The organism is Pseudomonas sp. SJZ103 (assembly GCF_007828335.1).
In the GTDB taxonomy this organism is placed as follows: domain Bacteria; phylum Pseudomonadota; class Gammaproteobacteria; order Pseudomonadales; family Pseudomonadaceae; genus Aquipseudomonas.
In genome coordinates this window covers 228,033-325,648 of record NZ_VIUN01000006.1, presented here as the reverse complement: position 1 = coordinate 325,648, position 97,616 = coordinate 228,033, and the positions used below count along the sequence as shown (strand labels likewise).

Genomic DNA, 97,616 nt, shown 5'->3' with positions numbered 1-97,616 from the left:
GCTGTGGAAATGACCGCTGCGGCCCTGCGTTTTGACGCTATCGGCAAAACCTTTCCCGGGGTCAAGGCGCTGGACGGCATCAGCTTCACCGCCCACCCGGGGCAGGTGCACGCCCTGATGGGCGAGAACGGTGCGGGCAAGTCGACGCTGCTGAAGATATTGGGCGGTGCCTATATCCCCAGCAGCGGCAGCGTGCAGATCGGCGCGCAGACCATGGCGTTCAAATGCGCCGCCGACAGCATCGCCAGCGGCGTGGCGGTGATTCATCAGGAGCTGCATCTGGTGCCGGAAATGACCGTCGCCGAAAACCTGTTCCTCGGGCATTTGCCATCGCGCTTCGGCGTGGTCAACCGGGGCCTGCTGCGCAAGCAGGCCCTGGCTTGTCTCAAGGGCCTGGCGGATGAAATCGACCCCGAGGAAAAACTCGGCCGCCTGTCCCTGGGCCAGCGCCAGCTGGTGGAAATCGCCAAGGCGCTGTCCCGTGGCGCCCATGTGATCGCCTTCGACGAACCGACCAGCAGCCTGTCGGCGCGGGAGATCGACCGGTTGATGGCGATCATCACGCGCCTGCGGGACGAGGGCAAAGTGGTGCTCTACGTCTCGCACCGCATGGAAGAGGTGTTCCGCATCTGCAACGCGGTCACGGTGTTCAAGGACGGCCGCTACGTGCGTACCTTTGACGACATGAGTGCGTTGACCCACGACCAATTGGTGACCTGCATGGTCGGTCGCGACATCCAGGACATCTACGACTACCGCCCGCGTGAGCACGGCGAGGTGGCGCTCAAGGTGGACGGTTTGTTGGGCCCGGGTTTGCGTGAACCGATCAGTTTTGAGGTGCGCAAAGGCGAAATCCTTGGCCTGTTCGGTTTGGTGGGGGCAGGGCGCACGGAGTTGTTCCGTTTGCTCAGCGGTTTGGAGCGCGCCAGTGCCGGCAGCCTGGAGTTATGCGGGGAGGCCCTGCAACTGCGCTCACCCCGCGACGCCATCGCCGCCGGTGTGCTGCTGTGCCCGGAAGACCGCAAGAAGGAAGGCATTATTCCGCTGTCCAGCGTCGCCGAGAACATCAATATCAGCGCGCGTGGAGCCCACTCTTCGTTCGGCTGGCTGCTGCGCGATGGCTGGGAGAAGGGCAATGCCGACCAGCAGATCAAGGCAATGAAAGTCAAAACCCCGACCGCCGCGCAAAAGATCATGTACCTGTCCGGCGGCAACCAGCAGAAAGCCATTCTTGGCCGCTGGCTGTCGATGCCCATGAAGGTGCTGCTGCTGGATGAGCCGACGCGTGGCATCGACATCGGCGCCAAGTCGGAGATCTACCAGATCATTCATAACCTGGCCGCCAGCGGCATTGCGGTGATCGTGGTGTCCAGCGACCTGATGGAAGTGATGGGCATCTCCGATCGCATCCTGGTGATGAGCGAAGGCGCGCTGACCGGCGAACTGAGCCGCGATCAAGCGGATGAAGCACGCCTGCTGCAACTGGCACTCCCGCGTTCGCGGGCTTAAAGAATAAGAGGGTGTAGGCATGTCTCAGGTAAAAACTGCAAAGGGCTTCTGGCCGGGTTTCAACCAGCGCAGGTTTCTCGATGACTGGGTGATGCTGTTGGCGGCATTGGGCATCTTTGTGCTCAGCGCACTGTTTATCGACAACTTCCTCTCGCCGTTGAACATGCGCGGCCTGGGCCTGGCGATTTCCACCGTGGGCATCGCCGCCTGCACCATGCTGTTCTGCCTGGCGTCGGGGCACTTCGACTTGTCGGTGGGCTCGGTCATCGCCTGCGCCGGTGTGGTGGCGGGGATCGTGATTCGCGACACCGACAGTGTGGTGCTGGGTGTCTCGGCCGCATTAGCCATGGGCCTGGTCGTCGGGCTGATCAACGGCATTGTCATCGCCAAACTGCGTATCAATGCGTTGATCGCGACGTTGGCGACCATGCAGATCGTGCGCGGCCTGGCCTACATCTTCTCCAACGGCAAAGCGGTGGGGGTGATGAACGAGGATTTCTTCGTATTCGGCAACGGCCAACTGTTGGGCGTGCCGGTGCCGATCATCATCACTGTGCTGTGCTTTGTGTTTTTTGGCTGGCTGTTGAACTACACCACCTATGGGCGCAACACCATGGCGATCGGGGGGAACCAGGAAGCGGCGTTGCTCGCGGGGGTGAACGTTGATCGCACCAAGATCATCATCTTTGCCGTGCACGGCCTGATCGGCGCGCTGGCCGGGGTGATCCTCGCCTCACGCATGACCTCGGGCCAGCCGATGATCGGCCAGGGGTTCGAGCTGACGGTGATTTCCGCCTGCGTGCTGGGCGGGGTGTCGTTGAGCGGCGGCATCGGCATGATCCGCCATGTGATTGCCGGCGTGCTGATCCTGGCGATCATCGAGAACGCGATGAACCTGAAGAACATCGACACCTTCTACCAGTACGTGATCCGCGGTTCGATCCTGTTGCTGGCGGTCATCATCGACCGTATGAAGCAGCGCTAGACCGAACACCTCCCACTTTTGGATCGCCACTGTATTGAGGGGCGGTATTTGCCATAATGCCTCCGCTTTCATACCTATAGGCCCGATATGCAGGAAAACGCCCACACCCCCGTCAAAGACGCAGCCCCCACCGGCACCCAGACCCTGCTGCGTGGCCTGGGCGTCGTGCAGGCGGTGGCGGCCGGTGCGCGGGATCTGAAAGAGATCGCCAAGCGCATCGGCACCACCCGCAGCACCACGCACCGCTTGGCCAGTTGTCTGGTGGAGGAGCGTTACCTGCGCGTGGTACCGCAAGTCGGTTACCTGTTGGGGCCGAAGTTGATCGAGCTGGGGTTTCAGGCGCGCGAAGAGCTGCCGTTGGTGACCCTGGCGGTGCCGTACCTGGATGAGTTGTCGGCATTGACCGGCGACACCATTCACCTGGCCATTCGCGAATACGACGACGTGCTTTACCTGCACAAGAACCCTGGCCGCAACGGCCCGGAAATGCGTTCGCGGGTCGGCCATCGCATGCCGTTGGCACGCACGGGCGTGGGCAAGGCGATGCTGCTGGATGACTCGGTGCAAGAGTGGCAGCGCTTGTACGAGACCAGCCTGCCGGCGGGTGGGAAAAACCTGCAATGGCCGCAGCATCCAGAACAGTCCTGGGCGCAGTTCGAGCAGCGCATGCGTGAGTATGTGGTGGGGGGTTATGCGTTCGACCTGGAAGACAACGAACCATCGATCCGTTGCGTGGCGGCACCGGTGCGCGATGCCAGCCGACGAATCGTCGCCGGCATCAGCATCGCCAGTACCGTGCCCTACATGCCGCTGGAGAAAATGGCCGAGCTGATCCCAGTGATCAAACAGGTCGCAGCGCGGCTGTCAGCGGAGTTGGGCGCAAAAGTCTGATCAGACCTTCAAGGTTGCCATGTCGATGACAAAGCGGTACTTCACATCACCGGCGATCATGCGGGTATAGGCCTCGTTGATCTGGCGGATATCGAGCATTTCGATGTCGCAGGTGATGCCATGTTCGGCACAGAAATCCAGGACTTCCTGGGTTTCGGCAATACCGCCGATCAAGGAACCGGCGAGCACTTTACGCCCCAATACCAGCTTGGCGGCGTTGACCGGTGGGTCCACGGGCTCGATCAGGCCAACCAGGATGTGCACGCCATCAAAGCGCAGCACGTCGAGGTAGGGGTTCAGGTCGTGCTGCACCGGGATGGTGTCGAGCAGGAAGTCGAAGCTGCCGGCGGCGGCTTTCATCTGTTCGGCATCGGTGGACACGATCACATGGTCGGCACCCTGGCGGCGGCCTTCTTCAGCCTTGCTCGCCGAGCGGGTGAACAGTGTCACTTCCGCGCCCATGGCCTTGGCGAACTTGATGCCCATATGGCCCAGGCCACCCATGCCGAGAATCCCGACTTTGTCGCCAGCCTTGACGCCGTAGTGCTTGAGCGGCGAATAGGTGGTGATGCCCGCGCACAGGATCGGCGCAGCGCTGGCCAGGTCGAGCTTGGCCGGGATCTTCACCACAAAGTGCTCGCTGACCACGATACTGTCGGAGTAGCCGCCCATGGTGTTGCTGCCATCGACGCGGTCCGGTGTGGCGTAGGTCATGGTCGGGCCTTCGAGGCAATATTGCTCCAGATCCGATTTGCACGCTTCGCAATGGCGGCACGAATCGACCATGCAGCCGACGCCGACGAGGTCGCCGACTTTATGCGCGGTCACGCTGGCACCGACGGCAGTGACCTTGCCGACGATCTCGTGGCCCGGCATCAGCGGGTACACGGCGATGCCCCATTCGTTACGGGCCTGGTGGATGTCGGAGTGGCACACGCCGCAGTAGAGAATCTCGATGGCCACGTCATCGGCGCGCGGGCTGCGGCGTTCAAACGACATGGGGGCGAGGGGAGTGGTGGCCGACTGGGCGGCATAACCGATGGCGGTATACATGGAAAAAACCTCGCAAAAGCACTGACAGATGAGGCGGGCCATTCTCCCCACCACCCCCTGAAACGGCCATGGTGATTGCTCCGAGTCTCATGCCTATTCGTCCGGCAGTGTCCCTTGTTTGGATTCATTGGTCGCCAGACCTGCGATGATGATCTCATCCCTTTTTCGCGAAGTTTTTTGCCATGCTGTTGACCCGCCATCTTGATGCCAACGCCACGCTGGTTTCCCTGATCGAGGGGCTGACGTCCCGCGACGGTTTCTCCCCGACCCACCTGCCGGGCGTGCAAGTACTGCGTGCCAGTTGCGACGTAGCGCGCGGCCCGCAGATCTACGAGCCGAGCCTGATGTTCGTGGCCCAAGGCAGCAAGGTCGCCTACCTGGGCCCGCGTACGCTGGAGTATGGCGCCGGGCACTACCTGATCCAGGCGATGCCGGTGCCGTTCGAGTGCGAGACATTCGCCATGGCGCCCGGTGCGCCGCTGCTGGGGGTGACCGTGGGCATTGACCGCGTGGTGCTGGGTGAGTTGGTGATCGCCATGGGCATGCAGGCCGGGCCGCCGCCGACCGCGCAAACCCTGGAGTCAATGAGTTCGGTGGTCCTGGATGACACCATGCGCGGCTGCGTCGAGCGGCTGCTGCAGTGCCTGCACGATCCACTGGAAAGCCGGATCATGGGCCCGGCGCGGGTGCGCGAATTGTTGTTCACCGCCTTGCGCGGCCCCCAGGCCGATGTGCTGCGTGCGTTGGTGGAACAGCAAGGGCAGTTCTCGCGAATCGCCACGTCGTTGAACCACCTGCATGCCCATTACGCCGAGCCGCTGAATATCGAGACGTTGGCGGGGTATGCGCATATGAGTGCGTCGACGTTTCACGAGCATTTCAAACGCTGCACATTGTTGTCGCCGGTGCAGTACTTGAAGCGTTTGCGCTTGCTCAAGGCTCAGCAGTTGCTGCTGGTGGAAGGCATGGGCGTCGCGCAGGCGGCGCACAGCGTGGGGTACCAGAGTACGTCGCAGTTCAGTCGCGAGTACAAGCGCTACTTCGAGCGCAACCCTGGCGAAGAGCGGGCTGCATAGTCATTTCAGGTAAAAGCACAATCCAGCTGTGGGCCATAAAAAAGGCTCCCATTTGGGAGCCTCGTTTGCGTTACATATTCGGGTAAGTCGGCCCGCCCGCACCTTCCGGTGTGACCCACGTGATGTTCTGCGAAGGGTCCTTGATGTCACAGGTCTTGCAGTGCACGCAGTTCTGGGCGTTGATCTGGAAGCGCTTCTCGCCGTCTTCCTTGGTGATCACTTCATACACGCCGGCCGGGCAGTAGCGCTGCGCCGGTTCATCGTAGAGCGGCAGGTTGGTGCCGATCGGGATGCTTGGGTCTTTCAACTTCAAGTGGCACGGCTGCTCTTCTTCGTGGTTGGTACCGGAGATGAACACCGAGCTCAACTTGTCGAAGCTCAACTTGCCGTCGGGTTTCGGGTAGTCGATTTTCTGGCTGTCTTTGGCCAGCTTCAGGCAGGCGTAGTCCGGCTTGGTATCGTGCAGGGTGAACGGCATCTTGCCGCCGAGGATGTTCTGGTCGAACCAGTTGAAGCCGGCGCCGATGATCGGGCCGAACTTGTGCATGGCCGGGCCGAAGTTGCGGCTGGCGAACAGTTCTTCGTAGAGCCAGCTGGCTTTGAAGCTGTCGACGTAGTTGGTCAGCTCATCGCCGCCTTCGGAGTCGGCAAACAGGCGCTCGGCCACGGCATCGGCAGCGAGCATGCCGGACTTCATCGCGGTGTGGCTGCCCTTGATCTTGGCCACGTTCATGGTGCCCAGGTCGCAGCCGATGAGCGCGCCGCCCTTGAAGACCATCTTCGGCAACGAGTTGATGCCGCCCTTGGCCAGGGCGCGTGCGCCGTAGCTGATGCGCTTGCCGCCTTCCAGGTACTGGGCCAGCACCGGGTGGTGCTTGAGGCGCTGGAACTCATCGAACGGCGACAGGAAGGTGTTGCTGTAGGACAGGTCGACGATCAGGCCGACGACCACCTGATTGTTTTCCAGGTGATAGAGGAACGAGCCACCGGTGTTCTCGTTGCTCATGATGTCCAGCGGCCAACCGGCGGTGTGTACCACCAGGCCTGGCTGATGCTTGGCCGGGTCGATTTCCCAGATTTCCTTGAGGCCGATGCCGTAGTGCTGGGCGTCGGCGTCGCTGTCCAGGTTGAAACGCTGGATCAACTGCTTGCCGATATGCCCACGGCAGCCTTCGGCGAACAGCGTGTACTTGCCACGCAGTTCCATGCCCGGGGTGTAGACGCCTTCTTTGGGCTGGCCTTCACGGTCAACGCCGAGGTCGCCGGTGATGATCCCGCGCACCACGCCGTTTTCATCGAACAGCGCTTCCTGGGCGGCGAAGCCTGGGTAGACTTCCACGCCCAGGTTTTCGGCCTGCTGGGCCAGCCAGCGGCACAGGTTACCGAGGGAGATGATGTAGTTGCCTTCGTTGTGCATGGTCTTGGGCACAAAGAAGTCAGGCACCTTGGTGGAGGTCTCGCTGCTGCGCAGCACATAGATGTCATCGCGCACCACGGGGGTGTTGAGCGGGGCGCCGAGTTCCTTCCAGTCCGGGAACAGTTCGTTCAGGGCACGTGGTTCAAACACGGCACCGGAAAGGATGTGTGCGCCCACTTCGGAGCCTTTCTCGACCACGCAGACGCTGATTTCCTTACCGGCTTCGGCGGCCTTCTGCTTCAGTCGGCAGGCGGCAGACAGGCCCGCCGGGCCAGCGCCGACGATGACCACGTCGAATTCCATGTATTCGCGTTCCACAGGCTATCTCCTACTCAAGGCTCAACAGGCTTTTTTTTCTAATGGGTGGAGGTTCGGTGTCGTGTCCGTCATCGCCGTGCGCAACGGCAGGGGATGACCCACCTGTCTCTCTAGGTGGCGCATTATATATAGACCACTGTCAGCGTCCAATACAAACGTTTGTTTGAATTGCCCGCAGGCTAGGTAAATCAAAGCAACGCGGCTTATGACTGGCCATTTTGCCGTATTGACCAGAATAGGCGTTCCGGTCAATATACGGTCGGTTTTGCACAGACCGTAGGCAGACTGTAGGTTTCAAGAGCACGTCCAAAAGCACGGCAAAGGCAAAACAGGTGACGCGCGTTTAATTGATAGCGCGCAGTTTACACGCCGCGATAAAGAATGACCTCCCAGTCACCACTGACGAACGGTCATCATTTCCCGTGAGCAAGGTCATTCGCCGCCGTTTTTGGAGGTGCCCTTGTGTGCCGATGAGCATCAACCGCCAGGTTCGCCTAGGCGACTTTCTTTTCACCGGAGAGTAACGAGGAATCCATGAAGGTTCTTGTAGCTGTCAAACGCGTTGTCGATTACAACGTGAAAGTTCGCGTCAAGGCGGACAATTCCGGCGTCGACCTTGCTAACGTCAAGATGTCGATGAACCCTTTCTGTGAAATCGCCGTGGAAGAAGCCGTACGCCTGAAAGAGAAAGGCGTGGCGACTGAAATCGTTGTGGTTTCCATCGGCCCGACCACTGCTCAAGAGCAGCTGCGTACCGCCCTGGCACTGGGTGCCGACCGCGCTATCCTGGTCGAGTCCGCTGAAGAGCTGACCTCCCTGGCCGTGGCCAAGTTGCTCAAAGCCGTTGTCGACAAGGAACAGCCTCAACTGGTGATCCTCGGCAAACAGGCGATCGACAGCGACAACAACCAGACTGGCCAGATGCTGGCTGCACTGACCGGTTATGGCCAGGGCACCTTCGCTTCGAAAGTCGAAGTGAGCGGCGACAACGTTGCCGTGACCCGTGAAATCGACGGCGGCGCGCAGACGGTTTCCCTGAAACTGCCGGCCATCGTCACCACCGACCTGCGTTTGAACGAGCCGCGCTACGCGTCCCTGCCAAACATCATGAAAGCCAAGAAGAAGCCTCTCGAAGTGCTGACTCCGGATGCTTTGGGCGTTTCCACCGCCTCCACCAACAAGACCGTCAAAGTCGAAGCGCCGGCTGCACGCAGCGCAGGCATCAAGGTCAAGTCCGTGGCTGAACTGGTCGAGAAACTGAAAAACGAAGCGAAGGTAATCTAAAAATGACTATCTTGGTAATCGCTGAACACGACAACAAGGTGCTGGCCCCGGCCACCCTGAACACTGTTGCTGCTGCCGCTAAAATCGGTGGCGACATCCACGTACTGGTCGCCGGTCAAGGCGCTGGCGCCGTGGCTGAAGCCGCAGCCAAAGTCGCTGGCGTGAGCAAAGTACTGCTGGCCGACAACGCCGCTTACGCTCACCAACTGCCGGAAAACGTCGCCCCTCTGGTAGCAGAGCTCGGCGCTGGCTACAGCCACATCCTGGCTGCCGCCACCTCCAACGGCAAAAACATCCTGCCACGCGTTGCCGCACAGCTGGACGTTGACCAGATCTCCGAGATCATCTCGGTAGAAAGCGCGGACACCTTCAAGCGCCCGATCTACGCCGGTAACGCCATCGCTACCGTGCAATCGACCGCTGCCGTCAAAGTCATCACCGTGCGTGCCACCGGTTTCGATCCGGTTGCCGCTGAAGGTGGTTCGGCTGCCGTTGAAGCCGTTGCTGCTGCCCACGACGCTGGCACGTCCAGCTTTGTCGGCGAAGAGCTGGCCAAGTCGGACCGTCCTGAGCTGACTGCTGCCAAGATCGTCGTTTCCGGCGGCCGTGGCATGCAGAACGGTGACAACTTCAAGCACCTGTACGCCCTGGCCGACAAGCTCGGCGCTGCGGTCGGCGCCTCCCGCGCGGCCGTCGACGCAGGCTTCGTACCCAACGACATGCAGGTCGGCCAGACCGGCAAGATCGTTGCGCCACAGCTGTACATCGCCGTCGGTATCTCCGGCGCGATCCAGCACTTGGCCGGTATGAAAGACTCCAAAGTGATCGTCGCGATCAACAAGGACGAAGAAGCACCGATCTTCCAGGTGGCCGATTACGGCCTGGTGGCGGACTTGTTCGAAGCCGTACCTGAGTTGGAGAAGCTGGTCTAATCCAGCCGCTTCACTTATAAAGAGCCCGGTCTTGTGACCGGGCTTTTTTTTGCCTGGCTTTTTTGAACACCGGAGAAACCGCCATGGAACTGCGCCCCTGGGCCGTACTGCTGGGACTTACGCTGCTGCCGAGCCTGTCCCTGGCCGCCGGCAAATGTGATCGCCTGGTGATCACCGGCAGCCCGGACGCACCGCCGCTGCTGTGGCGCGATCCCCAAGACCCGACGCACCTGATCGGCGCCACCGCCGACGTATTGCAGCAGGTAGCCAAGGATCTTGGGTTGAAAATCGACCTGCTCTACGGTGGCAAGCGCTCCCAGGCCCTGGACGAAGTGCGCAGCGGGCGCATGGACATCCTCGCCGATGCACCGCTGAACCTTGGTGAGCTGGAAACCCTCGACTACATCCACCCGGAGCTGGTGCAGCTCGATTATCTGGTCTGGACCCGCAAGGATTCGGCCCTGGCCTACACCACGGCGGCCGACCTGCATGGTCACAAGGGCGCGGTGTCGGAACGTGCGCGCTTGAGCCGCGACTTTGAAACCTTCGCCGCCCAGCAACTGACCCTGCAACGCCTGCCCACGTTGACCCCGGCCTTTCAGAAACTGCTGCTGGGGGAAGTGGACTACGTGCTGGCCGGGCGTTACTCCGGCATGGCCATGGCCCAGACCCTGGGCATGAGCAATGACCTGGTAGCCCGCGATGTGCCCGTCGATCAGCCCGGCCTGTACCTGGCGATTTCCCATAACTCGGCCTGCAATGATCCCTGGCTGCGCGGACAGCTGGCCAAAAAGATGACAGAATTGCGCGGGTCTGGTGTGACGGAAGCCGCGTTGCAGCGCAATCTGGAGCGTTGGAAAGCGCAATTGCAACAACCCGTCGGCACCCCAACAAAGTAGGGATTTTCAGTGACTCTTCGACCTTTTTTCGCGGCCCTCGCCGTTGTCGCTCTGGCGGGATGTGCAGCCGATCCTGCGCCGAATGAACAAATTCGTCTTACCCAGCAAGCCCTGGTACAAGCCAACGCCGTGGGCGCCAGCGCCGATGAATCACCCGAACTTAAACTGGCCGAGGACAAATTCGCCCGGGCCAAGGCCGACATGGCCGAGCAATCCTACAAGGACGCGCGCATGCAGGCCGAACAGGCCGAGCTGGATGCGCGCCTGGCCGAAGCCCAAGTACTGACCCGCAAGAGCCAGGAACAACTGAACGTGCTCAACACCCGCATCACGCGCCTGCGCAAGCAATTGCAGCTGGGAGAAGCCCAATGAACCCGATGATCCGTGGTCTGGGGTGTGCTGTGCTGTTGGGCAGTGCGGCACTCGGCGGTTGTGCCAGCCACCCCAATGGCGAACAGGCCTTACAACAGGCGGGCAGCGACTTCCAAAAGGTCAAGGAAGACGCCAACGTGCTGCGTATCGCACCCAAGGACGTCATCCGCGCCGGTGAATCCCTGGCACGGGCCGACCGCTTGTCCAGCTACTGGGGCAGCGGTGCCGACGTGGTGCATTACGCCTACCTGAGCCAGCGCTACAGCGCCATTGCCCGCGAACACACCGAGCAGGCACTCAACGAAGAACGTGCTGCCAAGCTCGAACTGGAACGCCAGCGCCTGCAATTGGCCCTGCGTGAAAGCAAGCTGATCAGCGTGCAGCAGCAGGGTAAATGGCTCGAAGAACAGATCGCCAGCCTGACCACCACCCAGACTGATCGTGGCCTGGTGATGACCCTGGGCGACGTGCTGTTCGATACCGGTGAAGCGGAGTTGAAAAACTCGGCCAACCGCACCGTGTTGAAAATCGTGCAGTTCCTGCAACTGAACCCCAAGCGTGTGGTGCGCATCGAGGGGTACGCCGACAATACGGGCGGTCAGCAGGAAAACCTCAAACTGTCCCGTGATCGTGCGCAATCGGTGGCCGATGTGCTGGTGGATCTGGGGATCGACGAAAAACGCATCCAGGTTGAGGGCTACGGCGACCAGTACCCGGTGGAAGCCAACGCCTCCGAACGTGGCCGCGCGCAGAATCGTCGCGTGGAAATAGTGTTCTCCGACGAAAAAGGCCAACTGGGCGCCGCGCGCTAACGCCTAGCACAGATCAAAAGTGTGGGAGGGGGCTTGTCCCCGATAGCGGTGGTTCAGTCAATATTTTGGGTGACTGACACTCCGTCATCGGGGGCAAGCCCCCTCCCACATTTTTCTGCACACCCCTGAAAATTCTATCCGCCACCCTTACAGTTTTTGCTATCACTGCCAGCCGCGCTCGACTATTGTGGCAACTGTCCCCGTACACTTCTAAACTGTGCCGGTATGTTTCACACAAAAATAAAATACCCGTGAAATCGAGTGCTGCGTCATGACCAATCTGTTGCTTTACCAACGTATCGCCCAGCAACTGGCTGAGGATATCCGTCGCGGTGTCTATCAACCGGGTGAGCGCGTGCCTTCGGTGCGCAAGATGAGCTCCCAGCTCAATGTCAGCCACGCCACGGTATTGCAGGCTTATGCCAACCTGGAAGACCAGGGGCTGATCCGGGCGCGGCCGCAGTCCGGTTACTACGTGCACCAGACGCCAGCGCTGACGGCGCCGACGCCGGACATCGCGCGGGTCGAGCGCCCGGGGTTGGTCACCCGCAGCAGCATTATCCAGCAGGTATTGGGCGAGTCGCGCCGCGAAGGCGTATTCCCGTTGGGCGCCGCCGTGCCGAGCGTCGATTATTTGCCGGTACGGGCGCTGCACCAGCAATTGGCCAAGGTCACGCGCTTCCAGAGCCCACGCGCTTTCAGCTACATGTTCAGCCCCGGTTTCGAGCCGCTGCGCCGTCAGGTGGCGATTCGCATGCGTGACGCCGGCGTGGTGGTGGACCCTTCCGAAGTGGTGATCACCCATGGCTGTGTTGATGCATTGCAGATGTCCCTGCGGGTGCTGACACGCCCCGGCGACTTGATCGCGGCTGAATCACCGACCTATTACGGCTTGCTGCAACTGGCCGACCTGCTGGGCCTCAAGGTCATCGAGATCCCCAGCGACCCGTCTACCGGCATGAGCCTGGAAGCCTTGCAACTGGCGGCCAATCAATGGTCGATCAAGGCCCTGGTGCTGACCACCCGCCTGAGCAACCCCCTGGGCGGCACCATGCCCGAGGAACGGCAGAAACAGTTGCTGCGCCTGGCGTCGGATTTCGATATCCAGATTGTCGAAGACGATATTTACGGCGAACTGATGTTCGAACTCGGCCGCACCAAGGCCCTTAAGGCCTACGACCGCCTCGACCGGGTCATCTATTGCTCAAGTTTCTCCAAGACCTTGTCGCCGGGTGTGCGCATCGGCTGGATGATCGCCGGCAAGTACCAGCAGGAAATCCAGCGCCTGCAAATGTTCAGCACCCATTCGGCATGCAGCGTCACCCAGATGGGCGTGGCGGCGTACCTGGAGAACGGTGGCTACGATCGGCACCTGCGTTACATTCGCCAGGAATACCGCAAGAATCTCAGTGCCTTCCAACTGGCGGTGCAGCAGTATTTCCCGGAAGGCACCCAGATGACCCGTCCGACGGGCGGCTTTATCTTGTGGGTCAGTTTGCCTGGGCGGGTCAATACTCAGGAACTGCACGTGCGTGCCCTGCAACAGGGCATCAGCATTGCGCCGGGGTTGATCTTCAGCAACACCGAGCAGTTCAACCACTGTATTCGCCTTAACTGCGGCACACCGTGGAACCGCGAAGCAGAGCGCGCGCTGATGACCCTGGGGATGCTGGCCAGCCAGTTATGCCAGGAAACCGCAGCCGGCTTTTGAGGTGTCGAAAAGGGACAACGCCGATGGCTGGCTGATCACCGTGCTTGTCATGCCGCGCACAACAAGCGAGCATATGGCCCTCTGCCGTTAATGCTGTAGGCAATATGACCTCGATTGTTCGCGCTGCTTTGGTGGTTGGCCTGTTGAGCCTGTGTAACGTCAGCACAGTGCTGGCGGCGGCACCCGTGGCTGAAAACAAGCCTGCTGCCGATACCCAGCAGGATGCCCCGGTAAAAAAACCAACCTCCGCCAAGCAAGCCCCCGTCGCGAAGAAGCCAACCACCACGGCGAAAAAACGGGCGTCGACGGCGAAAAAATCCAAGTCAGCCCAGGAAGTGGCGCAAACCAAGCTGCCACCGGCACAGTTGGATTTGTCCCTGCCTTCGGACATGGTCAGGCATCTGCAGCCCTTAGGTACCATGCCCAAGCCCAAAAGCGTGCCGTTGTTGCCGCCGATGTTCGGTGAAAAGCCCACCGACAACAGTGCGTTCCAGATCAACGGCCGTTTGCTCAGCAATGAGATGAAGCTGCAATTGCGCAACGAAGAGCGCCGTGAAGTGGAAGGTGCTGCTTTGGAGTTCGAGTTCAAGCAGTAAACTTTTTCCTAAGAAGTGACGCAGGCCATCGACCATCTGTCGCAGACTGATCGGTCACTTTTGTTTTGTGCGAAAAACCCCTGTTAGACCATTTTAAAACGGCTGTTTAAGGGCGTACTCTAGCCCGGCCATCCCTATTGAGTCGTCGAGGACCTGCTGGTCATGAATTGCCGTGAAGGCTGTGGCGCCTGCTGCATCGCCCCCTCCATCAGTTCGCCCTTACCCGGAATGCCCAATGGCAAACCGGCGGGCGAACGCTGCCTGCACCTGTCGGTCGAACAGTTGTGCCAACTGTTCGGCCAACCGGAGCGCCCGGCGGTGTGCAGTGATTTCAAGGCGGATATCGATGTCTGCGGCACCGACCAGGCCGATGCGATCCGGTTGATCGGCTGGTGGGAGCAGATGACGGCGGCTTGATGGGCTTTACTATTGGAACTTCAACAATAAGGAATAAAACAATGGGTTCGCTGAAACGACTGGCTGTGCTGTGCGGTTTTACGCTGTTATTTACTGCCACTGCCCAGGCTGAGGATTGGCAAGTCGCCAAGGATGAAGACGGTATCAAGGTGTCCCTGAGCGAAGTCGCCGGCTCCAAATACAAGGCGTATCGCGGTGTGACCGTGATCAAGGCGCCTGTCGCCAAGATCCAGGCCCTGCAGGAAGATGTGGTCGGCGCCTGTTCGTGGATTCATGAGTGCAAATCCCAGAAGCTGGTCGACAAGAAAGGCGATGAGGCCTGGACCTACACCCAGTTCAAGGCGCCGTTCCCGGTGACCGATCGTGATTCGTACATCCATGTCACCACCACCAAGGACGCCGACGGCAGCGTGACCCGCAAGTTGCAGGGCGTGCCGACCTACAAGCCCGAAGAAAAAGGCTACGTGCGTGTCGCCCAGGTCGAGGGCTTCTGGAAACTGGTGCCTAAAGGCGCCAATGAGACCGAAGTCACCTACCAGGTACACACCGAGCCAGGCGGCAGCGTGCCGTCGTGGTTGGCCAACAAGTTCGTGGTGGAGGCGCCGTTCAACACCTTGAAAGCCTTGAAAGAACACGCTGAAAAATAAACGCAGTTGATCCGGTGCCTCCTGACCTGAGTGGAACGTTTGCCGAGCCCTCAAGGTCCAGATAGTTGTGAACCCACACACGGGTTTTATCGAGGAGGCACCGATGCAAAAGTGGCAGATTACCTTCGTTGATGATCACGGCGTACAGTCCGTGGAGCAGTTCACCTGCGAGCAGAAGCCCAGCCTCGAAGATGCGGCACACATGATTCGCAACAAGTTGGTGCCGGTGGCCGCCGAACTGGACCTCAATGATCTTGAGGGGCGCAAACCCGAGCCAACGGTCAAGATCCTCAAAGATCAGAACAGTATTCAAATCCTCGACATCTCTCCCGCCGCCTGAATATTCCCTGTATGCCATTCAAGCACCTCTGGTGGAGGTGATAGCTTCGCGCTACTCTGCAAGTGAGATCAGCGAATGAATCGCTAAGGTCTGGTCTTGTCAGCTACATGCTTGTTTTCCCGTGGTGATGTTGTTGCCGTGGTACCCGCGCCGTCAGCGCGCGGGCTTTGGGAAGCACGGAAAGTCTATCCATCGGTTTGAGGAGGACGTTTCATGAGCACAGCCTATCAAGAAGACATCAGCACCAACGTTCTGCGCCGCATGAAAGAAGGCGGCTTCGACTTTTCACGTTTCCACCCCATTGAGTTCTACGCCATTTTCCCGGATGAGGAACGGGCGCGCAGGGCTGCGGGTGAATTTCGTGGCGAGTCCTTGAATGCCCAAGTCAGTGCGCGCGACGATGGCGCCTGGTACTTGGAACTGAGCAAGATCATGTTTGCAACCTACGACGGCATAGGAGACTTCGAGCAAGACTTTGAAGCGGTGGTTGAGCCGCTGGGAGGGATCATCGAAGGATGGGGCGTCAAGCAGGAGGTGCGTGGGTTACCCATGTAGCGCGACTGTATGAGCAACGCAGCGTATCGGCTGACCTTAGGGTCGGCCGATTTTGTATGGGCTGCGTGAAGGTTTTCGGAACTTGCGCTGCCCTTTCTTGCACCAAAAAAAAAGCCACCCGAAAGGGGTGGCTGAAAGGGAAGACCGCAGGAGCCGGTCAGTACACGAGCCTCAAGGTACCGAGTGCGGGATGGGTAAGGCTGTAGGACGTGTCCTGTTCAACTGATGGGGCCGATTATCCGCAGGCTTGCGTGGGCAGTGAAATCAACTCTGACTATGCTGTTGATAGCCAAAGCTTGCATTGCCATGAAGCGTGCAGCAGTGCAGTGGGGATTCTGCGCACCAGGACGGTGCGATCAGGTCTTTGCTTATATTCAACCCACTGATTTTTAAGTGTTTATGCCGCTGGCACGGGCCTTGCGATGGTTCTTGCGTCCGGGTGACAAGGAGTACGGCATGATCCGCACTTATTACGACGAAATGTACGATGGGGCAGGGCAGGTTCGCCCTCACTACCGCGAGTTCGCCCGCTGGTTGTCCGAAACCCCCGCTGAACTGCTGGCCCAGCGCCGGCGCGAAGCCGACTTGCTGTTTCACCGCGCCGGGATCACCTTCACGCTTTACGGGGACGAGCAGGGCACCGAGCGCCTGATTCCTTTTGACACCATCCCTCGCAGCATTCCCGCCAGCGAATGGCGAATGGTCGAACGTGGCTGCATCCAACGGGTCAAGGCGCTGAACATGTTTCTCGCCGACCTCTATCACGACCAACGCATCATCAAGGCCGGGATCATTCCCGCCGAACAGGTGCTGGCTAACGAGCAATACCAGTTGGCGATGCAGGGGCTGAACCTGCACCGCGATCTGTATTCCCACATCTCCGGGGTCGACCTCGTACGCGATGGCGACGGCACCTACTACGTGCTGGAAGACAACCTGCGTACACCCAGCGGTGTGAGCTACATGCTCGAAGACCGCAAGATGATGATGCGCCTGTTCCCCGAGTTGTTCGCCGCTCAGCGTATCGCGCCGATCGACCATTACCCCAACCTGCTGCTCGATACCCTTAAAAGTGCCAGCCCCCTGGATAACCCAAGCGTGGTGGTACTGACTCCGGGGCGCTTCAACAGCGCGTTCTTTGAGCATGCGTTTTTAGCCCGGGAAATGGGTGTGGAGTTGGTGGAAGGCGCGGATCTGTTCGTGCGCGACGACCGCGTATTCATGCGCACCACCGACGGCCCCAAAGCCGTGGACGTGATCTACCGTCGCCTTGACGACGCATTCCTCGACCCGCTGGCGTTCAACCCGGACTCCATGCTCGGCGTGCCCGGCCTGCTGGCGGCGTATCGCTCGGGCAATGTGGTGCTGGCCAATGCCATCGGCACCGGGGTAGCGGATGACAAGTCTGTGTACCCCTTCGTCACCGAGATGATCCGTTTTTACCTGGATGAAGAACCGATCCTGCAGAACGTTCCCACCTTCCAATGCCGTAAGCCCGACGAATTGTCACACGTGCTGGCCAACCTGCCGGACCTGGTGGTGAAGGAAACCCAGGGCTCCGGCGGCTACGGCATGCTGGTGGGGCCGGCGTCCACGGCCGCTGAAATCGAAGCCTTCCGCGCCCGCATCAAGGCCAAGCCCCACGCCTATATCGCACAGCCAACCCTGTGCTTATCCACCTGCCCGACCTTTGTCGAAAACGGCATTGCGCCGCGCCATATCGACCTGCGCCCGTTCGTGTTGTCCGGCAAGGAAACCCGGGTGGTACCCGGCGGCTTGACCCGTGTCGCGCTGCGCGAAGGGTCGCTGGTGGTCAATTCATCCCAGGGCGGCGGCACCAAAGATACCTGGGTGGTCGAGGATTGATGCCATGTTGAGTAGAACTGCCTCGGATTTGTACTGGATGTCGCGCTACCTGGAACGCGCTGAAAACCTCGCGCGCATGCTCGATGTCAGTTATTCGCTGTCGCTGATGCCCCAGGATGGGCGCGGTGATGGTCTGCATGAACTGGCCATGCCGCTGTTGATCACCGGCACGCTGGATGATTATCGCGAGCGCCACGGTGAATTGCATGCCGAACGCCTGTTGCATTTTTTCGCACTGGATGCGGCCAACCCGGCCAGTATCTACAGTTGTCTCGGCGCCGCGCGGGCCAGTGCCCATGCCGTTCGTGGGCGAATTACCGCGGACATGTGGGAAAACATCAACGCCACGTGGCTGGATATTCGCGAAATCTCACAGCAGGGTCTCAGCCGCTACGGCATGAGCCGGTTTTGCGAGTGGGTCAAGGAGCGTTCCCATCTGTTTCGGGGGGCGACCTACGGCACCATCATGCGCAATGACGCCTTTCGTTTTATTCGGCTGGGTACGTTTATCGAGCGCGCCGACAACACCCTGCGCCTGCTGGATGCGCGTTATGAAATGGCCGGCGACCAGGCCGACGCCGTCACCGATGGCACTGCCCACGCCTACTATCAGTGGAGTGCCTTGCTGCGCGCGTTATCGTCGTTCGAGGCCTATACCGAGATCTACCGCGACGCCCCAGGGGCCCGACAAGTCGCGGAACTGTTGCTGTTGCGCGCCGATGTACCGCGCTCGCTGCGAGCCTGCAGCGAAGAGATCGACCAGATCCTCGCCAGCCTGCCCGGCATCAACGGCCGTCCGGCCCAGCGCCTGGCCGCCGAGATGGACGCGCGCCTGCGGTTTACCGCCATCGATGAAATCCTCGAGGAAGGCCTGCACGCCTGGCTGACCGACTTTATCCCCTTGGTTCGCCAGTTGGGCGACGCCATCTACAGTTCCTACCTGGAGGCTGCATGAGACTCTCCATCAGTCACGAAACCACTTACCACTACGACGACCAGGTACGCGCCAGCATCCAGTACCTGCGCCTAACGCCCCACGACAGCGAGCGCCAGCATGTGCTCAGTTGGCAACTGGACCTGCCACGCCCGGTGCGCGCGCAGATAGATCCATTCGGCAACATCCTGCACGTGCTAACCCTGGACGAACCCCACGACGCGATCATCATCGGCGCCCGTGGCCAGGTGGATATCGATGAGCTGCGTGAGGCTGAACACGAGAGCCAGTCAGCCTTTCCGTTCCTGCGCTGTACTCGCCTGACCGAGCCCGACGAAGCCCTGCGCGCCTTTGCGCAACAGCATTGCCATCAGCGGCGTGATCGCACCGCGTTGATCGACCTGATGCACGCCCTCAACCAGTCGATGGTTTACACGCCGGGTGCCACCGAAGTCGACACCTGCGCCGCCCAGGCCTTCGCTGGGCGGGCGGGGGTGTGCCAGGACCATACCCATGCGTTCCTGGCCTGCGCGCGCAGCCTGGGCATTCCTGCGCGGTATGTATCGGGGTATTTGTACACGGAAGACAGCACTCACCTGGCCAGCCACGCCTGGGCCGAAGCCTGGCTGGATGACGCCTGGTACAGCTTTGACGTGACCAACCAACTGGCCCGGCCGGAGCGGCATTTGAAACTCGCTGTGGGCCTGGACTACCTCGACGCCTGCCCGGTGCGCGGCATGCGCCGTGGCGGTGGGCATGAGCAGATGCATGCCAAGGTGTTCGTGGCGCCGACGCCGGTGGTCCTGGTCCAGCAGCAATAACCCGCTCGCCACAGAGATTAAGGTGGGGTCAGTGTTGTTGTTTACGCCCCGCCATATGCTTCAAGTACCCCACCAGCAACTCCAGCTCGCTGTCAGGCAACACACTGGCGGCGAACGCTGGCATCTTCGCCTGCGGCCAGTGCCTCAGGCTCTGCGGGTCGCGGATATAGCGCTTGAGGAAGTCGCCGCTGAAATATTCCGTAGGGTTGTAGGGAACATTCAGGTCGGGTCCCACCTGTGCATCGCCGGCGCCATTGAGGCGGTGGCAGGCCAGGCAGTTCTTCTGGAACAGCGCAAAGCCCTGGTTGACCGGATCATCGACCGCCAATGTCGGGTCGGGCAACAACGCGGGAAAACGTTCAGCTACGGTCTTCAACTGCTTGATCGCGGAAATCTGGAACGGCCACTGCTCCGGGCTGATATGCCCGGCCTGCGGATCGGTCCACACCAGGTAGAACGGCCCGGCACTCGGCTTGCCGTCTGCCAATGGGGGCCACGGGTGGGCCGGGTCTTCCACGGCCAGCCAGGCGCGGGCGCCGTTTTTTTGCAGCAACGGTGCGGCCGTCAGTTCCGCGGCGAATCCATCCAGGGCAACGGCTTGCAGATGGTTATCGGGCTGGATATCCGGTAGGAGCACTGCCAGCGGGACTGCGCGATAGGTCATGTTGCGCTTGTAGGAAACGTCATCAACGACCTGCACTGTCTGCGCGTCCGGATGCTTGAGCAGGTCAGCGGTTTGCCACGTCTTGCGCGTGTGATCCAGCTCGACGGTCAACTGCGCCGCCGAAGCGGGCAGGGCGAGCAACACGGCTAGGAATGCGAAGATCGGTTTCAAGGCGGCGGCCCCGTATTAAGTGGCGATAGGGCTCACGATACCGGAAAAACGCGGGTAAAAAGGCAGCCCCTGCAACAGGATCGCTATGCACGAAGTCCCGGCAGGTTCTGCCAAAAGCAGTAATCCTGATGCAATAAGTGCACAGAATGGAGGGGTCGGACCTTTACCCAATAACCTTGGTCAGGTTGGGCAAGATCAGAATCAGGGTGGTGGCGAACAGAATAAGTCCCGCCTGACGTACTTTCGAATGTTTGAACATGGCTGACTGCCTTTTGTTGTTATTCCTGAGCGTCAAATGCGTGCCGGTGTATTTCAGTATCGCAACGTGACGTGTCGCTTTTCTTACAGCTGCTCCAGCAAAACCCGGCAGCAACTTCTTACTGATTGAACCTTAGAGCCCTCGTTATGCGCCGCTTAGACCCATTTCATATCACTTAATAAGTATTTCTACTTAAAAAGGCATGAGGCATAACGCCATCTTGGCGCCAATGCCTTGGCTAGACAGCTAAAACGATTAATCAGGCAATTACCTTAGGTCCCTACCGTTCGTCTGAGCGTGGCGGTCAAAAGCAATGAGCGCATCCGTCATTGAAACCGTGTCAATCGGGCCTAAGGTAAGGGCACACATGCACAGCGGTTCGAGGACGTCATGACCCAAGCTTTGATCTTTGATGCGATACGCACGCCCCGCGGCAAGGGCAAGGCCGACGGCGCCTTGTACAGCGTCAAGCCGGTAAATCTGGTGGCGGGCTTGCTCACCGAGCTTGCGCAACGCAACGACCTCGACACCCAGCAAGTGGATGACATCGTGCTCGGCTGCGTCACCCCGGTGGGCGACCAGGGCGCCGACATCGCCAAGACCGCTGCCTTGGTGGCGGACTGGGCCGTCAGCGTTGCAGGGGTACAGGTCAACCGCTTCTGCGCCTCCGGCCTGGAAGCGGTCAACCTCGGCGCGATGAAAGTGCGTTCCGGCTTTGAGGACCTGGTGGTGGTCGGCGGCGTGGAGTCCATGTCCCGCGTGCCCATGGGCAGCGATGGCGGCGCCTGGGTGCTCGACCCGCAAACCAATATGCATAGCCATTTCACGCCCCAGGGCATTGGCGCCGACCTGATCGCCACCCTGGAAGGCTTCACCCGTGAGGACGTCGATAGCTTTGCCCTACAGTCTCAGCAGAAAGCCGCCAGGGCGCGTGCAGACGGGTCCTTCAACAAGTCGTTGATCGCGGTGCAGGACCAGAACGGCATTGTGCTGCTGGACCATGATGAATTCATTCGCGCCGACTCCACCCTCGAAGGCCTGGGCAAGCTCAAGCCCAGCTTCGAAATGATCGGGCAGATGGGCTTCGACGCCACCGCATTGCGGGTCTACAGCCACGTGGAACGCATCCATCATGTCCACACACCGGGCAACAGCTCCGGCATTGTCGACGGCGCCGCATTGATGTTGATCGGCTCCGAAGCGAAGGGCCGCGAACTGGGCTTGCAACCTCGGGCGCGCATCGTCGCCACGGCCGTCACCAGCACCGACCCGACCATCATGCTCACAGGCCCGGCGCCGGCAACCCGCAAAGCGCTGGCCAAGGCCGGTTTGCGCGTAGAAGACATCGACCTGTTCGAGGTCAACGAAGCCTTTGCCTCGGTGGTGCTCAAGTTCATCAAGGACATGGGTATCGATGCCGCGCGCGTCAACGTCAACGGCGGCTCCATCGCCATGGGCCACCCGCTGGGCGCCACGGGCTGCGCGATCCTCGGCACCCTGCTCGATGAACTGGAGGTGCGCCAGCAGCGCTACGGCCTGGCCACTCTGTGTGTCGGAGGCAGCATGGGCATCGCCACCATTATCGAACGTCTCTGAGCCCAAGGAATTTGTCATGACCGATGCCATTCGTTACGAAAAAGGCCAGGACCAGATCGTGGTGCTGACCCTCGACATGCCCGGCCAGAGCGCCAACACCATGAACGCCGTGTACCGTGAGGCGATGGCGGCCACCGTCGCACGCCTGCAAGCGGAAAAGGACGACATTGCCGGTGTGGTTATCACCTCGGCGAAGAAGACTTTTTTCGCTGGCGGCGACCTCAATGAACTGATCAAGGTCGACAAGGCCCACGCCAAGGATTTCTACGACAGCGTCCTGGTGTTGAAGGCGCAACTGCGCAGCCTGGAAACCCTCGGCAAGCCGGTGGTGGCCGCCATCAATGGCGCAGCCCTCGGCGGTGGTTGGGAGATTTGCCTCGCGTGTCACTACCGCGTCGCGCTGGATGACAAGTCGGTGCAGCTCGGTTTGCCGGAGGTCACCCTTGGCCTGCTGCCAGGCGGCGGGGGCGTGGTGCGTATGGTGCGCATGCTTGGGCTGGAAAAGGCTTTGCCGTATTTGCTCGAAGGCAAAAAAGTCCGGCCACAGCAGGCCCTGCAAGCGGGACTGATCGATGAGTTGGCAGCGGATCGCACTGAACTGCTGGCCAAATCCCGCGCCTGGATTCTCGCCAATCCGCAGGCCAAACAGCCGTGGGATAACAAGACCTATCAGATTCCCGGCGGTACGCCGTCCAGCCCGAAAGTTGCGCAAATGCTCGCCATCGCACCGTCGATTTTGCGCAGTAAAACCCATGGCTGCTTCCCGGCCCCGGAAAAAATCCTCTGCGCCGCCGTGGAAGGCGCGCAGGTGGACTTCGATACCGCGCACCTGATCGAAACCCGCTACTTCACCGAATTGGTCACCGGGCAGGTGGCGAAAAACATGATGGGCACCTTCTGGTTCCAGCTCAATGAAATCAACGCCGGCAGCTCGCGGCCTCAGGGCTTTGCGCCTTACGTGACACGTAAGGTCGGAGTGCTCGGCGCCGGGATGATGGGCGCCGGCATCGCCTATGTCAGCGCCTGTGCGGGCATCGATGTCGTGCTCAAGGACATTAACCTGGCAGCCGCCGAGAAGGGCAAGGCACATTCGGCGGCGCTGTTGGACAAAAAGGTCAGCCGTGGGCAATTGACCGCCGAGGAGCGCGAAACCACCCTCGCGCGGATTCATCCTACGGCTTCAGATACTGATCTGGTCGGCTGCGACCTGATCATCGAGGCCGTCTTCGAAGACCGTGAACTCAAGGCCAAGGTCTCGGCTGCCGCACACAGTGTGGTCGGCGCCGACGCGGTCATCGCCTCCAACACGTCCACCTTGCCCATCAGCAGCCTGGCCACGGCGGTGCCGGATCAAGGCAAGTTCATCGGACTGCATTTCTTCAGCCCGGTGGACAAGATGCCCCTGGTGGAAATTATCAAGAGCGCCCGCACTTCGGACGAAACCCTGGCCCGGGGTTTCGACTTCGTCCTGCAGATCAAGAAAACTCCGATCGTGGTCAACGACAGTCGTGGGTTCTTCACCTCGCGGGTGTTCGGCACCTTCACCCATGAAGGCATCGCCATGTTGGGCGAAGGCGTGGCTGCGCCGATGATCGAGACTGAAGCGCGCAAGGCAGGTATGCCGGTGGGGCCGTTGGCGGTGTCCGACGAAGTGTCCCTCAGCCTGATGAGCCATATCCGACAGCAGGCTGCCAAGGATCTGCAGGCGGAAGGTAAAGCAGTGCCGAATCATCCGGCGACGCTGGTAATTGATCTGTTGGTGAACGAGTACAAACGCGCGGGCAAGGCGGCGGGGGGCGGTTTTTACGAGTACCCGGCGGGCGGGCAGAAGCATTTATGGCCTGAGTTGAAAGCGCGCTTCGAGCGGGCCGACCAGCAGATTTCGGCGCAGGATGTGCGCGACCGTTTGCTGTTTATCCAGGCCATCGAGACCGTGCGCTGCGTGGAGGAGGGCGTGTTGATGTCCACCGCGGACGCAAACGTGGGGTCGATCTTCGGGATTGGCTTTGCCGCCTGGAGCGGTGGCGCGTTGCAGTTTATCAACCAGTACGGCCTCAACGACTTTATCGCCCGCGCCCGCTACCTGGCCGAACAGTATGGGGAGCGGTTCTCACCGCCGGCGTTGCTGTTGGAGAAAGCTGCGCAGAACACGACCTTCTGACGGTTTTGGGTATGTACAGGGCTTGCCTTGTCAGGGTATTTCAAGGCAGGCTCTAGGGTGTGCATTATTCCCATCACCGTGTCAGGTATTTTTTATGTCGCTACGCGTCTGTATCCTGGAAACCGATATCCTGCGTCCAGGCTTGATCGATCAGTACCAAGGGTATGGGCAGATGTTCAAGCGCCTGTTCTCCAAGCAGCCGATTGCCGCCGAATTCGTTGTGTACAACGTGGTGCAGGGCGAATACCCGTCGGACGACGAAGTGTTCGATGCGTACCTGGTGACCGGCAGCAAGGCCGATTCCTTCGGCACCGACCCCTGGATCCAGACTCTCAAGACCTACCTGCTCCAACGCTATGAACGCGGCGACAAGTTGCTGGGCATCTGCTTCGGCCACCAATTGCTGGCCCTGCTGCTGGGCGGCAAGGCCGAGCGCGCGGGGCAGGGCTGGGGCATGGGCATTCACGACTACAAACTCGATGCCAAGGCACCGTGGATGAGCCCGGAAGTGCCAGAGCTGACGCTATTGATCAGCCATCAGGACCAGGTCACCACCTTGCCGGACAATGCCACGGTCATCGCCTCCAGCGAATTCTGCCCGTTCGCCGCCTACCATATCGGCGACCAAGTGCTGTGCTTCCAGGGGCATCCGGAATTTATCCATGACTATTCCCGCGAGTTGCTGGAGATTCTTCAGACAACCCTGGGTGAAAAAATCTACACAAACGGCGTAGCCAGCCTGGCGCGCGACCACCACGGCGTGACCGTGGCGGAATGGATGATGCGCTTCGTGGCGCACAAGCCTGACGCCCGGGTTTAAAGCCAGCCCGAGCGCTTGAAACTGGCCCACAAGCTCGTGCAACCGAACGCAATAAACCCGAGCACCGCAAAATAGCCGTAGTGCCATTGCAGCTCGGGCATGTTCTGGAAGTTCATCCCATAAATCCCCGCCACTGCGGTGGGGAACGCCAGGATCGCCGCCCATGCGGCAAACTTGCGCTGCACCACGCTCTGGCGCGAGGCCTCCAGCAATACACCGATCTCGATGGTCTGGCTGGCGATGTCGCGTAGGGTGGTGAGGTCTTCCATCTGCCGCGTCACGTGGATCTGCACATCGCGGAAATACGGGCGCATGTTCTTGTCGATGAACGGGAAGCTCAGCTTCTGCAGCTCCTGGCTGATCTCCACCATCGGTGCCACGTAACGCTTGAGCCGCAGCACATCGCGGCGCAGGCCATGGATCTTCTGTATATCGCGCTCGCTCAATGAGCTGCACAACACGTTGCGCTCCAGTTCATCGATCTCGGCGTGGATCGCCTCGCTGACCGGCTGGTAGTTTTCGGTGACGAAATCCAACAGGGCATACAGTACGAAATCTTCCCCATGCTCCAGCAACAGCGGGCGCGCCTCACAACGCTGGCGGACAAAGCCGTAGGACGCCGAGTGACCATTGCGTGCGGTGATGATGTAGCCGTTGCCGGCGAAGATATGGGTCTCGATAAACTCCAGCTTGCCGTTCTCGCGCACCGGTGAATAGGTGACGATAAACAACGCATCACCGAAGGTTTCCAGCTTGGGGCGACTGTGTTTTTCCAGGGCGTCTTCGATGGCCAACTCATGCAGGTTGAACTGGCGTTGCAGATTGGCCAGCTCCTGGGCGTCGGGCTCTTCCAGGCCGATCCACACAAAGTGCCCGGGTTTGGCGGCCCAGGCCGCGCCTTCGTCGAGGGTGATATCAGTGACTTTCTTTCCGGCGCTGTACACGGCGGCCGCAACAACTCTACCCATGGTGCTGATCACTTCTTATTAGGAGGACAGGTGTTGGGCAGCTTAGCTTGAATGACGTTCCGTTGCGGCGTTTGCAGGTGCTCGCTTTTTGTGACGAGCAAGCTTGTTTGCGATGGGGGCCAAGCCCCCCATAAGGGGTTCAGGCGGATTGCACTTCGCGATCCATCGCTGCAATGCACTCATCCATCTGCGCCTGACAGGTCTGCATCAACTGCGGGATGTCATCCGAAGTCAGGCCCACAGTAGGAATCGGCGGCAACGAGCGTATGAGCACATCACCACTGTTCCAGCGATTGAGCCGCATATGGGTGACGTAATTGCTGACACACACCTGCACGATGGGCACGCCAGCGGCGATGGCCATATGAAACGCGCCTTTCTTGAACGGCAACAGGCCTTTGCCCAAGTTGCGCGTGCCTTCCGGAAACACCCAGATCGACGTGTCCTGATGCTGCAACGTATGAGTGGTGGTGAGCATCGCGCGACGTGCCTTGTGCGCATTGCCGCGGTCGATCAGCACATTGCCCGCCAGCCAGAACAACTGGCCGAACAGCGGTACCCATTTCAGGCTCTTTTTGGCGATACACACGGTGCGATGGGGCACCACGGTGCCCAGCACAAACAGGTCATAGTTGGACTGGTGGTTAGCGATGATCACGCACGTGCCGGGCTTGTTGCGCAGGGAGTCGACATCGGTCTTCACCTTCAGCCCCAGAATCCACATGGCCGGCAGCGCATAGAGGCGCGCGCATAAACGACTGTTGTCCGGGTTGAACGGTCGGCAGGCCCCGAGCAGAACGCCCAGTACACCGGCGACCATAAAGTGCAGGCCCATCAACAGCATACGTAACAGAAAAAGCATCGACACGGCCCATCGTGACAAAAGGTGGCGCAGTGTACGGATGTGCACTGTATTCGGCAATTGCCCCTAAAGAGGTAGGAGATGGGCGATGTTTAAGCACATGTTTCAACATGTACCGACATAGGCAGGCTAGAGCGGCTAAAGATGTTTCGGATTCATGTGTAAGAAAAAGCCCGACGCAAGGTCGGGCTCTGATGTTTCGGTTGTAGGGCTTAACTCAGGATATGGCCCTGATCCTGGATGATTGCTTCATCCAACGCCTCCAGCAGCGCCTTACGCACCTTCAGCTTGGTGTGCTTATGCGCATTCATATTCAGTTTCTTCAACTGACGTGCCGCTTCCAGCGCCGCCGCCTGCAGCTCTTCAGGTGCCACCACCTTGTCGAGGAAGCCGGCCTGCAACGCGCCTTGCGGGTCAAACATCTCGGCATTGATCACCGACCGATGAAACGCCGATTTACGCAGACGGTCCCGCGCCAATTCGATACCGGCGTGGTGCATGGTCATACCGATCGCCACCTCATTCAGGCCAATGCTGAACGGGCCTTCCACCCCAATCCGATAATCTGCCGACAACAACAGGAACGCACCCTTGGCCACCGCATGCCCAGGGCACGCCACAATCACCGGGAACGGGTGCGACAACAGGCGACGCGCCAACGTCGAACCCGACGTCACCAGGCCGATGGCTTCTTTAGGGCCGGCCGTCATCACCTTCAAGTCATACCCACCCGACAGAATCCCCGGCGTGCCGGTGATCACCACCACCGCCCGATCTTTCTCGGCCTGGTCCAGCGCTGTATTGAACGCACTGACCACATCCGGAGAAATGGCATTCACCTTGCCGTTGCTCAGGGTCAGGGTCGCGATACCGTCTTCGAGGTGGTAAGTAATCAACTCACTCATGACGCGGTTCCTTGTAGGATTTGTTATAGAGAGGCTGTTTATAGCGGCGCATGCGCAGACGTTACCCACCACGCCCGCCCCGGTAAAGCGCCGTGACTGACTGCCCAGTCAGACTTTCCCCGCAGAGTGAGCGCTGCAAGGCCTGAGGCAGGGCGCAACACCCGCCCCGGACGCAGGCCGCCCATGCCCAAGAATGGCAGAATCACCACCCCTTGCCGGGCGACTACCGGCATAGCCGTCTAACCGCATGAAAATTCTGAAAAAAACCTTTGCCATCAGAAAGGCTTTCGACTACATTAGCGCGCCTCGACAGACTGAACTGGTTTGACGAGATACGGTGAAGTGTCCGAGTGGCTTAAGGAGCACGCCTGGAAAGTGTGTATACAAGAAATTGTATCGAGAGTTCGAATCTCTCCTTCACCGCCACATTCTGAAAACGCAAACCCCTGATTTTCCTAGAGAAAGTCGGGGGTTTGTGGTTTTTGGCGTCTGAAAAATGGTCATATGGGACTGATATGGGACTGGTGCACTGAGTTGGTGCGGAGAAAGGAAGCGGCGTTGAGCCTGTATTAGGCTATTTGATCAGCCTTCCTCAAGCGGCTTTCGGGATGTGCCGAGTGAGCGCTCAGAAAATGTCGTGCTGCTGAATCCGATCTAGGTGATAGATGTCTTTACTACGATCAAGTGTTGATACCCCGCTTAAAGATCCGGACAGGGCAACGTGCCGAAGAGATTTTCCTCTATAAATCTGGGGAGGCTAATTCTTAGCAACAACAGGATGATACGGAGAGCTGGATTCTGTAGAAAGAAGTCGAGTACATTGGCATCATCTAAAATGCGAGTAGGGAAGAGTCGTATGGAGTATCAGCATTATTCAATTCGTAAAATTCTTGATGCGGTGGTGTCTGGAGAGATACGCATTCCCGCATTTCAGCGCGGCTTTGTTTGGGAAATGGACAGGGTCGCATATCTACTTGATAGCGTTTACAAAGGTTATCCCTTTGGCTCGTTGCTTTTTTGGCGTACTAAGCAACAGCTCACGACAGAGCGAAACCTAGGCACGTTTACGCTGCCTGAACCCCATGCAGACTATCCAATTGATTATGTTCTTGACGGCCAGCAACGACTAACTTCAATTTTTACAGTGTTTCAAACAGAGTTGGTTCCGGAAGATAATCCGGACTGGGCTGATATCTACTTCGATTTGCAAGCAACCGGTAACCCCCAGGATAGTGTTTTTATTGCCATTCAAGAAGATGATTGGGATAGGAATCGTTATTTTCCTATGAGCGTCCTATTTGATTCGGTGAAGTACCGCGCTAGTACTGCGCATTTGAATGAAGGGCAGATTGCTCAAGTTGATAAGCTGCAAGAAAAATTTAAAGAAATTTCCATACCAGTGCAAGTTTTAAAAAGCGAAGATCGGTCGATAGTAGCTATTGTATTCGAACGTATAAATCACCTTGGTGTTGCGTTAGATACTTTGCAATTATTGTCTGCCTGGACTTGGAGCGATGACTTTGACTTGTTGGAAAAATTTAAGGACTTGAGAGAGGAGTTGTCGGACTTTGGCTTTGCTGGTGTCGGAGATGACGCCGATCTGGTTCTCAGTTGTGTGGCTGGGATTTTGGCTGGTGAACCGGGTCCGGAAAAGTTGCTTGGACTAAATGGGAGCGAAGTAAGAGCGCAGTTCTCAACGGTCGAAAATGGAATTCGCGGTGCAATTGATTTCATGAGAACACAGCTTAAAATTTCTCACCTAAAGTTGTTGCCATATCCATCTATGCTCGTGCCTCTAGCTGTTTTCTTTGCAGAGCCTGATGGGAAAGAGGTTGTATATGGCGGGCAAACGTATCATGCATTGAAACGTTGGTTCTGGCGTACTTGCTTTTCTGGAAGATATACAAGCCAAACGAGAAAAACGACGATTCATGACATTGAGCAGATTGTGAAACTGAAGAATGGGCTTCCCAATACCTTTGATGGTATTGATAATAATGTCAGGGTGGAGTTTTTTCATAATACGTTTAGGGTGGGTGCAGCAGCAACTAAAACATTCGTGTTGTTACTTGCTAATAGGTCACCTAGGAGTCTTCTGTCAGGTAAGAATATTGATTTGGACAAGGTTCTTCAACGTTACAATAGGTCGGAATTTCATCATATTTATCCGCGTGCTTTTTTGCGAGATAGTGGCGTGCCGGAGCAACAGATTAATGTTTTGGGGAATTTCTGCTTTTTGAGCGCGGCAGAAAATAAAAGTATTGGTCGAAAACGTCCATCTGTTTATCTCGAGGATCTTGTTAATCACGACGTGCAAGAGCGTGCAGCAACTCTGGAATCGGCTTTTTGCTCTGCGAAGGAATTTGATGATAATTATGAGGTTTTTTTAAATGAAAGATGCGCTCGATTGGTCGCGTACGCAAAAGAGTTAACTGCTTAAAGAGTTTTCGCTTGAATACTGTTATGTAATCCCCCTCCGCACCTTGACCAGGTGCAGGGGGCTTTGTATTTATTTACTACAGTTTTAGTGCTAACTGCAGCATTCCGACTACGTCTGGCCCATCCTCATTGATCCACGTTCCGTAATGCTGACGGATCGTGTTCCCGTTGGTATGTCCCATCTGTTCTGCAATCCAGTCGATCGACGCTATCCCTGTGGTCAGCAACTGGCTGGCGTACGTGTGCCGGCACTGACCAGGTCCACGATATCGAACCCCGGCCGCGAGCAAATGAGCCTTGAAAAACCTGTCCCGCACCACGAAGTCGCTGACGTGCGGCAGGCAGCTTTTCGTATTCAGGAAAACAAAGTGCAGCTTATGTTGCCGCACGGTTTTGTTGTCCCGCTCAACAATATCAACGGTTTCTGCCTTCTTTTTTCTATTCAACGCATCGATCTTCCGCAACGCATCCCAAGCGGGGGCGAGCAGGCGAACCTTGCGCGTTGATCGACGAGTTTTCGTCACCCGATAAGCCCCGCGTACCTTGGACCTGCGGAAGGTCACCGTACCTTGCCCCAGGTCTACATCTTCCCAAGCCAGGGCGATGGTCTCGGATAATCGGGGGCCGGCCCATATCATGAACTGAACCATTAACAGCTCTTGTGTACGGCTGGTGTGGGTTTCCAGGATCTGTTTGATTTCCGCTCGGGTGAACGGGTCCGGCGCCTCGGGATCTGGTAGCCGCACCATCAAACCCTCGGTTGGGTCGTGCGCTACTTTCATCCTGGTGCGATAGAGCCTAAACACCTGGCGCACGTTGCTGATGATGTCGCGGATGGTCTTGTTTTTGAGCGTTTTCGAGAGGGTTCCTTGTATCCACTCCTGCAGGTCCAGGTGGTCGATGTTGTTGATTTGAACTTTCCCCCAGCGCGGCCGTACGTGGACTTCTGTCTTGTTGGCGTAGCCCCGATAGCTCGACGCGGCAACACTGTTGGCTTTGATTTTTAACCACAAGTCCAGGTAGTGGCCGAATGTGTTTTCCACCAACTTAACGGAGTTGGGGAAGTGCCGTGCGTAATCGAACGTGCCGGTCTGGATTTCGTATTCAATGATGTCGGCCGACCGGGCGGGATTTGAACCTGATGGTGGGGCAAAGGCATAACGCCACGGTGGGTGGTGATATGGAGGAAAGGATTCAGGGGATGCGCGAGAGCGTGGCAGCGGTCAGCCAACGACTGCAGGCGCCCATGACATGGTTTGGGTCGGAAGATGTAAACGTATTAAAAATACTATGCGATTTATTGATATTGGTAGAGAAAATGAACACTAAAATTGCGTTGCATAAACATGGTGCTACGAGTTTTCCAGATAATGCCATATCTTTTGAGGAGGGGGCTTGAGAAGCTGTCAGTATGAATTTGCTGCTTAATAAGGTTACTCTGCAAGTGTAGCATTGTTCAGATTTTTTTATGCAAGGGGCGCTTATATAGCGCCCCTTTGACATGATGCGGTAGTTATTATTTGGTATTTAAACAACAGTGTTTGTATTTCTTCATGCTAAGGCAAGGACAAGGTTCATTTCTGCCGATCTTTTTGCCTTCCTTCAGGGCTTTTGCGATGCGTTTTTCACGTAAATTGTTAGCGACTAGCCTCAAGGGCTCGATTTTTTCTTCGGGGATTTTATCTGCAGCTAACTCTTCCCAGTATATGTCTTCTAAGATTGCGTCTTTGCTGTACTGAGTAATGAGTAGGCTTCGAGTGGGTTCCTTTGTAATTAGCATAACTGCTTGGGCGTGATCTATTGCGGAGCTAATTGTTTTGGGAGTTATTCTTTCCTTAATAGGATATACGGTGAGATTGGTCTCTCCATAGTTGGAGATAGGCTTTAAATCGTCAAAATCACAAGCGAGCTGTTCATTCAGTGCGTGGAAAATTCTGTTTCTTTCTTCAATGGAAATATCTAAGAGATATGTCGAGGCGTCTGAAGGTGTTCCATTAGTGGTTTTGGATATTTTTAATATTGTTTCAGTGAGCCTTGGAGGTGTTTTTGCTATGAGAAGGTTAGGCGTGGATTTATCTAGCAGAAGCTCGGAAAAATAGACGTCTATGTCCGATCTATAACCGTTAAAGCGCAGGCGCGCTCCGGTTCCAGCTGTTTTTTTAATTGCGTAAGATGTGTAGCCGTTGTGTACAATGTAAAGTCCTAGGTGATCTAGTTCATCGTCAAGCTCTAGTGTTTTTTCTTTTGAAGCTAACATGCGCTTTTCTAAGTAGTGTAAAAAGAAAAGTGGGTCGGTAAAAATGTCAGCGTATACTTGTAAGTCATCAATCGATAGGGACCATGAGAATGCGTCTCCAATATCTATTCCAAGCTTTTCCAGATTTTGTGTTTGTGCGGCCAGCTCCGTAAAAGGGTCAAGAGTTATAGCGCAAATAATTTTATTTTTAAAGTTGCTTGATTTTAGTTTTAGTACTTCTTGTTTTTTGTTGTTGTAGATGGTTGCTTCATCTTGCGAGTTTAGGAAATCTAGGAATCTCGCTCCTTGGTTTATGGGGTTTTGGATTAAGGTCTTTAGTGAGTTTGTGAAAGCAATAAAGTCATCTGTGGGTGAGGTGTAGGTAAAAGATGCCGCTTTTATCTCTAAGATTAATAAAGTGTCGCCGTATATGAATAGGCCGTCAGTTTCACAGGTCTTTTGTTTTCCATTAGTTGCATCTATTACGGTGTAGTATGCCTCCTTTATTATGGTTGCATTAGGGAGCATCATCGATAAGTAATCTATGGGTAATTGCTCAGATGTAACGTTTCGGATTTTTATCCAGGCCTGCTTATTTTTTTCCGTAGTCGCAAAGACTAACTTCTCAAGTTGTCGGTAAATTTTATCAAATAGACTGTGCAGATCGAAGCAGTAATATGAGTCTTCAAATTTTATGAATGGTCTTTTGAACGTTGGCCATATGCGTAAGGGCCAACCTTTGAATTCTCCTTCAGATTGAAAGTCTTGATCCTCTCCGGGGTACCAAGACAATTTGTCTAGAAATGAATTTGGAAGTTTGGTGATTTTTTTTAAGTCAAATAGTCCCATTCCGAACATTTTGTCGAATGCGTTTGCATGTACCTCGCTTGAGCCATTTTTTTGTAAAAATAATTCGTATGCTTGAGGTGGGGCGGTGTCAGGGTATTCTTTAAAGTATTCACCTTTCATGAATTCAACAAAAGCCAATCTTGCATCATCTAAAACCTTGAAAGCATCATGCATTCCATGGGTTTGGGTATACATTATTTTATTGAATTCATTAATTATAAATTCTGACGATATGCCGAATGTTGATTCGATTAATTCTGTTTGTGGCAGGATCAAATTTTCGAGTGCTTTAAGCTGGTGGTAAAAAAAACGCTCGCCTCGAACGTTACACCAATACATTTGCGCTTTGAATCTAAATTCCTCTACATTACTATCATGCAGTGGATCATTTAATGCGTTCAGTAGGCTGGCGCCAATTTGGTAACGGCCATTTACTAAGTCGAAAAGGTTCTCTACAAGGGTTGACAGCTTTTCCCAGTCTTCTTCTGAGACTTCTTCCTTGTTTTTTCCTTGTGGAGTAGAGGCTATTATGCTTTGTATATAATCCACCATCCGTAAAGAATGAGTTTGCTCTTTTTTTATGTCAGCCTCAGCTTGAACTCCTCTCATGGAAATGAATAGTTTCATCCAAGAAGTCTGTAAAAGCTGGATTGGAGGCAGTGTTTTAACTATGCTTGATATTTCAGTTACTAGTTTATTTATTTTTTCGATAGTTTCGGGGTGCTGTTTTATAATGCTTGCCTTGAGTTTTTCGTGTTTGTGTGCATCAAACTTTGATTCGTATATAACGTCCTTCCCAAAGCGTGCAATTGACATTGGGCCGTTGGAGTAGAATTCGTCCGGTTTTACTTTTTTTTGTTTTTTCATTTTAAAACCGCCAGTTGAATATTTGTAAGATTTTGGCTTTGCTGCGAAGTTTGAATATATTTTCGTCTATATGTGTTCATCATTTCTTCCTTGAGGTGTTTTCACCCAAATGCGGTGTGTGAGAAGTTCAAGTTTCTTAGCATTTACTATGAGATAAAACTCAGATAACCCGATTTTATCCATCCAGTAGTTAAATGCTAGTTAGAAACAAAAATTGCTGCTGAAAAGCACTTATCCCACTCCCACCGACGGGCTTTGTGTCCGTTTTTTGTGCAAACGGCTAGTGGGTGCAAACGAGGCTCCCACCCAAGCCCGCTGCGGGGTCTGCGGGATGTTTCGCAATTGCACAGAGTGCAAGGCTTTTCAAAAAAGTGCAGTGGCTTTGCACATGCGTCAGGGGGCGGCAGGGGAGTGGTCACTTAGACGAGGTGCCCGGTTTACGGGGGCTATGGTTGTGAAAACCTGCTGCAGGTGGTGTTTTCGTTTTCGGAACCGCTCATATCAGGGGCCTACCAGCCGCTGTCGAGCCTTACGTAAAAACGACTGTGAGGCCCAGCCTGTAAGGGTTTCCGGCATTCTGAGACATTGCACAGCATCGCCATCAATTTCCGGTTGTCAGTACCCGTCAAGAGCGTGTGGAAAAAAACGCCAAGAAGGTTAGCGCATGGCTATTTTTCAGGCGAGGGGTGGGAAAAGGGTAATTTTAGTAATCGGTAGGTCAGAACGGGCTGTAGCCCTTACAGGACGGGGCTTTCAGCCATTACCTTGGAGGGTAATATAAGGTAACGAGAGAGGTAATATTTTATTCAAGTCTCCATTTTACTGGGTTTGGCGGCTCACTGACATTACTAGCACTGAACGTAATTTTCTAACCATTTACTTACCTTATTATTACCTCTATAAAACCATATCAACTACCTGATTTTATTAGGCTTTATCCGATTTCCCGTAGCTCATTACCAAAACTACCTTTTTCCCATGCCTCAACATAAATCGTTCAAACCGTCTGTTGTGACCGTTTTCTGCAACCTGATGCATTTAAGCCATGGGACTGCCATGGGACAGATCCTGCGTGCACCACCGGGCTGCAGCTCTTATAAACCGGAGGCCTTGGTTCCAAAAAACGAGAACGGGTACTTTCGAATCTCTCCTTCACCGCCAAATTCGATGTAAACAAAACCCCTGGTTTCGAGAGAACCCAGGGGTTTTGTGTTTTCTAGGGTTTGAAACACTAACCTAATTCAAATCATTCGCTTGGTGTATCCATCCTTCGCCCTATGACGTCCAGCAAGTCACACCCGTCGCGTAACGGGATTGAGCACAGTAAGGCAAAATCGCTGAGTACGACCGCATCGCTATTTATTTCACCGCGCAGCGCAAGGTTCTCTAGGACCTGTGTCACGGCACGAAGTCGATAGGTCGCGGCGTCGAGGAGGATTTCCAGTGGTGCGGTTGTATCGACAAAAAGAGCAGGAGTGGCGCTATCGTTGCTGGTGAGGGCCATGTACTGGTTCATGAGTGACTCCATTAAGACAAATATAAAAACAACGAAGCCTTTTCACGCTAAACCGTTAACGGGAATAGCGTGGACAATGACCTCGTCTACGTTCCGTCTTGATTGTCCTCGAGTCGCCAAACCCGGTCGCCATATCAGCGACCGAGGGACTATAGGCTGGGCGGTTTTGAAGTGGGAGAGTGGCGCTTCTGAGAGCTTTGTAGGAAGTTGCTCAAATCTATTGCTGCTGTGCAATACATCTCTTATCAAACTTAAAATAACTTACTGATTTTTAAGATTTAATATTTCACCCTAAAGTCTTGAGCCTTGCATAAGCAATTTCGGGCGACCGCATTCCTGTGGCGAGCGGGCTTGTCCCGCGTTGGGCTGCGCAGCAGCCCCAAAACCAGGCGCAGAGGAGTGCCTGATACACCTCATTCGTCTTCATCAGGGGCGCTTCGCACCCCAGCGCGGGGCAAGCCCGCTCGCCACAGAGGTCCCAGTTTGCTGCGCGACAGCGCTACGTCGAAGAGGTAGTGGGGCCTCCCTCAATGCCTATGCCGATGATGCACATCCGGAAAGTGCGCATGGCTATGTTTCATCGCACTGTGCGTATGCACATGACTGTGCGGCACCTTCGGATCCCACTCAAACCCATGCTCATGTTGATGATGTTCATCATGCACATGCCGATGCCCGTGTTCCGTCGCGTCATGCTGATGTTCATGGGCATGCCGTTCCGTCAGGTGCAGCCAAACGCCCACGGCCATCAACGCCGATGCAATCCAGAAAGCCAGTGTCACTGACTCACCCAACATCAGCACCGCAATCGCCGCACCCAGGAACGGCGCGGTGGAAAAATAGGCTCCCGTGCGTGCACTGCCCAGTCCGCGCAGCGCCAGTACGAACATCACCAGGCTGATGCCATAGCCCAGAAAACCAACCAGCAAGATAGGCACCAGCTGCGCCATGCCCGGGATATGTGCCCCGAGATAAAGCGCCAACCCGCCATTTACCAGCCCTGCAATCAACCCCTTGGCCCCGGCGATAAACAGCGCGTCCGACGCAGACACTTTGCGCGTCAGGTTGTTATCGATTCCCCAGCACAGGCACGCCACGGTAACCGCCAGCGGCCCCGTCCAATCGTGGCTCGTGCCACCGCCGTCGGCCCCTGACAACACCACGCCGCCCAGCACGATGGCGATCATCCCCAGGACGATGCGACGGTCGGCGTTTTCCCTGAACACGACCCAGGCGATAACGGCGGTCAGCACCGATTCCAGGTTGAGCATCAGGGAGGCGGTTGTGCCGGCCGTGCGTGTCAGGCCGAACATCAACGCGACCGGCCCGAGGATGCCGCCGAATGCGATGGCGCCGAGCAGCCAGGGCCATTCCGATGGGGTCAGTCCGCTGGGTTTCCAGCCACGATCACGGATCAGGCGCAGGCCGGCGAGGCCGACGCCGCTGCCGAGGTAGAGCAGGCCGGCGAGCAGCACGGGCGAGAGGCCCAGGCCGAGGTTTTTAGCGAGCGGGGTGCTGGCGCCGAACAGCGCGGCGGCGGCGAGTGCGTAGAGGATACTGAGGTTCATGGGCCGTCCTCGAAAGGTCGGCCCATGATACGTCGCGGGCTCAGGTGAAAGCCCGGGCGATTTTACTGCGCGGTTTTCAGCTTGATCACATCACCGGAAATCTTGGTGGTGTAACCGCTCAGCACCCAGGCCCAGAACCAGTTTTCCTGCACTTGGGTGTTGATCAGCGCATCGCCGCCTTTTGCTTTGATGGCGGCATTCTGGGCGCGCACGAAACGGCTGTTCTGGCCGATCGGGATCACGCCGAACAACATGATGCCGGTGGCGCTGGCTTCACTGTGGCCCAGGACGGTGTATTGGCTGCTGTCGTATTGCGGGGATTTGATGGCGGTGCCGGTGCAGCCTGCAAGCGTGAAACCGAGAACTGCTGCTGCAACCACTTTACTGATGTACTTCACTGGGAAACTCCATGGACTAAAGCCCGAGATTCAATTCTCGGGGGCTGTACTTTAATCGCCCCGGCAAGGGATTGAAATCAATCTTCCCCCGTCAGATATGCAACCACGCCAGGCTACCTAACACCACCGCCACACCCGCCGCCGCATAGGACATGCGCTTCAACCATTCCCTTCTCGTCAACAACGTAATCGCCGCCAGCGAAATCGCGATCTGAATCGCGGTCATCGCCTGGGCCCAGCGATGGTGCTGGTGCAGGGCCTGCTCGGATTTTTCATCCCATTCCTTTGAGGTCGCCTCCAGTTTCTCCGCCTGCTTGCGTACCTCTTCCTTCTGGCTTTTGTAGCGCTCGATCTCATCCTTGTAATGCGCGGCATCCACACCGGGAATATGGGTCGCGAGTTCCGCCAGGTTCTGCCGGCTGGACTTGGCCTGGTAGTAGTTCCACTGGTTGGCGGCTTCGGTCTTGATGATGGCCGCGTTGTTCTTGTCCATCGCTGCCTCGCTCTCGGTTGAGCCGGCCTGGTAGCTGAGCATGGCGCCGAGGGTGGCCATCAGCGCGGTCATGACGGCGATGCGACTGGCGAAATTGTCCCCACGGCCGTGGGCATGTTCGGTGGTGTGTTCAAGGTGTTTTTCGTGAGGGCTGTGGACTTCGAAGGCTTCGGACATGAGGGCGCGCCGGTCAAGGAAAACGGACTGAGGGAGTCTGATTCTTCACCAGTGAAGCTGTCTCAAGCCTGTACGTAACGTCGGATCAAGCGCACATACACCGCAATATTGATCGCCAGCACCAACCCGCCCAAGCCCAGCTGGATCTGTGGCGTCAGCCCGGCCGGGTAGATCATCGTGAGGATGTAATGTTCGATAAACCCACCGCCATAACCGTCCTGCCCGGCGAGGTGGCGAAACAGGTTTTCCCAGCGGGTCAGCGGGCAGGGCAGGTGGAACACCTCGACCGCCACGCCCCACGCAGCGGCGGGCAGGTGCAGCCAGATAATCGGGCGCCATTTCAGCGCCAGCAGCCCACCAAACAGTACGAACAGGATGAAACACAGGTGGAACAGCACGAGGCTGTCTGCGGCTAGACGATAGAGCATGTTTGGTTTCGCTTTTAGGTGACTGGAGGCGCGGACAGTCCCGTTGAGGCTATAGCTCCAGTTGACCGGGGTTGATGCCAAATGCCTTGGCAATCTTTTCCCGCGTCGTCCGGCGAGGTTTGTTCACCGCCTCTTGCTGGGCAAATGCGGATTGGGAAATGCCCAGGCGTTGGGCGACTTCTTCCTGGGTCAGGTTCAGGTGTTCGCGCCAGGCTCGGATCGGAGTTGCGCCATCTACCAGGCGGCTGACGACCGCGTGGGGGATTAGGTTTGGATCGTTCTGCTGGGCCAGATAGTGTTCATAAGGAATCACCACGAAAGCTGGCTTGCCCTCCGTATTGTGGATGATCTGTATGGCAGTAGGTTCGCTCGTCACGTTTCTTGACCTCTTGAATGCTGACCACGTGGATATCGCCGTCCCAATCGAAAAGGACTCGGTAACGCCCTACCCTTAATCGGTAACTGCAGGGGTGGTTGACCAACGCTTTGACGTTGACTGCGTCGGGCATGCGTTCAAGTGCGAAGACGGCATCGCGCACTTGTTGCTGATGATACGAATGCAATCGAAGCAATTGCTTGACGGCTTTTCGGGTCCAGTGGATTGAGTTCATCAGAGGTTAATAAGTCTTTTATAAGGTTTGCAAGGGGTATTTTTCAGCGGCGAGCCATCGAGCGGACGCTCTGTTCTCACAAACCCTAGACGGCCGCATCCCACCCGGGCGGGTAAAACTGTTGCGCGGTATGAATCACTGATCGCACACAGACTGCAGTCTTGTGCCGACTCAATACCTGGCCGCGAAGGTTGCTTGCAGGCAACCCAGGCCGTTATTGTGCTGAATCCTTTTAGTCCTTCCTCCAGGGTTGTGTAGTGATGAATGCACCGCGTACCGCAGTCGGTCCGATCAAGGCCGTGATTTTCGATATGGACGGGTTGTTGCTGGATACGGAAGGCATCTACACCGAAGTCACGCAGATCATCGCCGAACGCTACGGCCGAACCTACGATTGGGGCATCAAGCAGCACATCATCGGGCGCGGTGCGCAGGATTTGGCCGACTATGTGGTCAAGGCGCTGGACCTGCCGATTACCCCGGCTGAATTCCTCGAAATTCGCGAACCGCTGATGAGCGCGCGCTTTCCCAAGGCCTTGGGCATGCCTGGTGCCGAGGCGCTGGTGCGGCACTTGAAGGCGCACAACATTCCGATTGCGGTGGGCACCAGTTCGTCGCGCAATTCGTTTGGGCACAAAACCACCTTGCACCGCGAGTGGTTTGGTTTGTTCGACACCATCGTTACCGCTGACGACCCGGAAGTCGGCGCTGCCAAGCCTGCGCCGGACATCTTCCTCACCGCTGCGCGCCGCCTGGGCGTTGCCCCTGAGGATTGCCTGGTGTTCGAGGATTCGCCGTTTGGTGTAACGGCGGCGAAGGCCGCCCGTATGACCGCCATCGCCGTGCCCGATGAAGCCATGGCCGACAGCAAGTACCAGCATGCCGACCAGATCATCCGCAAGCTTGCGGACTTCGACCTGGCGGCCTATGGCCTGCCCCCCATCTCCTGAACCAACAAGGTCAACATGTGGGAGGGGGCAAGCCCCTCCCACCTTGGGTTATGCGCTGAACCCACCATCGATAGTCAGGCTGGCACCGGTGATATACCCCGCTTCCGGCCCGGCCAGATACGCCACGAAACTGGCAATCTCTTCCACATGCCCGTAACGCCCCACCGCCATCAACCCGATCAGGCTCTCGGCAAAATCACTGTTTGCCGGGTTCATATCGGTGTCCACCGGCCCAGGTTGCACGTTATTGATCGTGATGCCCCGTGGCCCCAAGTCCCGCGCCAAACCTTTGGTCAAGCCGACCAGCGCCGCTTTGCTCATCGCATACGGGCCACCGCCGCCAAAGGGCATGCGTTCGGCATTGGTGCTGCCGATGTTGATCACCCGGCCACCTTCACCCATATGCTTGGCGGCTTCCTGGGTGGCGATAAACACGCTGCGCACGTTGATCGCCAAAGTCTGGTCGAAGTCTTCCAGCTTGAAGTCTTCCAAGGGGGCGATGGCCAGCACGCCGGCGTTATTCACCAGGATGTCCAGGCGGCCAAAGGCTTCCACGGTGGCGTTGACCGCATTGCGGATCGCAGTGGCATCGGCGCTGTCGGCGTGAATCGCCAGGGCTTTGCCGCCTTCGCTGATCACGCTGTTCTGCAGGGCTTCAGCCTTGGCGGCAGAGCTGACGTAGGTAAAGGCAACGGCTGCACCCTGTGCTGCCAGGCGCTTGACGATGGCGGCACCGATGCCGCGGGAACCGCCTTGAATCAAGGCGACTTTGCCGCTGAGGTTGTGTGTGGTCATGTCGATCTCCGAGTCGTTCAAGGCGCAATGCCCTGTTGTTGGAGCCGAGTATCGACCTCGCTCGCCGCTGCCGGTAGACCGTGATTGCTATAGTCTGTGTAAACCAAAAGTTTAGAGTGGGGCGTGATGGAGAGCTTTGGCAGTATCGAATGCTTTGTGCGCAGCGCCGAAGGCGGCAGCTTTGCCGAGGCGGCCCGGCACCTGAGCCTGACCCCGGCGGCGGTCGGAAAAAGCGTCGCCAAGCTGGAGGTGCGCCTCGGCGTGCGGCTGTTCCAGCGCAGCACCCGGCGTCTGGCGCTGACCGAAGCCGGCAAGCTGTTCCTGGCCGAAGTCAGCGGCAGCCTCACCACCATCCAGAATGCCGTGGCCAACCTGGCCAGCGCCGAAGGCCGGCCGGTGGGCACGCTCAAGGTCAGCATGGGCACGGTGTTTGGCAATCGCTATGTGGTGCCGTTGCTGGGTGCATTCATGGAGCGTTTTCCGGATATCAGCCCGGACTGGCATTTCGATAACCGCCAGGTGGACCTGATCGGCCAGGGCTTCGATGCCGCCATCGGCGGCGGTTTTGAGCTGCCCCAAGGCGTGGTGGCGCGCAAGCTGGCGCCGGCGCACCGGGTGCTGGTGGCCTCCCCGGGTTACCTGGCGCAACGCCCAGCGGTGCGCGAGCCCGAAGACTTGTCGCGGTGCAAAGGTATCCTGATCCGCTCACCGCAAACCGGGCGTATCCGTTCCTGGCAGTTGACCAGTGTCGAACGTGAACACCGCCCGCTGGTGCTCAAGCCCGGCATGACCATGAGCGACTCCGAAGCCGCCTGCTGCGCCAGTGCCCAAGGCCTGGGGATTGCGCTGGTGAGCATGCCCATGGCCGTGCCGTTCCTCGACAGCGGCGACGTGGTCAGGGTATTGCCCGACTGGTACGTCGACGACGGCAATATTTCCGTCTACTACGCCGAGCACAAACTGCTGCCCGGCAAGACCCGGGCGTTTGTGGATTTCATCATTGAGCAGTTTGCCGAAAAGAAACTGGGGCAAAGGTTCAGCGCAATCTAAAACCAGGTGCAGCTCAGCGGCCGAACCGAGTCGGCCAGCCAATCACCTGCTTCGGCCGAGGCGTCGCGTAAGTCCGTATCTTCGACGTCGACAACCCCAGCCGCACCAGGGATTCGGCGATGGTCACCGCCGCCGTCACGCCATCCACCACCGGCACCCCGGTGCGCTGGCGAATTTGCTCATCCAGCCCGGCCATGCCGCCGCAACCCAGACAGATCACTTCGGCCTTGTCTTCGCGAATAGCCAGTTCCGCCTGGCGCACGATGGCTTCCATGGCGGCCAGCGGGTCTTCTTCCAACTCCAGCACCGCCATGCCGCTGGCGCGCACCGAGGCGCAGCGCTGGTACAGGCCGGCGAGTTTCAGGCGGTCTTCGATCAGCGGCACGGTGCGGTCCAGGGTCGTCACCACTGAATAGGCATGGCCCAGGAACATCGCGGTGCTGGCCGCTGCTTCGGTGATGTCCACCACCGGCACATTCAATAATTCCTGCAAGCCTTCCCGGCCGTGCTCGCCGTAGCCGGCCTGGATCACCGCATCGAACGGTTGGTCGTAAGCCATCACCCGGTCCATCACGGCGATGGCGGCCAGGTAGCTTTCAAAATTGCCTTCAACCGATTCCGCGCCGAAGTACGGGGTAAGCCCGACAATCTCGGTGCCCGGCGAAGCCACGGCCCGTGCTTGCTGGGCGATGGTTTCAGTGATGGATTCGGTGGTGTTGACGTTGACCACGAGGATACGCATGGAAGGTCCTTACTCAGTGACTGACGTTATCGACGGCAATGCTTTCGCCGCTGACATCGGCGTAGAACGGCTGGCGCTTGGCGATCAGCAGGTACAGCAACCCTGCAATACCGGCGCCAAACAACCAGGAAAACGGCGAGACGCTGGCAAATCCAGGCAACAGCGCCAGCAGGATGGCGATCACGGCGGCAGGAATAAACGCCGCCACTGCACGCATATTCACCCCTCGGCTGTAGTAATAAGCGCCATTCGGGTCTTCGCTATACAGCTGTGGCACGTCCACCTGGCTTTTACGAATCAACCAGTAGTCGACCATGATCACCCCGTACAACGGCCCCAGCAGCGCGCCCAGGCCGGAGAGGAAATACACGATCACCAACGGGCTGTTGTAGAGGTTCCACGGCAGGATCAGCACGGCCACGGCGGCGCTGATCAACCCGGCGCGACGGAAGTTCAGGTACTTGGGTGCCAGGTTGCTCAGCACAAAGGCCGGCGCGACGAAGTTGGCCATGATGTTCACCGCCACGGTGACGATCAGGAATGCCAGGCAGCCGAGCACGAGAAAGAAGGTATTGGGGATGGCGGCGATGATTTCGGTCGGGCTTTCGATCACCCGGCCATTGAGCTGGAACTGCCCGCCGCAGAGCAGCACGGTGATCGCGGCAAACACCAGGATATTCACCGGCAGGCCCCAGAAGTTGCCGACCAGGATGGTCTTGCGGCACGGCGAAGAGCGGGCGAAGTCGCAGAAGTTGAGGATCAGCGTGCCGTAGATCGCCAGCCACAACGCGCCCCCGGCAAAGATATTGCGCCACATCTCGCCGCCGCTCAGCGGTTCGCGGATCGACCAGGCGATGTTGCCACCGGCCTGGAAGTACATCCAGCCGGCCAACGCGGCCACCGTCAGCAAAATCACCGGCCCGGCGAAGCCTTCATAGCGCCTCACCATCTCCATGCCATAGGCCAGGATCACCAACTGCACGAACCAGATCACTACAAAACACGCCCAACCCAGGGTCGATAACCCCAGGATCGAATTATGGTCATAGTCGGCAAAGCCTGGATGAATCGCCGTCAGCAGTACGCGGAAAACCACCGACGCCAGGTAGGTCTGGATACCAAACCAGGCAATCGCGATCACGGCGCGGATCAACGCCGGAATCTGCGCACCGTGAATCCCAAAGCTGATGCGGCTGATCACCGGAAACGGCACGCCGGTCTTCTGGCCCATATACCCCGATAAGTTCATGAAGAAGTACACCAGCGCCGCGCCGATGCCCAGGGACAACAGGATCTGCCAGCCGCCCAGGCCCAGCGCGTAGAGGCCGATGGCGAACGAATAGTTGGCGATGTTGTGCACGTCATTGGTCCACAGCGCGAAGATGCTGTAGCGCCCCCAGCGTCGGCCTTCGACCTTGGTGGGCGCCAGGTCCTTGTTGTGCAGGCGTGGGCTGAGCACCAAGGGGCCGGGGCCCGCGGCGTCTGAGTTCAGGGCGGAGGAGGGCAGATCCAGTGCGATGTTATTCGAGAGGCTTGTACGCATTCCGGCAGGCTCCAGCACATCTGCCGGGAAGCCGCAGATGGCAAAGTGTATGTAGGTTTTGTATTTATTGTATACAAAGCGCATTTCACCTTAAGCCACATACGTGCCAGTTTTGAATCTATGAAAGTCCTGGGTAATTTCGTTTTTATAGGTTGGTTAAATAACTGGCTGAATTTGAAGAAATATAAATTGACCGATTGAACAGCTATTTATTTTTGGGTTGTCAGCGTGCGATTCGCCAGGCCAATCGAGGGGAGGGGATAGGTGTTACGTTATGGTGCGGCTGAATAGAAATTGCACACATAAATGGCACCGATGGTTACATGTATGTGTACATCTCTAACACTCAACACAAGACAAATGTGGGAGGGGGCTTGCCCCCGATTGCGGTGTGTCAGCAACCATTGAACTGGCTGACCCACCGCTATCGGGGGCAAGCCCCCTCCCACATTTTTTACAGCATCAACTTCAAGCCTTGCTGATGATATTCCCGGCATGCAGCCCGCATTCCTTCTGCGTGGCTTCCTCCCACCACCAACGACCTTCACGCTCGTGCTGGTTCGGCAGCACGGGACGGGTGCACGGTTCACACCCGATGCTGATAAAGCCGCGCTCATGCAGGCTGTTGTAGGGCAGTTCCAGCATGCGGATGTAACCCCAGATCTCTTCGCTGGTCATCTGCGCCAGCGGGTTGAACTTGTACAGGGTGCGTTCCGGGGTAGAGAAGGCCGTGTCGATTTCCAGCGCCGCTACCTGGCTGCGGGTGCCGGGGCTCTGGTCGCGGCGTTGGCCGGTGGCCCAGGCGCTGACGCCGGAAAGCTTACGGCGCAGCGGCTCGATCTTGCGCACGCCGCAGCATTCGCCATGGCCGTCCTTGTAGAAGCTGAACAGGCCTTTCTCCTTGACGAAGGGTTCCAGCTTGCTCTGGTCCGGCGAGATCAGTTCGATATCGATCTTGTAGAAGTCGCGCACCTGCTCGATAAACCGGTAGGTCTCCGGGTGCAGGCGGCCGGTGTCGAGGCTGAACACCTTGACGTTCTTGTTCAGCTTCCAGGCCATGTCCACCAGCACCACATCCTCGGCACCGCTGAAGGAAATCCACAGGTCATCACCGAACTGGCTGAACGCCAGCTTGAGAATGTCCTGGGCAGACTTGTTGGCATAAGTCGTGGCGAGTTCAACGACGTCGAAGGCTTGGTTCATCAGGACGGTTCCTACAGGTCAATGGCGCTGAGCGCTCTATAGGGGAGCGATGGTATCAAAATCCGCCCTGCGTTGCGGCGGCGGGCTTGAATCGCTAGAGTTCGGCAGTCCTTTTGCTCGCTCAACTAACAACATCCAATGGGAGTGTCTTGTGGAAATTGCCTGTCTCGACCTGGAAGGGGTGCTGGTGCCAGAAATCTGGATCGCCTTCGCCGAAAAAACCGGTATTGAATCCCTGCGGGCCACCACCCGGGACATTCCCGACTACGACGTGCTGATGAAGCAGCGCCTGCGCATCCTCGACGAACACGGGCTCAAGCTCGCCGACATCCAGGAAGTGATCGCCACTCTCAAACCGCTGGACGGCGCCATCGAGTTCGTCAACTGGCTGCGCGAGCGCTTCCAGGTGGTGATCCTGTCCGACACCTTCTACGAATTTTCCCAGCCGCTGATGCGTCAGTTGGGCTTCCCGACCTTGTTGTGCCACCGTCTCATCACCGACGAAAACGACCGCGTGGTCAGCTACCAACTGCGCCAGAAAGACCCCAAGCGCCAGTCGGTATTGGCGTTCAAGACCCTCTACTACCGCGTGATCGCCGCCGGCGACTCCTACAACGACACCACCATGTTGGGCGAGGCCGACCGTGGGATTCTGTTCCATGCGCCGGAAAATGTGATCCGCGAATTCCCGCAATTCCCGGCGGTGCATACGTTTGAAGATTTAAAGAAAGAGTTCATCAGGGCGTCGAATCGGCAGTTGAGCCTGTAATTTCTTTCGGGCCGGCTGAGGGCCCTATCGGGAGCAAGCCCCCTTCCACATTCGACACCATTCCAACAGATAAACGAGGTCGAATGTGGGAGGGGGCTTGCTCCCGATGGGGAAGGTAGCACCACTACCAATGTTTCTGTCAGCTCCCTGCAAGCAACCGCTCATAAGGAATACTCAAGCCTTCATGCAGTCGCTTGATCATCGACAGGCTCAGCTTGCGCTTGTGGTTCAGCACTTCGGATACACGTCCGCTGGTGCCGATAAATGGCTCCAGGTCGCGGGCAGTCATGCCCAGTTGCTCCATGCGAAATTTAATGGCTTCCACCGGATCAGAAGGTGGCATTGGGTAATGTTCGGCTTCGTACTTCTCAATGAGTACTGCAAGAATTTCCAGCTCATCGCCTTCAGTCGAGCCGATGTCCGCTCCCCAGAGCTGCTGCACCCGCGCGAGTGCCGCAGTGAGGTCTTCCTGGGAGTGTATGGGTTTGATGTTCATTACACGGTCTCCGCATTGATCTGGTCGTACTGCGCATGAGTCCCTACGAACCGTATGAACCCAAGCTGTCGCTGGTAATCGATCGCCATGATCACTCGATATTTGTTGCCGCCCACGTTGAATACAACCCTGCTACCTTTGAGAATGCTCGCGGTCCTGAGCGCTGCCTTGAGTGCTTGTGGCGTAGGGTAAATGGCCTTTTCCATATGCCGATACAATTCAATAAGCGGCGCTTTCGCATCGATATAGGCGGGTTGGCTTTCCCAGAATATTCGTAAGGTCGAGAGGGCGATTATCCGCATCGCTGCAACCTCCCGATTTGGGAGATGATAGGCGCGGTTGAGAGGGGGCGCAAACTCGGAAATATTTCCTGACGGGTAGGCAGTCGCTTCATGTGATCCTTCACAGACGGCGGGTGGACGGTTGAAGCCGGACGCTATCTTCCGACGTTCAACTACGTCTACTGCGGTTCTGATTCAGGTTTTTTCTACTGCTCGGCGCTACGTCTGAGAGCCAGGAAGGCACTGTGCGCTACAGGCTTTCCAGTGTTTGTAACAACACCCGCACCTTCGTCAGTGACTCCTGATACTCCGCCTCCCACTGCGAATCCGCCACGATCCCACCGCCGCCCCAGCAACACACTTGGCCATCCTTGACCAGTAAGCTGCGGATGGCGATGGAGCTGTCCATCTCGCCGCGCACATCCAGGTACACCAGCGAACCGCAGTACAGCCCGCGTCGGGTCGGCTCCAGTTCGTCGATGATCTGCATCGCGCGAATCTTCGGGGCACCGGTGATCGAGCCACCAGGGAAGCTGCCGGCGATCAGGTCGAGGGCGTCTTTATCGTCGGCCAACTCGCCGGTCACGCTGCTGACCAGATGATGCACGTTGGGGTAGCTTTCCAGGCTGAACAGTTCCGGCACGTTGACCGAGCCGATGCGGCAGGTGCGGCCGAGGTCGTTGCGCAGCAGGTCGACGATCATCAGGTTCTCGGCGCGGTCCTTGGGGCTGGCCAGCAGTTCGGCGGCCTGGGCGGCGTCTTCTTCAGGCGTGAGGCCGCGGGGGCGGGTGCCTTTGATCGGGCGGGTTTCGACGTGGCGCTCGCTGATGTGCACGAAACGCTCCGGCGACAGGCTCAGGACCGCGCCGTCGTCCGGCAGGCTCTGGAACCCGGAAAACGGCGTCGGGCAGGCTTCGCGAAGGGCGCAATAGGCTGCCCAGGGATCACCCATGCACGGTGCGCGAAAACGCTGGGCGAAGTTGACCTGGTAGCAGTCGCCGGCCTGGATGTAATCTTGGATACGCACGATGGCTTGGCGGTAGGCCTCGGCGCTGAGGTCGGGCGCCATCGGGCCCTGGAGTTTGAACGTCGCGCAGGTGTCGACAGCCCCATGGCTGAACAACGCGATCAGCCGTTGCCGTTCGCTATCTGCCAGCGAGGGATGAAACACCAACTGGCTGCTCTGGGCCTGGTGGTCACTGATCAGCGCCCAGGCGTACAGCCCGAAGCGCGCGTCCGGCAGGTGCAGGTCATCCACCGCCAGGTGCGGCATGTGCTCCAGGTGCCGACCGAAGTCGTAGCTCAGGTAGCCGATCAAGCCGCCGGCGAACGGTAACTGCAAACCGTCGGGAATCGCGGCTTCACCCAATCGCGTGAGGTTTTCCCGCAAGCGTTGCAGGAAAGCAGCGCCGCTTTCGTCAGGCGCTACCGCCAAGGTCGCTTCGGGCCAGGCGCTGAGCAGGTCGTAACGCCCACGCTCGGCCGTCGGCCGGCCGCTGTCGAGCAGCACCGCGCCGGGAGCGTGGCGAATCGCCGCAAAATACTCGGCGGGGTTGGCCCGGTAGGGCAATGGGTGTACGGAGCAGGTCGACATGCGGGGTTGAATCAGCCAATGGCGCGGGGGAGGGGGATTGTAGTCCCCTGTAGGATTTGCTCCTAGAGGGGATGTCGGGGATAGACAGTTCGAAGACCGGATCAGCCTTCCACGGGCGGAATATGCCCGAACATCTCCTGCACAAACTTCACCCGCTCTTCCGGGGTTTCCGTCACGCCGGCCGCTTTCAGTTCTTCCAGTCGCGCCTCCACCGCATGGGTGCGCAAGGTCAGGCCGCAGTCGTTGGCGATCTGGATATTCAGCCCCGGCCGCGCATTCAGCTCAAGGATCAGCGGGCCTTTTTCCTGGTCGAGCACCATGTCCACGCCGATATAGCCCAGCCCGCACAGCTCGTAGCAGCCGGCCGCGAGCTTCATGAAACCGTCCCAGTTGGGCAGTTGCACGCCATCCACCGCGTTGGTGGTGTCGGGGTGTTTGGTGATGATGGTGTTCAGCCAGGTACCGCGCAGGGTCAGGCCGGTGGCAAGGTCGACGCCCACGCCAATCGCGCCCTGGTGCAGGTTGGCCTTGCCGCCGGACTGGCGGGTCGGCAAGCGCAGCATCGCCATCACCGGGTAGCCCATCAGCACGATGATGCGAATATCCGGCACGCCTTCGTAGCTGATGCTCTTGAAGATCTGGTCGGGTACCACGCGGTATTCGATCAGCGCACGGTCGCGGTGGCCACCCAGGGAGTAGAGGCCGGTGAGGATGCTGGAAATCTGATGTTCGATCTCTTCATGGCTGATGATCTTGCCGGACACCGTGCGGTAGCGCCCCTCAAAACGGTCCGCCACCACCAGGATGCCGTCACCGCCGGCGCCCTGGGCCGGTTTGATCACGAAGTCGCTGCGCCCGCCGATGATCTCGTCGAGTTTGTCGATTTCCTTCTCGGTGGAGATCACCCCGTACATTTCCGGCACATGGATGCCGGCGGCTATCGCCCGTTCCTTGGTGATGATCTTGTCATCCACGATGGGGTACAGGCTGCGCTTGTTGTACTTGAGCACGTAGTCGGCATTACGCCGGTTGATGCCCATGATCCCCCGCGCTTCCAGGGCCTTCCAGGTCTTCCAGAAGCCGAACATTACGAATCAGCCTTGAGGAAGGCCTTGAATCGCACCAGCTCGGTCAGGCGGTAGCCGCGATAGCGCCCCATGGCCAGCATGAAGCCCACGAGGATCAGCAGGATCGCCGGGAAAGTGAATACGAAGTAGATCAGCTCCGGCACGCTCATGATGATGTGCGCCAGGGACGCGGCGAACAGCGTACCAATCGCCACTTTCATGGCATGGCTGGCGCCGCGCTCTTCCCAGGTGATCGACAGGCGTTCGATGGTCATGGTCAAAATCACCATCGGGAACAGCGCCACCGACAACCCGCGCTCCAGCCCCAGCTTGTGGCTGAACAGGCTGATGGCCGCGATCAACACCACCACGAAGGTCAGCACCACCGACAACCTCGGCAGCATCTGCAACTTCAAGTGTTCCAGGTACGACCTGAGGGACAGGCCCAGCGCCGTGATAATCGTGAACAGCACAATCCCGAAGCCCAGCTGTGTCTCTCGGAACGCCAGGGCAATCAGCACCGGGGTAAAGGTGCCCAGGGTCTGCAGGCCGATCAGGTTGCGCAGGATCAGGATCACCAGCACGCCAATCGGGATCATCACCATGATCATGAAGGTCTGCTGGGTTTGCAGGGGCAGGCCGTACAGCGAGTATTCGAGGAAGTTGGCGTCGGTGTTCTCGTCGGTCAGCTTGGCCAGGCGAATCGCGTTCATTTCGCTGTTGTTCAGGCTGAAGGTGACCATGGCTTTCTTGCCGCCATCGACGGTGATCAGGTTTTCATCGCCGGTCCACCACAGCAGGCGGTCGGCGGGCAGGCCCGGTTCGCCGGTTTCCGGGTTGAAGTACAGCCAGTCGTTGCCATTAAAGCTACGCAGCCACAGTTCCGGGGTTTGCGGCTGGTCGGCCACCAGGCGGATGGTGTGGACCTTTTCCACCGGCACATGGGCGATGGACAGCAGCAACTCGACGATCTTGGCCTTGTGCGGCGTCGACGGGTCGCCGGCCAGCAACAGCTTCACATTGTCGTCGTTGAGGTTGTTGGTGCGCTTGATGGCTTCGGTAATGAAGGTCTCGACGTCGGCCGAATGCTGGCGAATCGGCGCCAGCAGGGCCTCGGCGGCGATTTTCTCCGGGCCTTCCACGGCAATACTGTCGCGGAAGGTCGGGCCCTTGATCTTGGTTTTTTCGCCGCTGTAGCGCTTGGTCAGCACCAGGCGGTAATACAGGGTCTGGTTGCCCTTGGCGCGGCGTGCCGACCAGGTGACCTTACGGTTGCCGTCGATGCGGTTGACGCTGACCCCGTAGTTATTGGAGATAAAGCTCTCATTAAGACTGACGAAGTCGCGGCTCAAGGGCGGCACGAACATCTGGATCTTCACCGGGTCTTTCGGGTTGGCGACGAACTCGACCTTGGCGTCGATGTTCCACAAGTCGTCGGTGGCGTCCTCGGTGACGGGAATGCCCAGCACGAAGATCTGGTAGGCGGTGACCGAAATACCCAACACCACCAGGATGGCGATCAGGATTCTCAGGTGTAGGGTTAGAGCGCGCATTCGGTTTACTCGGCGGTATGAGCGTCGGCGGCGCAGGCAGGTTTGCCTGCTGCGTATTTAAGACTGGGGTCGACCAGCGCATCAAAGCGTTTGAGCGCTTCGGAGCCGATCAGCAGCGGATATTGGAAAGCGCTGCGGTCAGTCAAGTTCACTTCGATGCTGCGTAAAGCGGTGCCCATGCAGATATCCAGGGCAATCACGGGACGGGCGGTGTAGTTCTTGTCCTCATCGGGGTCGTAGTCCCCGGCGCGACGCTTGATCTTGCTGACGCGGGCCAGGGGACGCTCGATGGGATGAGAATGGGCGGTGTCGATGGCCAGGTAGAAGCGCACCCAGGATTCGCCGTTGCGCTTGAAGCGCTTGATGTCGCGGGCGCTGAGGGAGGCGGTCTTGGCGCCGGTGTCGAGCTTGGCGGCTACTTCCAGGTCGATGCCGGCCAATTGGGCGTATTCATTGAGGCCATACACAGTCTTCTCGGCGGCAGCGCCAAGGCTCGGCATGGACAATAGGCAAAACAGTAGGGGGAAGGGCTTGAGTCTCATAGATCCTGAGGCGGTGCAGTGCGATGTTCAATTCAAGGCGACTGGCATTACTGCGCAAGCTCCCTTCGTGCGCCGTTTCATCAAGTGATGTCAGGCAAATGCGGCGGGCATTCTAACATGATGCTTTTTTGGCGCCAGCGCTGGCAGCCGGCCATGCCCTGAGGGCGTGCAGCCGGGATTATTAGACGATTGTCGACAATATCGATTTATTCTTTGACTGGTGGCGGTTTATTGGCTAGTTTTTGCCGCATTGCTTTCAAAGGTGTCGACAATATGCTGGGTCAATCAGAAGCTCCGATAATGGCGTCGGACGAATCCCAAACGATGTCCGAGAACGTCTTCCGACGCATTCAGGCCGCCATCGTCAAGGGTGAGATCGCTCCCGGCAGCAAGATTTCCGAGCCGGAACTGGCTCGCACCTACGGCATCAGCCGTGGCCCGCTGCGCGAGGCGATCCACCGCCTGGAAGGCCAGCGCCTGCTGGTGCGCGTACCTCATGTGGGCGCCCGGGTCGTGTCCTTGAGCCACGCCGAGCTGGTTGAACTGTATGAAATCCGCGAGTCCCTGGAAGGCATGGCCTGTCGCCTGGCCGCCGAGCGCATGACCGACGTGGAGATCGAAGAGCTGCGCCAGGTGTTGCACACCCATGAGCGCGACGCAGCGTTCCAGGCGGGTGTCGGCTACTACCAGCAGGAAGGCGACTTCGATTTTCATTACCGGATCATTCAAGGTGCGGGTAACCGCACGCTCACTCAAATGCTCTGCGGCGAGCTGTACCAGCTGGTGCGCATGTACCGCATCCAGTTCTCCGCCACCCCCAATCGTCCACGCCAGGCCTTTGCCGAGCATCACCGCATTCTTGATGCGATTGCCGATCGCGACGGTGAACTGGCCGAGTTGTTGATGCGCCGGCATATCGGTGCTTCCAAACGCAATATTGCCCGTCATTTCCCAGGCGGCGCCCCTGATAGAGGTGAGTCATGAGTTCGAACAACAAAAGCACACCCGGCCAGCGTTTCCGTGACGCGGTCGCCAGCGAGCACCCTTTGCAGGTGGTCGGCGCGATCAACGCCAACCACGCGTTGCTGGCCAAGCGTGCCGGCTTCAAGGCGATCTACCTGTCGGGCGGCGGGGTGGCGGCCGGTTCCCTCGGCGTGCCGGACCTGGGCATCACCGGCCTGGATGACGTACTCACCGACGTGCGCCGTATCACTGATGTCTGCGACCTGCCGCTGCTGGTGGACGTGGACACCGGTTTCGGTTCCTCGGCGTTCAACGTCGCGCGCACCGTCAAATCGATGATCAAGTTCGGTGCCGCCGCGATTCATATCGAAGACCAGGTCGGCGCCAAGCGCTGCGGCCATCGTCCGAACAAAGAGATCGTGTCCCAGCAGGAAATGGTCGACCGCATCAAGGCCGCCGTGGACGCGCGCACCGATGACAGCTTCGTGATCATGGCGCGTACCGATGCCCTGGCCGTCGAAGGCCTGGAGTCTGCCCTGGAGCGTGCCGCCGCCTGCATCGAAGCCGGCGCCGACATGGTGTTCCCGGAAGCCATCACTGAACTGGAGATGTACAAACTGTTCGCCGCCCGTGTGAAGGCGCCGATCCTGGCCAACATCACCGAGTTCGGCGCGACGCCGCTGTACACCACCGAACAGTTGAAATCTGCCGATGTTTCCATCGTGCTGTACCCGCTCTCGGCCTTCCGTGCCATGAACAAGGCCGCCGAGAACGTCTACACCGCGATCCGTCGCGACGGCACCCAACAGAACGTGATCGACACCATGCAAACCCGCATGGAGCTTTACGATCGCATCGATTACCACACCTTCGAGCAGAAGCTTGACGCGCTGTTCGCCGCGAAAAAGTGACGAACACGCCTCCCTGAATAACGACAAAATTGGAGAAAAACCATGGCTGAAGCAAAAGTATTGAGTGGTGCCGGCCTGCGTGGCCAGGTCGCCGGGCAGACCGCACTGTCCACCGTGGGCCAGGCCGGTGCCGGCTTGACCTACCGTGGCTACGATGTGCGCGAACTGGCGGCCGATGCGCAGTTTGAAGAAGTCGCTTATCTGCTGCTGTACGGCGAACTGCCGACCCAGGCCGAACTGGCCGCCTACAGCGCCAGGCTGAGCAAGCTGCGTGACCTGCCGCAAGCGCTGAAAGAAGTGCTCGAACGCATCCCCGCCGACGCCCACCCGATGGACGTGATGCGCACCGGTTGCTCGTTCCTCGGCAATATCGAGCCGGAAAAAGACTTCAGCGTGCAACGCGACGTGACCGACCGTCTGCTCGCCGCGTTCCCGGCGATCATGTGCTACTGGTACCGCTTCAGCCACGACGGCAAGCGCATCGATTGCGTGACCGACGAGCCGAGCATTGGCGGCCACTTCCTGCACCTGCTGCACGGCAAGAAGCCGAGCGAGCTGCATGAAAAAGTCATGAACGTGTCGTTGATCCTTTACGCCGAGCACGAGTTCAACGCCTCGACGTTCACCGCGCGGGTGTGTGCCTCGACATTGTCCGACCTGTATTCCTGCGTCACCGCCGCCATCGGCTCCCTGCGCGGCCCGCTGCACGGCGGCGCCAACGAAGCGGCGATGGAAATGATCGAGCGTTTCGGCTCGGCGGAGGAAGCCGTCGAAGGCACCCTCGGCATGCTGGCGCGCAAGGACAAGATCATGGGCTTCGGCCACGCCATCTATAAAGACAACGACCCGCGTAATGAAGTGATCAAGGGCTGGTCGAAAAAACTCGCTGACGAAGTGGGCGACACCGTGCTGTTCCCGGTCTCCGAAGCCATCGACAAGACCATGTGGGAACAGAAAAAACTGTTCCCCAACGCCGACTTCTACCATGCCTCGGCGTACCACTTCATGGGCATCCCGACCAAGCTGTTCACGCCGATCTTCGTCTGCTCGCGGCTTACAGGCTGGGCGGCCCACGTATTTGAGCAGCGTGCCAACAACCGCATCATCCGTCCAAGCGCCGAGTACACCGGCGTTGAACAGCGCAAGTTCGTGCCAATCGAACGTCGCTGAATGGGAATACCGACGATCCCGAAGTGGAAACCGGACCCAGTGTGGGAGGGGGCTTGCCCCCGATGGTGGTGTGTCATTCAAACCTATAGCAACTGATACACCGCCATCGGGAGCAAGCCCCCTCCCACATTTGAATCGCATTCCAGCCCCGGATCAGCCGGTTCCGTTTGCAATCACCGTGACCGAGTCCTGACGATGAACACTGAATTTCGCAAACCGCTCCCCGGCAGCCGCCTGGATTACTTCGATGCCCGCGCGGCCGTCGATGCAATCAGCCCCGGCGCCTACGCCACATTGCCCTACACCTCTCGTGTGCTCGCCGAGAACCTGGTGCGCCGCTGCGACCCGGCCACCCTCAATGCTTCCCTGAGCCAACTGATCGAACGCAAGCGCGACCTCGACTTCCCCTGGTTCCCGGCCCGCGTGGTGTGCCACGACATTCTCGGTCAGACCGCGCTGGTCGACCTCGCCGGCCTGCGTGACGCCATCGCGCTGCAAGGCGGCGACCCGGCCCAGGTCAACCCGGTGGTACCGACCCAGTTGATCGTCGACCACTCCCTGGCCGTCGAAGCCGGCGGTTTCGACCCGGACGCATTCGAGAAAAACCGCGCCATCGAAGACCGTCGCAACGAAGACCGCTTCCACTTTATCGAGTGGACCAAAAAGGCCTTCAAGAACGTCGACGTGATCCCGCCAGGCAACGGCATCATGCACCAGATCAACCTGGAGAAAATGTCCCCGGTGATCCAGGTGCGTGACGGTGTGGCCTTCCCGGATACCTGCGTCGGCACCGACAGCCACACACCTCACGTCGATGCCTTGGGCGTGATCGCCATTGGCGTCGGCGGCCTCGAAGCCGAGAGCGTCATGCTTGGCCGCGCCTCGTGGATGCGCCTGCCGGAAAGCGTCGGCGTCGAACTGACCGGCAAGCTGCTGCCAGGCATCACTGCCACCGACATGGTGCTGGCCCTGACCGAGTTCCTGCGTCAACAGAAAGTGGTCGGTGCGTGGCTGGAGTTCTTTGGCGAGGGCGCCTCCAAACTGACCCTCGGTGACCGCGCGACCATCTCCAACATGGCCCCGGAATACGGCGCCACGGCGGCAATGTTTTATATCGACCAGCAGACCATCGCCTACCTGAAACTCACCGGCCGCGAAGACGAACAAGTCACCCTGGTCGAGCAATACGCCCGTCATACCGGCTTGTGGGCAGACGACCTTAAAGGTGCGCAGTACGAGCGTGGCCTCACCTTCGACCTGTCCAGTGTCGTGCGCAACATGGCTGGCCCGAGCAACCCGCACGCCCGCGTCGCCACCCGCGACCTGGCCGCCAAAGGCATCTCCGGCCAGTGGGATGAAGTGCCGGGGCAAATGCCCGACGGCGCAGTGATCATCGCCGCCATCACCAGTTGCACCAACACCAGTAACCCGCGCAACGTGATCGCCGCCGGGCTGCTGGCGCGTAACGCCAACAGGCTTGGGTTGACGCGCAAGCCGTGGGTCAAGTCGTCCCTGGCACCCGGTTCGAAAACCGTGGCCATGTACCTGGAAGAAGCCGGCCTCGGTCATGAGTTGGAAAAGCTCGGCTTTGGTGTGGTGGCGTTTGCCTGCACTACCTGCAACGGCATGTCCGGCGCGCTCGACCCGGTGATCCAGCAAGAGATCATCGACCGCGACCTGTACGCCACCGCCGTGCTCTCGGGTAACCGTAACTTCGACGGGCGTATTCACCCGTACGCCAAGCAGGCGTTCCTGGCTTCGCCGCCACTGGTGGTGGCCTATGCCATTGCCGGCACCATCCGTTTCGACATCGAGAAGGACGTGCTCGGCTTCGACGCCGACGGCAAGGAAATCCGCCTGCAGGACATCTGGCCGAGCGATGAAGAAATCGACGCGGTGGTCAAGGCCTCGGTCAAGCCGGAGCAGTTCCGCGCGGTGTATATCCCGATGTTCGCGATCCACGAAGACACCGGCCCGAAAGTCGCGCCGCTGTACGACTGGCGCCCGCAGAGCACCTATATCCGCCGCCCACCGTACTGGGAAGGCGCGCTGGCCGGTGCGCGGCCGCTCAAGGGCATGCGCCCGCTGGCGGTGCTGCCGGACAACATCACCACCGATCACCTGTCGCCGTCCAACGCGATCATGCTCGACAGCGCCGCCGGCGAATACCTGGCGAAAATGGGCCTGCCGGAAGTCGACTTCAACTCCTACGCCACTCACCGTGGCGACCACCTGACCGCGCAGCGCGCGACGTTCGCCAACCCGAAACTGTTCAACGAAATGGTGCGGGAGAACGGCAAGGTCAAGCAGGGCTCCCTGGCGCGGATCGAACCGGAAGGCAAGGTCACGCGGATGTGGGAAGCCATCGAAACCTACATGGAGCGCAAGCAGCCGCTGATCATCATTGCCGGCGCCGACTACGGCCAGGGCTCGTCCCGCGACTGGGCCGCCAAGGGTGTGCGCCTGGCGGGTGTGGAAGCGATTGCCGCCGAAGGTTTCGAGCGCATCCACCGCACCAACCTGGTGGGCATGGGCGTGTTGCCGCTGGAGTTCCTGCCGGGCACCGACCGTCACACTCTGCAGATTGATGGCAGCGAAACCTACGACGTGATCGGCGAACGCACCCCGCGTGCGCAGCTGACGCTGGTGATCAATCGCAAGGATGGCGAACGTGTCGAGGTGCCGGTGACGTGCCGTCTGGACACCGCCGAAGAAGTGTCGATCTACGAGGCGGGCGGCGTGTTGCAACGTTTTGCCCAGGATTTCCTGGAATCGGCGACCACCGCCTGAAGAGGATGACCATGGCACACGCAGCGCAAATCAAGATCCCCGCCACCTATATGCGTGGCGGCACCAGCAAGGGCGTATTTTTCCGCCTCCAGGACCTGCCCGAGTCGGCGCAGGTGCCGGGAGCGGCGCGGGATGCCTTGCTGCTCCGGGTGATCGGCAGCCCCGACCCCTACGACAAGCAAATCGACGGCATGGGCGGCGCCACATCGAGCACCAGCAAAACCGTAATTCTCGCCAAAAGCACTCGCGCCGATCACGACGTGGACTACCTGTTTGGCCAGGTTTCCATCGACAAACCCTTTGTCGACTGGAGTGGTAACTGCGGCAACCTGTCGGCGGCGGTGGGTTCGTTCGCCATCAGCGCCGGGCTGGTCGATGCGGCCCGCGTGCCCCGCAACGGTGTGGCCGTGGTGCGGGTGTGGCAGGCCAATATCGGCAAGACCATCATTGCCCACGTGCCGATCACCGACGGTGCGGTGCAGGAAACCGGCGACTTCGAACTGGACGGCGTGACCTTCCCGGCTGCCGAAGTGCAGCTGGAATTCATGGACCCGGCGGCGGAAGAAGAGGGCGGCGGCGGCTCGATGTTCCCCACCGGCAACCTGGTCGACGACCTCGAAGTGCCGGGTGTCGGCTCCTTCAAGGCCACGCTGATCAACGCTGGCATCCCGACGATTTTCATCAACGCCGAAGACCTCGGTTACACCGGCACCGAGCTGCAAGGCGCGATCAACAGCGACCCCAAGGCCCTGGCGATGTTCGAGACCGTACGGGCCTATGGCGCGTTGCGCATGGGGCTGATCAAACACCTCGACGAAGCCGCCCAGCGCCAGCACACGCCGAAGGTGGCGTTTGTGGCCAAACCTGCGGATTACGTGGCGTCCAGCGGCAAGGCGATCAAGGCCGGCGATGTGGATTTGCTGGTGCGCGCCCTGTCCATGGGCAAGCTGCACCACGCGATGATGGGCACGGCGGCGGTGGCGATCGGCACGGCGGCGGCGATTTCCGGCACCTTGGTCAACCTCGCTGCAGGCGGCGTGGAGCGTAATGCCGTGCGCTTCGGGCATCCGTCCGGCACGTTGCGCGTGGGGGCTGAAGCCACCCAGGTGAACGGTGAATGGGTGGTGAAGAAAGCCATCATGAGCCGCAGTGCACGGGTGTTGATGGAGGGTTTCGTCCGCGTACCCGGCGACTCTTTCTAAAGTCCAACACCAATCCCCTGTGGGAGCGGGCAAGCTCCCTCCCACAGTCATAAACAGGCATTCAGACCTGCGAAACGATCAACCCTGACCCTGAGGATGCAGCAACCCTAACTCACTTTGGAGATCTGCCATGAGCACCAACGTCGACCAGAACAACCGCCCCGACTACGACCAGGTCCTGCAGGACATTGCCGACTACGTCCTCAACTACCACATCGACTCCCAAGCCGCCCTCGACACCGCCCGCAACTGCCTGATGGACACCCTCGGTTGCGGCCTGCTGGCCCTGCGTTTTCCCGAGTGCACCAAGCACCTGGGGCCGATTGTCGAGGGCACGGTGGTGCCGTTCGGCGCGCGGGTGCCGGGCACGTCGTTTCGCCTGGACCCGGTCAAGGCGGCCTGGGACATTGGCTGCATCGTGCGCTGGCTCGACTACAACGACACCTGGCTCGCTGCCGAATGGGGTCATCCTTCGGATAACCTTGGCGGCATCCTTGCCGTGGCGGATCACCTGTCGCAAAAGCGCGTGGCCAATGGCGATGCGCCGTTGACCGTGCGCGCGGTGTTGGAAGCGATGATCATGGCCCACGAAATCCAGGGGGTGATTGCCCTGGAAAACTCGTTCAACCGCGTTGGCCTCGACCATGTGCTGTTGGTGAAAGTCGCCTCCACGGCGGTTACCGCGAAGCTGATGGGCGCCAACCGCGAACAGTTGCTGTCGGCGCTGTCTCACGCCTTCGTCGATGGCCAGGCCTTGCGCACTTACCGCCACGCGCCGAATGCCGGCTCGCGCAAATCCTGGGCGGCGGGGGATGCGTCGAGTCGCGGCGTACGCCTGGCGGACATCGCCCTGCGCGGCGAAATGGGCATCCCCGGTGTGCTGAGCGCGCCGCAATGGGGCTTCTACGATGTGCTGTTCAGCCACACCAATAACGACCTGGCGCTCAAGCCCGAGGACAAGCGTGCGTTCAGCCTGTCCCAGCCTTACGGCACCTATGTGATGGAAAACGTGCTGTTCAAGATCAGCTTCCCCGCTGAGTTCCATGCGCAAACCGCCTGTGAAGCCGCGGTGACCTTACATCCGTTGGTCAAGGATCGCCTGCACGACATCGAGCGCATCGTGATCACCACCCATGAGTCGGCGATTCGCATCATCTCCAAGGTCGGGCCACTGGCCAACGCTGCCGACCGCGACCATTGCCTGCAATACATGACCGCCGTGCCCCTGGCATTCGGCAACCTGGTGGCCGAGCAGTACGAGGATGAGTTTCACGCCGCTCACCCGATCATCGATGAACTGCGCGACAAGATGGTCATCGTCGAGGACCCGCGTTACAGCCGTGAATACCTGGAAGCCGACAAGCGTTCCATCGCCAATGCGGTGCAGGTGTTCTTCAAGGATGGCTCCAGTACCGAGCAAGTGGCGGTGGAATACCCGATCGGCCATCGCCGTCGTCGGGTGGAGGGCATTCCGATGCTGGAAGACAAGTTCAAGGCCAACCTGGCCACGCGGTTTACCGCGCAACGCAGTGCCGAAATCTTTGCGTTGTGCACGGACCAGGCGAAGCTCGAGGCCACGCCGGTCAATCGTTTTGTGGACCTGTTCGTGCTCTAGCAGGATGCGCCGAGCTTAACCTGTGGGAGGGGGCAAGCTGCCTCCCACAGTTGGAACCCCGCTCACTCAAACCGCAGGATCACCCGGCGGTTGTGCTTGCTCTTCTTCTCGATCTTCTCGCAGAACACCCGGCCGATTTCCTCGGTGTTGAGCACATGGGTACCACCGCATGGCTGGATATCGATCCCGCCGATTTCAATCACCCGTACCGAGCCCTGGATCACCGGCGGCGCAACCGCCTGGGTACGGGTGATCTGCAGCAGGGTGGCGTACTCCGAAGCAGGCATCGACAGGGTTTTGACCTCGTGGGCCTGTTCGATCAGCGCGTTGAGGTCACGGGTGATGCTGTCCTTGTCGAGGGTCATTTCCGGCAGGTCGAAATCCAGGCGACCTTTGTCGGCACTGATGCTGCAACCGGTCACTGGTGCGTCGATGAGTGAGCACAGCAGGTGCAGGCAGGTGTGCATTTTCATGTGCTGGTAGCGCCGCTCCCAATCCAGGCCGGCGTCCACCAGTACCCCGGCGATCAGTTGCTCGGGGCAGTGTTCTACCTGGTGCCAGATGATCGAACGCAGCACCGGGTCGCGCACCGTGCCGGTCACTTCGACCTGCGTACCGTCCGCCAGGGTCAAGTGGCCGGTATCGCCGGGTTGGCCGCCACCCGTGGGGTAGAACAGGGTGTGCTCCAGGGCGATGCCATGTTCGCTGACGGCAATCACCCGGGCGCTGAATGCGTTCTGGTAGGGCGCGCTGTCAAACAGCGCCAGGGTTTCCATGGTGTGCACGGACATGTTCAACCTCCGACGATCAGTGGGCTGGCTTGCAGCAGGTGGCGCACCATCGCGCTCAAGCCAGGGGGGGAGAGCAGGGTGATTTCGAATTCCGGCCCGCAGACTTTCAGGTTCAGCGGCAGGCGCGGCAGGTAGTTGCCGGATTCGAGGCGGTGCAGCCTGAATTGCAGGTGGTGACGCTCCTTCACCGTCGGCTCCAGCATCAAGCCTTGCAACGGGTGAAAGTCGGCGTCCAGCACCGTGACCTTGTGGCTGGTATTGACCTCGCCGACCACGTGCAGGCGCTCATCGAGGGCGAAGGCCCCGAGGTAGTTACTGTGGTCCGATTCATCGTTTTTTTGCAGCTGGATCTGGTTCACCACCTTCACCTTGGTGCCGGCGGGTACGTCCTGGGTGATCACACAGGAGGGGCTGATAAACACGTTGTCGCCGATCAGCACATAGCCCAGCACGCGGGCGCCGGAGCCGACCTCGACGTTGTTGCCCAGGCGCGGATGGCGCTTGCCATCGGGGTTGTTGGCGATGCCGCGGGCACCCAGGGTCACGCCGCAGAGGATGTAGCAGTCGTTGCCGATCTCGCAGGTTTCGCCGATCACCGTGCCGTAGCCGTGGTCGAGGACAAAGCGCCGGCCGATACGCGCCGCCGGGTGGATTTCGGCCCCGGACAGGACTTTGCCCTGGTTGCTCAGCTTGAGGGCGATGCGTGAAAACACGCCGTTGGTCTGGTCGGGGAAATTCCACACCAGGTGCGCAAGCCGGTAATAGAGCACCGCCTTGAACGAGGCGTAGGACTCCAGGATCAGTTCGCCGCGCCCACGGGACGCCGGGTCGCGATAGGCGTAGGCGATCAAGTCCTCGGCCACCGCCTGGGCAGCATTCTGGATCAGTGGCGCGAGGTGCGGCTCCAGTTGTTTCATCTGCATGGGGGTGAGGGTCTTGACGAGCTGGGTGAGCAACTCATCGTGCAACTGTTGCATGTCGATAAAGCCGCCCATGGAGGCATCCCCGCATTCTGGCTGGTTGGAAGCCCCGTTATTCGAAACTGGGCAGGTAGCTGTCGGCATTGTCGTAGACCATGGTCAATACCACCGTTTCGGGCGGCAATTCGGGGGCGAGCCTGGCGATGGCGACCATGTTGGCGGCCGAGGACAGGCCCAGGCTGATGGCGTCGGTGCGCATGATGCGTTTCATCATGTCGATGCACTCCTGGCGCGAGACCTTGAGCATGCCGTCGATCACCTCCAGGTTGAGGATGCTCGGGATCAGGCCGATCGACAGGCCCTGGATATGGTGCGGCGCGTGCTGGTTTTTCAGCAGGTCGCATTCTTCCGGCTCTACGCCCATCACGCGCAGGGCGGGCCAGGCGGCTTTCAGGGTCTCGCCGATGCCGGTGATGTGGCCACCGGTGCCGATGCCGCTGACGAAATAGTCAACACGGCGATCACCAAAGGCGCGGAGGATTTCCGGCGCGGTGGTGTCGCGGTGGGTTTGCGGGTTGGCGCCGTTGCGTTGCTGGTTGAGCATCACGTAGCTGGGGTTTTCCAGCTGCAGCTCCATGCATTTTTCGCCGTGGGAGTTGTTGCCCAGGCGGCTGTCGGAGAGCACCACCTTGGCGCCGTACAGGCGCAGCAGCTTCTGTTTTTCGGGGCTGTAGTTGTCCGGGATCACCAGCACCACCTTGTAGCCCAGCACATTGCCGGCCATCACCAGGCCGATGCCGGTATTGCCGCCGCTGGGTTCGATGATGGTTTGCCCGGAATCACGGATCAGCACGCCGCTCCGCTCGGCGTCGAGGATCATGCCCAGGGCGATGCGTGCCTTGTGGCTGCCGCCAGGGTTGAGGGATTCGAGCTTGGCGTAGACCTCAATGCCAAGGTCTTCGGAAAACTGCGCCAGGCGGACGATCGGCGTGTGGCCGATGGCGTCGAGAATAGAGTTATGCAACATCATTCAGTCCTCGGCTCAATACAGCGGCATGTCGGGTTCGACGTCGCGAACCCAGTGCTTCATGCCGCCCTGCAGAACTTTGGTGTTGGCGAATCCGGCCGCCAGCAATGTGCTGGCCGCCTGCTCGGCGCGGGTGCCGGCGTAGCAGATCAGGTAATGGGTGTTGTCACGGCTGAGGCGCCCGAGTTGGCCATCCAGCTCGGCCAGGGGGATATGCACCACCCCCGGTAATTTGCACACCTCCAGTTCGCTGGCGTCGCGCACATCCAGCAGCACGTCGGCGCTGCTGGGGTGTTCGAGTACCTGCTTGAGTACGCGTGGCTTGATGTAGCGCTCTTCGGCCAGGGACGGTTGGCTGGGCACGGCGTCCGCACAGACGGCTGGCGCCCGGGTTTCGCTGTGTCGCAGGTCGGAGCAGCACGGGCAATCGGCACGACGCTTGAAACGGATTTCGCTGAACTTCATGGCCAGTGCATCGAAGCGCATCAGGCGGCCGGACAGGGGCTCGCCAATGCCGATCAACAGTTTGATCGCCTCGGTGGCCTGGATCATCCCGACTACCCCGGGAAGCACGCCGATCACACCACCGGCGCTGCAATTGGGCGCCAGTTCTACGGGCGGTGCGCTGGGGAACAGGCAGCGGTAGCACGGCCCGCCTTGGTAGTTGAGCACGCTGATCTGCCCGTCGAAACGGTAGATGGCGCCGTACACCAGGGGTTTGCCCAGTTGCACGCAGGCGTCGTTGACCAAGTAGCGGGTATCGAAATTGTCGGTGCCGTCGATCACCAGGTCATAGGCGCCCACCAGTTCCAGGGCGTTATCGGCGTTCAACGCGGTGTTGTGGGCGTTGATCTGGATATGGCGGTTGAGGTCCTGCAAGCGCTGCTTGGCCGACTCGACCTTGGGCATGCCCAGGGTGCTGTTGCCGTGGACGATCTGGCGTTGCAGGTTGCTGCTTTCCACTACGTCGAAATCCACCAGTCCCAGGGTACCGACACCGGCCGCCGCCAGGTACAGGCTGATGGGCGAGCCCAGGCCGCCGGTGCCGATGATCAGGACCTTGGCGTTCTTGAGGTTCAACTGGCCTTCGCGGCCGACGCCGGGCAGGGTGATATGGCGCACATAACGTTGCACTTCCTCGTTGCTGAGGCTGTCGACGTCCATACCGCCGGAGGTGGCGAGCAGCACTTCGATGCGGGCTTTTTCCGGCAGCCGGTCGTCGGCGCTGATCAGCTCTTCCTCGGCGGTGAACAGGAAGTGTTCCTTGAGCTGGTTGTTCTTTTCGTGAAACAGATGGGCGCGCAACTGCGGGTGGCTGCTGCAGAGGTTTTCAATGACTTCGCGCAATGTCGATCCGGTGCCCTCGAGGGTCGATTCCGGCAGCTTGGCCACGCGAACCAGAATGTCGGGGAAAGAGACAGCGTTCATGGACAACTCCGTGTGCAGGTCGTTGAAGGGGGTTAGGGCGAAATGCTTGCCATCCCAGGCAAACAGTTTTGAACCCAGGGCCTGGCCCTGGCGAACGTCGACCACCAGGTAACTGACGGGGTAGATCGGCTCGCCCATGAACAGGGCCTTGTCCTGGTCTTCATCGCTGAAATAGGCGCCGACATCCGGGTGGGAGTGGTAGATCACCACCACCGGGTTGTCGCTGCGAAACGCCTTGTTCAGCAGCAGGGTGTCGGCCACCGAGAAGGTGTAGCCATTGGCCGCGCTGCGCGGGTACATCTCGGGGTTCTTGCGGTGCAGTTCGTTCTGGATGTTTTTGCCCAGGTATACGCTGCCGTCGGCGAAGACGAAGCCGCAGCATTCTTCGGGGTAGCTGCGGCTGGCGTGGGCGTAGATCTGTTCCAGGGCTTTGGGGCGGAGGACGTCCATGTTTCTCTCGCGTTGATGGAGGGTCAATTTTTCTTGGCCAGGAGTTTTTCAACGGGCAACTTGGTGATCGCAAAGCCGGCCAGCAGGATGGCCGAATACAGCATCAGGTCGCGGGAAATCGCCACGCCTTCGTACCAGGCACCGATGATCACCGCGAACACCGGGAAGATGATGAACACGAATGACAGGATGATCGGGCTCAAGCGCTTGAGCAGCATGAAATACACGATGAACCCTCCCACCGAGGCCACCAGCCCCAGGTAGAACAGCGCGCTCCAGGAGCGCAGGGTGATGTTTTCGAAGGTCGGCGTTTCAAACCACAACCCGGCCACGAACAGCATCAGCCCGGCAATGCCGATGGGCAGGGTGTTGTAGGTGATCACGCTGATGGCGCTGCCTTTCTGCTTGGTAATCACGTAGCACAAGGCATGCATGATCGCGGCAGTCAGAATTGCGAGCACCCCGAAGAACTCGGCGTGGTCCAGGTGCAGGCCTTGGCTCCTGATGATCATGTAGAGGCTGCCGAAACCGATACCGATGCCGACCACCTGGGAAAAGTAGATGCGCTCGCGCAGGAACAACGCGGAGAAAATCAGGATAAACACCGGCATGCAACTGAACAGCAGGGCGGTGAGGCCGGATGACACATGCATCTCGCCGTAGTTGAGCAGGTAGTAGGGCACGCTGAAGTAGGACAGGGTCACGAACACGAAGAACCAGCGGCTCTCGCGCGGAAACAGGATGGGTTCACGGCGCACCATGGCGAAACACAGGAACAGCGGGAAGGCGATCAGGAAGCGCAGGCCGGCGGACGTCAGCGGCGGCACGCTCTCAACGGCGATTTTGATCCCCAGCCACGTGGTGCCCCAGCTCAGGCACACGATCAGGAACATCACACTGGTCACCAGCCCGGCCAGCCACTGTTTTTGCGTTTTGGTTTTGGCGGTGTTTTCGAGAACGGCGGACATTGGCATCGTTTATTGCTTCCCTGAGCCTGAATTGAACTCTATATTGAGCTTGTAATGAGTTGTAAAATTCGGCGATTGAACCCGTAAAAGCACACTATTAGGGCGAAAGATGGCTGTCAAAACAAATATTGACATGGTGTCAATTATGCGTGAGGGGTTGTCCAACGGGCAGGGCGTGAAGTACAAGCGCCTGTCCGATGTCATGGAACGGGGCATCCTCGAAGGCTTGATTGAACCGGGACGAAAACTGCCGCCTCATCGGGTGCTTTCCGACAATCTTGGGGTGACCATCGGCACCATCAGCCGGGCCTACGGTGAGCTGGAGCGTCTGGGTTTGGTGGTAGCGCGAGTGGGTGACGGCACGTTCGTACGCAAGCGTGGGATGGAGCGCCAGCGTGATGAAGGCTTTCGTAACTTCAGCGAGGAGCCGCGCCAGTACTTCGACATGAGCCGCAACATGCATATTCCGGGTCAGGAAACCACCTTCCTGGCACAGAGCTTCCAAACCCTCTCGACCAACGCCAAGTTCCTCCAGGACATCAGTGCCTACACCCCGGACGCCGGCCTGCCGCGTTATCGCGATGCGGGCGCGCAGTGGCTGGTGCAGCGTGATTTTCATCCGATCCCCGAGCAGGTGATCTGCGTCAACGGCGGCCAGCATGGCCTGCTGTGCGCGATGATGGCCCTGCTGCGCGCCGGCGATACGGTGGTCACCGAACAATTGACTTACCCGGGGCTGATCACCGCCGCGCGCATGCTGGGTATCCGCTTGATCGGCCTGGAGATGGACGAAGAAGGCGTGCTGCCGAGCGCGCTGGATGAAGTCTGTCGTAATCACCGGGTTTCAGCGTTGTATTGCACGCCGACCATCCAGAACCCGACCACGGCGGTGTTATCCGTGGCGCGGCGCGAAGCCTTGGTGAAGGTGTGCCGGGAACATAATCTGCTGATTCTTGAGGACGAAGCCCACGGCGTATTGGTTGAAGACCGTCCACCGCCCCTCAGCCATTTCGCTCCCGAACGTACGATTTTGATCAGCAGCCTGAGCAAGGCCGTGTCTGCCGGGCTGCGTGTGGGGTATGTGCATGCGCCCCCGGCGCTGGTCAGCCGTATCTCGGCGGCCTTGCGCTCCACCTGCTGGATGGCCACGCCGGTGACCCTGGAACTGGCGACGCAGTGGATTGAAAACGGCACGGCTGAATACCTGCTGCGCCAGCAGATCAACGAGATCAGCCGACGCAAAACCTTGGTGCAGGACTTGTTGGCCGGCCTGGCGTACCGCACTCACCTGAACAGCCCGCACTTCTGGATCGAAGTGCCGGAGCCCTGGCGCGCGTCGGAAATCGAGGCGGAACTCAAGCAGAATAATTACCTGATCGCCACCGCCGAGGCGTTTGCCGTAGGGCAGACGGCGGTGCCGCAGTTCATTCGGGCGAGTATCTGCAATACGTCTGGGGACGATCAGTTGTTGCGGGCGGGGTTTGATGCGTTGGCGACGGCGTTGGGGCAGGGGGGAGGGCGGTTTCACCTATAGCGAGTGGACGTCCATGCTGTGAGCAGGCTTGTTGTGGCAAGCAAGTCAGTTAAGGAGGAACACTGTAACTGTGGCGAGCGGGACAAGCCCGCTCGCCACAGTAAAACAGAGTATCAAGGTGTTATTTGAAGCGCCGTTCCACACCTTTCTCCACCAGAATCTTCGCCGAAATCTCTTCCACCGAAAAATGCGTGGAATTGATGTGCGCAATATTCTCGCGACGGAACAGATTTTCTACTTCGCGCACTTCGAATTCGCACTGGGCATAGCTGGAGTAGCGGCTGTTGGGCTTGCGCTCGTTGCGGATGGCGGTGAGACGGTCCGGGTCGATGGTCAGGCCAAACAGCTTGTGCGAATGGGCGCGCAGCGCCGCAGGCAGCGTCAGGTGCTCCATGTCGTCTTCGGTCAGCGGGTAGTTGGCCGCACGGATGCCGAATTGCATGGCCATGTACAGACAGGTGGGCGTTTTGCCGCAGCGTGACACGCCGACAAGGATCAGGTCGGCCTTGTCGTAGTAGTGGGTGCGAGCGCCGTCGTCGTTGTCGAGGGCGAAGTTCACCGCCTCGATACGCTCCATATAATTGGAGTTATGCCCAATGGAATGGGACTTTCCGACCGAATAGGAGGAGTGTTCGCTCAACTCCTGCTCCAGCGGCGCCAGGAACGTCGAGAAAATGTCGATCATGAAACCATTCGACGTTGCCAGAATCTCACGGATGTCTTGATTGACGATGGTGTCAAAAATGATCGGCCGAAAGCCGTCTTTTTCAGCCGCCAGATTGATTTGTTGTACCATAGCCCGCGCTTTATCCACGCTGTCGATATAGGGCCGTGTGAATTTGGCGAACGTAACGTTTTCGAACTGCGCGAGCAGGCTTTGACCCAGGGTTTCGGCTGTAATGCCGGTGCCGTCGGAGATAAAGAAAGCAGATCGTTTCATTTGAGCCCTGGGCCTTAAGCTGATGACGAATCTTGGATATGATAGGCGCGATTTTGCCGCCCCATAGTGGGCCGCATTCTCACTTATTTTCCAGGTCCAGGCCACAAACGCGGGTAATCGCTCCTACGAGCAGCCGGCGTCCTGAGCTTTTCCAACACAGTTAGTGGAGAGATCACCTTGGTAGAGTACGTAGTTTCCCTCGATAAGCTCGGCGTCCATGATGTAGAGCACGTAGGGGGCAAGAACGCATCCCTCGGCGAGATGATCAGTAATCTTGCAGGCGCTGGTGTGTCGGTGCCCGGTGGTTTCGCCACCACGGCCCAGGCTTACCGTGATTTCCTCGAACTGAGCGGCCTCAACGCTCAGATCCACGCCGCGCTGGACGCCCTGGACGTCGACGACGTTAACGCCCTGGCCAAGACCGGTGCCCAGATCCGCCAATGGATCATGGAAGCCGAGTTCCCTGAGAAACTCAACGAAGAAATCCGCACCGCCTTCGCCACATTGTCGGCGGGCAACCCTGACATGGCCGTTGCCGTGCGCTCCTCGGCCACCGCCGAAGACTTGCCGGATGCTTCTTTCGCGGGTCAGCAAGAGACCTTCCTGAACATCCGCGGCGTGGAAAACGTGATCCGCGCAGCCAAGGAAGTGTTTGCCTCGCTGTTCAATGACCGCGCCATTTCCTACCGCGTGCACCAGGGTTTCGACCACAAGCTGGTGGCCCTGTCTGCCGGTGTGCAGCGCATGGTGCGTTCGGAAACCGGCACCGCCGGCGTGATGTTCACCCTGGACACCGAGTCGGGCTTCCGTGACGTGGTGTTTATCACCGGCGCCTACGGCCTGGGCGAAACCGTTGTACAAGGCGCGGTCAACCCCGACGAATTCTACGTACACAAACACACCCTTGAAGCCGGCCGCCCGGCCATCCTGCGCCGCAACCTGGGCAGCAAGGCGATCAAGATGATCTACGGCGACGAGGCCAAGGCCGGTCGTTCGGTGAAAACCGTGGACGTCGACAAGGCCGAGCGCGCGCGCTTCTGCCTGAGCGACGCGGAAGTCAGCGAATTGGCCAAGCAAGCGATGATCATCGAAAAGCACTACAAGTGCCCGATGGACATCGAATGGGCCAAGGACGGGGACGACGGCAAGCTGTACATCGTGCAGGCCCGTCCGGAAACCGTGAAGAGCCGTACCTCGGCCAACGTCATGGAACGCTACCTGCTCAAGGAAACCGGCACCGTGCTGGTGGAAGGCCGTGCCATCGGCCAGCGCATCGGCGCCGGCAAGGTGCGGATCATCAAGGACGTGTCCGAGATGGACAAAGTCCAGCCCGGTGACGTGCTGGTTTCCGACATGACCGACCCGGACTGGGAACCGGTGATGAAGCGTGCCAGCGCCATCGTCACCAACCGTGGCGGGCGTACCTGCCACGCGGCGATCATCGCCCGCGAACTGGGGATCCCGGCAGTGGTCGGTTGCGGCAACGCCACCCAACTGCTCAAGGACGGCCAGGGCGTGACTGTGTCCTGCGCCGAAGGCGACACCGGCTTCATCTTTGAAGGCGAGCTGGGCTTCGACATCAAGCAAAACTCCATCGACGCAATGCCCGACCTGCCGTTCAAGATCATGATGAACGTCGGCAACCCGGACCGTGCCTTCGACTTCGCGCAGTTGCCGAACGCCGGTGTGGGCCTGGCCCGTCTGGAGTTCATCATCAACCGCATGATCGGCGTGCACCCCAAGGCCCTGTTGAACTACGACGGCCTGCCGCTGGACATCAAGGAAAGCGTGGACAAGCGCATCGCCGGCTACAACGACCCGGTGGGCTTCTACGTCGAGAAGCTGGTGGAAGGCATCAGCACCCTGGCGGCGGCGTTCTACCCGAAAAAGGTCATCGTGCGCCTGTCGGACTTCAAGTCCAACGAATACGCCAACCTGATCGGCGGCAAGCTCTACGAGCCGGAAGAAGAAAACCCGATGCTGGGCTTCCGTGGCGCCTCGCGTTACATCAGCGAAGCGTTCCGTGACTGCTTCGAGCTCGAATGCCGCGCCCTCAAGCGTGTGCGCAACGAGATGGGCCTGACCAACGTCGAGATCATGGTGCCGTTCGTACGTACCCTGGGCGAGGCGAGCCAAGTGGTCGACCTGCTGGCCGAAAACGGCCTGTCCCGCGGCGAAAACGGCCTGCGCGTGATCATGATGTGCGAACTGCCGTCCAACGCCATCCTGGCCGAGGAGTTCCTGGAGTTCTTCGACGGTTTCTCCATCGGTTCCAACGACCTGACCCAGCTCACCCTGGGCCTGGACCGCGATTCCGGGATCATCGCTCACCTGTTCGACGAGCGTAACCCTGCGGTCAAGAAGCTGCTGGCCAACGCCATCCAGGCGTGCAACAAGGCCGGCAAGTACATCGGTATCTGCGGCCAAGGCCCTTCCGATCACCCGGACCTGGCCAAATGGCTGATGGAGCAGGGTATCGAAAGCGTCTCGCTTAACCCCGATTCCGTGCTGGAAACCTGGTTCTTCCTGGCGGAAGGCCAAGCGTCCGCCTAAGGTCGTGATGTCAAAAGTGCCGGTCCCCCGTCGAGGGTGACCGGCATTCTTATCTGTGCAGGGCGGAAATCCTTCCGGACGCCGCCCTTTTTTGTGCAAGAGCATTATGCAAAGCAGCAGCAACCTGTTTCCCGTCGCCCTGATCAGTGCTGAACGTCGTGGCGACCTGAGTGAAGATGTGTACCGCCTCAAGCCCGGTAACAGCCCCGACGGTACCGTCGAGCTGGCCGTTACCCGTTTGGGCCTGGCCGATGTCCCGCAAAGCCGGGGCATCCCGGTTATTTTGTTGCACGGCAGTTTTTCCAATCGGCGCTTCTGGTACTCGCCCAAGGGCATCGGCCTTGGCGCCTACCTGGCACGCCAGGGGTTCGATGTGTGGATCCCGGAAATGCGTGGCCATGGGCTGTCCCGGCGCAATCAGGACTACACCCGGAACCGGGTCGCCGACTACGCGCGCTACGACTTGCCGGCCATTGGCGCGTTTGTGCGTGAGCAAAGTGCGCAGATTCCCCATTGGATTGGTCACTCTCTGGGCGGCACAACCCTGGCGGCGGCCCTGGGTGGGCAGCATCTTGGCGCGCCGGCAGTGGCCTCGGTGGCCTTGTTTGGCTGTCAGGTCAGTCGCAGCCACTGGCCGTTGAAGCTTCCGCCGGTGGAGTGGACCGGCCGTCTGCTTTTAAAGCGCTTCGGCGGAGTGTCCGGCTCGCGGCTCAAGCGAGGACCGGAGGACGAACCGGCGGGCGTGCTGATCGAAGCCATGCGCTGGAATGGCCTGTTCGGTCGCTTTGGCGAAGGTAAGCGCGATTGGTGGAAAGGCCTGGCGGATGTCGACGTGCCGCTGTTGGCTGTGAGCGCGGCGGGCGATCAGCAAGATCCGGACTGGGCTTGCCGCAAGCTGTTCGAGCAGATCGGCTCCGAGCACCGTCAGTACCTGTGCCTGGGGCGTCAGCAAGGCTTTACTGAGGATTTCGGGCATGTGGAAATGCTGGTCAGCAAAGCCGCCCAGGCCGAGGTCTGGCCGCTGGTAAAACAATGGTTAAACGATCCACTGACACCTTTGTTGGGTGCCAAGCCTGAGGCATTGGTCATAGTTTGACGCAGGGCTCTGCCAAGGGCGTTTCGCTCGAGTGTGGTTGCGGCTAAGATATGACGCGTTAAACGCTTCTGGTCATATTCAGTCGCTCACTGGTTATTGCGTTGCGACGAAGCGGATGGGATGTTGCGCACCGGCTCCGGCTGGCGCTTCTTTCGAAAGACACTTCTTTGACGGAAAGGAATTTTTTCAATGAACCATTACGTGACCCCCGACCTGTGCGACGCCTACCCTGACCTGGTGCAGGTGGTCGAGCCGATGTTCAGCAACTTCGGCGGCCGAGATTCCTTTGGCGGCGAGATCGTCACCATCAAATGCTTCGAAGATAACTCCCTCGTCAAGGAACAGGCCGACCAGCCGGGCACCGGCAAGGTGCTGGTGGTCGACGGTGGCGGTTCCCTGCGCCGCGCGTTGCTGGGCGACATGATCGCCGAGAAAGCCGCTAAAAACGGCTGGGAAGGCCTGGTGATCTACGGCTGCATCCGTGACGTCGATGTCATCGCCCAGACTGACCTGGGCGTACAGGCGTTGGCCAGCCATCCGATGAAAACCGACAAGCGCGGCATCGGTGACCTGAACGTCGTGGTGACATTTGCGGGTGTGACGTTCCGCCCAGGTGAGTACATCTACGCTGACAATAATGGCGTGATCGTCTCGCCAAGCCCGCTGCAAATGCCTGAATAAACCGCAATAACCAACAGGGGTGGGGATGTTCGAGGAAGAAAACGCGCAGTGGGGGCTGGTGCATGCCCTGGTGCTGGACGGTAAAGGCGGTGCGCGTTCGATTGCCCGGACTGAGCTCGACGACTTGCAACTGCAGCCCCAGGAAAGCCTGTGGCTGCACTGGGATCGCAGTCATCCCCAGACCCAGACCTGGCTGCGCAAATCCAGTGGCTTGAGCGAATTCGCCTGTGATCTGCTGCTGGAGGAGAACACCCGCCCACGCCTGTTGCCGCTGCCGGATGCCGAGTTGCTGCTGTTCCTGCGCGGGGTCAACCTCAATCCGGGGGCCGAGCCGGAAGACATGGTCTCGGTACGTATCTTCGCCGCCGCCAGCCGCGTGATTTCCCTGCGTCTGCGCCCGCTGCGCGCTACCGATGAGCTGCTGGTGCAGTTGGCGGATGGCAAGGGGCCGAAAACCGCCTCGGAGCTCATCCTTTATATGGCTCAGTACCTGACCAACAAGGTCCAGGATCTGGTCACGGATTTGTCGGAAATCGTCGATGCTGAGGAAGAAAAACTCGATACCGACGAACGGTACACACCTGAACATGGCAGTGTTTTGCAGATCCGTCGCCGAGCGGCCGGGCTCAAGCGTTTCCTGTCGCCGCAGCGGGATATTTTTGCCCAGCTCACGCGGATAAAATTGCCGTGGTTCTGTGACGACGATGCCGACTACTGGAACGAATTGAACAACAGTCTGACCCGCTACCTGGAAGAGCTCGAATTGACCCGGGAGCGCGTGGGGCTTGTGCTTGAGGCCGAAGACCGGCGCTTGAGCGTGCGCATGAATCGCACCATGTACCGCTTCGGGATCATCACGGGAATCTTTCTGCCGATGAGTTTCCTGACCGGTTTGCTGGGTATAAATGTGGGTGGCATACCGTTCTCTGCCAGCCCTTACGGATTCGTGATTGCATGCCTGTTGATGGTGTCGGTGGCGCTCGGGCAATGGTGGTTGTTTCGACGATTGCGCTGGGTTTGAGCTGAATACGACCTGAACGTAGGAAGGGTCCCATGTGACCCCAGGAATTTTACCCTCGTCTTTTAAATCACTTGCGAGAGGTCTTTATGCACGATCCGTTCGAACAGTCTTTGCGTGACATGCTCAATGCCTCGCCGTCCAACCGCGACGACGATGCCTGTCTGGGCCGTGTGCTGAAAACGGCTAATCGCCAGGTGGGCGCGGGTGACCTGTTCGGCCTGCTCGGCCGCTGGATGCCGGCGTTGATGATGGCCCTGAACAACGGTTCGGCCCACGTATCCCCGGTTTCCCGTCGTAAACCTCTTGCTCGCACTGCTGATAAGGCTGATTGAATATGGAACTTGATCTCTGGACCCAGAGCCTGGTCACCGCGATGACCGCATTGTGGACCAAGGTGGCGAATTTCATTCCCAACCTGTTTGGTGCCCTGGTCCTGGTGCTGCTGGGCTTTGTCGTGGCCAAGCTGCTCGACACCCTGCTGTCCAAGTTGCTCGCAAAACTGGGCCTTGACCGCCTGATGGCAGGCACCGGCCTGACCAAGCTGCTGGGGCGCGCCGGGCTGCAGGTGCCGATCTCCACGTTAATCGGCAAGATCGTCTATTGGTTTGTTTTGCTGATTTTTCTGGTTTCAGCGGCGCAATCCCTTGGACTTGAGCGAGTTTCAGCTACGCTCGACATGCTGGCGCTGTATTTGCCGAAGGTTTTCGGCGGCGCGCTGGTGCTCCTCGTAGGCGTTTTGCTCGCACAATTGGCCAATGGGCTGGTGCGCGGTGCCGCCGAAGGTGTGGGATTGGACTATGCCGCTGGCCTGGGGCGAATCGCCCAGGGGCTGGTGATCATCATCAGTATTTCGGTCGCGATCAGCCAGTTGGAGGTCAAAACTGACCTGCTTAACCACGTGATTGTGATCGTTTTGATTACCGTTGGTCTGGCCGTTGCGCTGGCCATGGGGTTGGGAAGCCGGGAAATTGCCAGCCAGATTCTTGCGGGAATCTATGTGCGTGAGTTGTATCAGGTTGGGCAACAGGTGCGTGTGGGCGAGGTCGAAGGGCAAATCGAGGAGATCGGCACAGTCAAGACGACGGTGCTGACCGATGACGGCGACCTGGTGTCGCTGTCCAATCGGATTCTCCTCGAGCAGCAGGTCAGTAGCCGCTAACCCGGTAAACCCTGCTAATGTACGCCGCCGCAAGCCCGGCTGACCGGGCTGTAGTGGACATTGACCTGACTGTCGGCACGACTTGTTTTGAATAAAGCCCAAACGCTGTCCACGCGCTATGACCCCCGTGAGCTCTCTGATGAGGAGTTGGTCGCGCGCGCGCACACGGAGCTGTTTCACGTAACTCGCGCGTATGAAGAATTGATGCGCAGATATCAACGCACTCTGTTCAACGTTTGTTCAAGGTATTTAGGGAACGATAGAGATGCGGATGATGTCTGTCAGGAAGTGATGCTCAAGGTGCTGTACGGCCTGAAGAACTTTGAGGGCAAATCGAAGTTCAAGACATGGCTATACAGCATCACCTACAACGAGTGCATCACGCAGTATCGGAAGGAACGGCGAAAGCGTCGCTTGATGGACGCCTTGAGTCTGGACCCCCTTGAGGAGGCGTCTGAAGAAAAGGCGCCGGCACCCGAGGAGAAGGGCGGACTTGATCGCTGGCTGGTGTATGTGAACCCGATTGACCGGGAAATTCTGGTGCTACGATTTGTCGCGGAGCTGGAATTCCAGGAAATCGCTGACATCATGCACATGGGTTTGAGTGCTACAAAAATGCGTTACAAACGTGCTCTAGATAAATTACGTGAGAAATTTGCGGGCGAGACTGAAACTTAGTGCGTGGCAAATATCTCTTACGTGTAGGCAAGTTCTGTTAGACTTGTCGCCGAGTTGTCCCCCGGTTTGTGGGACTGCTTTACAATCACCAGATGGGGATTTAACGGATGAAACTGAAAAACACCTTGGGCTTGGCCATTGGTTCTCTTATTGCCGCTACTTCTTTCGGCGTTCTGGCACAAGGCCAAGGCGCAGTTGAAGGCGAGCTGTTCTACAAGAAGCAGTACAACGATAGCGTCAAGCACATCGAAGACGGCTTCAATCCTGGCGCTCGCATCGGTTACTTCCTGACCGACGACCTGTCCTTGAACCTGTCCTACGACAAGACCAACCACACCCGTTCGAACGACGGTACTGGTAACCAGAAGATCAAAGGCGATACCGGCAGCCTGGTTGCCCAGTATCACTTCGGTCAAGCTGGCGTAGACAGCCTGCGTCCATACGTAGAAGGCGGCTTCGGTCACCAGAGCCGTACCAACGTTCAGGCTGACGGCCACAGCGGTCGCGACCAGACTACCTTCGCTACCGTTGGTACCGGCGTGAAGTACTACTTCACCAACAACCTGTACGCTCGTGCCGGTGTTGAAGCTGACTACGGTCTGGACAACGGCAAGTGGGACTACTCCGCACTGGTTGGCCTGGGCGTGAACTTCGGCGGTAACGCTGGCGCAGCTGCTCCAGCTCCTACCCCAGCACCAGCTCCAGAGCCAACTCCAGAGCCAGAAGCTCCAGTTGCTCAGGTTGTTCGTGTTGAGCTGGACGTTAAGTTCGACTTCGACAAGGCCGTTGTTAAGCCTAACAGCTACGGCGACGTGAAAAACCTGGCCGACTTCATGGCTCAGTACCCAGCTACCAACGTAGAAGTTGCTGGTCACACTGACTCCGTAGGTCCAGACGCTTACAACCAGAAGCTGTCCCAGCGTCGTGCTGACGCTGTTAAGCAAGTCCTGGTTAAAGACGGCGTGGCTCCTAGCCGTGTAACTGCTGTAGGTTACGGCGAATCCCGCCCAGTTGCTGACAACGCAACTGAAGCTGGTCGTGCTGTTAACCGTCGCGTAGAAGCGTCGGTTGAAGCTACCGCTCAGTAATTACTGAGATGTAGAAAAAACCCGGCTTCGGCCGGGTTTTTTTTCGCCTGGAGTTTGTCTCAGGCGCTGACTGCGGTAGCGACGTAAGCCGTCTGCTCGGTGGCTGCAACATGGCCGATCACCAGAATCGCGGGGCTCTTCAAGGCAAATGCCTGGGCGTCTTCATGCATCCGCGACAGCTGGCTGCGGCATTCGCGCTGTTGGGGCAGTGATGCATTCTCGATCATCGCCACCGGCATATCTGCCGCCATCCCACCTTCCAGCAATTGCTTGCGAATCTCCTCCAGCTTGGCCACTCCCATATACACCACCAATGTCGTCCCGCCTTCCGCCAGCGCGCGCCAATTAAGGCTGCTGTCGTCCTGGGTATGGGCCGTGACCAGGGTCACACCGCGGCTGACGCCACGCAACGTCAGTGGAATCGCGCAATTCGTTGCGCCCGCCAGCCCGGCGGTAATCCCGTTGACCAACTCTACTTCGACGCCGCGTTCGCGCAGCCACATGGCTTCTTCGCCACCGCGCCCGAAAATGCATGGGTCACCCCCCTTTAGCCGCACCACGCATTTGCCTTGGCGGGCGTAACGCAGCATCAGGCGGTGGATGAAGTCCTGCGGGGTCGAGCGGCAGCCGCCGCGTTTGCCAACCGTGATCACTCGCGCCTTGGCGCAATGCTCCAGCACCGCCGGGTTGACCAAGTCATCGATCAGTACCACATCGGCTTCGTGCATGGCCCGTACAGCCTTGAGGGTCAACAACTCCGGGTCGCCAGGGCCCGCGCCCACCAGCCAGACTTTCGCGTTCATGGGTTTTTCCTCGTCTAGAGCTGACGTCAGCTGTGAAAGAGTGAATACAGAAGAATCAGATTGATCAGCATCGAGACCAGGCCCAAGGTGCGCCACACCTTCAACGGTTCGCGCTCCAGCAGAGGCCTGGGACGGATGCTCAGTTCCTGGCGGTCAGCCTGTTCCAGCACCCGCAACCATTCCTCGGCGGTTTCGTAGCGATGCGCCGGCTGTGCGGCCACAGCCCGTTCGAGGCTCAGGGGCAGCCAATCCGGGAGGTCCGAGCGATAGCGGTTGGCGCTGACAGCCTGGGCAAATCGAGGCCGTTGGAAAGCTTCGATTTCCCCGTAGGGATAGTGCCCGGTCAGCAGGTAATACAGGGTGACGCCAACGCTGTATAAATCCTGTTGGGCTGTGGGACGGTCACCATTGAACGCTTCGGGCGCGATAAAACTCGGGGTCCCAGGCAGCACATGGGCTCGGTCCTCCGAAAGACCCGGACAGTAGGCCAGACCGAAATCCAGCACGCGCAATTCACCGTCATCCCCCAGCAGCAGGTTTTCCGGCTTGATGTCGCGGTGCAGGATCTGCCGTCGATGCAGCATGCCCACTGCGCGCAGCAAACGCTCGGCCACGGACTGCCATTGCGCCAGGGGCAATGGGCCCTGGTGCTGAAACAGCTCGGCCAGGGTTTGCCCTGGGTATTCACGCATCACGTAGTACAAGTGCTGGCGCCCGCTCGCGGCATGCACTTCAGGAAATGCGCGCCCGGCTACCCGCCGCAGAAACCACTCTTCCGAGAGCAATGCCTGGCCGGCGTCGCTGTCGTCGTCGCGGCTCAGTGGCAGGGTTTTCAGCAACCAGGGTTGCTGTTGGGCATCGCGCACCCGGTACAGCAATGATTGCCTGCTTTGCGCCAGCACGGCGTCCACGTGCCAGCCTTCGAAGTGTTGCCCTGTTTTCAGCAGCGGTGGCAAGGGCCACTGCTGCAGTTGCACCAAGGCATCGCCGAGCGTAGCGGCGCCGAGCGTGTCGACACGCACCAGCAAGGCGCTGGCATTGTCCTGGCTGCCCGCCAGGTGTGCGGCATTGACCAGCGTAGTTACCGCCAGGTCCAGGTCGGCTTGTTCGCGCAGGATCGCGCTGATGCTGTGATCGCCCAGGGTGGCCCATACGCCGTCGCTGAGCAGCAGGAAGCACTCACCTTCGCGCAATTGACCGTCGAGAAAATCCAGCACCAGATGTTGATCCAGGCCGAGGGCACGCTTGAGCACGTGCTGCATGCCCGGCTGTTCCCACACATGGTCTTCGCTGATGCGCTGCAACTCACCGTCCAGCCAGCGATACGCCCGGCAATCGCCGACATGGGCCAGGGTGAAACGCTGGCCGCGAAAGACCAAGGCGCTGAGGGTGGTCAGCAACGGCTGGCCGCCGCCATTGGCCTGCAACCAGCGGTTTTGCGCCAGCAGCAGGCGCTCCAATGCCTGCGCCACGCCCCAGGTTTGCGGTGTGGCGTAGTAATCCAGGGCCAGGGCCTGCAAAGTCGAGCGTGCGGCCAGGCCGCCGTCGGCGCACTGGCTCACACCGTCGGCCATGGCGCACAGGTAACCTTTGCTCGCCGCCAGTTCCGCTGCGGGGGTGACAACCCGCAGCGCATCCTGGTTTTCCGCCCGTGGGCCGATGGCGCTGGCATGGGCGACGCTCAGTTGCAGGCTCATCAGACGCGTGCAGCGGTCACTGCGGCCGAACCCCAAGTGGTTCTCCAGCGACGCTTGACGCCATGCAGGCCGAACCAGGCCAGTACGCCCAGGCTGGCGAACAGCCACAAGGCCAGTTGATAGCTACCGGTGCTTTGCTTGATCGCGCCCATGCCCGCCGCCAGGGCGAAACCGCCGATGCCGCCGGCCATGCCGATCAAGCCGGTCATTACGCCGATCTCACGCCGGAAACGCTGTGGCACCAACTGGAACACGGCGCCATTGCCCGCACCCAGACCGAGCATGGTGCAGACGAAGAGCGCCAGTGCCGCGTAGGAGCTGGGCAGGTTGAAACCCACTGCCGCAATGCAGATCGCCGCAACGCTGTACATGCCCAGCAGGGTGCGGATCCCGCCGAAACGGTCGGCCAGGGCGCCGCCAAGTGGACGCATCAGGCTGCCACCGAACACGCAGGCAGCGGTGTAGTAGCCGGCAGTCATGGGGCTCAGGCCGTATTGGTCGTTGAAATAGCCGGGCAGGGCACTCGCCAGGCCGATAAAGCCGCCGAAGGTCACGCTGTAGAAAAACATGAACCACCAACTGTCGCGGTCACCCAGGGCCTTGAAGTAGTCGGCCATGGACTTGGCTTTCGGCCGCTCGGGTGCGTTGCGTGCCAGCCAGGCGAAGACGATCAGCGTCAGGATCAGCGGAATCAGCGCGAAGCCGAACACATTGCTCCAGCCAAATGCGGCCGCCAGCACGGGGGCCAGCAGGGCAGCGAACACCGTGCCCGAGTTACCGGCACCGGCGATACCCATGGCCTTGCCTTGGTGTTCGGCCGGGTACCACTGGGATGCCAGCGGCAGCGCCACCGCAAAGGATGCGCCGGCCATGCCGAGGAACAGCCCCAGCAACAAGGCTTGTTCGTAGCTGTGAATCCCCAGTTTCCAAGCGCCGAACAATGCGACGATCACAATCACCTGGCCGATCAGCCCGGCGGTCTTGGGCGACAGCTTGTCCGCCAGCATGCCCATCAGAAAGCGCAGCACCGCGCCGGCCAGGATCGGCGTCGCCACCATCAGGCCGCGTTGCTGGGTGGTCAGGTGCAGGTCGGCGGCAATCTGCACCGCCAGGGGGCCCAACAAATACCAGACCATGAAGCTCAGGTCGAAATACAGGAACGCGGCAAACAGGGTCGGGGTGTGCCCGGATTTCCAGAAGCTTGATTTCATCACGCACCTCAACGGTTGGGAGTCTTGTAAGAAGGCCTGGTGATGGAGCCGCCGGCTGAGGCCGCCCCACCGGCCCCGTGCTACGGGGGCCAAAACAAAAAAACGCCGCCACCGGGTTCGCGAGGGCAAACCGGGTGTGCGACGTCTTTGTCGTGAAGGGGCAACCGCCGTTGGTTACCTGTGATGATTACTTAGCAAGTCCTGCGCCAACATGCTGGCCGTAGTTACCGTCTTATCCAACACATGCTACGGATGTTTAACCGAGCAGTTCGCTCATGGCGATAATCTGCTCCGCCACCTGAATCAGTTTCTGCTGGCGGCTCATGGCCTGGCGGCGCATCAGGGTGTAGGCCTCTTCCTCATTGCAGGCCTTCATTTTCATCAACATGCCCTTGGCCAACTCAATGCGCTTGCGCTCCGCCAACTGCTGGTCCCGCGCCTGGAGCTGGGCGCGCAAGGCCTGGTCGCTCTCGAAGCGGGCCATGGCCACATCGAGGATCGGTTGCAGGCGCTGGGCCTGAATGCCTTCGACGATGTAGGCGCTGACCCCGGACTTGATCGCCTGGCGCATCACGTCGGGGTCATGCTCGTCGGTAAACATCACAATGGGCCGGGGCTGGTCGCGGCTGACCAGCACCACCTGCTCCATCACGTCGCGGCCCGGTGACTCGGTATCGATCAGGATGACGTCCGGGCGCACCGTTTCGACGCGCGCAGGCAGGTCGATGGTCAGGCCGGATTCATCGATCACCTCGAAGCCGGCCTCGATCAGCGCCGTGCGCAGGCGGCCGACCTTGCGCGGGGTGTCGTTGATTAACAGGATTCGCAGCATGGATGTCCCCTGTCAGCGCAAGGCTTGGCGGCTGGTAGGATCGACCATGGCATGCAGGCGGAAGCTGCGCGCGTAGCCGGCGGGGTCCGAGCCGTCCCAGATTTTGCCGTCGATCAGTTGGCTGCTGCGCATGTCCTGGCCGTTGTTGCCGAGGCCCAGTGCCTCGGCTGCCTGACGATACAGCGCCAGCTGTTGCACTTGGCGAGCAACGCCCAGGTAATCAGGGTCTTCGCGCAGCAGGCCCCAGCGTCGAAACTGGGTCATGAACCACATGCCATCGGAGAGGTAGGGCAAGTTGACCTCGCCATCGGCAAAAAAACGCAGGGCATGGGGGTCCTGCCACTGGTTGCCCAGGCCGTCGTCATAGGCGCCCAGCAAGCGCGGCTCGATGCAGTCGAGCGGGGCATCGAGGTACTCGCGGCCGCTGAGCAATTGTGCGGTGGAGCGACGGTTTTCGGTGTTTTGCTCGATAAAGCGGCTGGCCTCCAGGATCGCCATCACCAGCACGCGGGCGGTGTTGGGATACTGGTCGACAAAGGCCTGGGTGCAGCCGAGCACCTTTTCCGGATGGTTCGGCCAGATCGCCTGGGTGGTCGCCAGGGTAAAGCCCTGGTTTTGCTTTACGGCACTGGCGCACCAGGGCTCGCCGACACAAAAGCCATCGATACGCCCGGCCTGCAGGTGCGCGACCATTTGCGGGGGCGGTACCACGACGCTGTCCACATCCTGTAGCGGATGAATGCCTTGGCTCGCCAGCCAGTAGTACAACCACATGGCGTGAGTGCCTGTGGGAAAGGTCTGGGCGAAAGTCAGTTTTGTTCGGCTTTGGTGCACGTGGCGGTCCAGTGCTTCAGGAGTGATCACTCCCTGCTGTTGCAGGCTGTGGGACAGGTTGATGCTTTGACCGTTCTGGTTCAGCCCCATCAGTACTGCCATGTCGGTAGGCGCGACGCCGCCAATGCCCAAGTGCACTGCGTACACCAACCCGTACAGGCTGTGGGCGGCATCCAGTTCGCCGCTGACCAGTTTGTCCCGCAGGTTGGCCCATGAAGGTTGGCGCTTGAGGTTCAAGGTCAAGCCATAAGGCTGTGCGAAGCCTTGGGTCGCCGCCACCACCAGGGATGCGCAATCGCTCAAGGCCATGAAGCCCAGGTCAAGGCTGCTCTTCTCCGGGGCATCACTGCCGTTGACCCAGGCCAGCGGGTCGTTCATCGGGCTGTTGCCAACCGAATCGTTCATCAACACCTACCTTTTCTTTCAAAAAAAAGCGTCGTTCCCTCAGATGGCGATGCAAGGCCATTGCGGGTAACGACGCCTTTGTCCGTAAGCCCGCTCCGCCGTTGGTGCGCGCTCTGATACAGAGTCCATAGCAAGGCACATGCCACGGGCCGATGGGCGCCGCCGGCCGTCAACTTTCCATCAAGATTGAAAATCGGCTGCCTCTCAGTATGGCCGCTTCTTACTGCCAGGCCGCCCAGGAAATCCAAGGTGTACGCTCACTTTTCCGTAACGACTCCCTGTCTCTGGCTGCTGTTTGCTGCGCTGATGCTGGGAAGTGTCGATGCCCAGGGCGAAACCTACCAGGCGCAGGACGAGAGCCTGCACACCGTTTTTACCGCCTTGTCCGTGCCTATGGGCCTGCCCATCGTCGTGAGCAGTGAAGTGGCGCGCATACGCATCAGCGAGGTCATTGACCTCGATACGCCGCAACAGGCCTTGGAGACGCTTTCACAGCAATACGGCTTGATCTGGTACAGCGATGGGCAGGCGCTCTACCTCTACGCCGTCAGCGAGGCAAAAAGCCTGGCGGTGGTGTTGCGGCATATATCGGTCGACAGGTTTCGTGGCTTCATGCGCCGCTCGGGACTTGATGAAACACGTTACCCCCTGCGCGTGAGCGGGACGCGGACATTCCATGTGTCCGGGCCACCCCATTATGTCGACCAGGTCTTGCGTCTGGCCCAGTTGATGGATCGCGAGCGGGCTGAATTGCACGTAGGTAACCAGGCGTTTGCTGTCGTTCAGGTACTCAACACCCATGTGGCAGACCGAGGGTATGCCATGGGCGACGAAAAGGTCACGGTGCCGGGCATCGCATCGACGATCGACACCCTGTTGGGTTCTGAACAGAAGGGAGCGCTGGCCGACAAGAGCCTGGTAGTGATCGCCTATCCGGATACCAACAGCCTGCTGATCAAGGGCAAGCCTGCGCAACTGGCTCTCATCGAACGCCTGGTGGCGGAGTTGGACACACCCAAGCGTTCTATCGAAGTCTCGCTGTGGATGGTGGACGTGGACCGTGATGAACTGAAAAAGCTGGGCTTTGACTGGGACAAGGACGCGAAGGCCCAGGCCACGCGAATTCTGGAGCCGATGGACGATAACCGCTTGATGGCGCAAATAGCCACGCTGGAGCGCCGGCGGCGAGCAAGGGTGATGACGTTGCCGGTAATTCTCACCCAAGAGAATGTGCCGGCCGTGTTTCAGGATAACCATACCTTCTACCTGCCGGCTCCCGGAGCTGACCATGCTGATTGGAAGCCCGTGCAATATGGCTCCCAGGTCAGCGTGCTGCCGCGTTTTGCCGAAGCGAATCAGATCGAGATGCTTCTCCATGTCGAGGATGATCGACAACTGAGCCAGGCGGGGCGGCGTGGTAAACCGACAGCGGTCGGGCGGGTGAGTGTCAGCAGTGTGGTAAGGGTGCCGCAGGGCAAGCGCCTGTGGCTGGGAGCGTTCAGCCGTGAGGCACATGAGTCGGGACGCAGCGCCGATTCAACTGGCCCGGCCAAGGTTCGCCTGTTTGTGATTCAGGCCCGGGCCGTGGGGAGCGAGTTGGAAGCGTTGGCGACAGGCGTCGGCGCACCACCGTTGAGTGCGGCGCAATACGAGCGCGTGCAACGTGCATTTGTACGCCCGGGTCGCGATAGCTCTCCGTGAATAAGGTGTTGACCCATGCATTTGGAAATTCTTCTACAGGAACAACTAATCAGCCGCAGGCGCCTGGCAGCCTTTGCTCCTGGGAAGGTGCTGCCATTGTCGCCAGGCATTATCCACTGCGTGGAGGTTCGGGTTAATGGCCGGTTGCTCGCATTGGGCGAGTTGGTGCAACTGGAGGACCGGTTGGGGGTTGAGTTGCACGAGGTCTATAAGAGGGGAGCGTCTGGTGTGTGTGGGTGAAGAGTCTTACAGGGGGTGGCTAAAAAGCGTTGGTTGTATGGGTTTTTTCCTAGCGTGGGCTGCAAAGCGGTTTTTTATAGTCGTGATGTGGGCGAAAGAGCCAGTACTGGAAAATAAGGACTTCAATGTCAGTAGTCGGATGTCGAGGTAGATATGGCCGTCGTGAATGATGAATTGACGGCGACTTCCCTGCTCTTTTCCCAGTGGACGCTGCATGGCGACGGTCGCCTGACCGGCGACGGCAGCGATGTCCAGTTGCCACCCAAGGAGCTGCATGTTTTGCGGCTGCTGCTGGTCTCTGGCGGTGTGCTGATGAGCAAGGACCGTTTGCTGGAGTTGGCCTGGCCCCAGGGGGAGGTCGCCGAGGAGTCGCTGACCCGTTGCATTTACTCGCTGCGAAAGCATCTTGGCGCTGACAAGGGGTTTATCAAGACCATCTATGGTCGTGGGTATCGCTTTACATGCCCGGTGAAGGCTGAGCAGCATGGGCACGGGCCTATGGATACCGTGCAGTATGTGTGTTCGGCCTGTGGCCAAGTCAGTCATGGCTGAGTTCTGGCGCAGGTTGCTGTTGCTTGGCCTGATGACGAGCGGCAACCAGGCACTGGCCTATTGCTGGGAGGAAACCGCCCATCGCTACGATATCGAGCCGGAATTGCTACAGGCTATCGCCGCCGTGGAGTCGGATTTTCGCCCGGATGCGATGAACTACGCGAACGGTAATGGCACACGGGATATCGGCCTGATGCAGATCAACAGTATCCATTTGCCTCGCCTGCTCAAGCTGGGTATCACCGAGGAAAGGCTGTTGAGTGAACCCTGTCTGTCGGTGGAAGTCGGGGCCTCCATACTCGCCGAGTTTATCCAGCGTTTTGGCTACAACTGGACGGCTGTGGGTTCCTACAATGTCGGGCCCGGCTCCGGCCCTCAGCGCGACGTGTTGCGCATGCGCTATGCAGAAAAAATCTGGGCACGTTATGAGACCCTGGTACAGCAGCGCTACTGACGTTTGGGCGGCTCGCCTCGCGTGTACCCCGTCACCCCGGCTATAATCGCGGCCACCTTTCGCCGCCATCCGAGTCTAGCCCGCCCATGTATACCCTGGCCCGCCAGCTGTTGTTCAAACTCTCCCCGGAAACCTCCCACGATCTGTCCCTGGACCTGATCGGCGCCGGTGGCCGCCTGGGGCTCAATGGCCTGGTATGCAAGGCACCGGCAAAAATGCCGGTGTCAGTGATGGGGCTCGACTTTCCCAACCCGGTCGGATTGGCCGCCGGCTTGGACAAGAACGGCGCGGCCATCGATGGCTTCGCGCAACTGGGTTTCGGTTTTGTGGAGATCGGCACCGTGACGCCGCGCCCGCAGCCGGGTAACCCCAAGCCACGGATCTTCCGCCTGCCGGAAGCCGAGGCGATCATCAATCGCATGGGTTTCAACAACCTGGGCGTCGATCACCTGCTTTCGCGTGTCGAGGCCGCGAAGTACACGGGCATCCTGGGCATCAACATTGGCAAGAATTTCGACACCCCGGTCGAGCGTGCGGTGGATGACTACCTGATCTGCCTGGACAAGGTCTACACCCACGCCAGTTATGTCACCGTCAACGTCAGTTCCCCCAACACCCCGGGCCTGCGCAGCCTGCAGTTCGGCGATTCGCTCAAGCAATTGCTCGAAGCCCTGCGCCAGCGCCAGGAAGACCTGGCCGTGCGCCATGGCAAGCGCGTGCCGCTGGCAATCAAGATTGCCCCGGACATGAGCGACGAAGAAACCGTGCTGGTGGCCCAGGCCCTGGTGGATTCGGGCATGGACGCGGTGATTGCGACCAACACCACCCTCAGCCGTGTCGGCGTCGAAGGCTTGGCCCATGGCGATGAAGCGGGTGGCCTGTCGGGCGCGCCGGTGCGGGACAAGAGCACCCATATCGTCAAGGTGCTGGCCGCTGAGCTGGCCGGACGTTTGCCGATCATCGCGGTGGGCGGCATCACCGAAGGCAAGCATGCAGCCGAGAAGATCGCTGCGGGTGCCAGCCTGGTGCAGTTGTACTCGGGTTTTATTTACAAAGGCCCGGCGTTGATTCGCCAGTCGGTGGATGCGATTGCGGCCAGCGGGCTTGCCCCGCGTGGGGCTGCGCAGCGGCCCTGAAACCAGGCAGCGCATTTCTATCTGAAAGACTGAGTGGATCTTATTGGGGCTGCTTCGCAGCCCTACGCGAGGCAAGCCCGCTCACCACAATAAAAGGACAATCACAATAAAAAGGGCTCCATAAAGGAGCCCCCTGGGCCGAAGCCCGCCGCCTGGATAGGGCGTGCGTGGTTAAGTCGTTACATATTCGTGGTGGTGTCGGAATTAATGCCCTTGATTAGCCGACGGCGTGAAGTTCGTTGAGTCTGTGGATGCCCGCAGTGCCAGTCATACCGTCCCAGTTGTCGCCGCGTCCTTCTCGCCAGCCGTTGATCCAGGCTTGGCGTACCGACGGTAGAGTAAATGGGCAAAGCTCACGGGATTTGCCATGAACGCCATATTGATATCCGCGTAAAAATGCTCTTTCCAACGGATCACGCTTAAGTCTTCTCATAGGGTGTTTCCCTCACTTGTTGACTGTCTTGATATCCTTCGGCCTCGTCTGAGGCCGGGCAGAGTTTTTCTGCCGTTGGTGGGCTCGCTGCCGGCGTGGCGAGCCTAGGTGTCGGCGTCGTTACGGCGCCAACCTGTGTTGAGTTCTAACCAATAGGTCACATGGATTCAATGATCGTTTTGTCATAAGCACGTAACGATAACGATGCTATAGCCATAAGCTGGGATGGCTTTTCGCCCCATTTGTTGGGCAAAGCCAGCTATGATGCACCCTGCAAAGAGGATGGGTTTAAACCTTTAGTGAGAATGCCCACTGGTTGCAGTCGGTTATTATTCGACGAAGGGTCGGAATATTTCTTTTTGTTGCGTCAAATTCTCTCCCTGCCCTGTCAATAAAGGCCCCAGTGCCCGTCTGACGGGGTGGAACGGCACATTCGTGCCACGCGAGCACTCTTCAAGAAAAGTGCTTGCTTGAAAACCGAGCCGGCGATGCGTCGCCCGTTCATTTATTGCTGAAAAGCCTGGAATGCCCCATGTCGGACCGTTTTGAACTCTTCCTCACCTGCCCCAAGGGCCTCGAAGGCCTGCTGATCGAGGAAGCCGTCGGGCTTGGCCTTGAGGAAGCCCGCGAGCACACTTCGGCCGTGCGCGGTATGGCCGACATGGAAACCGCCTATCGCCTGTGCCTCTGGTCGCGCCTGGCCAACCGTGTGTTGCTGGTGCTCAAGCGCTTTCCCATGAAGGACGCCGAAGACCTCTACCACGGCGTGCTGGATATTGAATGGGCCGATCACATGGTCTCTGACGGTACCCTGGCGGTGGAATTCAGCGGTCACGGCTCAGGCATCGACAACACCCACTTCGGCGCGCTGAAGGTCAAGGATGCGATCGTCGACAAGCTGCGCACCCCGAGCGGCGAACGCCCGTCCATCGACAAGATTAACCCGGACCTGCGCATCCACCTGCGCCTGGACCGTGGCGAAGCCATCCTGTCCCTCGACCTGTCCGGCCACAGCCTGCACCAGCGCGGCTACCGCCTGCAGCAGGGCGCCGCGCCGTTGAAGGAAAACCTGGCGGCGGCGATCCTGATTCGTGCCGGCTGGCCGCGCATTGCTGCCGAAGGCGGCGCGCTGACTGACCCGATGTGCGGCGTAGGTACCTTCCTGGTGGAAGGCGCGATGATCGCCGCCGACATGGCGCCCAACCTGAATCGCGAATTGTGGGGCTTCACCACCTGGCTGGGTCACGTCCCGGCGTTGTGGAAGAAGCTGCACACCGAGGCCACTGAACGCGCAGCCATCGGCATGAACAAGCCGCCGTTGTGGGTGCGTGGCTATGAAGCCGACCCGCGCCTGATCCAGCCTGCACGCAACAACATTGAGCGCGCCGGTCTGAGCCATTGGATCAAGGTGTACCAGGGCGAAGTGGGCACCTTCGAGCCGCGCCCGGACCAGAACCAGAAAGGCCTGGTGATCTGCAACCCGCCCTACGGCGAGCGTTTGGGTGACGAAGCCAGCCTGTTGTATCTCTACCAGAACCTTGGCGAACGTTTGCGCCAGGCGTGCATGGGCTGGGAAGCGGCGGTGTTCACCGGCGCGCCGGACCTGGGCAAGCGCATGGGCATCCGCAGCCACAAGCAGTATTCGTTCTGGAACGGCGCATTGCCGTGCAAATTGCTGCTGATCAAGGTCAACCCGGATCAGTTCGTCACCGGCGAGCGTCGTACCCCGGAACAGCGCCAGGCTGAACGTGAGCAGGCCGTTTACGACCAAGCCCCGGTCGAGCCACAAGAGCGCCAGTACAACAAGAACGGCAACCCGATCAAGCCAGCCCCGGCCCCTGTGGTCGAGCAGGCGCGCCTGAGCGAAGGCGGGCAGATGTTCGCCAACCGCCTGCAAAAGAACCTCAAGCTGCTGGGCAAGTGGGCCAAGCGTGAAGGCGTGGATTGCTATCGCGTGTACGACGCCGATATGCCCGAATACTCCATGGCCATCGACCTGTACCACGATTGGGTTCACGTGCAGGAATACGCCGCGCCCAAATCCATTGATCCGGAAAAAGCCTCGGCCCGCATGTTCGATGCCCTGGCCGCCATTCCCCAGGCACTGAACATCGACAAGAGCCGCGTGGTGGTCAAACGTCGCGAGCGCCAGAGCGGTACCAAGCAGTACGAGCGCCAGAGTGCTCAGGGCAAGTTCACCGAGGTCAGCGAAGGCGGCGTCAAGCTGCTGGTCAACCTCACCGACTACCTGGACACCGGTCTGTTTCTCGATCACCGTCCGATGCGCATGCGTATTCAGAAGGAAGCGGCCGGCAAGCGTTTCCTCAACCTGTATTGCTACACCGCCACCGCCAGTGTGCACGCAGCCAAGGGCGGCGCGCGCAGCACCACCAGTGTCGACCTGTCCAAGACCTACCTGGACTGGGCCCGCCGCAACTTCTCCCTCAACGGTTTCTCCGACAAGAACCGCCTGGAGCAGGGTGACGTGATGGCCTGGCTGGACGCCAGCCGCGATGAGTTCGACATGATCTTCATCGACCCGCCGACCTTCTCCAACTCCAAGCGCATGGAAGGCATCTTCGACGTCCAGCGCGACCACGTGCAGTTGCTCGACCTGGCCATGGCGCGCCTGGCACCGGGCGGCGTGCTGTATTTCTCGAACAACTTCCGCAAGTTCCAGCTGGAGGACAACCTCAGCGAACGCTATGCGGTCGAGGAAATCAGCGACAAGACCATCGATCCGGACTTTGCGCGTAATGCGAAGATCCACCGGGCATGGAAAATCATGGCTCGCTGATCGGCGCTAAGAAAAAGCCGCGAGCCTGGATTATTCCGGGCTTGCGGCTTTTTTACGCTGGTCAAACCCTGGGCCGATAGCTATAACTTAAGGCCTAGCCAAAGTGACACCTCCCGCAGGCTGGCGTTGTGAGTGCTGCCTATGCCGTTGCAAGCCGTTCGCCCGAAAATTCTAGGCTTTATCAGTGAGCAGGCGTCGGCTTGGCTGGTGGCATTGGTGGTGTTATTGGCAGGTTTCGCGCTGACGGCAGTCATCGCCTGGGCCGCCTCCGACCTCTATCAGCAACAGGTGCGCCAGCGCTTTCAGTTGCTGGTCAACGAGCGTTACACCCGCTTGCAGGAACGCTTCGAGGATCAGGAACAACGCCTGAACAGCCTGCGGCGATTCTTCGTCAATTCCGATGACGTGTCCCGCGAAGAGTTCGATGGGTTTGCCCAGCCGTTGTTATTGCGCGCCCGTGCCTACTCCTGGGCGCCCCGCGTGTTTCGCGAACAGCGCAGACAGTTTGAGCAAGAAGTGTCCCGCCAGCGTGGGGTGCCCTTCGTCATCCGTGAGTTAAATAGCGCCGGAGGACTGACCCCTGCGCCCGAGCGTGATGAATACGTGCCGGTGCTCTACAGCCAGACCCAAAGCCTGCTGGGCACACCCCTGGGCTTTGACCTGCTGGCCCAGCCCTTGCGACGCTCGGCCCTTGAACGTGCGCAAAAGAGCGGCAAGCTGGCGGTGTCCCAACCGATGCAACTGGTGGGGGTCGAGCCGGCTTATGCCATGGGTGTATTACTGGTCGCGCCGGTGAGTCACCTACCCACGTCCGAGCTGTCCAAAAATGAGCCCTACGGTTATGTGATGGCGGTGATCAGCATGCGCCAACTGGTCGCCGATGGATTGCCCAAAGCGGAGCGGGACAACCTGGTGATGCAGATCGTCGACACCTCCGACCTGCAATCGCGTGTGCTCTTCGAGTCCGGCAATGCCGTGGCCAACAGCGACCTCGCTGGCGCGCGCCGCCTGACCCTGGGCGACCATGTGTACGCCCTGAGCCTGCGCCCGAGCCAGGTATTCGAGCAGACCAATCATTCCTCGCTGTCCACGATCCTGACCATGGGTGGCCTGCTCAGCCTGCTGCTCAGCGCCTTGCTCTATGTGTTGGTAAGCCAGCGCCAGCGCGCGTTGAAACTGGTGGAGCAACGCACTGTGCAGTTGCGTTTGCGTGAGCAGGAACTGCGCGGTGCCCACGGCCAGTTGCGCAGTGTGCTGAATGCCGCTACCCAAGTGGCGATCATCGCCACTGACCTGCGGGGTGTCATCAATACTTTCAACGCCGGTGCCGAGCAGATGCTGGGGTTCCCGGCCGAGCAGGTGGTGGGCAGGCTGACCCTGGAAAGCCTGCACTTGGCGGTCGAGCTGGAGGCACGCTCGGCCAGCCTGAGCGTGACCCTGGGCAAGCGTATCCCTGCGAGCCAGGCCATGCTGGTTGAAAGCCCCGACAACCTGCACGAAGCCCGGGAGTGGACCTTGGTCCGCCAGGATGGCAGCCAGTTGATCGTGAACATGTTGGCCACCGTATTGCTGGATGACCATGGTCTGTGGATCGGTCACCTGGCCATTTACCTGGATGTTACCGAGCAGAAACGCGCCTACGAGGCCCTGTCGGCACGGGACCGCCTGCTCAAGAAACTCAGCGCCCACGTGCCCGGCGGTATCTTCCAATTCACCCTTGAGCCCCAGGGCAACTGGCGTTTCATCTACGCCAGCGATGGTATGCGCGACATCTATGAAATCGAGGTCAACGCGTTGCAACGAGATGCGACGAAGGTCTTCGAACGGATCCATCCGTTGGATGCGGAGCGGGTACGGGCGTCGATTCGTTTGTCGGCGTTGCAGTTGAGCCATTGGCGCGAAGAGTATCGGGTGCTGTTGCCCCAACGTGGCCTGCGCTGGATTCGTGGCGAGGCCACGCCGGAAGAATTACCGGGGGGCGGTACGCTGTGGCATGGCTACGTGTCGGATATTTCCGATCTCAAGCGGGTAGAAGAAGAACTGCGGGCGCTGTCCATTACCGATTCCCTGACCGGCATTCACAACCGCCGCTATTTCCAGGATCGCCTCAGGGTCGAGATGGCCAGGCTCAACCGGACCTCGGGGACGCTGTCGGTGATCATGCTCGATATCGATCACTTCAAGCGTATAAACGACCAGCACGGGCATGCAGTCGGCGACGGGGTGTTACAGGAGTTGTGCAAGCGCATCGGTCAACGTCTGCGCCGCACCGATGTATTCTGCCGCCTGGGGGGCGAGGAGTTTATGGTGCTGTGCCCCAACACCGGCGGCGAGCAGGCATATGGCCTGGCCATGGAGTTGTGGCAATCGCTGCGCAGCCTGCCGATGGAGCCGGTGGGCATCGTCACCGCCAGCTTTGGGGTGGCCAGCTGGCGGGTGGATGAAGGCATCGATGGGCTGTTATTGCGTGCCGACTCGGCGGTGTATTTGGCCAAGCAGGCGGGCAGGGACCGGGTGGAGCCGGAGAGGGTATGAGCTTGAAAGGTATGTGGGAGGAGGGCTCCCGATGGCGCAGTGTCAGTCAACCTGGCTGCGACTGCTTCATCGCCATCGGGGTAAGCCCCCTCCCATAGTGTCCTATAGCACCGGTGAAGGCGCCGCCAGCTTCGGCTGGCGGTACAGATCCAGCAGCACCTGGTCCAGCACCGACGAAGCGCCCCACGGCTTCGGGTCGTTGAGGATCGCCACCACCGCCCAAGTGTTGCCGTTGTTGTCGCGGCTGAACCCGGCAATGGCACGCACAGTGTTCAACGTACCGGTCTTGACGTGGGCTTCGCCGCGCATGGCGGTGGTCTTCAGGCGTTTGCGCATGGTGCCGTCGGTGCCGGCGATCGGCATCGAGCTGATGTATTCCGCAGCGTAGGGGCTTTTCCAGGCGGCTTGCAGCATGGCGGCCATCTCGCGGGCGCTGACCCGTTCGGCACGGGACAGGCCCGAACCGTTCTCCATCACCAGGTGTGGCGCGGTGATGCCTTTCTTCGCCAGCCACTGGCGCACCACACGTTGCGCGGCCTTGGCATCGTCGCCGTCGGCATCGTTGCGGAACTGTGCACCCAGGCTCAGGAACAACTGCTGAGCCATGGTGTTGTTACTGTATTTGTTGATGTCGCGGATGATTTCCGCCAGGTCCGGCGAAAACGCGCGGGCCAGCACCTTGGCATCCTTGGGCACCGGCGCCTGGATGTCACGGCCCTGGATGCTGCCGCCCAGTTCCTGCCAGATCGCCCGCACCGCACCCGCGGTGTAAGTGGCGTGGTCCAGCAGCGACAAGTAGGTCTGCGAGCTGCAGCCATCGGCCAGTTGGCCGCTGACGGTGACCGTCATACTGCCATCGGCGCCTGTGACCGGGTTGTAGCGTACGTCGCCGGTGCACTGCTTGGCGTTGGAGGCCTTGACCTGGTTGTCGATGCGGATGCTGGCAATCGGCGGCTCGACCGAGACGAGCACGCGGCCCGAATCGTTACGGGTCACAAAGCGCAGGGCCTTGAGGTTGACCAGCAGGGCGTCGGGCTTGACCAGGAACGGTTTGTTCTCGTCGTTGCCGTCATCATTGAATTCCGGCAACTGCGGTTGGTTGAAGAAACTGCGGTCCAGCACCAGGTCGCCAGTGACTTGCTGTACGCCATTGGCCCGCAGGTCGCGCATAAGCAGCCAGAGTTTTTCCATATTCAGCTTGGGGTCGCCGCCGCCCTTGAGGTACAGGTTGCCGTGCAACACGCCACCGCTGAGGGTGCCGTCGGTGTAGAACTCGGTTTTCCACTGGTGGTTGGGGCCGAGCATTTCCAGGGCCGCATAGGTGGTGACCAGCTTCATGGTCGAGGCCGGGTTCACCGAGACGTCGGCGTTGAAAACCGTGGGGGTGCCGGGGCCGTTCAGGGGGATCATCACCAGGGACAGCGCGGTGTTTTGCAGCTTGGCTTTGGCAAGTGCCTGCTGGACGTTCGGCGGCAGGGTGTTATTGATCGGGGCAGCGGAGGTGGAAAAGGCCAGTGGCAGGAGAAAACCGGCGAGTAGCAATGGACGCAAAGATTTGATCATAAGAAGTAAAACCCTACTGCTGAGGAGGGTGAAAAAGGCGAGGGGTAAATAGGAAAATTCCCTCAATGGTCATGAAAGTGTCGGCATTATGCCCCAAGGTGAACGCACTTGTAGCTGAACGATAGCTGGTAATCGGCGTTTTTTTAACAGCAAAGTGCCGCCTGTCCCAGAGAGTCGGGCAATCGTCGTCTTAAACTGCTAAAGTGCCGCCCGTTATTACTTATGAGGATTGTTCCAATGGCGACTAACCGTTCCCAGCGTCTGCGCAAAAAACTGTGCGTTGATGAATTTCAAGAGCTGGGTTTCGAACTGAACCTGGACTTCAAAGAAGGCCTGAGTGAAGAAGCTATCGACGCTTTCCTCGAAGCGTTCATCAAAGAAGCCATGGAAGCCAATGGTCTGGGCTATGTTGGCGGCGATGACTACGGTCTGGTTTGCCTGCAGAAGCGTGGCTCGGTCTCCGAAGAGCAGCGTGCTGCCGTCGAAGCCTGGCTGAAAACCCGTTCCGAGCTGACCAAGGCTGAAGTCAGCCCGCTGCTGGACGTGTGGTATCCGGAAAAGCCGATCAACGCGGCCAAGTGATACTGAAAAAAACGGCGACCTGAGGGTCGCCGTTTTTTTATGCCTTGCGCCAGTTCAGAATCAGCAGCGTCAACACCCCCGCCACAATCCCCCAGAACGCCGACCCGATGGAAAACAACGTCAAGCCTGACGCGGTAACCATAAAGGTGATCAGCGCCGCTTCCCGTTCCTTCGGCTCATTCATGGCGATGCTCAAGCCATTGATGATCGAGCCAAACAAGGCTAAGGCCGCAATCGACAGTACCAGCTCCTTGGGCAAGGCTGCGAACAATGCAGCCAGCGTCGCTCCGAACACCCCGGCGATGCCGTAGAACACCCCGCACCATACGGCGGCGGTGTAGCGTTTGTTGCGGTCTTCATGGGCATGGGGCCCGGTGCAGATCGCTGCGCTGATCGCCGCCAGGTTAATGCCGTGGGAGCCGAACGGCGCCAGCACCAGCGAGGCCAGGCCGGTGGTGGTGATCAGCGGCGAGGCCGGCACGTTATAGCCATCGGCCCGCAGTACGGCGACGCCGGGCATGTTCTGCGAGGTCATCGCCACCACGAACAGCGGAATCCCGATGCTGATGGTCGCCGCCAGCGAGAAGTGCGGCGTCGTCCACACCGGCGTCGCCACTTCCAGGTGGAAGCCGCTGAAGTCCAGCAAGCCCATCAGCCCCGACAACAGGGTGCCGATCACCAGCGCGGCCAGCACCGCATAGCGTGGCGACAGGCGCTTGATGATCAGGTAGGTGAAAAACATCCCCAGTACCAGGCCGGTGCGATGCTGCGCGGCAACGAAAATCTCGCTGCCGATCTTGAACAGGATCCCCGCCAGCAACGCTGCCGCCAACGACGCAGGGATACGCTTGACCAGTTTTTCAAAGCTGCCGGTGAGCCCGCAGAGCGTCACCAGCACCGCGCAGGTGATATAGGCACCGATGGCCTCGCCATAACTCACACCGCCCAGGCTGGTGATCAACAGCGCCGCGCCAGGGGTGGACCAGGCAATGGTGATCGGCGTGCGATAGCGCAGGGACAGGCCGATGCTGCACACCGCCATGCCGATGGAAATCGCCCAGATCCACGAAGAAATCTGCGCCGTGGTCAAGCCGGCAGCCTGGCCGGCCTGGAACATCAGGACCAGGGAACTGGTGTAGCCGGTCATCATGGCGATAAAGCCGGCGACGACGGCGGAGGCAGAAGTGTCGGCCAGCGGGCGCAAAGGCGCTTGGGTGGCGTCGGTCATGGAGAGGTGTTCCTTTTACCTGGTTTTTTGCCGGTGGCGGCGCAGATTCAAGCCTAAACTCAAACGTAACGACTCATTGCAATACAGACGGCACCGCAAACAGCCGTACAGTGTGTTGGCGCAGTGGGTTGTGTACAATGTGCCGTGTTTTTAGGTGGTACTTGCCAGCGACCCAGTGTTGCCGTATTACCTTGAATTTGCCGTATTACCTTGAATTTGCCGTATTACCGTTAATTCGCCGCCGTTCTCCCGACCCGAGTGCCCATGAACGAACAGTTGCAACCTCTCAAGAAACAACCGCGAGCCGGTAAGGCCGGTCGCAGCGGAACCCAGGACGATATCGTCTATGCGCATATCTTCGAGGCGATCCTCGAGCAGCGCCTGGCACCCGGTACCAAATTGAGCGAAGAGGCACTGGGCGAAATCTTCGGCGTGAGCCGCACCATCATTCGCCGCGCCCTGTCGCGCCTGGCCCATGAAGGCGTGGTGTTGCTGCGGCCCAATCGTGGCGCGGTGGTGGCGAGCCCAAGCGTGGAAGAAGCGCGCCAGGTGTTCCTGGCCCGGCGGCTGGTAGAGCGAGCGATCACCGAGCTGGCAGTGCAGCACGCCACTGCCGAGCAACTGGCCGAACTGCGCCAGATGGTCAACGACGAGCGCGACAGCTTCTCCCGAGGCGATCGCGGTGCCGGCATCCGCCTCTCCGGCGAATTCCACCTCAAGCTGGCCGAGGCAGCGAAAAACGCGCCGCTGATCAGTTTCCAGCGCAGCCTGGTGTCCCAGACTTCGTTGATCATCGCCCAATATGAAAGCGGCAACCGCTCGCACTGCTCTTACGATGAACATACACAGCTGATCGATGCGATCGAAGCACGGGACGCGGCGCTGGCGGTGAATTTGATGATGCATCACATGGATCACATCGACAGCAAGCTCAACCTCGACGAGGAAAGTGCGTCGGATGATTTGCATGCGGTGTTCTCGCATCTGTTGCAGACCAAGAAGCCGGGGCGTTCCTCGATAAAGCTGTAATTTCCCCGGCTCACCCGGGACAAAATGTGGGGGGGCTTGCTCCCGATAGCGGTGGTTCAGTTAACACATTACTAACTGAACCGCTGCCATCGGGAGCAAACCCCCTCCCACATTTGGTTTTGTGTGGCGGTTGAGATCAGCGTTGGTGCACGAGTTGGCCGGCCGCATAGGTCTGCAACACCGTCCGATCATCCCCCAGCGTCATCAACACAAACAACGTCTCGGCAATGTTATTGGCCTGCTTCAAGCGATAGCTCAGCAGGGGCGTGGCGTTGTAATCCAGCACCAGGAAGTCTGCATCGGTTCCCGGCTGCAACGTGCCGATCTTGTCTTCCAGGCGCAGCGCCCGCGCACCACCGAGGGTGGCCAGGTACAGCGACTTGAACGGGCTCAACCGCGCGCCCTGCAATTGCATGACTTTATAGGCTTCGTTGAGGGTTTGCAGCAGTGAGAAGCTGGTGCCGCCTCCCACATCGGTGCCCAGGCCAACGTTGAGTGTGTGTTTCTCGGCCATCGGCAGGTTGAACAGGCCGCTGCCGAGGAAGAGGTTCGAGGTCGGACAGAACGCCACCGCCGACCCCGTCTCCGCCA

General features: G+C 59.3%; 88 protein-coding genes, 1 tRNA gene and 2 pseudogenes (1 of these 91 only partly in view). 51 read left to right on the top strand and 40 right to left on the bottom strand.

Translation table 11 applies throughout. The features are described 5' to 3' along the window. The first annotated feature begins 9 nt into the window (after positions 1–9). The 3 genes from araG to FBY10_RS16425 all read left to right on the top strand — a co-directional run bounded on the left by araG (position 10) and on the right by FBY10_RS16425 (position 3,385). Positions 10–1,509, top strand: coding sequence for an L-arabinose ABC transporter ATP-binding protein AraG (gene araG, locus FBY10_RS16435; protein WP_145337052.1), 1,500 nt, complete (start codon positions 10–12; stop codon positions 1,507–1,509). A 19-nt stretch (positions 1,510–1,528) separates the two neighbouring features. Beyond that, positions 1,529–2,494 (top strand): L-arabinose ABC transporter permease AraH, encoded by a 966-nt coding sequence (gene araH / locus FBY10_RS16430; RefSeq protein WP_145337046.1) that lies wholly within the window; start codon positions 1,529–1,531, stop codon positions 2,492–2,494. Between the two features lie 87 nt (positions 2,495–2,581). Beyond that, entirely contained in the window at positions 2,582–3,385 is an 804-nt protein-coding gene (locus FBY10_RS16425) for an IclR family transcriptional regulator (protein ID WP_145337045.1), read from the top strand. Here FBY10_RS16425 and FBY10_RS16420 read toward each other — a convergent pair whose 3' ends face one another. After that, positions 3,386–4,438, bottom strand: coding sequence for an NAD(P)-dependent alcohol dehydrogenase (locus tag FBY10_RS16420; protein WP_131699733.1), 1,053 nt, complete (start codon positions 4,436–4,438; stop codon positions 3,386–3,388). Between the two features lie 182 nt (positions 4,439–4,620). Here FBY10_RS16420 and FBY10_RS16415 point away from each other — a divergent pair, with 182 nt between their 5' ends. Further along, positions 4,621–5,514: an AraC family transcriptional regulator gene (locus tag FBY10_RS16415; protein ID WP_131699732.1), complete on the top strand. Its 894-nt coding sequence runs from the start codon at positions 4,621–4,623 to the stop codon at positions 5,512–5,514. A 70-nt stretch (positions 5,515–5,584) separates the two neighbouring features. Here the strand turns inward: FBY10_RS16415 and FBY10_RS16410 are convergent, their stop codons facing one another. Then, the gene (locus FBY10_RS16410) at positions 5,585–7,249 is read right to left on the bottom strand and encodes an electron transfer flavoprotein-ubiquinone oxidoreductase (protein WP_131699731.1); all 1,665 of its coding nucleotides are present in this window, start codon (positions 7,247–7,249) and stop codon (positions 5,585–5,587) included. 534 nt (positions 7,250–7,783) lie between these two features. Between FBY10_RS16410 and FBY10_RS16405 the strand changes: the two genes are divergently transcribed. The 14 genes from FBY10_RS16405 (at position 7,784) to FBY10_RS16340 (ending at position 19,435) form a co-directional block, all read left to right on the top strand. Beyond that, positions 7,784–8,533 (top strand): electron transfer flavoprotein subunit beta/FixA family protein, encoded by a 750-nt coding sequence (locus FBY10_RS16405; RefSeq protein WP_065924817.1) that lies wholly within the window; start codon positions 7,784–7,786, stop codon positions 8,531–8,533. A 2-nt stretch (positions 8,534–8,535) separates the two neighbouring features. Next, positions 8,536–9,465 carry an electron transfer flavoprotein subunit alpha/FixB family protein gene (locus tag FBY10_RS16400; protein WP_098478899.1) on the top strand — a complete coding sequence of 310 codons (930 nt, stop codon included), beginning with the start codon at positions 8,536–8,538 and terminating at the stop codon, positions 9,463–9,465. Between the two features lie 83 nt (positions 9,466–9,548). Continuing rightward, positions 9,549–10,364, top strand: a complete 816-nt coding sequence (locus FBY10_RS16395; RefSeq protein WP_145337044.1) for an ABC transporter substrate-binding protein — start codon at positions 9,549–9,551, stop codon at positions 10,362–10,364. A gap of 9 nt (positions 10,365–10,373) precedes the next feature. Further along, positions 10,374–10,736, top strand: coding sequence for a DUF4398 domain-containing protein (locus tag FBY10_RS16390; protein WP_131699728.1), 363 nt, complete (start codon positions 10,374–10,376; stop codon positions 10,734–10,736). Continuing rightward, positions 10,733–11,548 (top strand): OmpA family protein, encoded by an 816-nt coding sequence (locus FBY10_RS16385; RefSeq protein ID WP_131699727.1) that lies wholly within the window; start codon positions 10,733–10,735, stop codon positions 11,546–11,548. Before FBY10_RS16390 ends, FBY10_RS16385 begins: the two co-directional genes overlap by 4 nt. Positions 11,549–11,819: 271 nt before the next feature. Then, complete coding sequence (locus FBY10_RS16380; RefSeq protein ID WP_017527404.1) at positions 11,820–13,259, top strand: PLP-dependent aminotransferase family protein; 1,440 nt, start codon at positions 11,820–11,822, stop codon at positions 13,257–13,259. A 104-nt stretch (positions 13,260–13,363) separates the two neighbouring features. Continuing rightward, on the top strand, positions 13,364–13,855 hold the full coding sequence (locus FBY10_RS16375) for a translation initiation factor 2 (RefSeq protein WP_131699726.1): 492 nt from the start codon (positions 13,364–13,366) through the stop codon (positions 13,853–13,855). Between the two features lie 162 nt (positions 13,856–14,017). Beyond that, complete coding sequence (locus tag FBY10_RS16370) at positions 14,018–14,272, top strand: YkgJ family cysteine cluster protein (protein WP_017527406.1); 255 nt, start codon at positions 14,018–14,020, stop codon at positions 14,270–14,272. 41 nt (positions 14,273–14,313) lie between these two features. Next, on the top strand, positions 14,314–14,919 hold the full coding sequence (locus FBY10_RS16365) for an START domain-containing protein (protein ID WP_131699725.1): 606 nt from the start codon (positions 14,314–14,316) through the stop codon (positions 14,917–14,919). A 103-nt stretch (positions 14,920–15,022) separates the two neighbouring features. Next, complete coding sequence (locus FBY10_RS16360) at positions 15,023–15,259, top strand: hypothetical protein (protein ID WP_048731221.1); 237 nt, start codon at positions 15,023–15,025, stop codon at positions 15,257–15,259. Positions 15,260–15,472: 213 nt separating this feature from the next. Beyond that, positions 15,473–15,814 (top strand): ribonuclease E inhibitor RraB, encoded by a 342-nt coding sequence (locus FBY10_RS16355; protein ID WP_015885395.1) that lies wholly within the window; start codon positions 15,473–15,475, stop codon positions 15,812–15,814. Between the two features lie 456 nt (positions 15,815–16,270). Then, positions 16,271–17,680 carry a circularly permuted type 2 ATP-grasp protein gene (locus FBY10_RS16350; RefSeq protein ID WP_131699724.1) on the top strand — a complete coding sequence of 470 codons (1,410 nt, stop codon included), beginning with the start codon at positions 16,271–16,273 and terminating at the stop codon, positions 17,678–17,680. Positions 17,681–17,684: 4 nt separating this feature from the next. After that, positions 17,685–18,635 carry an alpha-E domain-containing protein gene (locus FBY10_RS16345; RefSeq protein ID WP_053139428.1) on the top strand — a complete coding sequence of 317 codons (951 nt, stop codon included), beginning with the start codon at positions 17,685–17,687 and terminating at the stop codon, positions 18,633–18,635. Further along, positions 18,632–19,435, top strand: coding sequence for a transglutaminase family protein (locus tag FBY10_RS16340; protein ID WP_131699723.1), 804 nt, complete (start codon positions 18,632–18,634; stop codon positions 19,433–19,435). The genes FBY10_RS16345 and FBY10_RS16340 overlap by 4 nt, the downstream gene beginning before the upstream one ends. A gap of 28 nt (positions 19,436–19,463) precedes the next feature. On the opposite strand, the gene FBY10_RS16335 is transcribed toward FBY10_RS16340, so the two are convergent. Beyond that, complete coding sequence (locus tag FBY10_RS16335; protein WP_131699722.1) at positions 19,464–20,270, bottom strand: cytochrome c; 807 nt, start codon at positions 20,268–20,270, stop codon at positions 19,464–19,466. Positions 20,271–20,919: 649 nt separating this feature from the next. On the opposite strand from FBY10_RS16335, the gene FBY10_RS16330 reads away from it, so the two are divergent. From FBY10_RS16330 to FBY10_RS16320, 3 genes are all read left to right on the top strand, one after another. After that, on the top strand, positions 20,920–22,125 hold the full coding sequence (locus tag FBY10_RS16330; protein ID WP_145337043.1) for an acetyl-CoA C-acetyltransferase: 1,206 nt from the start codon (positions 20,920–20,922) through the stop codon (positions 22,123–22,125). A gap of 16 nt (positions 22,126–22,141) precedes the next feature. Then, positions 22,142–24,286: a 3-hydroxyacyl-CoA dehydrogenase NAD-binding domain-containing protein gene (locus FBY10_RS16325; protein ID WP_145337042.1), complete on the top strand. Its 2,145-nt coding sequence runs from the start codon at positions 22,142–22,144 to the stop codon at positions 24,284–24,286. Positions 24,287–24,380: 94 nt separating this feature from the next. Further along, complete coding sequence (locus FBY10_RS16320; protein WP_145337041.1) at positions 24,381–25,106, top strand: amidotransferase; 726 nt, start codon at positions 24,381–24,383, stop codon at positions 25,104–25,106. Here FBY10_RS16320 and FBY10_RS16315 read toward each other — a convergent pair. The 3 genes from FBY10_RS16315 to FBY10_RS16305 all read right to left on the bottom strand — a co-directional run bounded on the left by FBY10_RS16315 (position 25,103) and on the right by FBY10_RS16305 (position 27,841). Beyond that, on the bottom strand, positions 25,103–26,074 hold the full coding sequence (locus tag FBY10_RS16315) for a magnesium and cobalt transport protein CorA (protein ID WP_145337040.1): 972 nt from the start codon (positions 26,072–26,074) through the stop codon (positions 25,103–25,105). The two genes, FBY10_RS16320 and FBY10_RS16315, sit on opposite strands and share 4 nt — an antisense overlap. Before the next feature lie 139 nt (positions 26,075–26,213). Further along, on the bottom strand, positions 26,214–26,936 hold the full coding sequence (locus FBY10_RS16310) for a 1-acyl-sn-glycerol-3-phosphate acyltransferase (protein WP_145337039.1): 723 nt from the start codon (positions 26,934–26,936) through the stop codon (positions 26,214–26,216). Positions 26,937–27,148: 212 nt separating this feature from the next. After that, on the bottom strand, positions 27,149–27,841 hold the full coding sequence (locus FBY10_RS16305; protein ID WP_131699716.1) for a crotonase/enoyl-CoA hydratase family protein: 693 nt from the start codon (positions 27,839–27,841) through the stop codon (positions 27,149–27,151). 336 nt (positions 27,842–28,177) lie between these two features. Here FBY10_RS16305 and FBY10_RS16300 point away from each other — a divergent pair. Together FBY10_RS16300 and FBY10_RS16295 are read left to right on the top strand one after the other, a co-directional pair. Then, a tRNA-Ser gene (locus FBY10_RS16300) sits at positions 28,178–28,267 on the top strand. A 430-nt stretch (positions 28,268–28,697) separates the two neighbouring features. Beyond that, positions 28,698–30,281: a DUF262 domain-containing protein gene (locus tag FBY10_RS16295; protein WP_145337038.1), complete on the top strand. Its 1,584-nt coding sequence runs from the start codon at positions 28,698–28,700 to the stop codon at positions 30,279–30,281. A 76-nt stretch (positions 30,282–30,357) separates the two neighbouring features. On the opposite strand, the gene FBY10_RS16290 is transcribed toward FBY10_RS16295, so the two are convergent. Beyond that, positions 30,358–31,326, bottom strand: a complete 969-nt coding sequence (locus FBY10_RS16290; protein WP_371920975.1) for a tyrosine-type recombinase/integrase — start codon at positions 31,324–31,326, stop codon at positions 30,358–30,360. A gap of 74 nt (positions 31,327–31,400) precedes the next feature. On the opposite strand from FBY10_RS16290, the pseudogene FBY10_RS16285 reads away from it, so the two are divergent. Then, positions 31,401–31,679 (top strand): annotated as a pseudogene (locus FBY10_RS16285) (hypothetical protein); the annotation flags it as partial. 117 nt (positions 31,680–31,796) lie between these two features. On the opposite strand, the gene FBY10_RS16280 reads toward FBY10_RS16285, so the two are convergent. From FBY10_RS16280 to FBY10_RS16245, 8 genes and pseudogenes are all read right to left on the bottom strand, one after another. Then, positions 31,797–34,232, bottom strand: a complete 2,436-nt coding sequence (locus FBY10_RS16280) for an SEC-C metal-binding domain-containing protein (protein WP_145337037.1) — start codon at positions 34,230–34,232, stop codon at positions 31,797–31,799. Positions 34,233–35,478: 1,246 nt separating this feature from the next. Beyond that, positions 35,479–35,748: a short-chain dehydrogenase gene (locus tag FBY10_RS16275; RefSeq protein ID WP_065924801.1), complete on the bottom strand. Its 270-nt coding sequence runs from the start codon at positions 35,746–35,748 to the stop codon at positions 35,479–35,481. 527 nt (positions 35,749–36,275) lie between these two features. After that, positions 36,276–37,316 carry a DMT family transporter gene (locus FBY10_RS16270; protein ID WP_145337036.1) on the bottom strand — a complete coding sequence of 347 codons (1,041 nt, stop codon included), beginning with the start codon at positions 37,314–37,316 and terminating at the stop codon, positions 36,276–36,278. Positions 37,317–37,378: 62 nt separating this feature from the next. After that, the gene (locus FBY10_RS16265) at positions 37,379–37,714 is read right to left on the bottom strand and encodes a hypothetical protein (protein WP_131699711.1); all 336 of its coding nucleotides are present in this window, start codon (positions 37,712–37,714) and stop codon (positions 37,379–37,381) included. Positions 37,715–37,805: 91 nt separating this feature from the next. Continuing rightward, positions 37,806–38,384, bottom strand: a complete 579-nt coding sequence (locus FBY10_RS16260; protein WP_145337035.1) for a DUF4337 domain-containing protein — start codon at positions 38,382–38,384, stop codon at positions 37,806–37,808. A gap of 62 nt (positions 38,385–38,446) precedes the next feature. Next, on the bottom strand, positions 38,447–38,812 hold the full coding sequence (locus tag FBY10_RS16255) for a DUF2784 domain-containing protein (protein WP_131699709.1): 366 nt from the start codon (positions 38,810–38,812) through the stop codon (positions 38,447–38,449). Positions 38,813–38,861: 49 nt separating this feature from the next. After that, the gene (locus tag FBY10_RS16250) at positions 38,862–39,188 is read right to left on the bottom strand and encodes a helix-turn-helix domain-containing protein (protein ID WP_131699708.1); all 327 of its coding nucleotides are present in this window, start codon (positions 39,186–39,188) and stop codon (positions 38,862–38,864) included. Beyond that, positions 39,172–39,423 (bottom strand): annotated as a pseudogene (locus FBY10_RS16245) (type II toxin-antitoxin system RelE/ParE family toxin); the annotation flags it as partial. The pseudogene FBY10_RS16245 and the gene FBY10_RS16250, both read right to left, overlap by 17 nt. A 260-nt stretch (positions 39,424–39,683) precedes the next feature. Between FBY10_RS16245 and FBY10_RS16240 the strand changes: the two are divergent. Next, positions 39,684–40,373: an HAD-IA family hydrolase gene (locus tag FBY10_RS16240; protein WP_131699706.1), complete on the top strand. Its 690-nt coding sequence runs from the start codon at positions 39,684–39,686 to the stop codon at positions 40,371–40,373. 48 nt (positions 40,374–40,421) lie between these two features. Here FBY10_RS16240 and FBY10_RS16235 read toward each other — a convergent pair whose 3' ends face one another. Further along, complete coding sequence (locus FBY10_RS16235; protein WP_145337034.1) at positions 40,422–41,168, bottom strand: 3-oxoacyl-ACP reductase family protein; 747 nt, start codon at positions 41,166–41,168, stop codon at positions 40,422–40,424. A 126-nt stretch (positions 41,169–41,294) separates the two neighbouring features. Here FBY10_RS16235 and FBY10_RS16230 point away from each other — a divergent pair, with 126 nt between their 5' ends. After that, on the top strand, positions 41,295–42,218 hold the full coding sequence (locus FBY10_RS16230; protein ID WP_145337051.1) for a LysR family transcriptional regulator: 924 nt from the start codon (positions 41,295–41,297) through the stop codon (positions 42,216–42,218). 13 nt (positions 42,219–42,231) lie between these two features. Here FBY10_RS16230 and FBY10_RS16225 read toward each other — a convergent pair whose 3' ends face one another. The 3 genes from FBY10_RS16225 to FBY10_RS16215 form a co-directional block, all read right to left on the bottom strand. After that, positions 42,232–42,960 (bottom strand): aspartate/glutamate racemase family protein, encoded by a 729-nt coding sequence (locus FBY10_RS16225; RefSeq protein ID WP_053132703.1) that lies wholly within the window; start codon positions 42,958–42,960, stop codon positions 42,232–42,234. A gap of 13 nt (positions 42,961–42,973) precedes the next feature. Next, on the bottom strand, positions 42,974–44,503 hold the full coding sequence (locus FBY10_RS16220) for an NCS1 family nucleobase:cation symporter-1 (protein ID WP_145337033.1): 1,530 nt from the start codon (positions 44,501–44,503) through the stop codon (positions 42,974–42,976). Between the two features lie 468 nt (positions 44,504–44,971). Then, positions 44,972–45,706 (bottom strand): phosphoadenylyl-sulfate reductase, encoded by a 735-nt coding sequence (locus tag FBY10_RS16215; RefSeq protein ID WP_027603661.1) that lies wholly within the window; start codon positions 45,704–45,706, stop codon positions 44,972–44,974. Positions 45,707–45,857: 151 nt separating this feature from the next. Here FBY10_RS16215 and thrH point away from each other — a divergent pair, with 151 nt between their 5' ends. Then, a complete protein-coding gene (gene thrH / locus FBY10_RS16210) occupies positions 45,858–46,475 on the top strand; it encodes a bifunctional phosphoserine phosphatase/homoserine phosphotransferase ThrH (protein WP_053132712.1) in 618 nt (205 codons plus the stop codon). 139 nt (positions 46,476–46,614) lie between these two features. On the opposite strand, the gene FBY10_RS16205 is transcribed toward thrH, so the two are convergent. From FBY10_RS16205 to FBY10_RS16180, 6 genes are all read right to left on the bottom strand, one after another. Further along, on the bottom strand, positions 46,615–46,971 hold the full coding sequence (locus FBY10_RS16205) for a type II toxin-antitoxin system HigA family antitoxin (protein ID WP_092486821.1): 357 nt from the start codon (positions 46,969–46,971) through the stop codon (positions 46,615–46,617). Then, the gene (locus FBY10_RS16200; protein WP_131699703.1) at positions 46,971–47,273 is read right to left on the bottom strand and encodes a type II toxin-antitoxin system HigB family toxin; all 303 of its coding nucleotides are present in this window, start codon (positions 47,271–47,273) and stop codon (positions 46,971–46,973) included. The genes FBY10_RS16205 and FBY10_RS16200 overlap by 1 nt, the downstream gene beginning before the upstream one ends. Positions 47,274–47,502: 229 nt before the next feature. Next, positions 47,503–48,846 carry an aminodeoxychorismate synthase component I gene (pabB, locus tag FBY10_RS16195; protein WP_131699702.1) on the bottom strand — a complete coding sequence of 448 codons (1,344 nt, stop codon included), beginning with the start codon at positions 48,844–48,846 and terminating at the stop codon, positions 47,503–47,505. A 101-nt stretch (positions 48,847–48,947) separates the two neighbouring features. Next, a complete protein-coding gene (locus tag FBY10_RS16190; RefSeq protein ID WP_131699701.1) occupies positions 48,948–49,934 on the bottom strand; it encodes an alpha-L-glutamate ligase-like protein in 987 nt (328 codons plus the stop codon). Continuing rightward, complete coding sequence (locus FBY10_RS16185) at positions 49,934–51,466, bottom strand: inactive transglutaminase family protein (RefSeq protein WP_065924790.1); 1,533 nt, start codon at positions 51,464–51,466, stop codon at positions 49,934–49,936. Before FBY10_RS16185 ends, FBY10_RS16190 begins: the two co-directional genes overlap by 1 nt. A 5-nt stretch (positions 51,467–51,471) precedes the next feature. Beyond that, a complete protein-coding gene (locus FBY10_RS16180; RefSeq protein WP_065924789.1) occupies positions 51,472–52,008 on the bottom strand; it encodes an ATP-dependent zinc protease in 537 nt (178 codons plus the stop codon). Between the two features lie 273 nt (positions 52,009–52,281). Here FBY10_RS16180 and FBY10_RS16175 point away from each other — a divergent pair, with 273 nt between their 5' ends. The 6 genes from FBY10_RS16175 to prpD all read left to right on the top strand — a co-directional run bounded on the left by FBY10_RS16175 (position 52,282) and on the right by prpD (position 60,659). Further along, positions 52,282–52,992, top strand: a complete 711-nt coding sequence (locus FBY10_RS16175) for a GntR family transcriptional regulator (RefSeq protein ID WP_131699699.1) — start codon at positions 52,282–52,284, stop codon at positions 52,990–52,992. After that, positions 52,989–53,882, top strand: coding sequence for a methylisocitrate lyase (gene prpB, locus FBY10_RS16170; protein WP_027603670.1), 894 nt, complete (start codon positions 52,989–52,991; stop codon positions 53,880–53,882). The genes FBY10_RS16175 and prpB overlap by 4 nt, the downstream gene beginning before the upstream one ends. A gap of 42 nt (positions 53,883–53,924) precedes the next feature. Further along, positions 53,925–55,052, top strand: a complete 1,128-nt coding sequence (gene prpC / locus FBY10_RS16165) for a 2-methylcitrate synthase (RefSeq protein WP_131699698.1) — start codon at positions 53,925–53,927, stop codon at positions 55,050–55,052. Between the two features lie 195 nt (positions 55,053–55,247). Continuing rightward, the gene (gene acnD, locus FBY10_RS16160) at positions 55,248–57,842 is read left to right on the top strand and encodes a Fe/S-dependent 2-methylisocitrate dehydratase AcnD (protein WP_145337032.1); all 2,595 of its coding nucleotides are present in this window, start codon (positions 55,248–55,250) and stop codon (positions 57,840–57,842) included. Between the two features lie 11 nt (positions 57,843–57,853). Next, the gene (gene prpF, locus FBY10_RS16155; protein WP_131699696.1) at positions 57,854–59,044 is read left to right on the top strand and encodes a 2-methylaconitate cis-trans isomerase PrpF; all 1,191 of its coding nucleotides are present in this window, start codon (positions 57,854–57,856) and stop codon (positions 59,042–59,044) included. 130 nt (positions 59,045–59,174) lie between these two features. Next, positions 59,175–60,659 (top strand): 2-methylcitrate dehydratase, encoded by a 1,485-nt coding sequence (prpD, locus tag FBY10_RS16150; protein WP_145337031.1) that lies wholly within the window; start codon positions 59,175–59,177, stop codon positions 60,657–60,659. 62 nt (positions 60,660–60,721) lie between these two features. Here the strand turns inward: prpD and FBY10_RS16145 are convergent, their stop codons facing one another. The 5 genes from FBY10_RS16145 to FBY10_RS16125 are packed head-to-tail and all read right to left on the bottom strand — an operon-like array spanning position 60,722 to position 66,192. Continuing rightward, positions 60,722–61,450, bottom strand: coding sequence for an alanyl-tRNA editing protein (locus FBY10_RS16145; protein ID WP_145337030.1), 729 nt, complete (start codon positions 61,448–61,450; stop codon positions 60,722–60,724). A 2-nt stretch (positions 61,451–61,452) separates the two neighbouring features. Next, complete coding sequence (locus FBY10_RS16140) at positions 61,453–62,445, bottom strand: serine O-acetyltransferase (RefSeq protein WP_131699693.1); 993 nt, start codon at positions 62,443–62,445, stop codon at positions 61,453–61,455. Positions 62,446–62,482: 37 nt separating this feature from the next. Continuing rightward, on the bottom strand, positions 62,483–63,397 hold the full coding sequence (locus tag FBY10_RS16135) for a PLP-dependent cysteine synthase family protein (RefSeq protein WP_145337029.1): 915 nt from the start codon (positions 63,395–63,397) through the stop codon (positions 62,483–62,485). Between the two features lie 15 nt (positions 63,398–63,412). After that, complete coding sequence (gene moeB, locus FBY10_RS16130; protein ID WP_145337028.1) at positions 63,413–65,275, bottom strand: molybdopterin-synthase adenylyltransferase MoeB; 1,863 nt, start codon at positions 65,273–65,275, stop codon at positions 63,413–63,415. 23 nt (positions 65,276–65,298) lie between these two features. Then, positions 65,299–66,192: a DMT family transporter gene (locus tag FBY10_RS16125; RefSeq protein ID WP_167361139.1), complete on the bottom strand. Its 894-nt coding sequence runs from the start codon at positions 66,190–66,192 to the stop codon at positions 65,299–65,301. Positions 66,193–66,352: 160 nt separating this feature from the next. Here FBY10_RS16125 and FBY10_RS16120 point away from each other — a divergent pair, with 160 nt between their 5' ends. Next, positions 66,353–67,777, top strand: coding sequence for a PLP-dependent aminotransferase family protein (locus FBY10_RS16120; RefSeq protein WP_027603680.1), 1,425 nt, complete (start codon positions 66,353–66,355; stop codon positions 67,775–67,777). A gap of 121 nt (positions 67,778–67,898) precedes the next feature. On the opposite strand, the gene FBY10_RS16115 is transcribed toward FBY10_RS16120, so the two are convergent. Continuing rightward, positions 67,899–68,717, bottom strand: coding sequence for a pyruvate, water dikinase regulatory protein (locus FBY10_RS16115; RefSeq protein ID WP_003175525.1), 819 nt, complete (start codon positions 68,715–68,717; stop codon positions 67,899–67,901). A 177-nt stretch (positions 68,718–68,894) separates the two neighbouring features. On the opposite strand from FBY10_RS16115, the gene ppsA reads away from it, so the two are divergent. The 8 genes from ppsA to FBY10_RS16075 all read left to right on the top strand — a co-directional run bounded on the left by ppsA (position 68,895) and on the right by FBY10_RS16075 (position 76,993). Next, the gene (gene ppsA / locus FBY10_RS16110; protein ID WP_131699689.1) at positions 68,895–71,270 is read left to right on the top strand and encodes a phosphoenolpyruvate synthase; all 2,376 of its coding nucleotides are present in this window, start codon (positions 68,895–68,897) and stop codon (positions 71,268–71,270) included. A gap of 106 nt (positions 71,271–71,376) precedes the next feature. Further along, the gene (locus FBY10_RS16105) at positions 71,377–72,366 is read left to right on the top strand and encodes an alpha/beta fold hydrolase (RefSeq protein WP_145337027.1); all 990 of its coding nucleotides are present in this window, start codon (positions 71,377–71,379) and stop codon (positions 72,364–72,366) included. 189 nt (positions 72,367–72,555) lie between these two features. Continuing rightward, the gene (gene rraA, locus FBY10_RS16100) at positions 72,556–73,047 is read left to right on the top strand and encodes a ribonuclease E activity regulator RraA (protein WP_145337026.1); all 492 of its coding nucleotides are present in this window, start codon (positions 72,556–72,558) and stop codon (positions 73,045–73,047) included. Between the two features lie 25 nt (positions 73,048–73,072). Beyond that, positions 73,073–74,068: a zinc transporter ZntB gene (locus tag FBY10_RS16095; protein WP_027603685.1), complete on the top strand. Its 996-nt coding sequence runs from the start codon at positions 73,073–73,075 to the stop codon at positions 74,066–74,068. An 86-nt stretch (positions 74,069–74,154) separates the two neighbouring features. Next, complete coding sequence (locus FBY10_RS16090; protein ID WP_015885347.1) at positions 74,155–74,400, top strand: hypothetical protein; 246 nt, start codon at positions 74,155–74,157, stop codon at positions 74,398–74,400. 2 nt (positions 74,401–74,402) lie between these two features. Next, complete coding sequence (locus FBY10_RS16085) at positions 74,403–75,227, top strand: mechanosensitive ion channel domain-containing protein (protein ID WP_131699687.1); 825 nt, start codon at positions 74,403–74,405, stop codon at positions 75,225–75,227. 87 nt (positions 75,228–75,314) lie between these two features. Further along, the gene (sigX, locus tag FBY10_RS16080; RefSeq protein ID WP_003175518.1) at positions 75,315–75,905 is read left to right on the top strand and encodes an RNA polymerase sigma factor SigX; all 591 of its coding nucleotides are present in this window, start codon (positions 75,315–75,317) and stop codon (positions 75,903–75,905) included. 107 nt (positions 75,906–76,012) lie between these two features. Continuing rightward, complete coding sequence (locus FBY10_RS16075) at positions 76,013–76,993, top strand: OmpA family protein (protein ID WP_065873888.1); 981 nt, start codon at positions 76,013–76,015, stop codon at positions 76,991–76,993. A 59-nt stretch (positions 76,994–77,052) separates the two neighbouring features. Here the strand turns inward: FBY10_RS16075 and cobA are convergent, their stop codons facing one another. From cobA to FBY10_RS16050, 5 genes are all read right to left on the bottom strand, one after another. Continuing rightward, the gene (cobA, locus tag FBY10_RS16070; RefSeq protein ID WP_145337025.1) at positions 77,053–77,796 is read right to left on the bottom strand and encodes a uroporphyrinogen-III C-methyltransferase; all 744 of its coding nucleotides are present in this window, start codon (positions 77,794–77,796) and stop codon (positions 77,053–77,055) included. 26 nt (positions 77,797–77,822) lie between these two features. After that, a complete protein-coding gene (locus FBY10_RS16065; RefSeq protein ID WP_145337024.1) occupies positions 77,823–79,493 on the bottom strand; it encodes a bifunctional protein-serine/threonine kinase/phosphatase in 1,671 nt (556 codons plus the stop codon). Then, complete coding sequence (locus FBY10_RS16060; protein WP_053132785.1) at positions 79,493–80,704, bottom strand: NarK/NasA family nitrate transporter; 1,212 nt, start codon at positions 80,702–80,704, stop codon at positions 79,493–79,495. The genes FBY10_RS16065 and FBY10_RS16060 overlap by 1 nt, the downstream gene beginning before the upstream one ends. Positions 80,705–80,960: 256 nt before the next feature. Continuing rightward, positions 80,961–81,536, bottom strand: a complete 576-nt coding sequence (locus FBY10_RS16055; RefSeq protein WP_027603690.1) for an ANTAR domain-containing response regulator — start codon at positions 81,534–81,536, stop codon at positions 80,961–80,963. Positions 81,537–81,548: 12 nt separating this feature from the next. Then, positions 81,549–82,748 (bottom strand): CmpA/NrtA family ABC transporter substrate-binding protein, encoded by a 1,200-nt coding sequence (locus FBY10_RS16050; protein ID WP_167656091.1) that lies wholly within the window; start codon positions 82,746–82,748, stop codon positions 81,549–81,551. 333 nt (positions 82,749–83,081) lie between these two features. Here FBY10_RS16050 and sctC point away from each other — a divergent pair, with 333 nt between their 5' ends. From sctC to FBY10_RS16025, 5 genes are all read left to right on the top strand, one after another. After that, positions 83,082–84,476: a type III secretion system outer membrane ring subunit SctC gene (sctC, locus tag FBY10_RS16045; RefSeq protein ID WP_145337050.1), complete on the top strand. Its 1,395-nt coding sequence runs from the start codon at positions 83,082–83,084 to the stop codon at positions 84,474–84,476. A gap of 15 nt (positions 84,477–84,491) precedes the next feature. Beyond that, entirely contained in the window at positions 84,492–84,716 is a 225-nt protein-coding gene (locus tag FBY10_RS16040) for a FliM/FliN family flagellar motor switch protein (RefSeq protein WP_131699684.1), read from the top strand. A gap of 153 nt (positions 84,717–84,869) precedes the next feature. After that, positions 84,870–85,268: a winged helix-turn-helix domain-containing protein gene (locus FBY10_RS16035; protein ID WP_131699683.1), complete on the top strand. Its 399-nt coding sequence runs from the start codon at positions 84,870–84,872 to the stop codon at positions 85,266–85,268. Further along, entirely contained in the window at positions 85,261–85,722 is a 462-nt protein-coding gene (locus FBY10_RS16030) for a transglycosylase SLT domain-containing protein (protein ID WP_145337023.1), read from the top strand. The genes FBY10_RS16035 and FBY10_RS16030 overlap by 8 nt, the downstream gene beginning before the upstream one ends. A gap of 86 nt (positions 85,723–85,808) precedes the next feature. Beyond that, positions 85,809–86,858: a quinone-dependent dihydroorotate dehydrogenase gene (locus tag FBY10_RS16025; RefSeq protein ID WP_131699681.1), complete on the top strand. Its 1,050-nt coding sequence runs from the start codon at positions 85,809–85,811 to the stop codon at positions 86,856–86,858. A 217-nt stretch (positions 86,859–87,075) separates the two neighbouring features. Here FBY10_RS16025 and rmf read toward each other — a convergent pair whose 3' ends face one another. Further along, on the bottom strand, positions 87,076–87,291 hold the full coding sequence (gene rmf, locus FBY10_RS16020; RefSeq protein WP_002553055.1) for a ribosome modulation factor: 216 nt from the start codon (positions 87,289–87,291) through the stop codon (positions 87,076–87,078). A 532-nt stretch (positions 87,292–87,823) separates the two neighbouring features. Between rmf and rlmKL the strand changes: the two genes are divergently transcribed. Further along, positions 87,824–90,088 carry a bifunctional 23S rRNA (guanine(2069)-N(7))-methyltransferase RlmK/23S rRNA (guanine(2445)-N(2))-methyltransferase RlmL gene (rlmKL, locus tag FBY10_RS16015; RefSeq protein ID WP_145337022.1) on the top strand — a complete coding sequence of 755 codons (2,265 nt, stop codon included), beginning with the start codon at positions 87,824–87,826 and terminating at the stop codon, positions 90,086–90,088. A 141-nt stretch (positions 90,089–90,229) separates the two neighbouring features. Beyond that, positions 90,230–92,623: a diguanylate cyclase gene (locus FBY10_RS16010; RefSeq protein WP_145337021.1), complete on the top strand. Its 2,394-nt coding sequence runs from the start codon at positions 90,230–90,232 to the stop codon at positions 92,621–92,623. A 102-nt stretch (positions 92,624–92,725) separates the two neighbouring features. Here FBY10_RS16010 and dacB read toward each other — a convergent pair whose 3' ends face one another. Continuing rightward, a complete protein-coding gene (gene dacB / locus FBY10_RS16005) occupies positions 92,726–94,186 on the bottom strand; it encodes a D-alanyl-D-alanine carboxypeptidase/D-alanyl-D-alanine-endopeptidase (RefSeq protein ID WP_131699678.1) in 1,461 nt (486 codons plus the stop codon). Positions 94,187–94,423: 237 nt separating this feature from the next. On the opposite strand from dacB, the gene FBY10_RS16000 reads away from it, so the two are divergent. Next, positions 94,424–94,768, top strand: coding sequence for a YggL family protein (locus FBY10_RS16000; protein ID WP_010208515.1), 345 nt, complete (start codon positions 94,424–94,426; stop codon positions 94,766–94,768). A gap of 37 nt (positions 94,769–94,805) precedes the next feature. Here FBY10_RS16000 and FBY10_RS15995 read toward each other — a convergent pair whose 3' ends face one another. After that, the gene (locus FBY10_RS15995) at positions 94,806–95,996 is read right to left on the bottom strand and encodes a benzoate/H(+) symporter BenE family transporter (protein ID WP_145337020.1); all 1,191 of its coding nucleotides are present in this window, start codon (positions 95,994–95,996) and stop codon (positions 94,806–94,808) included. 264 nt (positions 95,997–96,260) lie between these two features. Between FBY10_RS15995 and FBY10_RS15990 the strand changes: the two genes are divergently transcribed. Then, on the top strand, positions 96,261–97,025 hold the full coding sequence (locus tag FBY10_RS15990) for a GntR family transcriptional regulator (protein ID WP_015885332.1): 765 nt from the start codon (positions 96,261–96,263) through the stop codon (positions 97,023–97,025). 136 nt (positions 97,026–97,161) lie between these two features. Here FBY10_RS15990 and guaD read toward each other — a convergent pair whose 3' ends face one another. After that, positions 97,162–97,616, bottom strand: partial view of a guanine deaminase gene (gene guaD / locus FBY10_RS15985; RefSeq protein ID WP_131699676.1) — the end only. 850 nt of this gene lie beyond the right edge of the window; the window shows 455 of its 1,305 coding nt (coding positions 851–1,305); its start codon lies beyond the right edge, outside the window — the gene reads right to left on this strand; the stop codon is at positions 97,162–97,164.

Excerpts from the sequence above, each read along its gene's own strand:
- araG (WP_145337052.1), top strand. The coding sequence starts at position 10 with ATGACCGCTGCGGCCCTGCGTTTTGACGCTATCGGCAAAACCTTTCCC.
- FBY10_RS16380 (WP_017527404.1), top strand. The coding sequence starts at position 11,820 with ATGACCAATCTGTTGCTTTACCAACGTATCGCCCAGCAACTGGCTGAG.
- prpF (WP_131699696.1), top strand. The coding sequence starts at position 57,854 with ATGGCACACGCAGCGCAAATCAAGATCCCCGCCACCTATATGCGTGGC.
- FBY10_RS16230 (WP_145337051.1), top strand. The coding sequence starts at position 41,295 with ATGGAGAGCTTTGGCAGTATCGAATGCTTTGTGCGCAGCGCCGAAGGC.
- moeB (WP_145337028.1), bottom strand. The coding sequence starts at position 65,275 with ATGGACGTCCTCCGCCCCAAAGCCCTGGAACAGATCTACGCCCACGCC.
- FBY10_RS16135 (WP_145337029.1), bottom strand. The coding sequence starts at position 63,397 with ATGTTGCATAACTCTATTCTCGACGCCATCGGCCACACGCCGATCGTC.
- acnD (WP_145337032.1), top strand. The coding sequence starts at position 55,248 with ATGAACACTGAATTTCGCAAACCGCTCCCCGGCAGCCGCCTGGATTAC.
- cobA (WP_145337025.1), bottom strand. The coding sequence starts at position 77,796 with ATGAACGCGAAAGTCTGGCTGGTGGGCGCGGGCCCTGGCGACCCGGAG.
- FBY10_RS16180 (WP_065924789.1), bottom strand. The coding sequence starts at position 52,008 with ATGAGACTCAAGCCCTTCCCCCTACTGTTTTGCCTATTGTCCATGCCG.
- FBY10_RS16405 (WP_065924817.1), top strand. The coding sequence starts at position 7,784 with ATGAAGGTTCTTGTAGCTGTCAAACGCGTTGTCGATTACAACGTGAAA.
- prpD (WP_145337031.1), top strand. The coding sequence starts at position 59,175 with ATGAGCACCAACGTCGACCAGAACAACCGCCCCGACTACGACCAGGTC.
- FBY10_RS16420 (WP_131699733.1), bottom strand. The coding sequence starts at position 4,438 with ATGTATACCGCCATCGGTTATGCCGCCCAGTCGGCCACCACTCCCCTC.
- FBY10_RS16115 (WP_003175525.1), bottom strand. The coding sequence starts at position 68,717 with ATGAAACGATCTGCTTTCTTTATCTCCGACGGCACCGGCATTACAGCC.
- FBY10_RS16065 (WP_145337024.1), bottom strand. The coding sequence starts at position 79,493 with ATGAGCCTGCAACTGAGCGTCGCCCATGCCAGCGCCATCGGCCCACGG.
- FBY10_RS16145 (WP_145337030.1), bottom strand. The coding sequence starts at position 61,450 with ATGTCCGTGCACACCATGGAAACCCTGGCGCTGTTTGACAGCGCGCCC.
- FBY10_RS16365 (WP_131699725.1), top strand. The coding sequence starts at position 14,314 with ATGGGTTCGCTGAAACGACTGGCTGTGCTGTGCGGTTTTACGCTGTTA.
- FBY10_RS16275 (WP_065924801.1), bottom strand. The coding sequence starts at position 35,748 with ATGAACCAGTACATGGCCCTCACCAGCAACGATAGCGCCACTCCTGCT.
- FBY10_RS16025 (WP_131699681.1), top strand. The coding sequence starts at position 85,809 with ATGTATACCCTGGCCCGCCAGCTGTTGTTCAAACTCTCCCCGGAAACC.
- sctC (WP_145337050.1), top strand. The coding sequence starts at position 83,082 with ATGCTGGGAAGTGTCGATGCCCAGGGCGAAACCTACCAGGCGCAGGAC.
- FBY10_RS16220 (WP_145337033.1), bottom strand. The coding sequence starts at position 44,503 with ATGCGTACAAGCCTCTCGAATAACATCGCACTGGATCTGCCCTCCTCC.
- FBY10_RS16120 (WP_027603680.1), top strand. The coding sequence starts at position 66,353 with ATGGCTGTCAAAACAAATATTGACATGGTGTCAATTATGCGTGAGGGG.
- FBY10_RS16330 (WP_145337043.1), top strand. The coding sequence starts at position 20,920 with ATGACCCAAGCTTTGATCTTTGATGCGATACGCACGCCCCGCGGCAAG.
- FBY10_RS16050 (WP_167656091.1), bottom strand. The coding sequence starts at position 82,748 with ATGAACGACCCGCTGGCCTGGGTCAACGGCAGTGATGCCCCGGAGAAG.
- FBY10_RS16205 (WP_092486821.1), bottom strand. The coding sequence starts at position 46,971 with ATGAACATCAAACCCATACACTCCCAGGAAGACCTCACTGCGGCACTC.
- FBY10_RS16425 (WP_145337045.1), top strand. The coding sequence starts at position 2,582 with ATGCAGGAAAACGCCCACACCCCCGTCAAAGACGCAGCCCCCACCGGC.
- FBY10_RS16235 (WP_145337034.1), bottom strand. The coding sequence starts at position 41,168 with ATGACCACACACAACCTCAGCGGCAAAGTCGCCTTGATTCAAGGCGGT.
- FBY10_RS16325 (WP_145337042.1), top strand. The coding sequence starts at position 22,142 with ATGACCGATGCCATTCGTTACGAAAAAGGCCAGGACCAGATCGTGGTG.
- FBY10_RS16225 (WP_053132703.1), bottom strand. The coding sequence starts at position 42,960 with ATGCGTATCCTCGTGGTCAACGTCAACACCACCGAATCCATCACTGAA.
- dacB (WP_131699678.1), bottom strand. The coding sequence starts at position 94,186 with ATGATCAAATCTTTGCGTCCATTGCTACTCGCCGGTTTTCTCCTGCCA.
- FBY10_RS15990 (WP_015885332.1), top strand. The coding sequence starts at position 96,261 with ATGAACGAACAGTTGCAACCTCTCAAGAAACAACCGCGAGCCGGTAAG.
- FBY10_RS16360 (WP_048731221.1), top strand. The coding sequence starts at position 15,023 with ATGCAAAAGTGGCAGATTACCTTCGTTGATGATCACGGCGTACAGTCC.
- FBY10_RS16355 (WP_015885395.1), top strand. The coding sequence starts at position 15,473 with ATGAGCACAGCCTATCAAGAAGACATCAGCACCAACGTTCTGCGCCGC.
- FBY10_RS16085 (WP_131699687.1), top strand. The coding sequence starts at position 74,403 with ATGGAACTTGATCTCTGGACCCAGAGCCTGGTCACCGCGATGACCGCA.
- FBY10_RS16240 (WP_131699706.1), top strand. The coding sequence starts at position 39,684 with ATGAATGCACCGCGTACCGCAGTCGGTCCGATCAAGGCCGTGATTTTC.
- FBY10_RS16010 (WP_145337021.1), top strand. The coding sequence starts at position 90,230 with ATGCCGTTGCAAGCCGTTCGCCCGAAAATTCTAGGCTTTATCAGTGAG.
- FBY10_RS16255 (WP_131699709.1), bottom strand. The coding sequence starts at position 38,812 with ATGCTCTATCGTCTAGCCGCAGACAGCCTCGTGCTGTTCCACCTGTGT.
- FBY10_RS16200 (WP_131699703.1), bottom strand. The coding sequence starts at position 47,273 with ATGCGGATAATCGCCCTCTCGACCTTACGAATATTCTGGGAAAGCCAA.
- FBY10_RS16215 (WP_027603661.1), bottom strand. The coding sequence starts at position 45,706 with ATGAACCAAGCCTTCGACGTCGTTGAACTCGCCACGACTTATGCCAAC.
- FBY10_RS16040 (WP_131699684.1), top strand. The coding sequence starts at position 84,492 with ATGCATTTGGAAATTCTTCTACAGGAACAACTAATCAGCCGCAGGCGC.
- FBY10_RS16060 (WP_053132785.1), bottom strand. The coding sequence starts at position 80,704 with ATGAAATCAAGCTTCTGGAAATCCGGGCACACCCCGACCCTGTTTGCC.
- FBY10_RS16280 (WP_145337037.1), bottom strand. The coding sequence starts at position 34,232 with ATGAAAAAACAAAAAAAAGTAAAACCGGACGAATTCTACTCCAACGGC.
- prpB (WP_027603670.1), top strand. The coding sequence starts at position 52,989 with ATGAGTTCGAACAACAAAAGCACACCCGGCCAGCGTTTCCGTGACGCG.
- FBY10_RS16320 (WP_145337041.1), top strand. The coding sequence starts at position 24,381 with ATGTCGCTACGCGTCTGTATCCTGGAAACCGATATCCTGCGTCCAGGC.
- FBY10_RS16000 (WP_010208515.1), top strand. The coding sequence starts at position 94,424 with ATGGCGACTAACCGTTCCCAGCGTCTGCGCAAAAAACTGTGCGTTGAT.
- rraA (WP_145337026.1), top strand. The coding sequence starts at position 72,556 with ATGAACCATTACGTGACCCCCGACCTGTGCGACGCCTACCCTGACCTG.
- prpC (WP_131699698.1), top strand. The coding sequence starts at position 53,925 with ATGGCTGAAGCAAAAGTATTGAGTGGTGCCGGCCTGCGTGGCCAGGTC.
- FBY10_RS16350 (WP_131699724.1), top strand. The coding sequence starts at position 16,271 with ATGATCCGCACTTATTACGACGAAATGTACGATGGGGCAGGGCAGGTT.
- FBY10_RS16385 (WP_131699727.1), top strand. The coding sequence starts at position 10,733 with ATGAACCCGATGATCCGTGGTCTGGGGTGTGCTGTGCTGTTGGGCAGT.
- FBY10_RS16305 (WP_131699716.1), bottom strand. The coding sequence starts at position 27,841 with ATGAGTGAGTTGATTACTTACCACCTCGAAGACGGTATCGCGACCCTG.
- FBY10_RS16075 (WP_065873888.1), top strand. The coding sequence starts at position 76,013 with ATGAAACTGAAAAACACCTTGGGCTTGGCCATTGGTTCTCTTATTGCC.
- FBY10_RS16395 (WP_145337044.1), top strand. The coding sequence starts at position 9,549 with ATGGAACTGCGCCCCTGGGCCGTACTGCTGGGACTTACGCTGCTGCCG.
- FBY10_RS16090 (WP_015885347.1), top strand. The coding sequence starts at position 74,155 with ATGCACGATCCGTTCGAACAGTCTTTGCGTGACATGCTCAATGCCTCG.
- FBY10_RS16400 (WP_098478899.1), top strand. The coding sequence starts at position 8,536 with ATGACTATCTTGGTAATCGCTGAACACGACAACAAGGTGCTGGCCCCG.
- FBY10_RS16370 (WP_017527406.1), top strand. The coding sequence starts at position 14,018 with ATGAATTGCCGTGAAGGCTGTGGCGCCTGCTGCATCGCCCCCTCCATC.
- FBY10_RS16185 (WP_065924790.1), bottom strand. The coding sequence starts at position 51,466 with ATGCGCGCTCTAACCCTACACCTGAGAATCCTGATCGCCATCCTGGTG.
- FBY10_RS16035 (WP_131699683.1), top strand. The coding sequence starts at position 84,870 with ATGGCCGTCGTGAATGATGAATTGACGGCGACTTCCCTGCTCTTTTCC.
- FBY10_RS16175 (WP_131699699.1), top strand. The coding sequence starts at position 52,282 with ATGCTGGGTCAATCAGAAGCTCCGATAATGGCGTCGGACGAATCCCAA.
- FBY10_RS16055 (WP_027603690.1), bottom strand. The coding sequence starts at position 81,536 with ATGCTGCGAATCCTGTTAATCAACGACACCCCGCGCAAGGTCGGCCGC.
- rmf (WP_002553055.1), bottom strand. The coding sequence starts at position 87,291 with ATGAGAAGACTTAAGCGTGATCCGTTGGAAAGAGCATTTTTACGCGGA.
- FBY10_RS16375 (WP_131699726.1), top strand. The coding sequence starts at position 13,364 with ATGACCTCGATTGTTCGCGCTGCTTTGGTGGTTGGCCTGTTGAGCCTG.
- FBY10_RS16345 (WP_053139428.1), top strand. The coding sequence starts at position 17,685 with ATGTTGAGTAGAACTGCCTCGGATTTGTACTGGATGTCGCGCTACCTG.
- FBY10_RS16295 (WP_145337038.1), top strand. The coding sequence starts at position 28,698 with ATGGAGTATCAGCATTATTCAATTCGTAAAATTCTTGATGCGGTGGTG.
- FBY10_RS16315 (WP_145337040.1), bottom strand. The coding sequence starts at position 26,074 with ATGGGTAGAGTTGTTGCGGCCGCCGTGTACAGCGCCGGAAAGAAAGTC.
- FBY10_RS16095 (WP_027603685.1), top strand. The coding sequence starts at position 73,073 with ATGTTCGAGGAAGAAAACGCGCAGTGGGGGCTGGTGCATGCCCTGGTG.
- pabB (WP_131699702.1), bottom strand. The coding sequence starts at position 48,846 with ATGTCGACCTGCTCCGTACACCCATTGCCCTACCGGGCCAACCCCGCC.
- FBY10_RS16415 (WP_131699732.1), top strand. The coding sequence starts at position 4,621 with ATGCTGTTGACCCGCCATCTTGATGCCAACGCCACGCTGGTTTCCCTG.
- FBY10_RS16270 (WP_145337036.1), bottom strand. The coding sequence starts at position 37,316 with ATGAACCTCAGTATCCTCTACGCACTCGCCGCCGCCGCGCTGTTCGGC.
- FBY10_RS16340 (WP_131699723.1), top strand. The coding sequence starts at position 18,632 with ATGAGACTCTCCATCAGTCACGAAACCACTTACCACTACGACGACCAG.
- FBY10_RS16260 (WP_145337035.1), bottom strand. The coding sequence starts at position 38,384 with ATGTCCGAAGCCTTCGAAGTCCACAGCCCTCACGAAAAACACCTTGAA.
- araH (WP_145337046.1), top strand. The coding sequence starts at position 1,529 with ATGTCTCAGGTAAAAACTGCAAAGGGCTTCTGGCCGGGTTTCAACCAG.
- FBY10_RS16190 (WP_131699701.1), bottom strand. The coding sequence starts at position 49,934 with ATGTTCGGCTTCTGGAAGACCTGGAAGGCCCTGGAAGCGCGGGGGATC.
- FBY10_RS16030 (WP_145337023.1), top strand. The coding sequence starts at position 85,261 with ATGGCTGAGTTCTGGCGCAGGTTGCTGTTGCTTGGCCTGATGACGAGC.
- FBY10_RS15995 (WP_145337020.1), bottom strand. The coding sequence starts at position 95,996 with ATGACCGACGCCACCCAAGCGCCTTTGCGCCCGCTGGCCGACACTTCT.
- FBY10_RS16310 (WP_145337039.1), bottom strand. The coding sequence starts at position 26,936 with ATGCTTTTTCTGTTACGTATGCTGTTGATGGGCCTGCACTTTATGGTC.
- FBY10_RS16105 (WP_145337027.1), top strand. The coding sequence starts at position 71,377 with ATGCAAAGCAGCAGCAACCTGTTTCCCGTCGCCCTGATCAGTGCTGAA.
- rlmKL (WP_145337022.1), top strand. The coding sequence starts at position 87,824 with ATGTCGGACCGTTTTGAACTCTTCCTCACCTGCCCCAAGGGCCTCGAA.
- FBY10_RS16140 (WP_131699693.1), bottom strand. The coding sequence starts at position 62,445 with ATGGGCGGCTTTATCGACATGCAACAGTTGCACGATGAGTTGCTCACC.